Genomic DNA, 111,245 nt, shown 5'->3' with positions numbered 1-111,245 from the left:
AGTCAGTGCCCGCGAAATGGGGCGAGTTCGGTCGCTGTGGCCGCACCCACCTGGTCCGGGCGGCGCAGGCCGGCCCGCTTGTCGCGGGAGAAATGGCAATCGGGCGAGGTTTCCCGACGGCACAGACGAAAGCGAGTTCGGATGCGGAAGCAGGTGAAGCTCGGATGAGTACTCCCCTCGTAACCAATACCGGGCTGGCAGCGGCACGCGCGGGCAAGTTCGCTCGCCAACGAGACCAGGCGGCCCTCGGATGAGCACTGTCACCGACACCCGGCAGGACATGCGGCTCGTCCCAGCAGCAGCGGCCTGCTGGCTGGCGGCATTGGCCGGCCTGCTGCTCGGCTGGTGGACGGCCGTCGCCACCGGACTCGCCGCGGCGGTGCTGGCCGGACTGGTGCTGTGGCGGGCCCGCGGCCGGCCCCGGGCCCGCGACGCGGCGGCAGCCCTGCTGATCCTGGGCCTCCTCGCCGCCGGCCCGATCTCCTGGCGAATCCGCGAAGCCCAAAGCGACGAACTTCGCGCCTCTGCCGCAGAAGGGCTGCCGGCGGCGTTGCGGGTCGTCGTCGCCGAACGCCCGAAACCCGTGCGCAGCGCGGGGTACGCCGACCGGCAAGCCGGTGCCCGGTCCGTCGTCCTCGCCGCCGACGTGCGCACAGCATCGGTCGACGGACGGCCGGTCTCCTCCGCCGGCCGCGTCCTGCTGCTGGCTCCGGTCGAGCAGTGGGCGTCGCTGCTACCGGGCCAAGAGGTGACTGCGAACGGCCTGCTGATGCCGCCACGCGGTTCGGACCTGACCGCCGCGGTGCTGTCGGTGCGCGGCCCGCCGGGCGCGCCCGGCCCGGCGCCGTGGTGGCAGCGGGCGGCCGCCGGGCTGCGCACCGGTCTCCACGACCTGTGCCAGGTCCTGCCGGAGGAACCCGCGGGCCTGCTCCCGGGACTGGTACTGGGCGACACGAGCGCGTTGTCCCCGCGCGTCGAGCAGGAGTTCGTCTCCGCGGGCCTCACGCACCTCACCGCGGTCAGCGGCGGCAACCTCGCGGTGATCTGCGGGGCGGTACTGCTCCTGTTGCGCCTGCTCCGGCTCGGACCCCGGCTGTCGGCCGCGGCGGCCGGGACGTGCCTGGCCGGGTTCCTCGTCCTCGTCGGCCCGGAGCCGAGCGTGCTGCGCGCGGGTGTCATGGCGGCCGTGGCGCTCCTGGCGCTGGCGCTGGGCCGCCGCGGTTCGGCGCTGCCCGCGCTGGCCTTCGCGGTGTGCTTGCTGGTGGTGGCGGATCCGGCGATGGCCACGGACTTCGGCTTCGCGCTGTCGGTGTGCGCCACCGGCGGGCTGGTCCTGCTCGCGCCCCGCTGGGCCGATGCCCTGGTCCGCCGCGGGATCCCGCCTGGGTTCGCGGAAGGACTGGCGATCCCGCTGGCGGCTTTCCTGGTGACGGCGCCGGTGCTCGCGGGCATGGCGGGTTCCGTGAGCCTGGTTTCGGTGCTGACCAACGTCCTCGCCGCGCCCGTGGTGGCCCCGGCGACGGTGCTCGGCGTGCTGGCGACGGTCACCGGCCCGTGGTGGCCGGGCGCCGGGAAGGTCCTGGTGCACCTGGCCGACCCGGAGGCCCGGTGGCTGATCACCGTCGCCCGGCACGGCGCGCGAGCGCCGGGCGCGGTCATCGCCTGGCCCGGTGGCTGGGTGGGCGGTCTCCTGGCCGCCGCCGTCCTCGTGGTGCTGGTGCTCGCGGTCCGGCTACGGCGGGTGCGGGTGCTGATGGCGGTGCTCGTCGCCGGCGCGCTGCTGGTTTTCGTGCCGGTCCGGGTGCTGGCGCCGGCGTGGCCGCCGCGGAACTGGGCGATGGTCGAATGCGACGTCGGCCAGGGCGACGCCGTCGTGCTGGCGACCGCCGAGCCGGGACGGGCGGTCGTTGTGGACGCCGGACCCGAGCCGGGGCCGGTCGACGAGTGCCTGCACCGGCTGGCGGTCGACCGGATCCCGCTGCTGGTGCTGAGCCACCTGCACGCCGACCACATCGGCGGCCTCGCTTCGGTCTTCGACGGCCGCGCGGTCGGCGCGATCGCCGTCGGCCCGGGGCGGTCGCCCGGGTGGGCGTGGCGCCAGGTGGCTACCGAGGCCGCCCGGCGGGCGGTGCCGCTGGTGGAGCTGAATCCGGGTGAGCGGCTGGCCTGGCCAGGCCTGGCGCTCGACGTCCTGGGCCCGCGCTACGTACCGGCCCGCTCGGACGGGCCACAGGACGGCACGACGATCAACAACAGCTCGGTGGTGCTCCGAGCGCAGACCACGGCGGGCCGGGTCCTGCTGACCGGCGACGTCGAACTGGCCGCGCAGGCAGACCTGCTGGCCGACATCGGAGATCTGAAGGCGGAGGTGTTGAAGGTGCCGCACCACGGCAGCCGCTACTCGCTGCCGTCGTTCCTCGCGGCGGTGGCCCCACAGGTGGCCTTGGTCAGCGTGGGCGCGGGAAACACGTACGGGCACCCCAGCAAGTCCACAATGGACACTTTGGCTGCGCTCGGCGCGCGGGTGACTCGGACGGATGTCGACGGAGACACGGCAGTGGTCACCGGAACGGCGATAGTCCGCCGAGGTGAGCCGCGCGGGCCGCCCCGCCGGTGACCAGGAGGGCCGTCATTCGACGGGCTTCCGCGGAGTCTCGTGGCTTTGGCGGCCGCGTTCGACGCTCATCCGACGTCGAGCCCACTGCTGCCCACCCTCGTCCGACAGGGTTTCGACCCGGGCAACCAGCACTTGGACAGCGTCCGCGCGATCGTAAGGCGGTGACGAATGGAGGAACAATGCGGCTTCACGCTCGATCGCGTAGCCGATCTGGCTGTGCTCCACCCAGTTCTCGTGCAGCCCGAAGGTGGTCCGGATCCCGGTGGCGATCAGGACGAACGCGCCCAGAGCGGCGATGACGACAGAGTCGAGATGGGCAGCGGCGGCCACCGGAATCGCGGCCGAACCGGCGAGAGCGGCGATTTCGATGACCGCGTATCTCAGCCGGTCTCGCCGGGATCCCTTCTTGTACCACTGCCACTTCGCGACAACTGTCACCGGCAGCTGCTGGCCGTCACGCTCGGCAGTGATCATCCAATGCGTGCCGAGATCGCCGGACGTGTCCGCAGCCCACCGCATACCCCGAACCTCCGCGAACGAGTCGATCCACTGGTGGATGCCGACCTTAACGGCCCAGAAGTGCGGAAGGGGGTATTGCCGTTCGGGGGCGAGCCGCCTCGCCCGCCCCCGAACGGCTGATGATCAGTAGCCGAGGGCCTTGTTCACGGCTGCGGCCGAGGGCGGCAGGGTCGCCTTGGGGCCGACGTGGTTCTCGATCGCGTCGAGGGTCTTGAGGCCGTCGCCGGTGATGAGCAGCACGGTCTCGGCGTCCGGGTCCAGCTTGCCCGTCTCGACCAGCTTCTTTGCCGTGGCGACGGTGACCCCGCCGGCCGTCTCGGTGAAGATGCCTTCGGTGCGGGCCAGCAGGCGGATGCCCTCGACGACCTCTTCGTCGGAGACGTCCTCGATCGCGCCGCCGGTGCGGTTGACGATGTCGAGCACGTACGGGCCGTCGGCCGGGTTGCCGATCGCCAGCGAGCGGGCGATCGTGTCCGGCTTCACCGGCTGGACCACGTCCTGGCCGGCGCGGAACGCGGCCGACACCGGCGAGCAGCCGGTGGCCTGCGCGCCGAACACCTTGTACGGGCTGGCGTCCACGAGACCGAGCTGCCCCAGCTCACGGAAACCCTTGTCCACCTTGGTCAGCTGCGAACCGGAGGCGATCGGCACGACGATCTGCGGCGGGATGCGCCAGCCGAGCTGCTCGGCGACCTCGAAGGCCAGCGTCTTCGAGCCCTCCGAGTAGTACGGCCGGACGTTCACGTTGACGAACGCCCACTTCGGGTGCTCGCCGGCGAGCTCGGTGGCGAGGCGGTTGACGTCGTCGTAGTTACCGTCGATGGCGATGAGGTCGCCGTCGTACACCGCGGTGGTGAGGATCTTGGCGCGCTCGAGAGACTTGGGGATCAGCACGACCGACCGCCAGCCGGCGCGGGCCGCGGCGGCGGCCGTCGCGTTGGCCAGGTTGCCGGTCGAGGGACACGCGAGCACCTCGAAACCGAACTCGCGGGCCGCGGCCAGCGCGACGGCGACGACGCGGTCCTTGAACGAGTGCGTCGGGTTGCCGGTGTCGTCCTTGACCCACACGCGCTTGAGGCCGAGTTCCTTGGCGAGGCGGTCGGCGCGGACCAGGCGCGTCGCGCCCGGCTCGGTGTTCGGGATCTCTTCGACGTTGGACGGAACGGGAAGGAGTTTCTTGTAGCGCCAGATGTTCTTGGGGCCGGCTTCGATGTCTTCGCGGCGGACGCGGCCGAAGTCGTAGGCGACCTCGAGCGGTGAGAAGTCTTCGGCGGAGACGAACTCCGGAGCGAGCGGCTGCCGGTGGCCCTCTTCCTTCGACACCAGCTCGACGGCGGGTCCGAGATCCGGGGTCTTGGTGGTGGAGGTCGTGCCGAGGGTGGCGGTCATCGCGAGGTTCCTTTCCTCATCTGCCCCGCCGAAGCGGGCCGGAATTGGCACCGTGGTCGTCAGCTATCCCGCGATCGCGGGATGACAGGCTGTACGCCGGTTGCCGGGGCTTCGTCGGGCCGTTCCCTCTGCCCCTCTGGATGAGCGGTATTCAGTTGTCGGTGCGCGCACGCCGGAGATCCGGGGCGGGCTGCCTCGGCTACACCGTACGACATCGCGCTCGGGCCGTGCCACGGTGGCCGCTCGACATCACCGGAGCGGGCGCACCGGAGCACGAGTGAGAGGATTCCCGGGTGACCGCGCAAGCCACCGCCCCGGCCCCGCTGCAGCTGGTGCTGGGTGAGGAAGAACTGCTGATCGAGCGGGCCGTCCGCGAGACGCTCGCCGCCGCCCGCGTGATGGACGCGACCGCCGAGCTGACCCGGGTCCGGGTGTCCGATCTCACAGCGCCCGAGCTGGCCGAGCTGGTCAGCCCGTCGCTGTTCAGCGAAGGCCGGGTGATCGTCCTGGAGTCGGCGCAGGACATCTCGCAGGAGCTGGCCGACGCCGTCGCGGCTTACCTGAAGGACCCCGCCGACGGGGTGGTGCTCGTCGTCGTGCACACCGGTGGCGGCCGCAGCAAGGCGGGCAAGTCGCTGCCGACGGCGCTGAAGAAGGCCGGCGCCGAGATCACCGAGTGCCCGAGACTGACCAAGCCGGCCGAGCGGGAGCAGTTCGTGCGCCACGAGGTGCGCCGGGTGGGCGGCAAGATCGACCCGGCGGGGGTCGCCGCCCTGCTCGACGCCGTGGGCTCCGACCTGCGGGAACTCTCTTCGGCGGCGACGCAGCTGGTCGCGGACACGGGCGGCACGGTCGACGCCGACGCGGTCCGCCGCTACCACCGCGGCCGTGCCGACGTCACCGGCTTCGCGGTCGCGGAGAAGGCGGTCAGCGGCGACCGTGCGGCGGCGCTGGAGTCGCTGCGCTGGGCGATGCAGCTGGGTGTCCCGCACGTCCTGGTCGCCGACGCGCTGGCCGACGCGGTCCGGACGATCGCCCGGGTCTCCGGCGCGGGCCGGGGCAACCCGAATCAGCTTGCGGGCGAGCTGGGCATGCCGCCGTGGAAGATCCGCAAGGCACAGGGGCAGTCCCGCGGCTGGAACCCCGACGGTCTCGCGACGGCGATGCGCGTGGTCGCGCGACTGAACGCCGAGGTCAAGGGCGTGGCGGCGGACCCGGGCTACGCGCTGGAGCGCGCGGTCCTCGAGGTGGCGGCGGCCAAGGGCGACCGCTGACCGCGGCCGGGCCCGGACACGAAGCCTGGATGCAACGGGCCTGGACGCGAAGGGCCTGGACACGAGGCCCGGATGCAACGGGCCTGGACGCGAAGGGCCGACGCAAGAGCCCGGGCGCGAAGGGCCCAGACGCGAAGCTCGACGCGAAGCCTGGACGCGAAGAGTCTGATGCGAAGTCCGGACATGAAGAAGGCCCCGGCCGAAGCCGGGGCCTGCTCAGAAATCAACCAGCTCAGAGCGCGTTGACGCGCTTGGCCAGCGCCGACTTCTTGTTGGCGGCCTGGTTGGCGTGGATGACGCCCTTCGAGACGGCCTTGTCCAGCTTCTGGGCGGCGTCGCGCTGCAGCTCGACGGCCTTGGCCTTGTCGCCGGCCTCGGCGGCTTCGCGGACCTTGCGGATCGCGGTCTTCACCGAGGACCGGATCGCCTGGTTGCGCTGACGCGCCTTCTCGTTCGTCGTGATGCGCTTGATCTGCGACTTGATGTTGGCCATAGGGCAACTCCTGTTTCACTCGGTGAGATTCGCCGCCGCGCTGAAGTGGCCCCGCTCCGAAAAGCAGGTTTCCTCCATGACGGAATGCCGCACGGGCAGCGAGCGACCACTCTAACAGCCGGGCCGCCGGCATCCGGAGCCGGGAGTACCGTGGGCGACGGCAGTGCCTAGGGTTCCGTCGCCGGTCCGTGCCGCCCGCACCACACAACCAGGACCGGTGGGCCTGGTCCGAGCGGCACCATCGGCGGGCCCGGACGGCCGGTCGTTCATCTGACGGGGCAAAAGCCTGGAGGACCGGGGTGTTCGCGCGCGCGAACACCCGAAGGGGTCCCCTGAACGCCACCGCCTTGTCCCTTGTCCTCGCCGCCGCCGTCATGCACGCCGCCTGGAACCTGGTGGCCAAGCGCATCTCCTCCGGTGGCACCCAGTTCGTCTGGCTCTACTACACGGCCGGCGCCATCCTGCTGCTTCCGGTCACGGTCGTGCTGCTCGTCGTCGGCCACCACCGTCCACAGTGGAGCTGGCTGCTCGCCGCCGCGGTCACCGCCGTCCTGCACATCGGCTACGGCGTCGTGCTGCAGCACGGGTACCGCGTCGGGGATCTCTCCGTCGTCTACCCCGTCGCGCGCGGCACCGGGCCGTTGCTGTCGGTGCTGGCCGCCGTCCTGGTGCTCGGCGAGCGGCCCGGTCCGCTCGGCCTGCTCGGTGCGTTCCTGGTCGTCGCCGGGGTGCTGGTGATCAGCACCGGCCGCACGGCGGGCGACCCCGGCGCGGTGAAAGCCGGGATCCTCCACGGCCTGCTGACCGGGGCCGTCATCGCCGGCTACACGCTCTGGGACGCGCACTCGGTGACCGGCCTCGGCGTGCCCCCGGTCGTCTACTTCGGCCTCGGCTCGGTCCTGCAGAGCGTGCTGCTCGTGCCCGGCGCCCTGGCCGATCGCGCCGAAGTGACGCGGATCTGGCGCGAACAGCGCCGCGAGGTCGTGCTCGTCGCGGTCCTGTCGCCGATCGCCTACATCCTCGTGCTGTTCGCCCTCACCATGGCGCCGGTCAGCCTGGTCGCGCCCGCCCGGGAGCTGAGCATCGTGTTCGGCGGGCTCGCCGCGTGGCTGGTCCTGGGCGAGCGTGACGCCGGGCGGCGGCTGGCCGGGTCGGTGATCGTGCTGTCCGGCGTCGCCGCGATTGCGGCCGCCTGAGCCCGTCCGGTAGGGATGGTCGGATGGAGATCCTGAAGAGCCGGCTGCTGATCCGCCCGCGGGACGTCGCCGCGTCCACGGCGTTCTACCGCGACACCCTCGGCCTGGCCGTGGAGCGGGAATTCCCGGGTGGCACCGTGTTCTTCCTCGGCCACGGCTCCCTGGAGGTCTCCGGGGCGGGTGAGACGGGCTCGTCGCCCGATCTGGTGCTCTGGCTGCAGGTCCGGGACCTCGCCGGCACCTTGGCCGACCTCAAGGCGAAGGGCCTGGAGCCGGTGCAGGACGCCCAGCGGATGCCGTGGGGCCTCGACGAGGCCTGGATCGCCGATCCGGACGGCACGCGCATCGTGCTGGTCGAGGTGCCCGAGGGCCACCCGATCCGCACGGACACCCGCTAGACGGGCTTGACGGCGCGCAGCTGCGCGGCGAGCGCGGCGAACCCCGGCGGCTCCCAGGTCCAGGTCTGCAGGTCGGCGAAGCCCGCGGCGGCGGCTTCGTCGGCCAGGACGTGCCTGCTCACGGGCAGCCACTTCTCGTGCGCGGACAGCAGCAGCCGGCCACCGGGGCGCAGCACCCGGAACAGCTCCTCGAACCCAGCCGCGCGGTCTTCCCACAGCATGACGTTGTTCACGCTCAGGACCACGTCGACGGACTCGCCGGGCTCGCCGGTGTGCGCCGCCGACCCCTCGCGCAGCTCGGCCCGGTCGCCGCAGCGCTCGTGACACAACGTGAGCATTTCCAGGGAGGGGTCGACGCCGACGGCGCGCCCGGCCAGGCGCGCGGCGGCGTCCAGGCCGACGCCGGGGCCGGGGCCGACGACCAGGACGGTCTCGCCGGGCTCGATCTTCGCCAGGTCGACGACGCGGTGTTCGGTGGCGGCGTTGCCACGGGCCATGACCCAGCCGCCGAGGCGGCCGAGCGCGCCGGAGGGGTGACCGAACGTCCGGTCGAGGACGCGGGCGAAGCCGCTGGTCTCCGGCGGGGGAGGGGGCGCCGGCTGGTGCGGAGTACTCATACTTCGAGGGCACCACGGATCGGGAAACCCCGCATCGGGGATGACCCCCACCCGCACCCGGAGGGCCATGGGACCATACAGGTGGCCATCCCCGACTTTCCGAGGACTCATTCGAGTGACAGCGCTCAACAAGTTCGCCGACACCACCTTCACGCCTCCGGAGCTCATCCGGAACTTCTGCATCATCGCGCACATCGACCACGGCAAGTCCACCCTGGCCGACCGCATGCTGCAGCTCACCGGCGTCGTGGAAGAGCGGGCCATGCGCGCTCAGTACCTCGACCGGATGGACATCGAACGCGAGCGCGGCATCACGATCAAGGCGCAGAACGTCCGGCTGCCCTGGCAGGTCGAGGGGCAGGACCACGTCCTGCACATGATCGACACCCCCGGCCACGTCGACTTCACCTACGAGGTCTCCCGGGCCCTGGAGGCGTGCGAAGGCGCCGTCCTGCTGGTCGACGCCGCGCAGGGCATCGAGGCGCAGACGCTGGCCAACCTGTACCTCGCGCTCGAGAACAACCTCCAGATCATCCCGGTGCTCAACAAGATCGACCTGCCTTCGGCCGACCCCGACAAGTACGCGGGTGAGCTCGCCCACATCATCGGCTGCGAGCCCGAGGAGGTCCTGCGGGTCTCGGCCAAGACCGGCATGGGCGTCGGCGAGCTGCTCGACGCCGTCGTGAAGCAGGTCCCGGCGCCGCAGGGCGACGCCGACGCGCCCGCCCGCGCGATGATCTTCGACTCGGTCTACGACACCTACCGCGGCGTCGTCACCTACATCCGCGTGGTCGACGGCAAGATCACCCCGCGCGAGCGCATCAAGATGATGTCCACCGGCGCCACCCACGAGCTGCTGGAAGTCGGCATCATCTCGCCGGAGCCCAAGGCCAGCAAGGGCCTCGGCGTCGGGGAGGTCGGCTACCTGATCACCGGCGTGAAGGACGTCCGGCAGTCCAAGGTCGGCGACACCGTGACGTCGGAGCGCCACGGCGCCAAGGAAGCGCTGGCGGGCTACCGCGAGCCGAAGCCGATGGTCTACTCGGGCCTGTATCCGGTGGACGGGTCGGACTACCCCGAGCTGCGCGAGGCGCTGGACAAGCTCCAGCTGAACGACGCCGCGCTCGACTACGAGCCCGAGACGTCGGTGGCCCTGGGCTTCGGCTTCCGCTGCGGCTTCCTCGGCCTGCTGCACCTGGAGATCACGCGCGACCGGCTCGAGCGCGAATTCGGCCTCGACCTGATCTCGACGGCGCCGAACGTGGTCTACGACGTGGTGCTGGACGACGGCAAGGAAATCCACGTCACCAACCCGTCGGACTGGCCGACCGGGAGCAAGATCGACAAGGTGCTCGAGCCGGTCAGCAAGGTCAGCATCCTGGCGCCGTCCGAATTCATCGGCACGATCATGGAGCTGTGCCAGAACAAGCGCGGTCAGCTGCTCGGCATGGACTACCTGTCCGAGGACCGGGTCGAGCTGCGCTACAACATGCCGCTGGGCGAGATCATCTTCGACTTCTTCGACACGCTGAAGTCGCGTACGCGCGGCTACGCGTCGCTGGACTACGAAGAGGCCGGTACGCAGGCGGCGGACCTGGTCAAGGTGGACATCCTGCTGCAGGGCGAGGGCGTGGACGCGTTCTCGGCGATCGTGCACAAGGACGACGCCTACAACTACGGCAACCGCATGGTGAACCGGCTTCGCGAGCTGATCCCGCGGCAGAACTTCGAGGTGCCCATCCAGGCCGCCATCGGCGCCCGGATCATCGCCCGCGAAACGATCCGCGCCATCCGCAAGGACGTGCTCGCCAAGTGCTACGGCGGTGACATCTCGCGGAAGCGGAAACTGCTGGAGAAGCAGAAGGAAGGCAAGAAGCGGATGAAGACCGTCGGCCGGGTCGAGGTCCCGCAGGAGGCTTTCGTCGCCGCACTGTCCACTGAGGACTCCGGGAAGAACAAGAAGTAAGCTGTTCCATTGATGTGACTGTTTTTATGGTGTGACAGTGGCGCCCATATTCACGCTTCCGCGTGGATATGGGCGCCGAACCCGTGTTCGATGTGGTTTCCGTCGGTGCTCTCTGGTTTCCTCTGGTGCGAAGAGCGAAAGGAGAGCACCATGACGGCCATGGCAGACATCGAGCATCCCGCCGATTCGGGCCCCCTGACGGTGCGCGACATCGAGGGGATCCCGTTCGATGGCCGACGCTACGAACTCATCGACGGGGTGCTCATCGTGAGCCCCGCGCCGGGACTCAGACACCAGAAAATCGCATACCGGCTCTATGGCGTGCTGGAAGCTGCGTGCCCGCCCGATTTCGAGGTGGTCGGCGCGCCGTTCGCTGTGCACTCGGGTGACAAGATCGAGCTACAGCCGGACGTCCTGGTCGGCCGGGACGAGGACTTCACGGACAAGGATCTCCCGGCGCCACCGGTGCTGGCCGTCGAAGTTCTGTCGCCCAGCACGGCGATCTACGACTTGAACCTCAAGAAGGCGGTCTACGAGCGGCTCGGAACCGGCAGCTACTGGGTGATCGACCCGGAGGAGCCCGCGCTGACCGTGTTCGAGCTGGACGCGGAGGGCCACTACCAGCAGGTCGCCAAGGCGGCGGGCGACGAAGAGCTCGAGCTCGAACGGCCGTTCCCGGTGCGGATCGTGCCCCGCGAGTTGCTGGGCCGGCTCGGCTGAGCCCGGTCAGTGGCGCCGGAGCCGAGGGGCGCCGCGGAGCTGGGCGTGCAGCTGCCGGTGGCGCAGTTCCTTCCGGAGCCGGTCGAGCACGGCGTCGAACAGGGCCGGGGTGAGGATCGCCGTCTGCTCGAACTGTCTTCGCTCGGGCGGTGCCGGCCGCAACTTGCTTCGCGGCGCGTAGCGCTGCACCGAACTCTCGACGCCGCCGCCGGTGACCAAGTCGACCCAGAGGGCGTCGCGCAGGTAGCCGTCGCCGAAGCGGGCCGAACGCCGCACGGTCACCTCCGCGATCTCCGGCCAGGGGACCAGACGGGTGCTGAGCGTGCCCGCCGGCAGGCGGATGCCCTCGTCGCCGATGGTGAGGTCGCGCAGGCCCTCGAAGCCGCGCTTGAGGTCGCGGGCCCGGGAGACGCGGTAGGCCAGGACGGCGGCGAGCACGGTCGCCGCGTACGCACCACCGATCAGCCACGGCGAGAGGCCGCGCACCAGCCCGGTGGCGAGCGCCGCGCCGAACCCGGCGTCGGCGACGACGAGCAAGCCGACGAGGACCTTGACCGGCGTGGTCACGCGGGGCGGGGACTCGGACAACGGGACGACTCCTGGGGCCGGAAAGGGTCAGGGATTGCCGATTATCCGGTCTGCCCGGATGAACACCGCGACCCGCCGCTCTTCGGCCATGACGCGGTCGTACTCGGCCCAGTCGTCGTGGGTGCCGGTGGCGGCGATGAAGACGTCACGCAGCAGCTGCGGCAGGCCGGCGGGGTCGAACGCGGGGTCGGGATCGTCGGGCCCGATGAGGTGGGTGGCACCGGTGACGGAGAGCCAGTTCCAGCCGCGCCGGAAGGTGACGGTGGCGTGCCCGGCCCGTCGCAGCAGGAGGAGCTTGTGCGCTTTGCCGACGGCGACGTAGGCCACACCCGGGGCACCGGTCACCGGATCGTCGAGGACACCGACGTTGACGACGGAGGCGTGCACGGTGCCGTCCGCCCGCGTCGTGGCGACGGTGGCGAGGCCGTGCTCCTGCAGCGACAGCGTGCGAACCTGCTCCAGATCTGCGCTCATGCCCCAACCTAACCCGCCGCACGGGCCGCCCGTCCGGAATTCACCGCACGAAGTGCGCCGATAACCGTCCGCACAGGAGATCGACGTCCGCGCGAGGCGCCCCGGGCCAGTCGACGTCCATCCAGCCGACCTTGGCGGGCGTGCCGAGGTGTCGCACGAAGACGTGCTGGTGAAAGTGGGCAATGCCCCGCCCGGCGATGGCCGAGTGCACGGACTCGGGCTCGAGCTCGGCCTGCAGGGCGCGAGCTGCCACCCAGGCGGCCCGCGCGACACCCAGCGCCTCGGCTTCGGTGAGCCCGTCGAGGTGCGCCACATGCCGCCGGGTCTCGACGAAGAGGTAGCCGGGAAAGTCACCGGGCCGATGACTGACGACGACGAGCTCATCGGCCCAGACGACCGGCCCCACCAGGGGACCTTCACCGCGGTGCTTGGCGCAGATCGGGCACGGCATGGCCGCAGGGTAGCGCGCCGGCGGTCAGGCCGAGGGCTGATCGGCGGGAGGCCAGACGTGGCCGGCGGCCTCATCCGCCACCCGGACGTGTTCGAGGACGACGTTCCGTTCGAAGGTCGCGGCGGCGAAGGAGACGGTGCCGCCGAACTCGGCGCCGTCCGGATGGGGTACGCCGTCGATCGTGCGCACGCCGCCGAACAAGGCCTCGTCGCGAAACACGGCTTCGTCGAACGTGGCGCCGTTGTGGAAGACCGCTCCCCGGAACAGCGCCGAGCCGTGGAAGCGGGCCCGCTTGAAGTTCGCGGATCGGTGGAACTCGCTGCCGCCGAAGATGGCGTAGCCGGTGAATTCGACGTCCTCGAAGCGGGTCCAGCCGGCGAACCGCGCGCCGCCGAACCGGGCGTTGCCGACCCGGCAACCGCGGAAGTCGAAGTGGCACAGGAGAGCGCCCGTCAGGTTGAGGGTGATTCCGGGCCAGAACTCCGGACGCGGCACGCCGGGAGAGTCGCCGGGGTAGAGGTGGCCGGCCAGGATGCGCTGGGCCGTTGCGCGCACCTCGAGCTCCTGGTCGCTCGCGTGCCCGTCGGTGCTGTCCGCCGCGTCGTCACCCGAACCGGGGGCGCGCAACGACGACCAGCGTGGCAGCCGGGGCCCGGTGGGCAGCGCGTACGGCAGCCGGAGGTAGGCGCAGAGGAGGTTGACGATCGTCTGCCGCTGGTCCGGCGTGTTCTGCGCCAGCCGCTCCAGCGCGTAGAGACCGGCCAGCCGGATCGGTGTCTTCTCGGCGCCCAGCTGGTCCGCGGCCTTGGTGTAGAGCTCGGTGATCCGCCGTTCCGCCGCGTCGACCCGCGCGTCCTCGGCCAGCCGCCGCTGGTGCGCGGCGTTGTCCGAGGCCACCTGCTCGACGTGCTTTTGGGCGTGTTCCCGCTGGGCGAGCTCCTGCTCCTTCCGGCGGAGTTCGAGCTCGCCCAAGCGCTGCCGTCGCGCGGCCAGCACGAGCGCGACGGCGCCGCCCGCGCCGAGGACCACGTTCCCGGTCGCGCGGAAGACTTCCAGCTGCGCCTGGTCTGCCGGGGTGCCGGCGCCGAAGAGCGCCAGCAACAGCCAGAGCGTGCCGACCGCGACCACGACGACGATCAGCCCGGCGAACACGATGGCCCGCGTGGTGAGCACCTTGCCCAGGCGCTCGCCGCGAAGGCCGGCCGGCTCGGTGGTCGCTTCGCCGGCCGGTCGTGCGGGTGGTTTGCTCACCGGTCGACTGTGCCACGCCCGGGGCGGGCGCCGGAACCGGTTCGTGCCGGGCCGCCCCGGGATAGAGGCGCTCAGCAAGCGCCGTTGTCGGTCCACACTCCCCACTGGCCCGTCGTTCCCGGCTCCTCGCCCTGCGTCCACCACTTCGCCGTCCACTTGTGGCCGTTGTGGGACACCACGTTTCCGCCCGTGTACACCTGCGCCGCGGTCCACGCCGGGTCTGTGCACGTCCCGGGGTTCGTCGTCCCGCCCGTGTCCCAGGCGATCTGCGACGACCGGTAGAAGTTGATGCCCTGCGCCACCCAGCGGGGCGCCTGGGCACCCAGCCGGGTCCGGAACGCCGTCCAGTCGTGCGTCGACCACGGTGACCAGCCCAGCTCCGCGTGCGCGGCCAACCGGGGGAACGCCAGGTAGTCGATGTCCGACGGCGTCACCACCGTTTCCGTCCACAGTGGAGACTCCACGCCACGGACCGCCGATTCGCCCACGCCCGACAGGTACGCTCCCGGGTTCCAGCCGTACGCGTCCTGGACCTCGATGTAGCCCGCCCACGACAACCCGATGGGCGTCGAGCTGTTGTACTTCATGTCCAGGTACGCCTTGTTCGCCGGCGACAGGATCACCTTGCTACCGCGGGAAACCGCCGTCGACACCCCCGCGTCGGACGTGGAAGTCCCCCAGAACTGCGGGGACGCCGAAGCCGGCAACGCCGCCTTGGCGATGTCGTGCCAGCCCACCACCGTTTTGCCCGTGGCCGCCACCAGGGGCAGGACTTTGCTGGCGAACGTCAGGTAGTCGGCCGCCGACGTCGACGACGCTTCGTCGCCGCCGATGTGGATGGACGGGCCCGGGGTCAGGGCCGCCAGCTCGCGCAGGACGTCCGCGATGAACGTGTACGTGATGTCCTTCGAGATGCACAACGAGCTGTAGCCGACCGCCGTGTCCGTGCGCAGGGCCGGGGCCACTCCGTTGCAGTTCAGCTCGGCGTACGACGCCAGGGCCGCGTTCACGTGTCCCGGCATGTCGATCTCCGGGATGATCGTGATGTGGCGCGAAGCGGCGTAGTTCACGATGTCCGTGTACTGCGCCTTCGTGTAGTAGCCACCCGCGCCGCCGCCGACCTGGGTGCTGCCGCCGTAGGTCGTCAGGCGGGGCCAGCTGTCGATCTGGATGCGCCAGCCCTGGTCGTCCGCCAGGTGCAGGTGCAGGCTGTTGATCTTGTACTGCGCCAGCTGGTCGAGGTACCGCTTGACCGTCGGCACCGGGTGGAAGTGGCGGGCGACGTCGAGCATCGCGCCGCGGTAGCCGAAGCGCGGGGAGTCCACGATCGTCGCCCCCGGGATGCTCCACGGGCCCTGCTGGGCCGTCGGGCTTTCCACGCGGCCCGGCAACAGCTGCCGCAACGTCTGGACGCCCGCGAAGAGCCCGTCCGCGGTGGTGGCCCGCACGGTGACCGACGACGCCGTCGACACCAGCTGGTAGCCCTGGGCGCCGACGGTCGCGGGGGCGCCGCTGAGCACCAGCGCGATGCTGTCGGAGGGGACCGACGCGGGCGCGTCGGACACCGGCAGCGCGAAGCCGGTCGACGGCCGCAGCACCCCGGCCAGGTAGTCGCCGACCTGCCGGGCCGGCGCCGAACCGGCTTCGGTGACGATCTTCGTCGTCGAGACCAGCGGGAACGCGACCCCGGCCGCCGGGGTCACCGAGACCGGCACCGGCACGATCGACTGCAACGCCGGCGTGGCCGCGGCGGCCGGCGTGAGCTGTGCGGCGGTCGTACCGGCGCCGACCAGGGCCAGTACGGCGAGGGCGCGGCCGAGGCGTCGCACCAAGGGACTCTGCACCGGGGGACCTCCTGGCGGGAAGGGCGCGACCTCGCCGTCGCACCTGCCCGGATCGTTGCACTTCCGGCGCCGATGGTCTAGACCAAACTGGGTGGTTAAGCTCGCGGCGTGACGCGGGATTTCGCGCCGGGGTCGCCGTTCGCGCTGCTCTCGGACACCGAGACGGCCGCCTGGTACGCCTACATGAAGGTGCACCTCCGGCTGGAGTACGAACTGAACCGGCAATTGCGCGCCGACAGCGGGATCTCGCTCGCCGACTACCACGTCCTGGTCGCCCTGACGAGCGCCTCCGGTGGCCGGATGCGGGTCACCGACCTCGCGATCCGCATCGGCTGGGAGCGCAGCAGGCTGTCGCATCACCTGAAGCGGATGCGGGACCGCGGGCTCGTCGAGACCGGGACGGCCGCCGACGATCGCCGGGTCACCGAGGTGGTGCTATCCGAAGCCGGCCGGGAATCGTTGCGGCAGGCGGCGCCGGACCACGTCGGGTTCGTGCGGCAGGCGTTCCTGGACGCGCTCGAGCCCGGTGAGCTGGCACAGCTGACGACCCTGCTCGACCGGGTCTACGACACGCTGGTCGAGCACGGCACCCTGCCGCGGCCGGAGGACCACCCCTGACAGTTGCGTGACATGTCACCTAATATGGTCGCGAGACCAGGAGGACGCGATGGCGACGGTGGCTGCCCGCCTGAGTACTACGCTCGGTGGCATGTTCGACGAGCTGACGTTCCCGGTCGTCGCCGCGCCGATGGCCGGCGGTCCCACCACCCCGGAGCTGGTCGCCGCGGTGTCCGAGGCCGGTGGCTTCGGCTTCCTCTCCGCCGGCATGCTCACCCCCGCCGCGCTGGCCGCACAGATCGACCGCACCGCCGAGCTCACCGGGCGGCCGTTCGGCGTCAACCTGTTCGTCCCGCAACCGGACACCGGCGCCGACGTCTCCGGCCACCGAGCCCGGCTGGAAGCGTTCGCGCGCGAGTACGACGTCGAGCTCGGCGAGCCGAAGTGGGACGACGACGCGTACCCGGCGAAGCTGGACATCGTGCTCGAGAAGCGGATCCCCGTGGTGTCGTTCACCTTCGGGCCGCCCTCGCCGTCGGACGTCCTCCGGCTCCACGACGCCGGCGCGAAGGTCGTCGTCACCGTGACCACCCCGGAGGCCGCCCGCCGGGCCGCCGATCTGGGCGCCGACGCGCTCGTCCTGCAGGGCTTCGAAGCGGGCGGCCACCGGAGCCTGTTCACCGACGACCCGCGCCTGCCCGGCGGCGGCGCGGAATACGGCGTTCTGGCCCTCCTCCGGCTCGTCGCCGCCCGCGTGGACTTGCCGCTGATCGCCGCGGGCGGGCTGGTGCACGGGGCCGACGTCGCCGCCGTGCTCGCCGCCGGGGCCGTCGCCGCCCAGCTCGGCACGGTCTTCCTGCGTGCGGACGAAGCCGGGACGTCGGAGGCGCACCGCAAGGCGCTCGCCCTCGCCGAACGCGAGACGGCGTTCACCCGGGCCTTCAGCGGGCGTCCGGCGCGGGGCCTGGTCAACAAGTTCATGGACGCCCTCTCCGAAGGGGCGCCGGCCGCGTATCCGCAGCTCAACCACCTGGCCGGGCCGGTACGCAAGGCGTCGGCGAAGGCCGGGGACCCGGAAGCGATCTCGCTGTGGGCGGGCCAGACCTACCCGCTCGCCTACGACGCCTCGGCCGCCGTGATCATCGAGCGGCTGAAGGTCGAGGCGCGCGACGCGACCGCGCGCCTCGACCGGATCCGCTAGCTGCTCGTGCGGTTCAGCAGCGAGTGCCGCCGGCCGTAGAGGAAGTAGACGACCAGGCCGATCACGAACCAGACACCGAACCGGATCCAGGTCGCCGGCTGCAGGAACGTGATCAGCCACAGCGAGAACACGACGCCGATCGCCGGCACCACCGGCATGCCCGGTGTCTTGAACGTCCGGGGCAGGTCCGGCTGCTTGTAGCGCAGCACGATCACCGCGACGCAGACGACGACGAACGCCAGCAGGATGCCGATGTTCGTCAGCTCGGCCGCCTCGCCGATCGGCAGCACCCCGGCGATGATCGCGGACGCGCCGCCGAGGATCCACGTCATCCGGCTGGGCACCTGGCGCTTCGGGTCGGTCTTGCCGAACCACGGCGGCAGCAGGCCGTCACGGCTCATCGAGTAGCCGACGCGGGTGGCGCCCATCAGGAACGTGAACAGCACCGTCAGGATGCCGATGATGGCACCGATCGCGATCACCGTGGCCAGGCCGGAGAGACCGACCGACTTGAACGCCGTCGAGAACCCGCTCTTCGGATCGATCTCGGTGTACTTCTGCATGCCGGTCAGCACCAGGCAGGCCAGCACGTACAGCACCATGGAGATGGCCAGCGAGTACAGGATCGCCTTCGGCATGTGCCGCTGGGCGTCCTTCGATTCCTCCGCCGCGGTGCTCATGGCGTCGTAGCCGAAGACCGCGAAGAACACGGTCGCCGCGCCGGTCACCGCGCCGCCGAAGCCGGCCGGGGCGAACGGCGTGTAATTGCCGGTCTTGACGTAGAAGAAGCCGACCAGGATGACCACCAGCACGATCAGCACCTTGATCCCGACCATCGCCGTCTCGAACCGGGCAGCGCTGCGGATGCCGCGGTTGAGCAGGTACGCGATCAGCAGGCACAGCAGCGCGGCGAAGAGGTCCACCTTGTGGCCCGGCCCGGTGCCGGGCGCGCCCAGCATCCACGCGGGCAGGTCGAGGCCGAGCTGGCCGAGCAGGAAGCTGAAGTAGCCCGAGATGCCGATCGCCACCACCGCCACGATCGCGGTGTACTCCAGCAGCAGGTCCCAGCCGATGAACCAGCCGACGATCTCGCCGAGCACCGCGTAGCCGTAGGTGTAGGCCGAACCGGCCTTCGGGATCAAGCCGGCGAACTCCGCGTAGGAGAACGCCGCCGCGGCGCTGGCGACCCCGGCGATCAGGAACGAGATCAGCACGGCCGGGCCGACGCCCGGGATGCCCGCCGCGTCGTCGCCGTGCGCGACGCTGCCGGCGAGGGCGAAGATCCCGGCGCCGATGATGCCGCCGATGCCGATGGCGGTCAGCTGCCACAGCCCCAAGGTGCGTTGCAGGCCGCCGCTTTCGGCCGGGTCCTGGATCTGGTCGATCGGCTTGCGCCGGAAGATGCCGGAGCTCGAGCCCAAGCCTCCTGGAGCGGACATCGTCGCCTCCCGAACGGTCGGTGGATGGCCCGGATCACGGACCCTCGCGGGAACCTACCGCCAACCCGGCGCGCCGACAGCCTGAGCGCGTCAGCCCGCCGCGGTGTCCTCGCTGACGGCTTCCGGCGCCATCGCGGCCGCCCGCTTCGCCTGGGTGGTCCGGACCGCGCTCGCCGCGAAGTAGGTGAGCAGCTCCGCGACCTCCACCGGGTCGTCCAGCTGCGGGCAGTGCCCCCAGTCCTCGCGGACCAGCAGCCTGCTGTGCGGCACCAGCGTGTGCAGCTGCCGCCCGGACGCGGCGGTGACGAGCTTGTCCTTGCCGCACGCGACGACCAGCAGCGGGACCTCGACCGAATCGAGGCGGTAGGCGTCGGCGAGTTCCGCGACGAGCTGCCGGGCCTCTTCCAGCCGGCTCTTGGTCGCGCGGTAGTCCGGGAAGAGCGCGGTGAAGCGCTGCACCTGGGTCGCGTCGGCCGCGCCCGAGTCGGCGTACAGCAGCCGCGGGACGAGCTGCTCGGCGACCTTCCGCACCAGGAACCCCGGTACCGGGACGGGCAGGGACGAGTACAGCCGCAGCGGCAGCGGGTAGCGCGCCACCGCGCGGATCAGCCACGAATCGACGAAGCCCGGCGCGGCGATGGACACCACACCCGAGATCGGCAGGCGGCTGTTCTGCGCCGCGCGCAGGCTCATGGTGCCGCCGAGGGAGTTCCCGGCCAGCACGACCGAGCCGAGCACGGCCTGTTCGCGGACGACGGCGGTGGTGAACGCGTCGAGCTGCGGCAGCATCGGGCCCGGCCGCAGCGGCTGGGCGTCGCCGAACCCGGGCAGATCGACCGCGACCGCCGGGATCCCGGCGGCCGCGAGCTGCTTCAGGGCGGGGCGCCAGGTGTCGGCGCTGTCGCAGTAGCCGTGCAGCAGCACCAGCCGCGGTGCGGTGGACCGGACGTGCGGTGTGGCAGACCTGCGGCGCAGTGCGCGCCGCGGAACCTCCGGCTCGGGGACGGTGTCGCCGACCTCGAGCACGCGGGTGCGGACACCGGCGTAGCGCCGGAAGGAGACCCGGATCGGGTCCTCGTCACTGGGCCGGCCGCCCGGGACGGCCGGCGCGGGCCGCTTCGTTGCGGTCATGCTCCAAGATTACCTGGCCGGGGTGGGGTTTTGGTGGAATTTCGGTGCTAACGACCAGGTCTCGAACTGAACACGTGAAAGATTCACGAGATGCCGGGTTGGGCGGATCAAAGGGTCCGCCCAGCTCACGGCGGGTTTAGTGGGTGAAAACGATCTTGCCGGCGGTGTCCCCGTCGAGCATCGCCTGGAAGCCCTTTTGTGCCTCCGGAAATGTAAGTTCCGCGCCGATCTGCGGCCGGACGCCGGTCAGGTCCAGGTAGGCGAGCAGGTCCGTGAGCTCGTCGCGGGTGCCCATGGTCGAGCCGGCGACGCGCAGCTGGAGGAAGAAGACGCGCTGCAGCTCCGCGTGCGCGTCCGGGCCGCTGGTCGACCCTGAGACCACGATGATCCCGCCCGGCTTGAGCGATTTGACCGAGTGCGACCAGGTCGCCTTGCCGACGGTCTCGAACACGGCGTCGACGCGCTCGGGCAGCCGCGCGCCCGATTCGAACGCCTGGTGCGCCCCGAGGCTGGTGGCGAGGGCGCGCTTCTCCTCGGTGCGGCCGGTGACCCAGACCCGGAACCCGGCCGCGCGGCCGAGCTGGACCAGCGCCGTCGAGACGCCGCCGGAGGCACCCTGCACGAGCATCGTCTGCCCCGGCCGCAGCCCGGACTTCACGAAGAGCATTCGGTAGGCGGTGAGCCAGGCCGTGCCCATGGTGGCGGCTTCGGCGAAGCTGAGCGCTTCGGGCTTCGGGACGACGTTGCGGGCAGGCACGACGACCTGGTCGGCGAAGGTGCCCTGGTGCTTCTCGGTGAGCAGCGTGCGCTTCGGGTCGAGGGTGTCGTCGCCCTGCCAGCCCGGGGCGTTGATCACCGAGTGGATGACGACCTCGGAGCCGTCGTCGAGGATGCCCGCGCCGTCGCAGCCGAGGATCATCGGGAACTGCTCCGGCTTGATCCCCACCCCGCGCAGGGTCCAGAGGTCGTGCATGTTGAGGCTGGCCGCCTTGACGCGCACGCGGACCCAGCCGTCGGGCACTTCGGGTTCGGGGCGCTCGCCCACGACGAGCGAGTCCAGCGGGCTGTCGGCGTTGGGTTCCTGCGCGTACACGGCGAACATGCCCTGCAACGTACCGCCCCAGAAGCACCTCGGCAGCAGAGCGCGCGTAGGCTCACACTGTGTTCAACGGGCTTGCCGACTGGTGGGACGGGGTCGAGCTGTGGCTCGCTCAGGCCTGGTTCCCGGTGCAGTTCGTGCTGGTCATGGTGGTCGTCGTGCCGCTGTGCCTGGCCGCCGCCTGGGTGCTCGACAAGGTCGTCGGGCTGTTCGCCCGCCGGTTGACTCCGGGGCGTGACAACGACTCCGACGGGTCGGCATAGGCTCGCGCACCATGTTCAACCGAAGGCGGATCACCGCCGCGCTGATCGGGCTCCTCGTGCTGGTGCTGGGGGGCTGGCTGGTCAAGGACAACCTCGGCGGCGGCTCGCCGTCGGCCGCCCCGAGTACGTCGGCGAGCTCGTCCACCGCACCCGCCAAGGGCGGCGCCGCCGTGCCGGGCGCGGACTCCGGGCTGCCGGTGAAGGCGCTTTCCACGCTGCCGCCGCAGGCCTCGGACACGTGGAAGCTGATCGAGGCGGGCGGCCCGTACCCCTACCCGCGCAACGACGACGTCGTGTTCGAGAACCGCGAGAAGCGCTTGCCTGGTAAGAAATCCGGTTACTACCACGAGTACACGGTGAAGACGCCGGGCAGCGCCGACCGCGGCGCCCGGCGGCTGATCACCGGGCAGGCGCACGAGCTGTACTACACCGGCGACCACTACGCGTCGTTCGTCGTCGTGGACCCGGCCCGATGAGCGCCGCCGACGAGCAGGTGAAGGCCGCCGCGGAAGCGGCGTTCGCCCGCGGCGCGTACCCGCACCTGGTGAACTCCCGGCCGACCGTCGACAAGGCCAGCACGCTGACCGCCTTCGCCGAAGCACTGTCCTTTCCGGACTACTTCGGGCACAACCTCGACGCGCTCTACGACTGCCTGACCGACCTGTCGTGGCTGCCGCCGGGGGAGCACGTGCTGATCTGGCCGGGCTCGGACGCGTTGCGCAAGGCCGAACCCAAGACGTACCTGGCCATCCGCAGCGTGCTTTCGGACGCGCAGCGAGCACTCGGCCCGAGCGGCCGCAGTGCCGGTTCGTGGCGGCTCACGGTCGTGCTGCCGGACGCCTGAGCCGCCACGCCGGTGGCTTCAGTCCTGCGGCACCCAGTTCGGCTTGCGCTTCTGGGCGAAGGCCAGGATGCCCTCCTGGCCTTCCTCGCCGGCGAAGAACTTCGCCGACAGCCCGAGCATCTCGTCGAAGCCGTCCGAGGGCGTGGCCGGGCGGGGACGGCTCAGCAGCGCCTTCGTCTCCGCCAGCGCCTTCGGGCCGCCCGCCGCCAGTGCCTTGACGTACCGTGTGACCTCGCCGTCGAGGTCGTCGGACGCCGAGTTCAGCAGGCCGATCTCGACCGCGCGGCGGGCGTCGAACGTGTCGCCGGTCAAGAACAGCTCGTGGGCCGCCCTGGGGTTGAGGCGCGGCAGGACCGTCAGGGAGATGATCGCCGGGACCACGCCGATGCGGACCTCGGAGAAGGCGAACGTCGCTTCCGGCACCGCCACGGCGATGTCGCAGGCCGCCACCATGCCGATGCCGCCGGCGCGGGCGGGGCCGGCCAGGCGGGCGACCACCGGCTTGGGGCTGGTCCACAGCTGCTCGAGAATGCGGGGGAACTCGTTCACGCCCTGCTCGCCCGCGCCCGCGCCGCGGGCCTCCTTGAGGTCCATCCCCGCGCAGAACACCGGCCCGGTGTGGGTCAGCACGATCACCCGCACGGCGTCGTCGGCGGCCGCCGCGGCCAGCGAGTCCGAGAGCTCGCGGCGCAGCTGCGCCGACAGCGCGTTGCGGTTGTGCGGGGAGTCCAGGGTGATCGTGGCGGTGCCGCCCACCACGTCGTAGTGCACCAGTTCGTCAGCCATGCCCGACACCTTTGCACATCCGCCGCGCGCGGCCGGTGTTACGCGGGGCACAGCCAATCGGGGTCACCCGCGTGTGCGGCGGCGGCCGGGGAGAAGTGCTGCTGCAGGGTGAACGCTTCGGGCGTCGGGCCGTAGACCCGCAGGTGCTTGATCTTCGCCTCGGCCTCCGCGGTGGTGGGCCGGTGGCCCGCGGGCACCCACCAGAGCGCGGTCATCACGTCCTGAACGCGGTGGAACCACTCGCGGCGGCGCTTGAGGATCGCCAGGTGCTCGCCGGAGAACACGAAGTCGGCCAGTGCTTCCACCGACGTCCACACGGACATGTTGACCAGGATCCCGGACGTGCCGCGCACGTCCCACTCGAAGGCGCGGATCGACGTCGCGTCGCCGTCTTCGGTCTGCAGCCGCCACACGAAGCCGGGCGCGTGGTCGGCGACCGCGTTGACCGGCTCCAGCGCGCCGACGAAGTCGCGGAAGGACTCGTCGTCGAGCGGTGCCTTCATCCGGCTGATGTTGACCTGGGCGAGTTCGAAGTTCCCCATGCGATCACCCTACGGGCGAAATCCCGCCCGTAGGGTGCCGCCGCTCAGCCGATGGTCGTCGTGGTGAAGACCGGGCTCGGGTTGGGGAAGCAGGCCGTCGGTGCGGTGAGGTCGCCGATGATCGTGCTCGCCACCGCCTTGAACGTCAGGCCCGGGTCGCTGTAGCTGGTGCCGCCCAGCTTCGTCTGGATCGTGCCCGACTGGCCCGCGGTCAGGTGCGCGGTGACGGTGGGCAGTTCGAACGTGGCGCCCCCGGCGATCGGGCCGGGGAAGCTCAGCGTGGCGACGCCGTTCGCGACGGAGAGGGCCGGCGGCGTCGAGCCGAGGCCGGAGCCGCCCGTCAGGTCCGCGCCGACGTACGACGAGTTGGCCGGGATCGGGATCTTGAGCGCGAAGGTGTTGATGTTCTTGACCTTGTTCCCGCTCACGGTGCTCGGCACGGTGTTCGGCGCGGGATCGATGACCACGTCGAACGCACCGCCGGGCGCGACCGTGGCGGGCGCGGTGACGTCCGCGTCCTGGTTCAGCGCCACCTTCTGCGGCCCGACGATGGGGGCGTCGGCCTGGCAGTCGAAGGTGACGCTGGTGGCCGCCGACGCCGGAGCGGCGAGGGCGATCGGGAGCACCGCGGCCGCGATCAGCGCGGCGAGCCGGGAGAAGTGAAGAGCTTTCATCTGTATCCACCTACCTGCGGTTTCACGAGGGGAGGAAGGAAAGCTGCGCAGCCGTTGAGATAGTTACCGGCAAGTTAAGCAGTGCGTCAAGGATTCACCGTTCCCATGCGCGCAGGGTCACCAGAAATGTGAATAAGACTCGCCTTTTGGCGGTGTTATGGTCGCCGCGAGGGGCGTTTGAGCACTTGGCGTGGTCAGAGCGTTCGCTCCGGTGTGTGCGACCCGAGGCTGGTCCGGGTGGCGGAAACCCGACGGCCGAAAATATCCGACCGGATGAGCCGATTTATGTGGCCGGCCTCGGGGAGGCAACCGTGTTCGCAAGTGGTGGTATATGGTTCACCGATGGCTGGGCATCCGCATCCGATACCGGGCGACATCAATGGGCAAACCGACTTGGCTGCCGCAATGAAAGACATTTGGATACGTTCAGGGATGAGCTACCAGAATATTGCCACCAAGTCGGCATCGCTTCCGGTTGACGTCGAGATCGGCAAGACGACAGTGATGAACATTGTCACTGCTGGCCGGTCCCTCCCGACTGAGAAAAGCCTGCGGGGGTTTCTGCTTTCCTGTGCAATCGATACAGAAACCGTTGACGAATGGTGTGAGGTGCTACGTGGTCTTCGAGTCGGCCAGGTCGGCGCTCGGCCGGTCAATCGTCAAAACGTCAATACTGCGGTTCTTCTCCCGTTGGGAAATGTGTGGAAATCGTTGTCTTCCCAGCCGCTCTTCGAGCAGTTGGCGCGTACTGGATCTCCGTCGATGGTATTAGCTGTCAAGGAACTTGTCGACCAAGCAGTATCCATACTGGATATCGAATACGAGACTGCGGCATCGTATACTTTGCACGGCAGTGAACATTCAGTTTCGGTGGTACGTCGGCTCGGGCAGTTGCTTGGCTCGGATGTGCGAAAGCTGAATGCTCACGAAAGCGGGATTCTGGTGGTGGGCGCCTTCTTTCACGATCTTGGCCGGGTGCCCGGCTTGCCGGTCGACGTCTCGCCAAGCCAGGTTCGACGGTTCCTTGACAAGGCTGACGGATCGGTGGCCCGGCTCGAGTGGGACGACGGCAGGGTTCCCAAGCCTGTCATGGAAGACTACTGCCGTTGGGACCGAACGCGGCGATTGGCCGCGTATACCAGGCAATTGCCGCCGGAGTTGCTCGAGTGGGACGGGTTGCCGATGCGAGAGGCGCTCGGTGTTCTGTGTGCCGAACAGGCTTGCCCGCGAGATAAATCCTCCTCGCCCGCCGGCATCCCCGGTCTCGACATTGCTTTGTGTTCCGGGTTGCTGAGGCTCGCGACCCGGCTCGAGTTGTGCGATGTCCGGCCCGCGCACGACATCTACCGGCGATTGGGTATCGAGCGGCGTAGCGTGCCTCGGCAGACTTCGGACGATGTCGAATGGCGGCGTTACGTCCTACGGCTGGAGCTGATCCCGAAGAGGCGGAGCACCGACTACCTCGTCGAGGTCGAGGCGATCACGTTGCGGTCCGTTGTCGAGTACGATCTCCGCGCAACGCTCGACGGGATCCAAGAGGAGTTCCGTCGCTGTCAACGGCTCCGCACTAAATGGGGTGAGAAGTGGCAAAGACTGCCGTTGCCAAGCGCTATCGACCTGGCGAAATTGAGCGGATTGGAATATACCTACGAAGAGTTGAGGTTCGAGCTGGTTCGTGACGATGTCCTGCAGCTTCTGGGTGGCACCAAACTGTACGGAAACCCGAATGTTTTCGTACGGGAACTTCTTCAGAACGCCATCGATGCCGTGCGGCTGCGTAATATTTTGGATATCGGTCGCCGCCGCGGGACGGTGGCGATATCCTGCTGGGAAGATCAAGGGTCGATTTGGTTCCGGATCGACGACGACGGTATTGGCATGGACTTGCAAACCATCCGCGAGTACTTCTTGCAGGTCGGGAGGTCCTATTACAACTCCGAAGACTTGAACCGAGAATTGCGCACGCTCGGCCGTTCGCGTTCGCGGTTCAGTGCGATCAGCCGATTCGGTATCGGCATAATGTCGTGCTTCATGCTGGGGGACCGCATCGAAGTAAGTACGCGGAAATATCAGGGTGTCGGAGAGCCCGGCACGGCGTTGCGCCTGTCGGTGGACCGGCGGGAAGACTTCGCCACGCTCCGTCAGGATGATCAGGGGTCGGATCCTATACCGGCGGGTCCGGGTATGGTACCGCTTGATTTTCGCGAGGACTGTGGGACCACTGTTGCTGTCCGAATAAATGCGGCCAGGCACTACGTGCCCCCGCAGGTTCTCTTGCGCTATGCGGAATTCTTTCATTTTACAAACGAGTGTACTCTTTTCTTGAATGGCAAGGAGCATTTCGGGGTCGACCTCACCAAGCCGATCCTCGATGGCGCTGTTTTTACCCACAAAAGATTGGGCAAGAAGGAAAATTCCGAGTTCACGGCGAGGCATCTGGGTCGAATCCGTGTCGATGCGATTCCGTTGGACATTTCAAGTCGGTCGCCAGAGCCGAGGATTCAAGGTCAACTGGTGGCCATTATGGCATCGCTTGAGACGTCGGAACAAGTTGGGCTTCTCGACCTCCTGTCGCCAGTCAAGCGATCGCGCTTGTCTTCGATCGTTCGTGATGCGCTGGCTGCGACTTCGGTTGGGGTCGAAGTGAGTGCAGATCTGTCTCGTGTGCGCCTCAAGTGTAAATGCATAGAAGCGGTGAATCAAGCCCGAGAGGCTTTGGGAATCGAAAAAAGACTGCCGCGTGATGAAGAAGAAAAGCAAGCGGCAATTCTTCGGCAACTCACGGACCGACATGAATCCGACTTCACTGAGATGGATGCTAGGGTGCTCGCGGGTCTTGATATTTCTATCGAGTTCGAAGGAGATTATGACGGGTTCGGGATCTCGGTCAACGTGTCCAGTGTGAGATGGTGGGGACATAACGGGGTAACGCTTCCTGTCAAGCGGCGGAACGAGTTTCTCCACGATGATTTTGATGAAAATGAATATCTTGATGATACGATTGATATCAGTCGGGTAAGTCTCTCCGGCTCGATGACCCCGTCTGGGCGAGTGTTCCTTGTGGGAAATGTCAGCCTGATGGATGACCTGCGCCCGGATCTCTCGCTGGCAAGAGACGAGTTGGAGGATATTCCGTTTGTGATCCCGGCTTCGCTGCTTCTTGCCCTTCGTAGGGCGATCCCGATGGGGCTTCCCGAGTGGTTGGCGGCTGAGTTGGATGAATACTCCAGGCACCAGCACCCGTTGGATGTCGAAGAAAGTGTAGATCTCGGCCCGATTCTGGCGGCGGTAAGCTCAATCGAGAATGGCTGGTGGGTCGAGCCTGTACTGACCATCGGTGATGCCCAGTACACCATCGAGCAAGCGAAAGACTTCGTTGAGCGGAGGCAGGGCCCGGTAATACTCCACTTCTCCGATCGGCCATGGGGATATTTTCCTCGTGCGTTCGACCTCATTGGTGCCGCGCTGGCACAAAAGCGCTTGAATATGCGTTGGCGAGCTCCCGCGGAGGCCGGGAAGGACGGCTCGGTTGTCGCCATTCCTGGGCCTTCGCCAGTAGTTGCCGAAATAATGGAGGATTTTCCTCCATTGTGCTTCATGTATCATGAAGATGAGGAAAATCTGTGTGTGGAGCGAGGGCCTTGGAATGCAGGTCATCCACTCTGTGCCTGGTTCATATCCCGCGGCGCTGAGCTGAAAAAGAGTGTTCCCGGTCACTTCTCCGAGTTGAGGCAGATTTTCCGGCAGCGCTCCGGGGACGCCCTGTTCCACTATGCCAGGGCCAAGGAGAAGCAGGGGGTGATCGACCTGGAGAGTCTGCTGGTCGGCTACTCTGCCGACGACTATATGGCCTATGGAGACGATCTCGACCAGGAGACCGCCACTCGAGTCGCGCTCGCGTTGGTCGGCATCGTGGTCGACCGGGTCGTCGCTGCGGCGCCGGACTTGCGTCCGCCTGCGGAAGTGATGGAACTCCTGGGGGTTTGACCCTTCACCTGTCGCGGTCGGCCGACAAGGCGAACATGAGGATGGCCAGAAAGATCGCCTCGGCGCCGGCGAACGCCGCGGCGCCCGCAGTGATCGCGTCCGCGAGGACGTGGGCGGTGGCGTGCGACAAGATGCCGCCGATCAGTCCGATGATCGTGCTCGCGAGCACCGTGATCGTCAGCCACAAGAGGCGTTCCCTGGTCTTCACTCCGGCTCCTTCGAAACTGGTCGGTCCGTGTAGCTCCAGGAAAGCAGGTCAGATCGTTCACCAGTGCAGGTGAACGATCTGAACGGCGGGTGAACGGTGAACGAAGCCGCTACGCGTACTGGCGGAGCAATCCGGTGACTGCGGAGGCGTACCGGCTGACCACGACGTCGGCGACGCGCGGGTCGTCGGCCAGTGGCTCCGCGATGAACGCCTTCGGATCCGCCTCGCGGGCCAGCGCGGCGATCCGGTCCGGCAGCAGACCCGGGGCCAGGAACCACGACGCGACGACCAGGTGCCGCACGCCCCGCGCCCGCAACGCCGCCGCCGCGGCGGGGATGTCCGGCTGGGTGGCGGAAGCGAACGCCTCACTTACCGGGACGCCCAGCCGCTCTTCCCAGCGCGAAGCCAGCGAAGCGACGACGGCGTTCGCGGAAGCGTTCGACGAGCCGACCGCGCTGACGATCACGCCCGTGCCGCCGCGGCGGGGCGCGGCGGCCAGCCGGTCCAGGGCGACCGCCTCCAGCGCGGGGTCGGCGCCCAGCACGTCCGAAACCTGCACCCGGAAGCCCGGGCAGTCCGCGACGACCTCGTCGATCAGCGCCGGCAGGTCGACCCGGGCGTGGAACGCGCTGCCGAGCAGCAGGGGGACGACCACCGCCGTGCGGTGGCCGTCCGCGTGGAGCTTGCGGAGCACGTCGGTGACCCGGGGCTCCGACAGGTCCAAAAAGGACTCGTGGACTTCGGCGCCCGGTGCCTGGGTGCGCACGACGTCGACGAGCGCCCGCACGGTCGCCGCCGAACGGGGATCGCGACTGCCGTGCGCGACGGCGACCAGGGGTGGCGTCACGAGAAGCGCTCACCCACCAGCCCCGCGGCCAGCGTGTCGCCGTCCTTCGGGTCGATCACCAGGAACGCGCCGGTGCGCGGGCTGACGCCGTAGTCGTCGACGCCCAGCTCCTCGGCCAGCCGGAGCGTGACGAGTCCGATGTCGTTCAGCTCCAGGGAAGCCGGAGCGGCCACGCTGGACAGTGCCTGCTCGTCGAACCGGGCGTGCAGCTCGTCCACCAGCGCCTGCACCGTGCGCGTGCCGTGCTTGACGAGCACGCGCGCGCCCGGCTTCAGCGGCTTGGACGACAGCCAGCACAGCGTGCCGGTGATCTCGTCGGTGACGCGCGGCGGCGCGTCCGCGGCGGCGATCAGGTCGCCGCGGGAGATGTCGATGTCGTCGGTGAGCAGCAGTGTCACCGACGTCCCGGCGCCGGCTTCTTCGAGCGGGCCGTCCGCGGTGTCGATGCGCTCGACGCGGCTGCGGATGCCCTGCGGCAGCACGACGATCTCGTCGCCGGGGCGGACCGTACCCGCCGCGATCTGGCCCGCGTAGCCGCGGTAGTCCGGGTACTCGGGGGTGCGCGGGCGGATCACGTACTGCACCGGGAACCGCAGCGCCGAGTCGTGCGGGTCGGGCGCGACCGGCACGTCCTCCAAGTGCTCCAGCAGGCTGGGTCCGGTGTACCAGGGCGTGCGCTCCGAGCGGCTCGCGACGTTGTCGCCTTCCAGTGCCGACACGGGGATCGCGAGCACGGACCCCCGCGGGTAGCCCAGCGACAGGGCGTGCGCGGCGAACTCCTCGGCGATCACCGTGAACGTCGCTTCGTCGTAGCCGACCAGGTCGATCTTGTTCACCGCCAGCACCAGCTGCGGCACGCCGAGCAGGGCCAGCACAGCCGCGTGCCGCCGGGTCTGCTCGATCACGCCCTTGCGCGCGTCGACGAGGAGCACGGCCAGCTGGGCGGTGGACGCGCCGGTCACCGTGTTGCGCGTGTACTGCACGTGCCCCGGCGTGTCGGCCAGCACGAACGACCGCTTCGGCGTGGCGAAGTAGCGGTAGGCGACGTCGATGGTGATGCCCTGCTCGCGCTCCGAGCGCAGGCCGTCGACCAGCAGCGACAGGTCCGGAGTGGACAGTCCCTTGTCGACGGACGCGCGGGTGACCGCGTCGAGCTGGTCGGCGAGCACCGACTTCGTGTCGTACAGCAGCCGGCCGACCAGCGTCGACTTGCCGTCGTCGACGCTCCCGGCGGTGGCCAGTCGAAGCAGCGAACTCATCAGAAGTACCCCTCACGCTTGCGGTCTTCCATGGCCGCTTCGGACATCCGGTCGTCGGCCCGGGTCGCGCCGCGTTCGGTGAGCCGCGAGGCCGACACCTCGGCGATGACCTCTTCGACGGTGGCCGCGGTGGATTCGATCGCGCCGGTGCACGAGCCGTCGCCGACGGTCCGGTAGCGGACGGTCCGCTCCCGGACCTCTTCGCCCGGCCGCGGACCGCCCCACGGGCCCTCGGCCAGCAGCATCCCGTCGCGCAGGTACACCTCGCGCCGGTGGGCGTAGTAGATCGACGGCAGTTCGACCTTCTCGCGGGCGATGTAGTTCCAGACGTCGGCCTCGGTCCAGTTGGACAGCGGGAAGACGCGGACCTGCTCGCCCGGGCGGTGCCTGCCGTTGTAGAGGTTCCACAGCTCGGGCCGCTGCCGCCGCGGCTCCCACTGGCCGAAGGAGTTGCGGAGGCTGAAAATCCGCTCCTTGGCCCGGGCGCGCTCCTCGTCGCGGCGCCCGCCGCCGAACACGGCGTCGAACTTGTTCTCCGAGATCGTGTCCAGCAACGGCGTGGTCTGCAGCGGGTTGCGCATCCCGTCGGCGCGCTCTTCGAGGCGTCCGTCGTCGATCCAGTCCTGCACCTTCGCGACGACCAGGCGCAGGCCGTGCTGCTCGACGACGCGGTCGCGGAACTCGATGACCTCGTCGAAGTTGTGCCCGGTGTCCACGTGCAGCAGCGGGAACGGCACCGGCGCCGGCCAGAACGCCTTGATCGCCAGGTGGAGCAGCAGCGTCGAGTCCTTGCCGCCGGAAAAGAGGATCACCGGGCGGTCGAACTCGCCCGCCACCTCGCGGAAGATGTGGATGGCCTCGGACTCCAAGGCCGCCAAGTTGTCCTGTGCCGCATCGGTCGCGGGCTCCAAGGTCGTCATGCGTCCCTTCCTCAGCCGTGCAGTCCGCACTCGGTCTTCGACTGGCCCGCCCACCGGCCGCTGCGCGGGTCGGCGCCCGGCGCTACGCGGGCCGTGCAGGGCGCGCAGCCGATCGAGAGGTAGCCGATCGACACCAGCGGGTTCTCGAGGATCCCGTGCTCGGCGATGTAGGCCTTGAACTCGTCGTCGGTCCACGCCGCGATCGGGTTGACCTTCACCAGGCCGTTGCGGTCGTCCCAGGTGACGATCGGGGTGTTCGCGCGGGTCGGCGCGTCGACCCGGCGGACGCCGGTCACCCACGCCGAGTAGTTCGCCAGCGTCTTGCGCAGCGGCACGACCTTGCGCAGGTTGCAGCACAGCGTCGGGTCGCGGTCGTGCAGCTTCGCGCCGTACTCGGCGTCCTGCTCCGCGACGCTCTGCTCGGCCTGGGCGTTGACGATCTTCACGCCGGGGTAGACCGCCTCGACCGCGTCGCGGGTGCCGATCGTTTCCGGGAAGTGGTACCCGGTCTCCAGGAACAGAACGTCCACATCGGACTTCACCTTCGTGGCGAGGTCGATCAGGACGGCGTCCTGCATGTTGGACGCGACGATGAAGTCGTCGCCGAACGTTTCGACGGTCCAGCGGATCGCTTCGTCGGCGGTGGCGTCGGCGAGCTCCCGCGAAGCGCGCTCGGCGAGGGACTTGTAGTCGGCGGTGGCGGTCATCGGGAAACCTCCGGAAGGGACAGGCCGAGGAACTTGACCGAGAAAACCCGGCGACAGCTGGAACACAGCCAGCCGCCGTTCTCTTCCGGCCGGAGATCCTCGTCGCCGCAATAGGGGCAGTAGTACGGGGCCGCGCGCTCGTCGGCTGTGCTCATTGGCGCCTCCGCGGGGAAGAGTGCGTCGGCGCTGTCACTGGAGGGCACTTTCCTCGGCGCGCGCGGCCCACTGCGGGAACCGTTCGCCCGGTTCGCGCCCGGTGACGTAGTTGCGCACGACCCGCTCGACGTAGCCGGTCAGCTCGCCCGAAGTCACCTTGTGCCCGCGCAGCTTCCGGCCGAACCCGGCGTCGAGGCCGAGCCCGCCGCCCAGGTGCACCTGGAAGCCTTCGACCTGGTTGCCGTCGGCGTCGGTGACGATCTGGCCCTTGAGGCCGATGTCCGCGGTCTGGATCCGCGCGCAGGAGTTGGGACAGCCGTTGAGGTGCACGGTCACCGGCGTCTCGAGGCCGTCCTGGATGTCGGCGAGGGACTTCTCGAGGTCCGCGACGAGCTGCTGCGCGCGGGCCTTCGTCTCGACGATGGCGAGCTTGCAGAACTCCAGCCCGGTGCAGGCCATCACCCCGCGCCGCCACGGCGACGGCTTCGTCTCCAGGCCCAGCTCGGCCAGCTCGGCCGACAGCGTCGCGACCTGGGCCTCGGGGACGTCGAGCACGACGACCTTCTGCTGCGGGGTGAGCCGCACGCGGCCGGAGCCGGCCCGCTCGGCGGCCTTGGCGAGTGCGACGAGCGTGCCGCCGCTGGACCGGCCGGCGATCGGCGCGGCGCCGACGTAGAACTTGCCGTCGACCTGCGGGTGCACGCCGACGTGGTCGATCGGGACGGCCGGGTCGGCCGGCGGCGGGCCGTCGATCAGCTCGCGCTTGAGGTACTCGTCCTGCAGCACCTGCCGGAACTTCTCCGCGCCCCAGTCCTTGACCAGGAACTTGATCCGGGCCCGCGAGCGCAGCCGCCGGTAGCCGTAGTCGCGGAAGATCGAGATGACGCCTTCCCAGACGTCCGGGACCTCGGCCAGGGGCACCCAGGCGCCGAGGCGCTGCCCGAGCATCGGGTTGGTGGACAGGCCGCCGCCGACCCAGACGTCGAAGCCGGGCCCGTGTTCGGGGTGGTCCACGCCGACGAAGGCCACGTCGTGGATCTCGTGGGCGACGTCGGGCTGGCCGGAGATCGCGGTCTTGAACTTGCGGGGCAGGTTGGCGAACTCCGGCTTGCCGATGTAGCGGCGCTTGATCTCGTCGATCGCCGGGGTGCCGTCGAGCACCTCGGCCGCGGCGATGCCGGCGACCGGCGAGCCGAGGATGACGCGCGGGCTGTCGCCGCAGGCCTCCATCGTGGTCATGCCGGCGTTCTCGAGCTTGGCCCAGATCGCCGGGACGTCCTCGATCCGGATCCAGTGGTACTGGATGTTCTGCCGGTCGGTGATGTCGGCGGTGTCGCGCGCGTACGCCTGCGAGATCTCGCCGAGCACGGTGAGCTGCTCGGTGGTCAGCGCGCCGCCGTCGATGCGGACCCGCAGCATGAAGTAGCGGTCGTCGAGCTCTTCGGGCTCCAGCGTCGCGGTGCGGCCGCCGTCGATCCCCGGCTTGCGCTGGGTGTAGAGGCCGAACCAGCGGAAGCGGCCGCGCAGGTCACCCGGGTCGATCGCGTCGAACCCGCGGTGGGCGTAGATGTTCTCGATGCGCGCCCGCACGTTGAGCGGGTGGTCGTCCTTCTTGGACCGCTCGTTCGGGTTCAGCGGCTCCCGGTAACCGAGCGCCCACTGCCCTTCGCCGCGCTTCTGCTTGGCGCGCGCGGGGCGGGCTGGGGTTTGGGGCGTGGCCATGGCGGCGTCCTCCGAGAGGCTTTTCGTGGCGGCGGAGGCCCGCCGGCTCGCGGGTTTCCTCCGGCGCCGACTGTCCAGAATTCGTGGCAGGTGGTGGCGGCGGCAGTCAGCGAACGGGTACGCAGAGGGCGCTGGCGACCCGCAGGAGGTCGACGTGGCGGCGGGCCACGAGGAGAACACCGGCATGAGTCACGGCGTCAGCGTGCCACGCGTCCACAATGTGGTCCAGGCCTGCCCGGATGGTGGGAGAAGGGTCACGTACCTGCGGAAATCGTGTCAATGGTCTTCACTGCGCACCCTTGCGCCCTTTAAGTCACTACAGCTAGAGTACTTCGAACACAGTGGTTTGAGGAGAGGACCGGGGATGCAGGTCAAGGGTTTCGGGGCGGGCTACCTGGTCGACGACGTCGCCGCGACCACCCGCTTCTACGCGGACGTCGTCGGCCTGCCGGTCACCGTCGAGCTCGGCTGGTTCGCCAGCGTCAACGCCGGCGCGCCGGGGTACGAGATCAGCTTCGTGCAGCGCGGCCACGAGTCGGTGCCGCCGTCCTACCGCGCGCGGCAGACGGCCGGGCTGATGTTCGGCCTCGTCGTCGAAGACGCGCACACCGAGGCGAAGCGGCTCCAGGAGGCGGGGGTCGAGCTGGTGACCCCGGTGGTCGACGAGGTCTACGGGCAGCGCCACTTCTACCTCGCGGATCCGAACGGCGTGCTGCTCGACGTCATCGAGGTGATCCCGGTCGACCCGGACTGGGCGGCGGCGAACCTGCCCGCGTCGTAACAGGTGTTAACCCGATCGGCCCCTTGAGGCGACCGGGCGTGACGGGGTGGACAATTCGAACGTGCCCGTGCTGCGTCCCGACCCCGCCACACCGATCGATCCGGCGTTGCCGGAAAGCGCGCTGAAGGGGCTCGGCAGCAGAGCCTTCGGGGTGTACGTGCACGTCCCGTTCTGCGCCACGCGCTGCGGGTATTGCGACTTCAACACCTACACCGCGGGTGAGCTCGACAGCGGCTCGTCGCCGGAGTCCTGGCTCGAAGGGCTGCGCCGCGAGCTCGAGCTCGCCGCGCGCACGCTCGTCGTGCCGCCCGCCGCGGATACGGTGTTCGTCGGCGGCGGCACGCCGTCGCTGCTCGGCGCGGACGGGCTGCGCTCGGTGCTCGACGCCGTCCGGGACGTCTTCGGGCTGGCGCCTGGCGCCGAGGTGACGACGGAGTCGAACCCGGAATCGACGTCACCGGAGTTCTTCGCCGGGATCCGCGAAGCCGGGTACACGCGGATTTCGCTGGGCATGCAGTCAGCCGCGCCGCACGTGCTGAAGATCCTCGATCGCGTGCACACCCCGGGACGTCCGGGGAAGGCCGCCGCCGAAGCGCGCGCGGCCGGGTTCGAGCACGTGAACCTCGACGTGATCTACGGCACGCCGGGGGAGCGCGCCGACGACCTGCGCGCGACGCTCGACGCCGTGCTCGCCGCCGGCGTCGACCACGTCTCGGCGTACGCGCTGATCGTCGAGGAGGGCACGGCGCTGGCCCGCCGCGTCCGCCGCGGCGAGCTGCCCGCGCCGGACGACGACGTGCTGGCGGCCGACTACGAGATGATCGACGCCATGCTGTCTTCGGCCGGACTGCGCTGGTACGAGGTGTCGAACTGGGCGGCCTCCGACGCGGCCCGCTGCCGCCACAACCTCGGCTACTGGCGGGGTGACGACTGGTGGGGTGCCGGTCCGGGCGCGCACAGCCACGTCGGCGGGGTGCGCTGGTGGAACGTCAAGCACCCGGCCCGCTACGCCGCGCTGCTCGCCGGCGGCGACTCGCCCGCGGCCGGGCGCGAGGTGCTCACCGACGACGACCAGCACCTCGAGCGGATCATGCTCGAGCTGCGCGTCGCCGAAGGTTTGCCGCTCGACGTGCTCGACGCGCCGGGGCTGGCCGAGGCGCGGGCGGCCGCGGCCGAGGGGCTGCTCGATCCGTCCGCATTGGACTCCCGGGGCCGCGCGGTGCTCACCGACCGCGGCCGGCTGCTGGCCGACGGGGTGGTCCGCCGCCTCGCCGGGTAGGGATTAAAACCGGGGACGGTGTCGTTACTTGTATTCAGCAACGACTTCGAGGAGGCCCCATGGCGCGCGCGATCAGGTTCGACGAGTACGGCGACGTGCAGGTCCTCCGGGTCGAGGACGTGCCGCGTCCGGTCCCCGGACCGGGTCAGGTGCTCGTCGAGGTGCGGGCCGCCGGGATCAACCCGGGTGAGGCGTCCATCCGGAAGGGACTGCTCCACGAGCGCTACCCGGCGACGTTCCCTTCGGGGCAGGGCAGCGATTTCGCCGGCGTGGTCACTTCGCTGGGCGAAGGCGTCGAGGAGATTGCCGTCGGTGACGAGGTGATCGGGTTCGTCGACACGCGGTCGAGCCACGCCGACTTCGTCGTCGCCGAGGCCGCGAACCTCACGCCGCGGCCCGACGGGGTGCCGTGGGAGGTCGCCGGCTCGCTGTTCGTCGCGGGCACCACCGCGTACGCCGCGGTGGGCGCGGTCTGCCCGCGTGAAGGGGAGACGGTCGTCGTCTCGGGGGCGGCGGGCGGCGTCGGCTCGCTCGCGGTGCAGCTGGCGAAGCTGGCCGGCGCCACGGTGATCGGCCTCGCCGGCGAGGCGAACCACGACTGGCTGCGTGAACTCGGCGTCATCCCGGTTGCCTACGGCGAGGGCGTCCTCGAGCGGATCCGAGAAGCCGCGCCTTCCGGTGTGCACGCGTTCGTGGACACCTTCGGTTCCGGGTACGTGGAACTGGCGCTGCACCTGGGGATCCACCCGGGGCGCATCAACACGATCATCGACCGCGCCGCGGCGGAGAAGTACAACGTGAAGACCGACGGCAACGCGGCCGCGGCGTCGGCTGACGTGCTGCGCGAGCTGGGTCTCCTGCTGGACAAGGGGTTGCTGACGCTGCCGATCGCCCGCGTGTACCCGCTGGACGAGGTCCGGGACGCCTACCGCGACCTGGAGCAGCGGCACACGCGCGGGAAGATCGTGCTGCGGCCCTAGTTCTTCGCCGCAGTGAATGACTCATTCCTGGCGTCCGACGCCATGAATGAGTCATTCACTGCATCGGACCAGCCGCCGCCAGGAGACTGTCAACGAACCTCAGACGCGCGACACTAGTTCTTCGCCGCGATGACCTTGAGGCCGGCGAGGTGGGTGTCGAGCGCGAACTCGAGGCGTTCCGCCGCCGTCTCCGCGGAGAAGTACTCGCCGATGTGCAGCATGTTGGGGAATGATTCGGCGGGCAGTGACCGCATGTACGCCACCATCTGCCTGCCGCGTTCGCCGGCTTCCGCCTGGTCGATTTCGCCCCAGGTCCAGCCGCTCGCTTCGTAGGCGTACGCCTTCGCGTAGAGGGAGAGGGCGTCGCCCGCGAAGGTCGCCTGCTTGAGGGTCAACCCGCCCGCGCGAAGCAGGGCGAGCATCGCCTCGCCCTGCTTCAGCGAGTTGGGCGTGACCGGCACGGCGATGTCCCACGCGATGCGCGCGATGCCGCGATGCGCGGCCATCACCCGGATCTGGTCGCGGACGAGGTCCTTGACCTGCTCGTCCCAGCGCGCCGGGTCCGGCTCGGGGACGTACACGTCGGCCAGCACGGCGTCGAGCATCAGCTCCGCCAGTTCGTCCTTGTTCGAGACGTGCGCGTAGAGCGACGCCGGTCCGGTCTCCAGCTCCTGGGCGATCCTGCGCATGGTGACCGCGTCGAAGCCTTCGTCGTCCAAGACGATCAAGGCCGCCCGGACGATCGAGGCCTGGGAGAGAACGGGTTTCGCGGCACGGCGGCGGGGAGCGCTGCGCCACGGCGGCGGGGGAAGTGTCACCCGAACACTGTACTTGACGCGAACGCTGTTCGAGAGTAGAACAGTGTACGTAAGACGAACGACGTTCGAGGGGGAATCTGATGACCACTGCTGTCACCGAGGTCCGTGATGTGCTCGGCCGGCTGACCGACGCGTGGAACTCCGGCGATGCCGCCGCGTACGGGCGGCTCTTCACCGAAGACGCGGACTACGTCACGTTCTTCGGGGCGAACTTCCCGGGCCGGGAGGCGATCGAAAGCTCGCACCGGGCCCTGTTCGAAGGGCCGCTCAAGGGCTCGAAGCTCACCGGGTCGCTCGGTGGGGCGGCGAAGGTGCGGTTCGTCCGGCCGGACGTCGCCGTGGCCGTCGTCGGCGGTGGCTCGTCGCTGACCGGGGCGGAGGTCGCCGACGAAGGGCGCGAGTCGACCGTTTCCTTCGTGCTCGTCCGGGAAGGAGGCGAATGGCTGATCACCGCGTTCCAGAACACGCGGGTTTCGGATCCGCGCGGGTGAAAACGCTTGCGGAGGCGTCCGGGGTGGTCGCGCGCCCGCCCGCGGAGGTGTTCGAACGGCTGTGGCAGAAGCTGCGTAGCGGCTACCAGATGAAGATGGAGGTCGATCGGGAACGAGGATTCGTCGCGGTGCAGGGCGGCTGGTGGTATCGCGGGGAGTACCGCGTCACGGCCGATCCGGCAGGCGCGCGCGTCGAGCACCGGGTGGTCAACGCGGCTTCGCGGGCGCGGTGGGGGGTGCCGTTGGCGAACCGGTTCTTCATCGGGTTCCGCGGGGCGGTGGCCGCGGGGTTCGCAGGGTTGCTCGACGAGCTGGGTACACCTGAGTAGCCGCGTGCCCATTCCGGCGCGTAGGCTGAGTTAGGTAAGCCTTAGCGATGGTTGGAGTGGCCGATGGCTGAAGCACCCCGGCGATCCGGGCGTCCCGCGGTGCGACTGCGGGTGCTGCGGACCGAGCGGCTCACCCCGCACATGATCCGGATCGTCGCGGGCGGTGAGGGGATCGCGGACTTCACGCCCAACGAGTTCACCGACGCGTACGTGAAGGTGCTGTTCAAGGTGCCCGGCGTCGAGTACCCGGAGCCGTTCGACGTCCAGGAGTGCCGAGCGACCATGCCACGCGAGCACTGGCCTCGGCAGCGCTCCTACACCGTCCGCGGGTTCGACCCGCAGGCCGGCGAACTGGTCCTCGACTTCGTCCACCACGGCGACGAGGGCATCGCGGGCCCGTGGGCGGCCTCGGCCCAACCGGGCGACGAGCTGCTGCTGCAGGGCCCGGGCGGCGCGTACGCGCCGGGCTCCGAGGCGGACTGGCACCTGCTGGCCGGCGACGAAAGCGCGTTGCCGGCCATCGCGTCGTCGCTCGAAGCGCTGCCCGCCGGCGTCCCGGCGCACGCGGTGATCCTCGTCGAGAACGCGGACGAAGAGCAGCCGCTGGTCACGAAGGCGGAGGCGCAGATCACCTGGCTGCACCGGGCCTCGGGCGGCGACGTCGCCGCAGCGGTGCGCGAACTGCCGTGGCGCGAGGGCGTCGTGCAGGCGTTCGTCCACGGCGAGGCGGGGTTCGTACGCGAGTTGCGGCGCTACCTGCTCGATGAGCGCGGCGTGCGGCGCGAGCTGCTGTCGATTTCGGGCTACTGGCGCTACGGGAAGAACGACGAAGCCTGGCGTGAGGAGAAGGCGGCCGAGCGGGCGCGGGAGCAGTAGCAAGCCGGCCAAAAGCAGACCGACCGCCCCGCGACACGTAACCGTTGTCACGAAGTCATTCGGCCGTGACTGTGGCCGGCTTGGTACTCGTCGGCACAGTAGCCTCGCCGCATGGCGGATTTCGAGGTGGACGTCGATCCGGCCGAGGCCGGCTTCGACGCGGCACGGCTTTCCCGGATCGACGCGCATTTCGACCGGTACGTCGAGGATGGCCGGTTGCCGGGCTGGCTCGCGGTGGTGAGCAGGCACGGCCGCATCGTGCACATCGGCCGCGGCGGGCAGCGGGATGTCGAAGCGTCGCTGCCGGTGGAGACGGACACGCTGTGGCGGATCTTCTCGATGACCAAGCCGATCACCTCGGTCGCGGCGATGATGCTCGCCGAAGAGGGCCTGCTGGAGCTGGACTCCCCGATCTCGCAGTGGTTGCCGGAGTTCGCGTCGCCGCGGGTGTACGTCAAGGGCTCGGCGCTGGCGCCGTCGACCGAGTCCGCGACCTCGCCGATCCGCGTCTGGCATCTGCTCACGCACACGGCGGGCCTGACGTACGGCTTCCACCACGGTCACCCGGTGGACGCGATCTACCGCGCGGCGGGCTTCGAGTGGGGCACGCCGCCGGGCCTTGACCTGGCGGCGTGTTCGTCGAAGTGGGCTGCGCTGCCCCTGCTCTTCCAGCCGGGCACGGAGTGGAACTACTCGGTCGCGACGGACGTGCTCGGCCGGCTCGTCGAGGTGGTGTCCGGTCTTCCGCTGGACGAGTTCTTCGCGTCCCGGATCTTCTCACCGCTGGGCATGACGGATACCGGTTTCGTGGCATCGTCGCCGTCCCGGTTGGCCGCGATGTACGTGCGCGACCCATCGTCCGGACGAGCCACCCGCAACGACGCCTTCGGCCGCCTGGGCACAGCCCGCCCGGACTGCCTTTCCGGCGGCGGAGGCCTGGTCTCCTCGGCGGCGGACTACTGGCGTTTCACGCAGATGCTCCTGCGCGGCGGCGAACTGGACGGTGTCAGGGTGCTGTCCCCGCGAACGGTGGCGCTGATGGCGAGCAACCACCTGCCGGGCCGGGTGGACTTGGAGGCCTTCGGCCGCCCCCTGTTCGCGGAAATGCCTTTCGACGGCCACGGTTTCGGTCTCGGCTTCTCGGTATTGGAGGACCCGGTGAAGGCCCGGACGTTGTCATCACCGGGCGAGTTCGCTTGGGGCGGCGCAGCTTCGACGGCGTTCTGGGTCGATCCGGACGAGGACCTGACGGTGGGGTTCTACACACAGTTGTTGCCGTCGAGCAGCTACCGCTTGCGGCCGCAGCTGAGGCAGCTGGTCTACCAGGCCATGGTGGACTGAGCCGCGTCGAACGGACCACGGTCCGGCGCGCAGATCGTGCCCCGGGCCGGCACCGCGCCGGTGGTGAAGTAGCCGTCCAGCCACGTGTCGATGCACGTGCTCTTGCCGCGGGAACCGTGGCCGTACGTGTCCAGTGTCAGCAAGCGCGCGTTGGCCAGCAGGTGCTCTGTTCGCTGCGCGCCGGCGTACGGCGTCTCGAGGTCGCCCTGGCGGTTGGCCAGCAACAGGATCGGGGCCGTCGGGTGGTTCCACGGGCCCGTGTAGCGGCCCGTGTCCGTGATTTCCCACGTTGCGCACGGCAGTGTCTTGTAGACGTCGTACGGTCCGAAGCCGCGGGCGATGTGGTCTGCTCGGTCTGCGTAGTCCCACCAAGCCGTGGGGTCGCGGGGGTTTTCCGCGTCCGAACACAGCGTTGCGCCGCCGCCGAGCAATGCGTCGATGTCCGGTGGGCCGTCCGGCGATGTCGGGGCGGGGGAAGCCGGGTCGGCCAGGGCCTTGAGGAATGCTGCCAGCTGGGGTGCGGACTGCGCGTCGGTCAGGTAACCGTGGATGCGGGCGATGGCGCTCTGGTACGTGACCGCGACCTGACGTCCGTTCGTCTCCGTCACCGTGATCGGGCCCGCCGTCAAGCGGTCGAGGATCGCGGAATAGCCGAAGGGGCAGCGGGCTGCGCAAGCATCCAAAAAGGACGACAGGGCCTTGGGGGCGTCCGCGAAGCCGTACAGGCGGTAGCTCATCGGGCCAGGACCGGTCGCCCAGCGGGCCGGGTCGTCGACTGCGTCCAGTGCGAGTGTGCCGACGCGGCCGGGGAACAAGTTCGCGTACGTCTCGCCGAGGTAGGTGCCGTACGACTTCCCGTAGTACCGCAGCTTCGGCTCGCCGAACGCCGCTCGCAGCCGGTCCAGGTCGCGGGCGATCGTTCCGGTCGACAGGTGGTTCGCCAACGGGCCCGCGTTCTGCTCGCAGAGGTCGGTGACCGTTTGCGTGTCCGCGATCTGCTGCCGCTCGGCCGCGCGCGTCAACGGGAACGTGCCGAGTGCTCGCTGCAGGACCGCGAGCTGGGCCGGATCGGTGAAACAGTGGATCTTCGAGCTTGCGCCGACGCCGCGTGGGTCGAACCCGACGATGTCGAAGCGGGCGTGCAACGCGGGAGTCAATACGGGTGCGAACCGGCCGGACGAACCTGGGCCGCCCGGGTTGAAGAAGATCGTGCCCAGCTTGTGGGCCTGGTCGGTGGCGGGCAGCCGCGCGATCGCCAGCTGCGCGGCACCCAAGGACGGGTCCTGATAGGACATCGGGACGTCGAGGTGGCCGCATTCGTACCCGTCGGCGCAGGTGGCTTCCCAGACGATTCCGGGCGGGCTCGCCGCGGCCGCGGGCGCGAGGGCGCCCGCCGCCAGCGTGGCCGTTCCCAGGGCCAGCGCAACACGAAGGTTCATCTCCCGATCGTCCCGGCACCGGGACCGGGGGCGCGCTGGTGCGCACCCCCGGAACCGGGGTAGGGCGGGCCCTACGCGGTGAGCTTCGGGATGATCTGCGACCCGTAGGACGCCAGCGTCGCCTCGCGGTCGTCGTGCATCAGGTACAGCGAGAACTGGTCGACGCCCAGGTCCGCGAGTTCCTGCAGCCGCTCGACGTGGGCCGACGCCGGCCCCAGCAGGCAGAACCGGTCGACGATCTCGTCCGGGACGAACTCCGTCGACGGGTTGCCCGCCTTGCCGTGGTGGCTGTAGTCGTAGCCTTCGCGCTCGCGGATGTAGTCCGTCAGCTCCCGCGGTACCGCCCCCGACGAGCCGTACCGCGCCACCAGGTCCGCGACGTGGTTGCCGACCATCCCGCCGAACCAGCGCAGCTGTTCGCGCTGGTGCGCCACGTCTTCGCCGACGTACGCCGGGGCCGCGACGCAGATCGTGATGCCGGCCGGGTCTCGCCCGGCCGCCCGGGCCGCGTCGCGGACCGCGCCGATCGTCCAGCGGGCGATCGCCGGGTCCGCGCACTGGAGGATGAAGCCGTCGGCGTGCTCGCCGACCGTCTGCAGCGCCTTCGGCCCGTAGCCGGCCATCCACATCTCGAGCTGCCCGTTCGAGATCCACGGGATCTGCACGGTCTTCTCGTTCATGGTCACCGAGCGGCCCTCGGCCAGGTCCTTGACCACGCGCATGCAGTCGCGGACGGTGGCCAAGGTGGACGGCGGCTTGCCGACCACCCGGTGCGCGGAGTCGCCGCGGCCGATGCCGCAGACCGTCCGGTTGCCGTACATGTCGTTGAGCGTGGCGAACGTCGACGCCAGCACCGACCAGTCCCGCGTGCCCGGGCTGGTCACCATGGGCCCCACGACGAGGGACGACGTCGCCGCCAGGATCGCCGAGTAGATGACGAACGGTTCCTGCCACAGCACGCAGGAGTCGAACGTCCAGCCGTACCGGAACCCGGCGGCTTCGGCGTCCTTCATGAGCCGCACGACGTCCCGCGCGGGCGGGTCGGTCTGCAGCACGATCCCGAAATCCATCGCGGCCTCAGTTCAGGTACTGGTTCAGCGAACGGGACAGGAACTTGCCGTGTGACGTCGAGCCCGAGAAACCGGCAGGCGACACGACAACGCGCCCCCGCGACAGCACCGTGTGCACGCGGCCGGTGATCTCGAACCCTTCGTACGCCGAGTAGTCCACGTTCATGTGGTGCGTCGAAGCCGACAGCGTCTGCTTGGCCGAAGGGTCGTAGATCACGATGTCCGCGTCGGAACCCGCCGCGATGACGCCCTTGCGCGGGTACAGCCCGAACATCCGCGCCGGGGTGGCCGAGCACGTCTCGACCCACCGGCCGAGCGTCAGCTGTCCGGCCACGACGCCCTGGTGCAGCAGGTCCATCCGGTGCTCGACGCCCGGCATCCCGTTCGGGATGGCCCGGAAGTCGCCGCGGCCCAGCTCCTTCTGGTCCTTGAAGCAGAACGGGCAGTGGTCGGTGGACACCACGGACAGGTCGTTCGTCCGCAGCCCACGCCACAGGTCCGCCTGGTGCGACTTCTCCCGCAGTGGCGGCGAAGCCACGTACTTCGCGCCCTCGAAGTCCGGCTTCGCCAGGTCCTCAATGGACAGGTACAGGTATTGCGGGCACGTCTCGGCGAAGACGTTCTGCCCCTCGTTACGCGCCTCCGCGACCGCCGCAAGCGCTTGCGACGCCGACAGGTGCACGATGTAGAGCGGCGAACCGGTCACCTTGGCGAGCTGGATCGCTCGTGATGTCGCCTCTCCTTCCAGTTCCGGTGGCCGCGTCAGGCCGTGTTGGACGGGGTCGGTATTGCCTGCGGCTACAGCCTGCGCCGCCAGCTGGTCGATCGCGATGCCGTTCTCCGCGTGCATCATGATCGTAGCGCCGATTTCCCGCGCTTTCTGCATCGCCAGCAGGATTTCCCCGTCCGTGGAGTAGAACACCCCCGGGTACGCCATGAACATCTTGAAGCTGCCGACGCCGCCGTCGATACAGGCTTCCATCTCCTTCAGCGACTGGTCGTTGACGTCGGAGACGATCATGTGGAAGCCGTAGTCGATGGCGCAGTTGCCGTCCGCCTTCGCGTGCCACTTGTCCAAAGTGGACAACAATGACGTGCCCTTGGCCTGTACGGCGAAGTCGATGATCGTGGTCGTGCCGCCCCACGCCGCGGCGGTGGTGCCGGTCGAGAACGTGTCGACCGAATGGGTGCCGCCGAAGGGCATCTCCATGTGGGTGTGCGCGTCGATGCCGCCGGGCAGCACGTACTTCCCGGTGGCGTCGATCGTCTCGTCGCCGGAGAGCGTCCCGGGCGCCCCGACGGCGGCGATGGTCTCGCCGTCGACGAGGACGTCCGCCAGGAGCGCGCCCGACGGCGAAACGACCTGGCCGCCCTGGATGAGCGTGGTCATCAGGCCTCCGCGAGGGGGCCGTAGGTGTCCGGGCGGCGGTCGCGGTAGAACGCCCACTGGTTCCGGACCTCGTCGAGCAGCCCCAGGTCGAGGTCGCGCACCACGACCTCGTCGTCGGTGTCGGACGCCGCGTCGCCGACCAGCTGGCCGCGCGGGTCGACGAAGTACGTCTGGCCGTAGAAGTCGTTGTCGCCCAGCGGTTCCACGCCCACCCGGTTGATCGCGCCGACGAAGTACTCGTTCGCCACCGCGGCCGCCGGCTGCTCCAGCCGCCAGAGGTACTGCGACAGGCTGCGGCTGGTCGCCGACGGGTTGAACACGATCTTCGCGCCGGCCAGGCCGAGCGCGCGCCAGCCCTCCGGGAAGTGCCGCTCGTAGCAGATGTAGACGCCGATGCGGCCCACGGCCGTGTCGAACACCGGGTAGCCGAGGTTGCCGGGGCGGAAGTAGAACTTCTCCCAGAACCCCTGCACCTGCGGGATGTGGTTCTTGCGGTACTTGCCGAGGTAGGTGCCGTCGGCGTCGATCACCGCGGCGGTGTTGTAGTAGACGCCGGGCTGCTCGACCTCGTACATCGGCACGATCAGCACGATCCCGTGCCGCTCGGCCACCTCCTGCATGAGCTTGGTCGTCGGGCCGTCGGGGATGGCCTCGGTGTAGGAGTAGTAGTCGGCGTCCTGCACCTGGCAGAAGTACGGCCCGTAGAACAGTTCCTGGAGGCAGACGACCTGGGCGCCCTGCGAGGCGGCGGTGGCGATGTGGTCGACCGCCGCCTTGATCATGGACTCCTTGTCACCCGTCCACCGCTGCTGGATCAATCCGGCTCGAACCACGCTCACTGGTCTCCTCCTTCGTTGCGGGCAGGGCGAGGGCGGTGAAGACGGCGAACGCGCCGACCAGACCGATCACCCAGTTGTAGTCGTAAAGCGGCTTGAGGAACGGGATGAGCCCGTCGGCGGGGAACGGCCCGGAGTTGTCGGCGCTGTAGGCGCCGCCGACCGCCAACAGTGCTCCCACCAGCGTGGCGACCAGCGCGCGCCAGTTCCAGCCGCCGCTGAACCAATACACCCCATCGGGTGTGTAGAGGTCCTTCAGCCGCAGCTTCGTGCGGTTGACGACCCAGTAGCCGGCGACGAGCACCCCGGCGACCGCACCGAGCAGGCCGCCGTAGAAGCCGAGCCACGCGAAGATGTAGATGTTCGGGTCGGAGTACAGCCGCCACGGCTGGATGAGGATGCCGATGACGCCGGTGATGCCGCCGCCGACGGCGAACGTGATCTTCTTCGGGAACGCGTTCGAGAAGTCGTAGGACGGGCTGACGACGTTGGCCGCGAGGTTGGCCGAAATCGTGGCGAGCACCAGCGCGACCAGTGCGACGACGACCACGGCCGGGCTGGTGAACTTGTCCGCCAGCTTCGCCGGGTCCCAGATGTCCTCGCCGTAGAGCACGTGGCCGCCCGACGTCGTCAGGATGGCCACGATCGCGATGAACGTCATCGTCGTCGGCAGGCCGAGGATCTGGCCGCGGACCTGCTTGCGCTGGCTGCCGCCGAAGCGGGTGAAGTCCGGCATGTTCAGCGACAGCGTCGACCAGAACGCGATCATCGCCATCAGCGACGGCGCGAACACCTTCCAGAAGTCCGGGCCCCAGCCCAGTTCGCCGGGCGACGACAGGATCGGGCCGAGCCCGCCCGCCTTGACCAGCACGTACCCGAGCATGATCAGGAAGCCGACGGACACCAGCGGCGCGGTCCAGTTCTCGAACCGGCGGACCGCGTCCATGCCGCGCCAGATGATGAGCATCTGGCCGATCCAGAAGACCACGAAAGACAGCCACAGCGTCCAGTGCTGGCCGCCGACCATCGCCGAGTCGCGCCACCACGAGCCGAGCAGGCGGCCGAGGATGACGTAGATGGCCTCGCCGCCGACCCAGGTCTGGATGCCGAACCAGCCGCACGCGATGAACGCGCGCAGCAGCGCGGCCAGGTTGGCGCCGCGCAGGCCGTAGAACGCGCGGGCGAACACCGGGAACGGGATGCCGTACTTGGTGCCGGCGTGGCTGTTGAGCAGCATCGGCGCGAGCACGACGAGGTTGCCGATGGTGATCGTGAGCAGCGCCTGCACCCAGTTCATGCCGAGCGCGATGAGCGACGCGGCCAGGGCGTAACTGGGGATGTTGTGCGCCATCCCCATCCAGAGCGCGAAGTAGTTGTAGGTGGTCCAGGTCCGTCGTTCGACGGGGACGGGGGCCAGCTCTTCGTTGAAGAACCGGCTGCCTTCGAGAGACCCGACGTCGGCGGGGTCGAGCTCGACCCGGCCGTCGTCGTGCACGCGCTGGTCTGCGGGTGTCGGCGCCATTGCGGAATCCTGCGCGCCTGGTCATCGCCGGGGCAACGGCAGTCTGTTCACTCTTCGCTGATCAGGAGTGCAGTCTGTCGATTGCGCGGAGGGGTCCGGGGGTGCATGACCTGTGTCACACATCCGGCCGTCATCAACCGGCAAAGAGGGTGAAACGTCTCCACAGGATCTTCACACTTCACGCGGACCGTCTCCACCGGAGGTGCTTAGGGTCGTGGTCATGGAACTGGCTGGGCGGCGGGTGCTCGTCGTCGAGGACGACGTCACGATCGCCGGGTCGATCGCGGCCCGGCTGCGGGCCGAAGGGTTCGGGGTGGAGGTCGTCCACGACGGACCGGCCGCCGTCGAGGCGGACACCGCTTCGGAGCCGGACCTGGTGGTGCTCGACGTGATGCTGCCGGGGTTCGACGGCCTCGAGGTCTGCCGCCGGATCCAGGGCCGCCGCCCGGTGCCGGTGCTGATGCTGACCGCGCGGGCCGACGAGACGGACATGCTGGTCGGGCTGGGCGTCGGTGCCGACGACTACCTCACGAAGCCGTTTTCGATGCGGGTGCTGACCGCGCGGGTGCACGCGCTGCTGCGGCGGGTCGAGCGATCGGCTTCGGTGGCCGGCACCCGGATCGTGCTCGGCGACCTCGAGATCGACGTCGACCAGCGGCGCGTCGCCCGGGCCGGGGTCGCGGCGCAGCTGACGCCGATCGAGTTCGACCTGCTGGTGCACTTCGCGCGGCGGCCGCGGGTGGTGCAGCCGCGCGAACGGCTGCTCTCGGAGGTGTGGGACTGGGACGTCCACGGCACGTCCGCGGGCACCCGGGCGGTGGACAGCCACATCAAGGCGCTGCGGCGGAAGCTCGGCGCGGACCTGATCCGGACCGTGCACGGCGTCGGTTATGCACTGGAGGCGGGATCGTGAACTTCGTGCCGAGGCCCCTGGACCGGATCCGGTCGATCAAGCTGAAGCTGGCGATCCTGATGGTCGCCTCCGGCGGCATCGCGTTCGCGTTCTTCAACTGGCAGATCGGCTGGCTGCCGCCGAGGACGACGATCACCGCGATGGTGCTCGCGCTGGTGTTGTCGCAGGTGCTGGCGCACGGCATGACGCGCCCGCTGCGCGAGATGACCGCGGCGGCGCGCGCGATGGCGAAGGGCGACTACACGCGGCGGATCCGGGCCACCACGCGTGACGAGGTCGGGGTGCTGGCGCAGGCGTTCAACCAGATGGCCGGGGACCTCGGCGACGCGGACCGCCAGCGCCGGGAGCTGATCGCGAACGTGTCCCACGAGCTGCGGACCCCGATCACGGCGTTGAACGGCGTGCTGGAGAACCTCGTCGACGGCGTCGAGGACCCCGATCCGGGGACGCTCAAGACGGCGCTGCAGCAGACCGAGCGCCTGGCGGCGCTGGTGGACGAGCTGCTGGACCTGTCGCGGCTGGACGCGGGAGCGCTTTCACTCCACAAGACGTCGTTTTCGCTGTGGTCGCTGCTGTCCGAAGTGATCGGCGAGGCGAGGTTCGCGGGCCGCGGGGTGACGTTCGAGGTGTCGGTGTCCCCGGAGGGCGCGCTGGTGACGGCGGACCGCGGACGGCTGTTCCAGGTGGTGGCCAACCTGCTGGAGAACGCGGCCCGCCACGGCCCGGCCGGTGGCCAGGTCCGGGTGGTGGCGCAGGTGCGGCCGGACGACGTGCGCATCGACGTGTGCGACGAGGGGCCGGGGATCGCGCCGGCGGACCGGGAGCGGGTGTTCGAGCGGTTCACCCGCGGCGAGCGGCCCTCGGGCGGGGGCACGGGGCTGGGGCTGGCGATCGCCCGGTGGGCGGTGGAGCTGCACGGGGGAACGATCGGGGTGGTCGATCCGGCGCCGGAGACGGGGAGCCGGATCCGGGTGACGCTGCCGGTCTGAGTCCTGCTCGGCGCGGTGCCCGGAGGGGGCGCGGACGCCGGTATTCGCAAAAGTGAACGTGGGATCTCGAGGAAGAGGCGAAATGCCCAAGACTCATGTCGGTGGTTCCGGGGTGCCCCGGGGCAAGCGATCGGCGGCCACGCGGGAGACCGGCGAGGCCCGTGGTCCGGAAATGGCGGTCGGGTCGCCCGCTGCCATCGGTGGCGGGGTCGCCGTGGCCGCTACGCCCGTGTTCATGCGGCCGATCCCGCCGCCGAAGTCCGCTGTCGTTCCGCTGCCGCCCGCCGTTCTTCCCGCCGCGGGGCTGGCCGGGGTGGCCGGGGCCCTGCTGCTGCCCGTCGACCGGCCCGGGGTGGGGTGGCTGCTCTCCGGGCTGGCTGTGACCGCCGCCGTCGTCGTGGCCGACCGGCGTTCGCGGGACGGGGCGGAAAGCGCCTTCACCTGGCGTGGCGCCGGGTGGGCCGCCCTCACGCTCGGGCTGCTCGCCGTGGGGGCCGTGCGGGCTTCCGGGTGGCTGTTCGCCCTCTGCGTCATCGCCGCCGTCGTGACCGGGTCGCTGGCCGTGGTCGGGGAGCGGACCGTGCACTCCGTTCTCTACGACATGCTCGCCGTCCCGATCGAAGCCTTCCGGGCCATTCCGTGGGTCGGGCGCGGGGCCCGCCGCTTCACCGCCCGCCGTGACGGGGTCGCCCGGCGGATCGCGCTCGCCGTGCTGGCCGCCGCCGGTCTCGTCGGGGTCTTCGTGCCGCTGCTGGCCAGTGCCGATGCCGCCTTCGCCGCCGTCGTCAACGCCGTGATCCCCGATCTCAGCGTCGCGACGCTCGTGCGGTGGTGCTCGGTGTTCGCCGTCGTCGCGCTGGTCGTCGCCGGAGCTTGTTACTTCCTCGCCGCGCCGCCGGGCCGCGTCTCGGGTGTCCGTCCACACCGGAGCGGATACGGTCTGGAGTGGACGGTCCCGCTGGTCGTGCTCGCCCTGGTGTTCAGCGTTTTCGTCGGGGTTCGGCTGGTCGTGCTCTTCGGCGGCACCGAGTACGTCCTGCGCACGAGCAACCTGACGTCGGCGGAGTACGCCCGCGGCGGCTTCTGGCAGCTGTGCGCCGTCACCGTGCTGACGCTGGCCATCGTCGCCGCGGCGCTGCGGTGGGCGCCGGACTCGACGAAAGCCGAGCGGCTCCGGCAGCGCGTCCTGCTCGGCACGCTCAGCGCGCTCACCCTGGTGCTCGTCGGTTCGGCGTTGAGTCGCATGTGGACCTACCAGCAGGCGTACGGCTTCACCGTGCTGCGGCTGCTGGTCGAGCTCTGCGAACTCTGGTTCGGCGCGGTGTTCGTGCTGGTACTGGCGGCGCTGGTCCGGCTGCGCCCGGCGTGGCTGCCGCGCGCGGCGATCGGCACGGCCGCGGCGGCGCTGCTCGGCCTCGCGATCCTCGACCCGGAACGCCTCATCGCCGACGCCAACCTCGACCGCGCCGCCGCCGGCAAGATCCTTGACGACGGCTACCTGGCCCGCTTCTCGGCCGACGTGGTCCCGGTCGTCTCGGACCGCCTGCACGAGCCACTGCGCACGTGCGTGCTGCGCCAGGTCCTGCGCGACGACACCCCGGACGGCTGGCCGGAGTGGAACTTCAGCCGTTCGGCGGCTCGCGATGTGACGTTCGGCCCGGCCACCGCCTGCGGCTGAACCGGACCGGCGGGTAGCGCGTGGTTAGGAGTTACGCGGAAGCCACCGGGTCGTCGTGGGGGCGGCCCGGCGGCTTCCGCGCGCTCAAAGAGGCCACCAGGGCTTCCCACGATCGGGTGGTGACGGAGAGTGTGCCGCCCGCGCGGTCTTTCGTGTCGCGGATCTGCGACAGCCCGGCGAGCCGCACTTCGACACAGTTGGTCTCTTCGCCGCTGTGAGACGACTTCCGCCAGGTGGCATCTGACATTTTAGGCCTCCAGTTCCGCGAGCACCCCCTGGATGAGCTGGAGCGATTCGGGTTCGCCGAGCGCCAGGGCGGACAAGTCCTGCATGGCCGCGCGGTAATCGGCCAGGTGGTTCTGATCGTAGACATAGCCGCTGCCGCGATAGTGCTCGAGATGCACGATCGGCGGCAGGTCGTGGAAGTCGAAGATGACGAAAGGCCCGTAGAGGCCGGGGTGGTAGCCGAGGCCGCCCGGAACGATGCGCACCGAAACATTGCGGGCGCGGGCGACGGTGAGCAGGTGGCGGAGCTGTTCGGCCATCACCTCCGCGCCGCCGATGTTCTGGTGCAGCACAGATTCGCTGAGCAGGGCGCGGTATTCCAACGGCGGGTAGCCGGTCAGTACTTCGCGGCGGGTGATCCTGATCATCAGCCGGGTTTCGATCTCCCGCGGGGGCAGCGCTGTGGAGGTGAAGAGCGCCTTGATGTAACCGGGAGTCTGCAGCAGTCCGGGCATCAGCCCGGTCGCCCATTCCGCCATCGCCGCGGCGGTCTGCTCGTACTCGACGAAGGTCGCCAGCTTCGGCGGCGCGTGCTGTTCGAGCCAGTTCGGCTCGTTGGCGTTGCGGGCCAGCTCGAGGAGCCGGGCGCGTTCGCCCGAATCCACCCGCAGTGCGGCGAGGATCGTGGCGACCTCTTCGATCTTCGGGATGCGTTTGCCGCTCTCCCAGCTGGAAATGTTCTGGGGCAGCACGTCGATCAACCGGCCCAGCTCCCGGACCTTCAGATTCCGCGCCTGCCTGGCTCTCTTCATCCCGAAACCCAGGGCGCGCGCCCGGGGCGTGGCGATCGGTGGTGGCATGGGCACAGCCTGCCCGGGAGCAGGCCGTGCCCGGTCGGGTGATGCCGTTCCGCTGTCGCAGAGCTGCGTCAGAAAGCGAAGACTCCGTCCGAATCCCGGTCGGCCTCGCAGCGGTTCGCGTACGTCGTGTCGAACGACACCGGCTTTCCGCGCCAGGTACCGATCGCCGCGACGTCCACCGGGGCGTAGATCAGCGTGCACGCCTGGTGCCGCGCGGTGATCCGCGAGAAGTCACCGCCGGCATCCGACAGCACCGCGCACGCCTTGTCGCGCTTGGGGTGCGTGCCACCCACCGGCTCGCACGTCAGCACCACCGAGCCGATCCGGCCGGCGGTGTCGTGGGTGGTCAGCTGCAGGGTCGAGGCCGGGGGCTGCGCCGGTGCCAGGCAGCCGAGACTCAGCACGCAGGCTGCGAAGGGGATTAGGGCCATATCGGTGTCATCGGCCGTCCGGCACCGATCACTGTGCTGCACGTCCGGGTGAGTCTTCTTCGCTCGGCCGGGTGAGGTCCGCCGCCAGTAGGGCCACATACAGCGACAACATCGACTCGGGGTCCTCCAGCCGCACCCCCAAGACCTGCTCGATCCGGGCGAGCTGCTGGTAGTAGGCCGTCCGGGAGGTGTGGGCCGCCGCGGCCGCCGCCGATTTGTTGCCGCCCTGCTCGCAGTAGTGGCGCAACGCCTGCACCAGCCGGCTGCCGGTCGCGGCGTCGCGCTGGAGCAACGGCCCGAGCTCGCGCGCCGCGAAGGCCGTCACGCGGTCGTCGCCGGAAAGCAGGTGCAGCAGGCCGCGCAGGCGGACGTCCGACAACCGGTGCACCACCCGGTCCGCGCCCGTGCCCAGCGCCGCCGCCGCGACCTGGCCCGCCTCCAGCAACGTCCGGCGGGCTTCGGCGGGCGATGACACCGTCGTGCCGACCGCGAGCACCCCCGGCGCGCTGCCGCGGGCCTCGTGGACGTCGGTGGCGAGCCGGTGCAGCACGGCGTCGGCGTTCGCCTCCGGGGACAGCGCGATCAGGGCCCGCACGCCGAGGTCGTCCGTCGCCACCAGCGCCGAGACCTTCGCGCGGCGCGCCGCCAGCACCGTCGCCTCGGCCAGCTCGCGCAGCACCGGCGGGGTGGACAGCGCCGGCCGCGCAACCCCGGTCAGCCGCGGCCGGACGGCCAGCCCGACCAGCTGCCGTCCGGGCAGCGGCACGCCCAGTGCCGAAGCCCGGGCCAGCAGCTCCGCCGTCGGGGCGGGCGAAGCGAGCAGCTCGGCGAGCACCGCGCGGTGGGCCTGGCGTTCGAGACCGTCGGACTCCTTGGCGACCAGGCGGTGCACGGCGAGCGCGGACGCGGCCCGCTCGGCGACCACCCGGTGGCGGTGCGGCGGCTGGTCGGCGCAGACCAGGATCAGTCGTCCCCAGTCGTGCCCGCGCGCGCCGACCACGGTCACCAGCCAGCCCGAACCGGGGTGGTAGCCGGTGCGCTCGCCGACCTGGACCACCCGCGACCGGGCCGGCCAGCCGGTGAGCAGCTCGGCCGGGTCGGTGCCGGCCGCGTCGTAGGCGAGGACCTCGTGGGAGAGCGTTTCCAGCACGACCGGCTGTTCGGTGAGCCGGGCGACCTCGCCCAGGACGACACCGGGTTCGGCGCCCGCGACCGTCAGCGCGGTGAACGTCTCGTGCACGCGCTCGGCCGCGCGCAGCTCGGCGACCTGGGCGTCGACGATCTGGCCGTTCACCGCCTCGGTGACGCTCACGAACCGCGTCTCCCGCGAGAGCGTGACCAGCGGCAGGCCGTGCTCCTCGGCCGCGCCGACCAGCGCGGCGGGCAGCTTGTCGCTCCAGTGCCGGACCAGCTCGACCACGACGCCGGCGGCGCCGACCCCGGCCAGGTCGGCGACGTACCGGGCGAGTGCCGGGCCGTCGTCGGGCAGCGCGACGCCGGTGGTCAGCACCAGCTCGCCGCCGCGCAGCAGGTGCGCGATGTCGGCGACCTCGGCGACGTGCGCCCAGCGCACCGGCGCGTCCAGCCCGGCGGCGCCGGCGACGACGTGCGGACGGCCCTGGCGCAGCACCGGCAGCGCGAGGACCTCGGCGACGGTCGGGTACATGGCTCCTCGGCGTGGGAATGGGCAGGGACAGACTGTACGGCCGGAAGCCGACTGGCGTACACGTTGCTGATGGCCTGGCGTGGCGCGCGCCCGGAGACTCGGAGGGACGTTGCCGGAGTGAAGGAGTGCCCGCCGTGACCGACCGCATCAGCCACTGGATCGACGGCAAGCCGTTCAGCGGGACCACCGCGCGCTCCGGCGAGGTCTTCGACCCGGCCACCGGGGAGGTCCGGGCGCACGTCGACTTCGCCGGCGAGGCCGAGGTCGAAGCCGCCGTCGCCGCGGCCAAGGCGGCGCTGCCGGGCTGGCGGGGGACGTCGCTGGCCGGCCGGACGCGGGTGCTGTTCGCCTTCCGCGAGCTGCTGTCCGCGCGCAAGCACGAGCTGGCGAAGATCATCACGAGCGAGCACGGCAAGGTCGAGTCCGACGCGGCCGGGGAGATCGCCCGCGCGATCGAGAACGTCGAGTTCGCCTGCGGTGCCGCCCAGCTGCTCAAGGGCGGGTTCAGCGAGAACGCCTCCACCGGTGTCGACGTCTACTCGATCGCCCAGCCCCTCGGCGTGGTCGGTGTGATCTCGCCGTTCAACTTCCCGGCCATGGTGCCGCTGTGGTTCGTCCCGAACGCGCTGGCCTGCGGGAACACCGTGGTGCTCAAGCCGAGCGAGAAGGACCCGTCGGCCGCGGTGTTCATCGCGGAGCTGTTCGCCGAGGCCGGGCTGCCCGCGGGCGCGCTCAACGTGCTGCACGGCGACAAGGTCGCGGTCGACGGGCTGCTGACGCACGCCGACGTCAAGGCGATCTCGTTCGTCGGGTCGACGCCGATCGCGCGCTACGTCTACGAAACCGGCACCCGGCACGGCAAGCGCGTGCAGGCCCTCGGCGGGGCGAAGAACCACATGGTGGTGCTGCCGGACGCCGACCTCGACCTGGCCGCGGACGCCGCGGTGTCGGCCGGCTTCGGCTCGGCGGGGGAGCGGTGCATGGCGGTGTCGGTGGTCGTGGCCGTCGACCCGGTCGGCGACGCGCTCGTGGAGAAGATCGCCGAACGGATGTCCCGGCTGCGCGTCGGTGACGGCCGCGACCCGGAGTCGGAGATGGGCCCGCTGGTCACCGCGGCCCACCACGCCCGCGTCGAGTCCTATGTGGACGCCGGGGTGTCCGCCGGTGCGTCTCTGGTGGTGGATGGCCGGGGCATCGAGGTCTCCGAGGGCGGCTTCTGGCTCGGTCCGACGCTGTTCGACCACGTCCGCCCGGAGATGTCGATCTACACCGACGAGATCTTCGGCCCGGTGCTTTCGGTGGCGCGCACGGCCTCCTACGACGACGCGCTGGCGCTGATCAACGCCAACCCGTACGGCAACGGCACGGCCGTCTTCACCGGCGACGGTGCGGCCGCGCGCCGGTTCCAGAACGAGGTCGAGGTGGGCATGGTCGGCGTCAACGTGCCGATCCCGGTGCCGGTGGGCTACTACTCGTTCGGCGGCTGGAAGGACTCGCTGTTCGGCGACAGCCACGCGTACGGGCCGGAAGGGTTCCACTTCTTCACCCGGACGAAGGTCGTCACGTCGCGGTGGCCGGACCGCTCGCACGCCGGGGTCAACCTGGGCTTCCCGCGCAACTCCTGAGCGTTTCCGGGAATCGTCCGGGGTATCCGGGGGGTTCACCCCTCCGAACACCCCGGACGAAGATTGGGACGAAACATGAGCGCGAAGAACTCCGGCACCTTCACCATCGGCGGCGACCTCCCGGTCACCCGCCTCGGCTACGGCGCCATGCAGCTCACCGGACCGGGCGTGTGGGGCGACCCGAAGGACCCCTACGAGGCCGTCCGCGTGCTGCGGCGCGCCGTCGAGCTCGGCGTGAACCTGATCGACACGGCCGACGCCTACGGCCCGTTCGTCGCCGACCTGCTGATCAAGAAGGCGCTGCACCCGTACGCCGACGACCTGGTCATCGCGACCAAGGCCGGCTTCACCCGCCAGGGCCCGGGCGAGTGGATCCCGGTCGGCCGGCCCGAGTACCTGCGGCAGCAGGTCGAACTGAGCCTGCGCCACCTCGGCGTCGACCGGATCGACCTGCTGCAGCTGCACCGGATCGACCCGAAGGTGCCGGTCGCCGAGCAGGTCGGGGAGCTGAAGAAGCTGCAGGACGAGGGCAAGATCCGGCACATCGGCCTGTCCGAGGTCACGGTCGGCGAGCTGCACGAAGCGCAGAAGACGGCGGAGATCGTCTCGGTGCAGAACCTGTTCAACCTGGCCAACCGCGACGCCGAGCCGCTGCTGGAGCACGCCACCGAGCACGGCATCGCGTTCATCCCGTGGTTCCCGCTGGCGACCGGTGCCCTCGCGGGACCGGACAGTCCGCTGACCGCGCTCGCGAAGGAGCACGACGCCTCGCCGTCGCAGCTCGCGCTCGCGTGGCTGCTCAAGCGGTCGCCGGTCGTGCTGCCGATCCCGGGGACGTCGTCGGTCGCGCACCTCGAGGACAACGTCGCCGCCGCGGACATCGAACTCTCCGCCGCCGAGTTCGACGCCCTCGGCGAGGCCGTCTAAGCCGGGAGGACGTTGATCAGCACCTTGGACCGCGGGGCGATCAGGACGGTGTTGTTCCGGCCAGGCTGGATGCGCTCGCGCAGCTTGCGTTCCAGCGGGTAGGTCCGGCCGCCGGCGCGGAGGCTGAACGACTCGAGGCTCTTGAACCCCTCCGGGCTGCGGTGCAGGCCGATCGGGTACTCGTCGGTGAGGCGCGCGGTGTCGAAGTCGTGCGTCCAGCCGGTGACCGCGGTCAGCCGGCCGCCGAACGCGTCGGCGAGGCGGCGCCAGCAGACGAACGCGAACCAGCCGGTGATCGCCAGGAGCGGGACCACGGTGCCCAGGACTGCGCCCGCGGTCTCCGCCACGGCGGCGAGGCTCACCGTCACGACCAGACCGGCGATGACGAGAGCCGCCGCCACCCAGAAGTTCAGGTCGAGCAGCGCACTGCGCTGTGCGGGGTGGAGCCGGCCGTTGCGGTTGGCCGGCTCCACCCCGGGCCGGTCGTTCACTCGGGGTGCTCCTTCTCGTAGGCCTCCTGGGCCTCGTGGTAGCGGTCGTCCTGTTCGTTCTCCTGGCGGCGGCCTTCGGTCGCCACGCCGATGGTGTCCGCGGTGTTCCAGTGCACCTTTTCGTTCGGGTCGAGGACCTTGTGCTGGCTCAGCACGCTGCGGCCCTCTTCGGAGTACTTGCCCGGGCCTTCGAGCTTCTCGCGGCCCGGGACGTGCTCCTTGGCGGCGTCGCTCCAGCCCTTCGCCGTCTCTTCGGCGGACTTCGCCTCCCGGCCCGCCTGCTTGAGCTCGCCGGCCTTCCGCTCGATGTTCGCCGCCGTCTCGACGCTGCGGTCCACGATCCGGTCGGCCGCCTTCCCCGCCTTCTTCAGCGCGTTCGCCGCGCCTTCGAGCGCCGCCTTCGACTTGCCCGCGCCCTTCGCCAGGCTTTCCAGCTTCTCGACGATCTTCGCGATGCGCGTGCTGATCCTCTCCGCGAGCACCCCGCCCTCGATCACCGTGTCCGCGATGAACGCCGCGATCGTGCCGCCGAAGGTGCACCACGACGCCGCCAGCGCGGCCAGCGCCTTGACGATCAGCTCGCCCACGAACGACGAGATCATGTCGCGGATCAGCCCGCGCTCGGTACCGACCAGCGCCGCGCCCACGTTCATCGCCGTCGACGCGCCTTCGGCGTGGGACGCGGCGCCGCGCAGGACGCCGACGTAGCTTTCGGCCGTCCGCTGGTACGCCTCCGCGGACCCGCAGTCGCTGAACGACTGCTGGACCTCCTTCGCCTTCCGCTCGTAGCTTTCGGCCGTCTCGGTGAGCTGCTTCGCGATGTTCGTCCAGGTCACGGCCTTGGCCGTGATCGCTTCCGGCTTGCCGGCGAGCTTGTCGAGGCCGTCCTTGAGGAAGCTGATGTGCTCGATCAGCCAGCCGACCCCGGCGCTCGCCAGGGTGCCGAGCGGGTCCATCGCCGCGCCGAGCAGGTCGAGGGCGTCGGTGCCGACGTCCATCGCGAGGTTGCCCCAGTCGCCGCCCGTGGCGTCGGTGAGCGTCGACGCGGCGTCGCTGAAGATGCCCGCGCCGCCGGTCTGGGCGTTGACGTTGTCCAGCTCGCCCTTCGAGCCGTCACCCATGCCGCTCCAGAAGCCGCCCGCCGGCTCGGCCGTCGCGACCAGCGAGTTCTCTGTCATGCCGGCAGCTCCTTGCCGATGCCTTCGATCAGGCACTTCGTCTTCTGCTCGTGCTCGCGGAACGCCGTGTGCGCGGTCTTCACCCGGTCCGCGACTTCGTGGCCGGCTTCGACCGCCGCGGTGAGGAAGCCGTCGGCGGTGGTCAGCCACGCCTGGATGGGGAGCGCGAAGACCTGGCCGACCAGACCGAACGCGTCGAAGTCGAGGGCCTGCGCGGTGCCGGCGGCGTCGAGCGCCTGCTGGACCTTGGCGGCGATCTCGCGGACGTCGTCCTCGTGCCCGCCGAGGACGTCGAAGTCGACCCGCATCGCCATCAGAGCCCCCGGCGCAGGATCGGGTTGCCGAAGTCGTCGTCGGACGGCGGTTTCCGGCGCGGTTCTCCGGTGCGTTCTTCGGGAACTTCGGGCGCCGGAATCTGTTCCTTGAGGAATTCCATCGCCTCGCTGCGCTCGCCGATCACCGGCGCCATGATGCCGGTCAGCTGCTGCGCCGCGTCGAGCTGGGCCCGGCGCGCCGCGGCCAGGACCGCCTGGGCCAGCCGGGTCCGCGGCAGCTCGTCCGCCCGCGGGCCGAAGCTGAGTTCCTGCAGCGCACCGGCGGTGTTGACGGTGACCGTGACGGCCCCGTCGGCGCTCGTGGCGGTCGCCGAGACACGCTGCAGCCGGGCCTTCGCTTCGGCGGCGCGCCGGGCGATTTCGGGCATTCCGGCCGAAGCCGGGTCAAAATTGTTCACGGCGACCTCGTCAGTCGGGGAAGGATGCGTGGCTCAGAGGGAGCAAACCGGTTTTCGGTTCCCCCTTCAAGCGGAAAACCCATTTCCAGAACAATGCATGGGCGCCGGTTTGCGTGCTCTTTACCCGGTGGGAGCGGGCCGCGTTGAGCGCGACCGGCTCAGGCTTCCGTAAACTCGGATCGAGCAGCGAGCGAGGTAGGTGAGGAACCGGTGGCCAACGCGGATGAGCGCCGCTTCGACGTGCTGCGCGCGATCGTGGCCGACTACGTGTCCAACCAGGAACCGGTCGGGTCCAAGGCGATCGTCGAGCGGCACAACCTGGGTGTGTCGAGCGCCACCGTGCGCAACGACATGGCGACGCTCGAAGAAGAGGGCTACATCACCCAGCCGCACACCAGCGCCGGCCGCGTCCCGACCGACAAGGGCTACCGCCTCTTCGTCGACCGGCTCTCGGAGATCAAGCCGCTGAGCGCGGCCGAGCGCCGCGCCATCACCACGTTCCTCGACAGCGGCACCGACCTCGACGACGTCCTCAAGCGCTCGGTCCGGCTGCTCGCGCAGCTGACCAGGCAGGTTGCGGTCGTCCAGTACCCGATGCTGACCAACGCCAAGGTGCGCCACCTCGAAGTGGTGCCGCTCACACCGGCGCGGCTGATGCTGGTGCTGATCACCGACAACGGGCGCGTCGACCAGCGTACGGTCGACCTCGGCGACGTCATCACCGAAGAAGACGTCGCCCGGCTCCGCACCGTGCTCAACGCGGCCATGTCCGGGCGCCGGCTCAACGACGCCGCGGCGCGGGTCGCCGAACTGCCCGACAAGTCGCCCGGCGAGCTGCGGGACGCGCTCATCCGCGTCACCACGGTGCTGGTCGAGTCACTGGCCGAACACCCCGAAGAACGCCTGGTGCTCGGCGGCACCGCGAACCTCACCCGCAACGTCGCCGACTTCCCGGGTTCGCTGCGCCAGGTCCTCGAGGCGCTCGAGGAACAGGTCGTCGTGCTCAAGCTGCTGGCCGCCGCGCGCAACCCCGGTGCGATCACGGTGCGCATCGGTGAGGAAAATGAAGACGAGCAGATGCGCAGCACCTCGGTCGTCTCGATCGGCTACGGCCGCGACGACGTGGTGCTCGGCGGCATGGGGGTGGTCGGCCCGACCCGGATGGACTACCCCGGCACGATCGCCGCGGTGCGGGCGGTCGCCAACTACGTGGGGCAGATCCTGGCCGGCCGCTGAGCCGGGCAGAGCAGAAGGAGAAGCAGAGACGGTGGCGAGGGACTACTACGGCATCCTCGGGGTGGCCAAGAACGCGAGCGATCAGGACATCAAGCGCGCGTACCGGAAGCTGGCCCGGGAGCTGCACCCCGACGTCAACCCGTCGGAAGACGCGCAGCACAAGTTCGGCGAGGTCACGACGGCCTACGAGGTGCTGTCCGACCCGCAGAAGCGCAAGATCGTCGACCTCGGCGGCGACCCGATGGACGGCGGCGCGCGCGGCGGCGGTGGCGGCGGCGACCCGTTCGCCGGCTTCGGCGGCCTGGGCGACATCATGGACGCCTTCTTCGGCGCGGCCGGCGGGGGTGGTGGCCGCGGGCGCGGCCCGCGCAGCCGCGTCCAGCCCGGCTCCGACGCGCTGATCCGGCTCGGCCTGTCCCTCGAGGAGTGCGCCACCGGGGTCGACAAGGAGATCGCCGTCGACACGGCGATCGTCTGCGACCTCTGCCGCGGTGCGGGCACCAGCGAGGGCACCTCGGTCAAGACGTGCGACACCTGCGGCGGCGCCGGCGAGGTCCAGTCCGTCCAGCGGTCGTTCCTCGGCCAGGTCGTCACCGCCCGCCCCTGCCCGGTCTGCCGCGGCTTCGGCGAGGTCATCCCCGACCCCTGCCGCCAGTGCGGCGGCGACGGCCGCATCCGGGCCCGCCGCAACGTCACCGCCAAGATCCCGCCGGGCGTCGGCGACGGCATGCGCATCCGGCTGTCCGGCCAGGGCGAGGTCGGCCCCGGCGGCGGCCCGGCCGGTGACCTGTACGTCGAGATCGACGAGACCCCGCACGAGGTCTTCGTCCGGCAGGGCCACGACCTGCACTGCAACTTCCGCATCCCGATGACCACGGCCGCGCTCGGCGCCACGGTGCCGATCTCGACCCTCGTCGACGGCGACTACGAACTCGACATCGAGCCGGGCACCCAGCCCAACGCCGAGCTCGTGCTGACCGGCAAGGGCATGCCGCGGCTGCGGTCCTCCGGCCGCGTCGACGGCCGCGGCGACCTGCACGTCCACATCGACGTCGTGGTCCCGACCAAGCTCGACGAAGCCCAGCGCGAACTCCTCGTCGAGCTGGCCCAGCAGCGCGGCGAAGAGGTCCCGACACTGGCGTCCAACGGCACCAAACACGGCGGGCTGTTCTCCAAGCTCCGCGCCAAGAACCACCGCTGACCCGTGCCCGACACCACCCTGCCGGTCTTCCTCGCCGCGTCGGTGCCGGCCTCGGGCCGCGCGATCCTCGACGGCGAGGAAGCCCGGCACGCGGCCACCGTCCGCCGCCTGCGGGCGGGGGAGCGGCTGGTCCTCTCCGACGGCGCCGGGGCGATGGCCCGGTGCGTCGTCGAAGGCGTCCAGGCCGGGCGGGAGCCGCTGCTGACCCTGGCGGTCGAGGAGCACTGGACCGAGGAGCCGCCCGGCCTGCGCGTGCTGGTCGCGCAGGCGCTGGCCAAAGGCGACCGCGGCGAGCTCGCCGTCGAACTCGCCACCGAGGCCGGAGCCGACGCGATCGTCCCGTGGCGAGCGGCCCGGAGCGTCGCGAAGTGGGAAGACGGCGGGCGCGGGGAGAAGGCGCTCGCGCGGTGGCGGGCCACTGCTCGTGCGGCCGCGAAGCAGGCCCGGCGGGCGCACGTGCCGGAGGTCGCCGAACCGGTGACCACGGGCGAGCTGGCCGGGCTCGTGGCGACGATGTCCCTGGCCATCGTGCTGGAATCCGACGTCCCCGAGCGGCTCACCGACCTGCCGCTACCCGACGCCGGGGACGTGCTGCTCGTCGTGGGGCCGGAGGGCGGGATCACCGACGAGGAACTTCGCCTGCTTCGGGACGCGGGAGCGCGGGCCGTTCGCCTCGGGACCACGGTCCTGCGGACCTCCACCGCCGCCGCCGTGGCCCTCGGCGCCCTCGGCGCACTCACCACCCGTTGGCAGTAGTTCACGGCGAAAAGGGCATATTTTTGCGCCCAGTTATGGCGCGATCACGCTCCGACCCGTTACTCTCGTCTATTAACGCGCCACCCAAAGTTCAGGTGCGCCACTGGGAAGACACAGACTCCGCCGGGCACCTCCCCCCTCGGTCCGGCGGCCGCCGCGGTCGCGGTGAGGCGACCCCCAGGCTTCACCGCCACCGCGGCATCTCTCTGCTCGCTTCGCTCGCTGTCGAGCCGCGGTTTGGTTTCGTTGTGTTTTCTGGGGGTCAAACCCCCAGACCCCCAGCCGGGGCAAGCCCCGGACCCCGCGAGTTTCGTTGGGGGCCGGTGGGTGAAGGCGGCTCTCGGTAGGGTGCTCGCATGAGCGGTAATGATGCTGAGACTCTCTTCGAACGGATCGTTGGTGGGGAGATCCCTGCTGATGTCGTGTATCAGGATGAGACCACCTTTGCGTTTCGGGATGTTCGGCCGCAGGCTCGGGTTCACGTGCTCGTTGTGCCCCGGAAGCGGTACCGGAATGTTGCGGAGCTTGCCGCCGCGGATCCGCAGCTGCTGAGTGATGTCGTTGCGGCCGCTCGTCAGGTTGCCGAACTCGAGGGGATCGTCGAGAGCGGGTATCGGGTCGTCTTCAACACCGATGGGGATGCCGGGCAGACCGTCTTCCACGTCCATGCCCACGTCCTGGGCGGGGAGCCGCTGGGGTTGTTCGGGGCTCCCGAGCAGGACTAGGCGAAACCCGTCTGCGTTCTGTCGGTGGGTGCCAGTAGCATCGGTGGGGTCCGTAGTCCCTCACCGAGAAAGCAGGCCTGAGGCCACGTGGCCGGAACCGTACCGGGTGGAGCCGCCCGACCCGACGTCCCGGGGGACGTCGCCAAGACCGAGGATGCGGCCGTCCAGGCGGCTCAGTCCCGGTTCCCCATCCCTGACGCTGCCGCTCTCAGCCTGCTCGGCTCCCGCGACGAGAACCTGCGCGTCGCCGAGGAGCTCCTTGCCGCTGACGTGCACGTACGCGGCAACGAAGTCACCCTGACCGGCACCCCCGCCGACGTCGCGTTCGCCGAACGCGTCTTCGCCGAGCTCGTGCAGCTCGCCACCGGCGGCCAGCAGGTCGGGCCCGACACCGTCCGGCGCACCATCGGCATGCTCTCCACCGGAGACGCCTCGCCGGCCGAGGTCCTCAGCCTCAACATCGTCTCCCGCCGCGGCAAGACCATCCGGCCCAAGACGCTCAACCAGAAGCGGTACGTCGACGCCATCGACAAGCACACCGTCGTCTTCGGCATCGGCCCCGCCGGCACCGGCAAGACCTACCTCGCCATGGCGAAGGCCGTCCAGGCCCTCCAGGCCAAGCAGGTCACCCGCATCGTGCTGACCCGCCCGGCCGTCGAAGCCGGCGAGCGCCTCGGCTACCTGCCCGGCACCCTGAACGAGAAGATCGACCCGTACCTGCGGCCCCTCTACGACGCGCTGCACGACATGGTCGAGCCGGAGTCCATCCCGCGGCTGATGCAGGCCGGCACCATCGAGATCGCGCCGCTCGCCTACATGCGCGGCCGGACGCTGAACGACGCCTTCATCATCCTCGACGAGGCCCAGAACACCACGCCCGAGCAGATGAAGATGTTCCTCACCCGGCTCGGCTTCGGGTCCAAGATCGTCGTCACCGGCGACATCACCCAGGTCGACCTGCCCAGCGGGCAGCGCAGCGGCCTGCGCGTCGTGCGCGACATCCTCACCGGCGTCGAGGACCTCCACTTCGCCGAACTCACCAGCCAGGACGTCGTCCGGCACCGGCTCGTCGCCAGCATCGTCGACGCCTACGAGAAGTGGCAGGCCGTGCAGGACGCGCAGCAGAACGACGGCTGGAAGGGCAACCGGCGGTGAGCATCGAGATCGCCAACGAGTCCGGCGTCGACGTCGACGAGACGTCCATCGTCTCCGCCGCCCGCTACGCCCTCGACAAGATGGAGGTCAGCCCGCTCGCCGAGCTGTCCATCCTCCTCGTCACCCTCGAAGTCATGGAAGACCTGCACGAACGCTGGATGGACCTCCCGGGCCCCACCGACGTCATGGCCTTCCCGATGGACGAGCTCGACTCCTCCCGCCGCCCCGACGCGCCCGACGCGTCGCCGGCACTGCTCGGGGACATCGTGCTCTGCCCGGCGTTCGCCAAGGACCAGGCCAAGACCGCGGGCCACGCCCTGATCGACGAGCTGCACCTGCTCACCGTGCACGGCGTGCTCCACCTCCTCGGCTACGACCACGCCGAACCCGCCGAGGAACGCGAGATGTTCGCCCTCCAGAAGCGCATCCTCGGCGAGTACCAGGATGCCGTCGCCGCGCTCGAAAAGCGGGACGCCCAGCGCAACACCGACGACCGTGTCCTCGGCATCGCCGGCCTCGACGCCCCCGCGCCGGCCGCCGCCGAACCACCCGCCGGGGAAACGCCCTAGGCACCAGCCATGGAACAGCTTTTCTTCGCGATCGCGCTCGTCCTCCTGGCGGGCGTGTTCGCGGCGGCGGACGCCGCGATCAGCACCGTGTCGCAGGCCCGGGCCGACGGCCTCGCCCGGCTCGGGCTCCCCGGCGCCCGCCACCTCGCCGCCGTCGTCGCCGAACGCCGACGGCACATCAACCTGCTCCTCCTGCTCCGCCTGGGCTGCGAGCTCACCGCCACCGTGCTCGTCACGGTGTTCGTGGGTACCCGCCTGGCGCCGCTCGGCCTGGCCGTGCTGGTCACCGCCGTCGTCATGGTCGTGGTCAGCTACGTCCTCATCGGCGTCGGGCCCCGCACCCTCGGCCGCCAGCACCCCTACCGCATCGGCCGCTACGTCGCCGGGCCCGTCCGCGTCCTCGGCTCCGTCCTCGGCCCGCTGTCCCGGCTGCTCATCCTCATCGGTAACGCCATCACCCCCGGCCAGGGCTTCCGCGAAGGCCCGTTCACCTCCGAAGTCGAGCTGCGCGAGCTCGTCGACCTCGCCCAGGAGCGCGGCGTCGTCGAGGACTCCGAACGCGAGATGATCCACTCGGTGTTCGAACTCGGTGACACCGTCGCCCGCGAGGTGATGGTGCCGCGCACCGAGATCGTCTGGATCGAGCGCACCAAAACCGTCCGCCAGGCACTGGCGCTGGCCCTGCGCACCGGGTTCACCCGGCTGCCGGTGATCGACGAGTCCGTCGACGACATCGTCGGCGTCGTCAACATCAAGGACCTGATGGCCGGCTACCTCGACCCCGACGGGCCGAGCACGGTCGTCGACTCGGTGATGAACCCGGCGTCCTTCGTCCCCGACTCGAAACGGCTCGACGAGCTGCTCAAGGAAATGCAGCGCTCGCACAACCACATGGCGATCGCCGTCGACGAATACGGCGGCACGGCGGGCCTGCTCACCATCGAGGACGTCCTCGAAGAGATCGTCGGCGAGATCACCGACGAATCCGACGCCGACGAACGCCCCGAGGTCGAGGAGCTCGACGGCGGCGCCGTCCGCGTGTCGTCCCGGATGGGCATCGACGACCTGGGCGAACTGTTCGGCATCGACCTCGAAGACCACGACGTGGAGACCGTGGGCGGGCTGCTCGCGGAACGACTGGGTAGGGTCCCGCTACCGGGGGCCGAAGCCGAGGTCGCCGGCCTTCGGCTGTTCGCCGAAGGGGGCAAGGACCGGCGCGGCCGCATGCGGATCACCTCCGTGGTCGTGCACCCGGCCGACGCGGAGGCGATGACGGACCCCGTCGACCGGACGCGCCGCCGCACGCGCCTGCCTCACCCCGACGAACGCGACAGGAGCGTCGAACATGCCTGACCTCGAGGCGGAGGACCAGAAGCTGGTCGTACTCGCCCGGTCCTCGCGCGCCCGCATCCAGGCCCCCGAAGGCGCCGCGGTCCGCGACACCGATGGCCGCACCTACGCGGCGGGCACGGTCGACCAGCCGTCGTTCAAGCTCACCGCGCTGCAGGCCGCGGTCGCCGCGGCGCTGTCCAGCGGCGCCGAAGGCATCGAAGCCGCCGCCGTCGTCAGCGAAGAGGGACTGCTCAAGGGCGCGTCCGTGCACGCCGTGCGCGACATCGCGAAGTACGCGCCGATCATCCTCGCCGCCCCCGACGGCACGGTGCTCGAGGTGCGCGAGCGATGACCGAGCACCGTTCCGGCTTCGCCTGCTTCGTCGGCCGGCCCAACGCCGGCAAGTCGACGCTGACCAACGCCCTCGTCGGCACCAAGGTCGCGATCACCTCCAGCAAGCCGCAGACCACCCGGCACGCGATCCGCGGCATCGTCCACCGCGAGGACGCCCAGCTCGTCCTGATCGACACGCCCGGCCTGCACCGCCCGCGCACCTTGCTCGGCGAGCGGCTCAACGACATCGTGCACACGACGTGGTCCGAAGTGGACGTCGTCGGCTTCTGCGTGCCGGCGAACGAGAAGATCGGGCCCGGCGACAAGTTCATCGCCGCCGAGCTGCAGAAGATCGCGCTGCGTAAAAATGGTATGGGGACCCCGGTGCTCGGCATCGTCACCAAGACCGACCTCGTCCAGCCCCAGCAGGTCGCCGAGCAACTGCTCGCGCTGCAGGAGGTGATGGACTTCGCCGAGCTGATCCCGGTGTCCGCAGTGGACGGGTTCCAAGTGGACGCGCTCGCGGACCTGCTCGTCGGCAAGCTGCCCGAAGGGCCGCAGCTCTACCCCGGTGGCGAGCTCACCGACGAACCCGAGCAGACCCTGGTCGCCGAGCTGATCCGCGAGGCGGCGCTGGAAGGCGTCCGCGACGAGCTGCCGCACTCGATCGCCGTCACCGTCGAGGAGATGCTGCCCCGCGAAGGCCGCGACGACCTCATCGACGTGCACGCGTTCCTGTTCGTGGAACGGCCCAGCCAGAAGGGGATCATCCTCGGGCACAAGGGCGAACGGCTGCGCGAGGTCGGCGCCGCCGCCCGCAAGAACATCGAGGCGCTGCTCGGCTCGAAGGTCTACCTCGACCTGCACATCAAGGTGGCCAAGGAGTGGCAGCGCGACCCCCGTCAGTTACGCCGGCTCGGCTTCTGAGGAGTTCCCCGGCCCGGCCGGAGAGCGGCCGCCGAATTCCTGGTCTCGATTCGGTCGCGGCGGGACGAAACGCGGGGCGCGCGATGATCTCGCCCCCTACAGTCGCGGCTTCGACCACATCGCGGCCGATCGGGGCGGGCGCGGAACCGGTGGTCGTCTGTGGAGCACGACGAAGGGGAACAACCGACCATGAGCGACAGCCAGGGCATGCCCAACTACCCCGGCGACCAGCCGAACCAGCCCGGCGGCCAGCCGAACTACCCCGGTGGGCAGCCGAACTACCCCGGTGGGCAGCCGGGCGGCTACCAGCCGGGCCCGCCCCCGAGCAACAACCTCGTGTGGGCGATCCTGACCACGATCCTGTGCTGCCTCCCGTTCGGCATCGTGTCGATCGTGCAGGCCGCGAAGGTGAACAGCCTGTGGGCGCAGGGCCAGACCGCGGCCGCGCAGGAAGCCGCCAACGCGGCCAAGAAGTGGGCGATCATCGCCGCGGTCGCCGGCGTCGTCGTCAACGTGCTGTGGATCATCCTGCTGATGGCGGGTGCGCTCAAGTTCGGCACGAGCACGCCGTCATACTGACGTAGGCGAGCAGCAGGAGGAACCCGGTGACCGATCAGTACCCGCCGCCGTACCCGCCCCCGGGCGGGCCGGGCTACGGCTACGGCTACCCGCCGCCGAACTACGGGCCGCCGCCGGACAACAACATGGTGTGGGCCATCCTGAGCACCGTGCTGTGCTGCCTGCCCCTGGGTGTGGTCGCGATCGTGAAGTCCAGCCAGGTGCAGACGCTCTGGTTCCAGGGCTTCCACGCCGAGGCGCAGAAGGCCGCGAACGACGCCCGCAAGTGGGCGATGTGGTCGGCCATCTCGATCGGGATCCTTCTGCTGCTCTACGTCCTCTTCTTCGTCGTGCTGGCGGGGATCGGCGTCTTCTCGACGGGCTGGCGGCCGTGACCACGACGACCGTCTACACGGGATACCCCGCGCACGGCGCCAAGGCCAAACTGCGCGCGCTCGGCGCGCCGATGGCCGTCGTCGCGGGGCTCGGCGTGTGCTGCGCGGCCGTCTGGATCGGCGACCCGACCACGCCCGGCGGCTTCCTGCCGATCTGCCCGACCAAGGCGCTGCTCGGCATCGACTGCCCCGGCTGCGGCGGCATGCGGATGGCCTACAGCCTGATGCACGGCAACCTCCCCGCGGCCTTGCACTACAACGCCGTCTCGCTGGTCGTCGTGCTGCTGCTGGTGTGGAGCACCGTCGCGTGGACGCTCGGGCGCCTGCGCGGCCGCGCGATGAACAGCTGGCTCCACTGGCGGTGGACACCGCTGGTGTTTTCGACCGTGTTCGTCATCTGGTTCGTCGTTCGCAACCTGCCGTTCGCCCCGTTCACGGGCCTGCGCGTCTGATCTCCGGCGGCCCGGGAACCGGGCCGCGACGGGCCGCGTCGGACGGGCATGGGATTCACCCGGACAGCTGAAGCCTGCGCGGCGAAGCCGATCGTCAACCGAGTACGCTCCCGCGGACCGCGCCGTACATCCGCGATGGTTCCGCACGGGGCGTGCGGTGGAGTGACCAGCGAGGGGAAGACCCAATGACCGATCCCTACGGGCAGCCGTCCTTCGGGCAGCAGCCCGGTGGCCAGCAGCCGTTCGGCCAGCCGCAGCCGGGGCAGCCGCAGCCGGGGCAGCCGCCGTACGGGCAGCAGTCGCCCTACGGCCAACAGGCGCCGTACGGTCAACAGTCGCCCTACGGTCAGCAGGCGCCGTACGGCCAGCCCGCCCCCTTCGGCCAGCAGGGCAATCCCTTCGGACCGCCGCGGAACTACGCGAGCTGGGGGCAGCGTGCCCTCGGCTGGCTCATCGACTTCAGCCCGATCCTCGTGATCTACATCGTCGCCGGCCTGTTCTCGGCGATCGTCGGCAAAGCCGGCCCGATCCTGGCCATCGGCGGCCTCGGCTGGCTCGCCTGGATCGCCTGGTCCATCTACAACCGGTGGATCCAGCAGGGCAACACCGGGCAGTCGCTCGGCAAGCGGATCGCTAAGATCAAGCTCGTCCGCGAGGACACCGGGCAGCCGGTCGGCCCCGGGATGGCGTTCCTGCGCGATCTCGCCCACGCCGTCGACAGCGTCATCTGCTACGTCGGCTGGCTGTGGCCGCTGTGGGACGACAAGAGCCAGACCCTCGCCGACAAGATCGTCGGCACCGTCGTGATCAACGCCGACGACGCGGGCGCGCCGTTCGCCCAGCAGAGTGCGCAGCAGAGCGCGCAGGGGTTCGCCGGCGGCTTCCCGCCGCCGGGGCAGCAGCCCGGCCAGCCCGGCCAGCCCGGTCAGTTCGGCCAGCCGCCCTCCGGTGGCTTCCCGCAGCAGCCGCAGTCCGGTGGTTTCGGCCAGCCGCAGCCGGGCGGATTCGGCCAGCCGCCGTCCTCCGGCGGTTTCGCGCAGCCCCCGCAGCCGGGCGGCTTCGGGCAGCAGCCGGGACAGCCGCTCGCGCCGCCGCCGGGCGGGGGCGCCTTCGACGAGCAGTCGGAGCGCACCCAGATGCTGCGCCCGGGCACCGGGGGCGGGAGCGCGTTCGACGAGCAGGCCGAGCGCACCCAGATGCTGCGCCCGGACGCACCGGGCGAACCCGAGGCGACCCAGAAGATCCAGCCGGGCCAGTTCGGCCAGCCGCCGAACGAGCAGCGCTGACCGGTCCGGTCCGTCCGCGCCACCGCCGGAGCCACCCGGCGGAAGTTCACGAATAGTTGGGGTACAACGCCATGACCAATCCCTACGGCCAGCAGCAGCCCTACGGCCAGCAGCCGCAGCAGCCTGGCTACGGCCCGCCGTCCGGCGGCGTGCCCGCGCCCTACGGCCAGCCGGCGCCGTATGGTCAGCCCGCGCCGTATGGTCAGCCCGCCCCGTACGGACAGCCCGCGCCGTACGGACAGCCGCCCACCGGCGGCTTCGGCGCGCCCGGTTATGGTGCCCCCGGCTACGGCATGCCCGGTGGTGGCGACATCAACCAGATCAAGGACTACAAGGGCTGGGCGATCGCCTCGCTGTTCCTCGGTGGCCTCATCCTCGGCATCTTCGCCATCATGAAGTCCAACGAGGTCGGCACGTACAAAATCCAGGGCAACTACATGATGGCGGAGCAGGCGTCGCGCACGACCAAGACGCTGTGCCTGGTCTCCTCCATCCTGGGCGGCCTCGGCTGCGTCCTGTTCCTGTTCGCGTTCCTGGTCCCGCTGATCGCGTACGGCGTCTCCTGACACCGGCGCTTCCGCGGGGCGCTCCACCCCGGCATCGCCCGAGAGTGGGACGATGTCGGGGTGGTGAACCTCTACCGCGACACCGGGGTGGTGTTGCGCACGCACAAGCTGGGTGAAGCCGACCGGATCGTCACCCTGCTGACCCGGCGGCACGGCAAGGTCCGCGCCGTGGCGAAGGGCGTGCGGCGCACCTCGTCGCGCTTCGGCGCCCGGCTGGAGCCGTTCGGCCACGTCGACGTGCAGTTCTACACCGGGCGGACGCTCGACGTGATCACCCAGGTCGAGACCGTCGACGCGTTCCAGCTGCCGCTGGTCGCCGACTACCAGAGCTACACCGCGGCCAGCGCGATCGCCGAAACCGCGGACCGGCTCTCGGCCGAAGAGGGCGAGCCGGTGCTCAAGCTGTACCTCCTCGTCGTCGGCGCGCTGCGGGCGCTGGCCGACGGGACGCGTGACTCCTCCCTCGTGCTCGACGCGTTCTTCCTCCGCGCGATGTCCTACGCCGGCTGGGCGCCCGCGCTCACCGAATGCGCCCGCTGCGGCCTGCCCGGCCCGCACACGGCGTTCAGCGTCGCCGCGGGCGGCTCGATGTGCCAGGACTGCCGGATCGCCGGCTGCGTGCACCCCGCCCCCGAGGTCCTGGCCCTGCTCACCGCCCTGCTGCACGGCGAATGGCCGCTGGCCGAGGCGACCCTGCCCGGCACCCGCCGCGACGCGAGCGGGCTGGTCGCGGCCCACCTGCAGTGGCACCTGGAGCGGCAGCTGAGGTCGCTGCCCCTGGTCGAGCGACGCCCCCGGGAGAACGTGACATCCGGGGCTGCGCCCCGGGCCGGGGGCTCCGCCACCCGGACCCCCGAAGGGCAGGTGGTGACATCCGGGGCTTCGCCCCGGGCCGGGGGCTCCGCCACCCCCGAAAGCCAGGTACCGCCCGGGCAGTAGTGTCGGGCCTGATCGGATTCACCCAGTCAGGGAGGCTCGCAGTGCTGCGCAGGGGACGCGAGAACAAGGCGTCGCGATACGAGCTGCGGGCCCCGGATCCGCACCCGTCGGGCGCGAAACCGCCGGAAATCCCGCGCGAACTGGTGCCGAAGCACGTCGCGCTGGTCATGGACGGCAACGGCCGCTGGGCCAACCAGCGCGGCCTGCCGCGGATCGAGGGGCACAAGCGCGGCGAAGCGGTGATGATCGACGTCGCCAGCGGAGCGGTCGAGCTCGGCGTCAAGTGGCTGTCGGTGTACGCGTTCTCGACCGAGAACTGGAAGCGCAGCCCCGAAGAGGTGCGGTTCCTGATGGGCTTCAACCGCGACACCATCCGCCGCCAGGTCGACTACCTGGGCTCGATCGGCGTGCGCATCCGGTGGGCGGGGCGGCGGCCGAAGCTGTGGGCGTCGGTCATCAAGGAGCTGCAGGCGGCCGAGGAAAAGACCAAGGACAACACGGCGCTGAACATGACCATGTGCGTCAACTACGGCGGCCGCGCCGAGCTCGGCGACGCGATGCAGCGGATCGCGCAGGACGTCGCGGCCGGGAAGCTGAACCCCGACAAGGTCAACGAGAAGACCATCGGGAAGTACCTGTACCAGCCGGACATGCCGGACGTGGACCTGTTCCTGCGGCCTTCGGGCGAGCAGCGGACGTCGAACTTCCTGCTGTGGCAGTCGGCCTACGCCGAGATGGTCTACCAGGACACGCTCTTCCCGGACTTCGACCGGACCCACCTGTGGCGGGCCTGCCTGGAATTCGCGAAGCGGGATCGCCGCTTCGGCGGCGCCGTCGACCAGGCGGCTTCTTCGTGAGCGCCACGGAAGCAGTCGAAACCGCGGAGCTGCTGACGCGGGCGCGGGAGGCCCTGGAGCGCTACCTCGAGGTCCACGTCGACGACGACGGCGCGCTGACGTTCTCCCACGGTGGCGTCCCCTGCGTGATCCAGGCGACCCGGCTCGGCGAGGGCCTCACGGTGCTCACCCTGACCTGCGTGGTCGGCTGGGACCTCGCGGACGCGCCGGAGCTGTCGATCGCCGTCGCCGAGCGGGCCGGGCAGGGGTTGTTCGGGACACTCGGGATCGGGCATTCGGACAACGGGGCTGACGTGACGCTGCGGTACGCGTTCCCGGCGGCCGGGCTGGACTCGCCGGCCCTCGGGACGTTGCTGATGCTGGTCGTGTCGACGGCTTCGCAGCTGCGGACCGATCTGCCCGGAATCGTGCCCGGCGACTGACCCGTCCGGGGTGGACTTTCCGCCGCGAACGGAGGATTCGGTACCGAAACGGACCGTGATCCTCCGTTCGCGGGCCGTGCGCCCCCCGCGGTGTCGGGCGGTACTGGCATCATCGCGGTCGTGAACATCGTTTCCGACACCGAGGCCGAGCCCGGCCGGCGCACGCGCCGGTTCCGGATCAGCTCGGTCGAAGTGCTGTGCGCGATCCTGCTCATCGCGATCCTCGGCCAGGGCTGGCTGCAGCAGCTGTTCGACGTGCCCGCGCTGCGGACCGGCTCGACCGTGTTCGTCGCCGTCTGCGTGCAGGCGCTGCCGTTCCTGGTGCTGGGCGTGCTGATCAGCGGGGCCATCGCCGCGTTCGTGCCCGCGCGCGTGCTGCAGAAGGTGCTGCCGCGCCGGGCCGGGGCGGCCGTCGGCGTCGCCGGGCTGGCCGGGGTCGCGCTGCCGGGGTGTGAATGCGCTTCGGTGCCGGTGGCGCGGCGGCTGATGGGGCAGGGCGTGGCGCCGGCCGCGGCGCTGACGTTCCTGCTCGCGGCGCCCGCGGTGAACCCGGTGGTGCTGGTGGCGACCGCGGTCGCGTTCCCGGGCAAGCCGGAGATGGTGCTGGCGCGGTTCGCCGGCTCGTTGGCGACGGCGATGGTGATGGGCTGGCTGTGGGCCCGCTGGGGCAAGCTCGAGTGGATCGCTTCGCGCGCGCTCCGGCGCCTCCCGGATGTGGCGGGCGGGCAGCGGTGGCGGGTGTTCGCCGAGACCGCGCGGACGGACCTGGTCGAGGCGGGCGGTTTCCTGGTGCTGGGGGCGCTGATCTCGTCGGCGTTGAACGTCCTGGTGCCGGCGAAGTGGTTCGGGGTGCTGGGCGGCCAGCTCGTGCTGGGCGTGGTGGTGATGGCGGTGCTGGCGGTGGTGCTGGCGCTGTGCAGCGAGGCGGACGCGTTCGTCGCGGCGTCGCTGACGGCGTTGCCGCTGCTGCCGAAGCTGGTGTTCCTGGTCGTCGGCCCGGCAATCGACGTCAAGCTGTTCGCGTTGCAGGCCGGCACGTTCGGCCGGTCGTTCGCGGTGCGGTTCGCGCCGGTGACGTTCGTGGTGGCGGTGGCCTGCGCGCTCGGGGCCGGATTCCTGGTGGGGGTCGCGTGAAACGGGAAACCCAGAACATCCTGCTGATCCTGCTCGGCGGGGCGCTGGTCAAGATCGCGGTCAACGGCGACTACCTGCGGTACGTGAAGCCGGCGCAGCAGCCGTGGATCATCACGGGCGGCGCGGTGATGGTGCTGCTGGGCGCGGTGGCGATCGTCCGCGACCTGGTGGCGTCGCGGAAGACCGTTCCGGACGAGCACGAGGAGCACGACGAGCACGAAGGCCACGCGCACTCGGCGCGTCCGGCGTGGCTGCTGCTGGTGCCGGTGCTGGCGGTGTTCCTGGTCGCGCCACCGGCACTGGGCGCGGACTCGGTGATCCGCACGGAGGCCCGCGTCCCGGCGAGCGCGGCGGTGGCCAACGCGGCTGCGTTCCCGCCGCTGCCGGCGGGCAACGTGGTGCCGTTGCCGGTCAACGAGTTCGTCAGCCGCGCGGGCTGGGACTCGGCAGGCACGTTGAACGGCCGCACCGTTTCCCTGACCGGATTCGTGGTCCACACCGACGGCAGCACGTTGCTGGCCCGCTTGGTGATCAGCTGCTGCGCGGCGGACGCGTTCCCGGTGACGGTCCGCCTCCGTGGCGGCGAAGCGGACCACCTGGCGAGCGACGCGTGGATCCAGGTGACGGGCGAGGTGGTCCCGGGCACGGCCACGAAGGACAACAGCTACACCCCGGACTTCGCCCCCACCTCGGTGACGACCGTGCCGGCCCCGAAAGACCCTTACGAATACTGAGGATCCGGCCGCCGTCGTGCGCGTACTCTCGATCCGGTGAGGATTGCCGGGGTGGCTGGCCTTTCCGTGCTGTGTGCGGCCGCGCTGGTCGCGTGTGCGGCCGGGGACACGGAGACCGACCGGGACGCCAAGCAGGTGGCCCGGGAGATCGATTCCCCGCCGCAGACTTCGGCCGCCGCGTATGCGCGGAAGGCACTCGAAACCGATCTCGGCCGTTCGCCGGACTTCGCGGTGGTCGAAATGCGGGACACGCCTTCGGACGACCCGGAGGCCACGACGGTGCACCTCGTGTTCCGGGTGCACCACGACGGTTCCCAGGACGAGTGGTTCCCGCGGAAGCCGGTGACGGCCTGCTACAACGTCGGCTTCAACTTCCGCGGCTGGGTGAGCGGACCGAGCCGGCGGGACTGCCCGGCGGGCGCGACGCCGGTGAACCCGCCGCCGATCCCGCGCTGGGAAGTGCCGGAAGGCTTCGACCCGGCGCTGCAGACCGTGCTCACCGGGCTTCCCGCGGCCGTGACCGAGAACGACGTGCTCGCCGCGTTGGCGCGCTCGATGCCGGCGCCGCGGCCGTTCAACCCCGACACGCAGACCGCGGACCGGGCGCCGCTGCAGGACGTCGCCTTGCGAGGTGCCGACGTCGGTGTCGCCTACCGGGCGGGCGATCGGTCGACCGGCGGGATCGACTGCCTGCTGGGCTCACGGGTGAACGGCACCACGCTGGTGTGGCGTCCCTCGTGGGCACAGGTCCAGCCCGGCGAACTCACGTGCACGGGAGAGACCGCGCTGGACCGGCAGGGGACGACCCCGCCGCACTAGTGCTCGGCGCAGGTGCCGGTGATCTCCACCGTGTGCGAAATCTCCGAAAAACCGTGCTCGGCCGCGATCTTCTCCGCCCAGCGCTCCACCGCCGGCCCCTCGACCTCGACCGTGCGGCCGCAGAGGCGGCACACCAGGTGATGGTGGTGGTGCGCCGAACACCGCCGGTAGATCGCCTCGCCCGAATCGGTGCGCAGCACGTCGATCTCGCCCGCTTCCGACAGCGACTGCAGCGTGCGGTACACCGTCGTCAGGCCGATTCCGTCGCCGCGTTTGCGCAGCTCGTCGTGGAGTTCCTGGGCCGAACGGAAGTCGTCGATCGTGCTCAGCAGCTCGACGACCGCGGACCGCTGCCGGGTGGATCGGCGCCCGGGGACCGGGGCCTGGCTGCGTGACGCGGCGGTGCTCATCACTTTCCTTCCTGCACGTGGGCGACGGCGTCGACCACGATGTGCGCCAGGTGGTCGTCGGCGAGCCGGTAGACGACCTCGCGGCCGCGGCGCTCGCCCTGGACCACCCCGGCCGTCTTCAGCACCCGCAGGTGCTGGCTGATCAGCGGCTGGGCGACGTCGAGGGCGTCCACCAGCTCGTGCACACACCGGTCGGCCGCCCGCAGCTGCAGCACGATCGCGATCCGGACCGGTGCGGCCAGCGCACGCAGCAGGTCGCCCGCGTCGGTGAGCACCGACTGCGGGGGGTGGGCGGGCGCTGTCGCGGCCGCCGGGCTGCAGTCCGTGAGCCCCGGCTGGGCGCCACTCCCGGTCACCGTCGCCATTCCCGCCTCCACGCTGCTCGTGACACGCCTGCGACCATGAATTCCGTAGTCATTGCCGATAACGGTGGCGCCCATCCTAGTGTTCCCTCGTCCGAGACCCCGTCGCGGCGCGGAGCTGCGGGGTACGGCCGGTCGTATTACCCCATTCGGGTGAGTTCGTGGGATATTGGCCCTGCGGCTTCGCATGTCGTGGCCGACGGTGCAAGGTAGTCGCGGAGCGTTTCGCCGTTCCTTGGACGACGGCGAGCCGCCCGAGCAGAGCAGTGGGGAGACATGACGCGTTTCGTGACGAAGGCAGCCGCCCTGGCGGCCGCGGTGTTCCCGCTGGTCGGCGTGGGGGTGGCGGGGGCGCAGACCCAGGCCGTCGACGAGAAGACCGGCCCGGTCTCGTTCGCGAACATCGCCTCGGTGCGGATCGGCGACGAAGGCCAGCGCGGCGGCGCCCTGATCACCGAAACGCAACGATCCCCGCTGCTGCCCGGCCAGTCGAAGCTCGGCGCGGACCGCGTCTCGGTCCCCAAGGACGACGGCGAGCGCGCCACCTTCGGCGGGCACTACCAGATCGACCTCGGCCGCTACAGCGCGTCACAGAACCCGTACCCGCCGGGGATCGCGAGCCGGGACCACAACGTCTTCGCCGCGTTGCTGGCCACGACCGTGCCCACCGCCACCGCGGAGACGAACTACGCGCTGCGGGACAACTGGCAGGGCAGCGCCGAACCGGCCGCGAACACCGTGCTCGTGCTGGAAGGCGCCAAGACGTCGGTGGAGTGCACCGGCCCGGCGAAGCTCGCCGCCACCTCGTCGGTCGCCCGGCTGTGGGTGCGCCAAGCCGGCGGCGCGCTCGGCATCGTCCCGGTGCCCGGCGGCGACGCCGGTCTGCAGCTGAAGAACCTGCGGCTCGGCCCGCCCGGCGACATCACCAACGCCGACCGGGCGACCACGGTCTCCGACCTCAAGCTGACCCGCGTCGCCGCGTTCGACCAGCTGATCCGCCAGGACGGCTGGCGCGGGGGCGACCACACCGCCGTCGCCGGCTGGCGGGTCGAGATCACCACCCACGTCAAGGACGCGCAGGGTGCCGCGCTGCAGGACGTGCGGACCAGCATCGTCCTCGGCGGGGTCAGCTGCTCGGTGCCGACCGGGTTCGTCGCGAAGGCCGCCACCCCGGCGGGCGGCACGACCGCCACGCAGGCCGCCGTGCCGACCCAGGTCCCGGCCGGCTACCTCGGCGCGGCCGCGCCGGCCACCGACGGTGACGGCTCCCGCGTGCCCCTCGGCATCGGCCTGCTCTTCGGCGGGGTCTTCTTCGCCGCGGTCGCCCTGCTGCTGGGCAAGCGGCGCAAGACCGGGTCGGGCTAGGTGCTGCGCACCGCGCTGGCCGCCGTCTCGGCGGCGCTGGCCGTGGCCGCCTTCGCGGCCGGGATCGTCGTGCTGACCTGGCTGCCGCCGACGGCCGCGCCGACGACGGCGGCGGCGGCACCCCCGCCCGGCGCGTTGCCGGGCGAGAACGCGGCCCCGGCCGTGCTCCCGGCGGACAGCGAGTCCGTGGCGCAGCAGCGGCCGGGCACGGTCCGGCTGCCCGGCGGCGCCACCTCCCGCCTGGTCCGCACCGAGCTCACCGGCACGGGCGTGCTGCCGATCCCGCGTGGTCTCGGCGACGCCGCCTGGTGGGGCGCCAAGCTGGGCGCGGCCCGGGGCGCGGCCTTGCTGTCCGGGCACGTGAACTGGGAGGGCCGGCGCGGGCCGTTCGACGAGCTGTGGCGGATGCGTACCGGCGACGAGGTCAGCGTGGTCGACGCGCGCGGCGGCCGGTGGGTCTACCGCGTCGACGACGTCGTCACGCTGCCGAAGGAGACGCTGCCGTCCCAGGCCGAGCGGTGGTTCGGGCAGGACGGGCCGCACCGGCTGGTGCTGGTGACCTGCGGCGGCGACTACGTCGGCGGCACCGAGGGCTACGACGAGAACCGCCTGGTCACGGCCGAGCTGGTGACGCGCCCCACCGGCTGATCGAGTTCGCTGCAACCTCCTTCGTCCTTCGCGGCATGTCTGTCCGTGCACTGGCCACGACAGCGAAGGAGCACAACCCATGCAGGAGCGGAACCCCGCGGAGCCGAAGAAGGGCTCCCGCCGCTGGTGGATCGCCGGTGTCGCCGGGGCGTTCGTGGTCGCGGCGCTCGTCGCGACCTTGCTCGTGTTCACCGGAAAGGATGAACCCGCGGTCGCGAACGGCGCTGTCGGGCCCGTCCCGGCCGCGAACCAGCCGGCCTCGCCGGGCACCCGGCAGGACACCGGCAAGGCGCCCGCGCAGCTGTCCCTGCCCGGCGGCGGTACCGCGAAGCTGATCCAGGAGGACCTCGACGCCGCGGGCGCGCTGAAGATCCCGGAGGGGCTCGACGAGGCCGCCTGGTGGGGCGCGCAGCTGGGCGCCGACCACGGCGTCGCGCTGCTGTCCGGGCACGTGAACTGGAAGGGCAAGAAGGGCCCGTTCAACGAGCTCTGGCAGGTCAAGCAGGGGCAGGACGTCAAGCTGACCGACGCCGCGGGCGGCGCGTGGGTCTACCGGATCGAGGCGACCGAGACCGTGCACAAGGCGGACCTCGCCGGCCGGTCGGAGCAGCTGTTCGACCCGGACGGGCCGCACAAGCTGCTGCTCGTCACCTGCGGCGGCGAGTACGTCGGCGGCAGCGAGGGGTACGAGGACAACCGCGTCGTGACGGCGTCGCTGGTGTCGCGGCCGTAGGCTCACCTGCGCGAAAAGGAGTGGGCCCCGGCGGATACCCTTGACGGTCTAGTCCGATGAACCGTCCCCGCAAGCTTTTCGGAGCGTGGAGTGCCCACGAACACCATTGAGAAGATCATCAGCCTGTGCAAGCGCCGTGGTTTCGTCTTCGCCAGCGGAGAGATCTACGGCGGCACCCGCTCTGCGTGGGACTACGGGCCGCTCGGGGTCGAGCTCAAGGACAACATCAAGCGCCAGTGGTGGAAGACCGTCGTCCAGGGCCGCGACGACGTCGTGGGCCTCGACTCGTCGGTGATCCTGCCGCGTGAGGTCTGGGTCGCGTCGGGGCACGTCAACGTGTTCACCGACCCGCTGATCGAGTGCCTGTCGTGCCACAAGCGGTTCCGCGCCGACCAGCTCGCCGAGGAGTTCGCGGCGCGCACCGGCAAGGAGACCAGCGAGGACGACCTGTCCGAGGTGCCGTGCCCGAACTGCGGCACGCGCGGCAAGTACACCCCGCCGCGGGACTTCAACATGATGCTGAAGACCTACCTCGGCCCGGTGGAGTCCGAAGAGGGCCTGGCCTACCTCCGCCCGGAGACCGCGCAGGGCATCTTCGTGAACTTCTCCAACGTCCAGACGACGTCGCGGAAGAAGCCGCCGTTCGGCATCGGCCAGATCGGCAAGTCCTTCCGCAACGAGATCACGCCGGGCAACTTCATCTTCCGGACGCGCGAGTTCGAGCAGATGGAGATGGAGTTCTTCGTCGAGCCGGGCGAGGACGAGCGCTGGCACCAGTACTGGATCGACGAGCGCACGAAGTGGTACACCGACCTCGGCATCAAGGCCGACAACCTGCGCCACTACGAGCACCCGAAGGAAAAGCTTTCGCACTACGCGAAGCGCACCGTCGACATCGAGTACCGGTTCGCGTTCAACGCGGGCCAGGAGTGGGGCGAGCTCGAGGGCATCGCCAACCGCACCGACTTCGACCTGACGACGCACTCGAACCACTCGGGCCAGGACCTGTCGTTCTTCGACCAGGCCTCGGGCCAGCGGTACCGGCCGTTCGTCATCGAGCCGGCGGCGGGTGTCGGCCGCTCGATGATGGCGTTCCTGGTGGACTCCTACGTCGAGGAAGAGGTGCCGAACGCCAAGGGCGGCACCGACACCCGGGTCGTGCTGAGGCTCGACCCGCGGCTATCGCCGTTCAAGGTCGCGGTGCTGCCGCTGTCGCGCAACGCCGATCTGACGCCGAAGGCGAAGGAGGTCGCCGCGACCCTGCGCAAGCACTGGAACGTCGACTTCGACGACGCCCAGGCGATCGGCCGCCGCTACCGCCGTCAGGACGAGATCGGCACGCCGTACTGCGTCACGGTCGATTTCGACTCGCTCGAGGACCAGGCCGTGACCGTGCGCGAGCGCGACTCGATGTCGCAGGAGCGCATCGCGATCGACAAGCTCGAGTCCTACCTGGCGGGCCGCCTCATCGGCTGCTGAACCACCCGGGGCCCCAGTTACCGATCCGGCCGAAAGCAGGCGGACACGGACCGCAGCCGACCCGCTGGAAATGACCCGTTTCCGCCGTGGCTGCCGGTCGGATCGGTAACAATCGGCGCAGTACCCCTGACACCTGTCACGGTCAGGTCGTGACGCACGGTCTGGGGACCCGGGCCTTCCGGGCGGCAGCCTGGGGGCATGCGAGAAACAGACATCCAGGCGGTGGCGGCGGGGGCCGCGATCCACCTCACCGGCCTGCGGAAGCACTACGGCGAAGTCCACGCGGTCGACGGCGTCGACCTGACGATCGCCCCGGGCGAGGTGGTCGCCCTGCTCGGCCCGAACGGTGCGGGCAAGTCCACCACCGTCGACATGATCCTCGGCCTGACCAGCCCCGGCGACGGCGAAGTGCGCGTGTTCGGGCGCAAGCCGATCGACGCCGTCCGCGCCGGCCTGATCGGTGCGATGCTGCAGGGCGGCGCCCTGATGGACGACCTGACGGTGGGGGAGACCGTCGGCATGGTCGCGGCCCTGCACCGCAAGCCGATGCCGGTGGCCGAGGCCCTGCGCGCCGCCGGTGTCGAGGAGCTGGCCGGCCGCCGCGCGAACAAGCTCTCCGGCGGCCAGAAGCAGCGGGTGCGGTTCGCCGTCGCCCTGGTCAGCAACCCCGACCTGCTCGTCCTCGACGAGCCGACCGCGGCGATGGACGTCGGCACCCGGCGCGAGTTCTGGCAGTCGATGTACTCCTTCACCGAGTCCGGGCGCACGGTCCTGTTCGCCACGCACTACCTCGAAGAGGCCGAGGAGTTCGCCGACCGGGTGGTGCTGATGCGCCGCGGCCGGATCGTCGCCGACGGCAGCGTCGCCGAGGTCCGCGCGCTGGCCGGCGGCCGCACCCTGCGCGCGGCCGTCCCGGGCGCCACCGACGCGGTCATCGCCGCGCTGCCCGGCGTCAAGGAGTTCGAGCTGCGCGGTGACCGGGTCGCCATCTCCAGCGCCGACTCCGACGCCACCCTGTGGGCGCTCAAGGCCGCGGTCCCGGCCGTGCACGACGTCGAAATCAGCGCCGTCGGCCTCGAAGGCGCCTTCCTGTCCCTGACCGCCGACGAAACCGCGGAGCCCGTGCGATGAACGCGACCTACTTGCTCACCGAGATCCGCCGGAACTTCCGGGCGCCGCGGTTCCTGATCTTCGTCGTGGCGTTCCCGGTGCTGATGTTCCTGTTGCAGGCCAACGTCTTCACGAAGACGAGCGACCCCGACCACGCGCAGATCGCGGCCGTGATCATGATCAACATGATGACGTTCGGGGTTTTCGCCGCGGCGACGAACAGCGGGGCCCGGCTCGCCCTCGAACGCGCCGTCGGCTGGCAGCGGCAGCTGCGCCTGACCCCGCTGACCGGCACCGGTTACCTGGCGGGCAAGGGGATCTCCGGGATGCTCGTGGGACTGCCCGCGCTGATCCTCGTGCCGCTGCTCGGCGTGCTGGCCGAGGGGGTGCACGTCGACGCGAGCGGTTGGGTCCGGATCTTCGCCGGCATCTGGCTCGGCACGATCCCGCTGGTGCTGCTGGGCCTGCTGCTCGGCCAGTTCGGCACGCCGGACTCGATGCAGCCGATCAACATGCTCGTCACGCTCGGCATGGGGTTCCTCGGCGGGCTGTGGATCCCGATCGAAACGATGCCGGGCTGGATGCACGACGTCGCCCAGATCATGCCGACCTACTGGGTGCTGCAGGTGGCGCGGCCCGCGGTGACCACCGACATGGTGGTCTCGCTACCCCACGCCGCCGGGGTGCTCGGCGCGTGGACGGTCGTGCTCGGGGCCTTGGTGATCAGGCGTTACCGTAAGGACAGTGCCCGCGTCTGAGGGCCGGAGGGGAACGGCGATGGCGGAGTCCGGGAAACGCAGGTTCGGGCTGGACAGCAAGGAATCGTGGTGGGAAGACCCGCTGCCCAACGCCCGCGACCAAGGGCCGGGCGGCCCGCGCTGGCCGGTCATGGCGGTGGTCATCCTGCTGCCCTTCCTCATCCCCGTGACGCGCTCGCTGATGCACGAGCCCGAGGTCACCCCCGGGCTCGTGCTCACTGCCGTGGTCGTGTACGCCTACGCGGCGTGCTACGCGCTGTTCCCGTTCTTCTTCCGCCGGGAACGCCGGGTGAAGCTGGTCTTCGGGATCGTGATGAACGCCCTGGGGCTCGCCTCGCTCGTCGCGGCCTCCGGCAGCGCGTTCGTCCTGCTCTACGGCACGGCGGTGCTGGTGTTCCTGCTGCCCGCGGCCTGGTCGGTGATCCTCGATCTCGCCACGGTGGCCGTCGGCGCGGTGATCCTGCTGGCGGACGGCCGGTTCCAGGACGGCTACGGCGACCTGATCACGGTCTGCTCGATCACGCTGGCGATGTTCTTCATGGCCAACCTCGTCCGCGCGGTCCGGCGGCTGGAACTCGCCAACGAAGAGATCGCCACGCTGGCCGTGGCGAACGAGCGGGAGCGCCTGGCCCGCGACCTGCACGACCTGCTCGGCCACAGCCTCACCACGATCACCGTCAAGGCGGGGCTGGCCCGGCGGGTGCTGGAGAGCGCCGGCGACATCCCGCGCGCGGTCGAGGAGATCCGCGAGGTCGAAAACCTCACCCGCAGCGCGCTCTCGGACGTCCGCGCGACCGTGTCGGCGAACCGCGAGGTGTCGCTGTCGGTGGAGCTCGTCGGCGCGCGGGCGGCGTTGCGGGCCGCGGAAATCGACGCCGACCTGCCGCACGCCGTCGACAACGTCCGGCCGGAGTTCCAGAACGCCTTCGGCTACGTGCTGCGCGAAGCCGTCACGAACGTGCTGCGGCACTCCGGGGCCAAGCGGGTGCGCGTGCGGCTGGGCGACAACTGGCTGGAGATCGAGGACGACGGCACCGCCACCGACGTCGTGGCGGGCAACGGCCTGCGTGGGCTGTCCGAGCGGCTGGCCGCCGTCGGGGGGACGGTGCAGACGTCGGTCCGGCCCAGGGGAGGATTGCTCGTGCGGGCGGAGATCCCGCTGCCCGAACCGAGCCCGGCCACCCCGGCCGTGCGCGCCGAACCCGCGGGAGGACTCGCTTGATCCGGGTGCTGCTGGCCGACGACCAGGCCATGGTCCGCGGGGCACTGGCCACCGTGCTGGGCCTCGAGAACGACATCGAAGTGGTCGGGCAGGTCGGCTCCGGCGACGAAGTGGTCGCCGCCGCGCGCGAGACCAAGCCGGACGTCGCGCTGCTGGACGTCCAGATGCCGGGCAAGGACGGCCTGGAAGCCGCGGCCGACCTGCGGGCCGCGCTGCCGTCGTGCCGGGTGATCATCTGCACGACCTTCGGCAGGCCCGGCTACCTCGCCCGCGCGATGGCGGCGGGCGCGGCCGGGTTCGTCGTCAAGGACGCTCCGCCGGAGCAGCTCGTCGAAGCCGTCCGGCGGGTCCACAGTGGACTGCGCGTGGTGGACCCGGCGCTCGCCGCGGAGTCTCTCGCCACCGGGGCCAGCCCGCTCACCGGGCGGGAGCGGGACGTCCTGCGCGAGGCCAAGGACGGCAGCACGGTGGCCGACGTGGCCCGGGCACTGCACCTTTCCGAAGGCACCGTCCGCAACCACCTGTCCGCGGCGATCGGCAAGACCGGCGCCCGGACGCGGGCCGAAGCCGTGCGCGTCGCCGAGGAGCGTGGCTGGCTCTGAGCCGCTTCTGAGAGAATGAGCCGGATGGGTACCGCTGAACGCACCAAACCGTCGCTCGCGAGCTGGGCGCGCCGGATCGTCCTCGGCACGGTCTTGCTGCTGCTGGCGCTCGTCGGCGGCACGGCGTTCCGGGTCTGGCAGGTGGCGCGCGAGAACGACCGGACCCCCGCCGACGTCATCGTGGTGCTGGGCGCGGCCCAGTACAACGGCAAGCCGTCGGACATCTACGCGGCCCGGCTGGTGAAGGCCAAGCAGCTCTACGACGCCGGCATCGCGAAGACCATCGTCACCGCGGGTGGCAAGAAGGCCGAAGACAACTTCACCGAGGCTCGGGCCGGCCAGCTCTGGCTGACCCGGCGCGGGGTGCCGGCGTCGGCGACGCTCGCCGTCGGCGAAGGCAGCGACACGCTGCGGAGCCTGCGCGCGGTCGCCCAGCAGGTCGAGGCCCGCGGCTGGCGCACGGCGGTGCTGGTCAGCGACCCGTGGCACTCCTTCCGCGCCCGGACGATGGCCGGCGACCTGGGCCTGGACGCCTGGACCGCGCCGACGCACAGCGGGCCGATCGTCCAGGAGCGCGTCACCCAGGTGCGGTACATCGTCCGCGAGACCGGCGCGCTGCTGTACTACCGGTTGACCAAGACCCCGGCCGATGACCTGTTCGCCACGTTCCTGGGCTGAGGTTTGCCGGGGGGCCCGTTTAGGCTGGCCGGGTGGACTACACCGAGCACGACACCGCCCGCCTGCTGCCGGAGGCGGCGAAGGGTGCGGCGCTGCCCGGTGCCCGGGCGGACGGGCGCAGCGCGTTCTCCCGCGACCGCGCCCGGGTGCTGCACTCGGCCGCGCTGCGGCGGCTGGCCGGCAAGACCCAGGTGGTCGGGCCGGGGGAGGGCGCCGAGGTCACCGGCGTCCCGCGCACCCGGCTGACGCACTCGCTGGAGGTCGCCCAGATCGGCCGGGGCATCGCCGACGAGCTGGGCGCCGACCCCGACCTGGTGGACACCGCGGGGCTGGCGCACGACATCGGGCACCCGCCGTTCGGGCACAACGGCGAGCGCGCGCTCGACGAGGTGGCCGCGGCGTGCGGCGGGTTCGAGGGCAACGCGCAGACGTTGCGCATCCTCACCCGGCTGGAGCCCAAGCTGCTCTCCGACGAGGGTGACCCGGTCGGGCTCAACCTGACCCGCGCGTGCCTGGACGCGACCACGAAGTACCCGTGGCCGCGCCGGCCGGGGCAGGTGAAGTACGGCGTGTACGGCGACGACGTGCCGGTGTTCGAGTGGATCCGGGCGGGGGCACCGGCGGAGCAGCGGTGCCTGGAGGCCCAGATCATGGACTGGGCCGACGACGTCGCGTACTCGGTGCACGACGTCGAAGACGGGGTGCTGGCCGGCCGGATCAAGCTGCGCGTGCTCGCCCACCCGGACGAGCGCGCGGCCGTCGCCGAGGCCGCGGCCAAGCACTTCTCCGCGCAGTCGGTGTCCACTTTGGAGGATGCGGCCACGGAACTGCTGGCGCTGCCGGTGGTGGCGGCCCTGGTGTCGGCCGAGCCGGACGGTTCGCCGGGCGCCCAGGTCGCGCTCAAACGGCTGACGAGCGAGCTGGTCGGCCGGTTCACGACGGCGGCGGTCACCGGCACGCGCGAGAAGTTCGGCGAGGGGCCGCTGGGGCGCTACCGGGCGAACCTGTGCGTCCCGGAGCAGGTCGCGGCCGAGGTGGCGCTGCTGAAGGCGCTGGCCCTGCGGTACGTGATGAGCGACCGCCGACGGCTGGCGATGCAGGAGGGCCAGCGGGAGCTGCTGGCCGAGCTGGTCCACGCACTGGCGCGCCGGGCCCCGGAGTCCCTCGACCCGCTGTTCGCCCCGGCCTGGAACGCGGCCGCCGACGACGCCGCCCTGCTCCGGGTGGTGGTCGACCAGGTCGCCTCCCTCACCGACGCCCAGGCCCACGCCTGGTACTCCTGGCACGTGACCCGCCTGCACCGCTGAGCGGCCGGTTGGCGCTGCAATGAATGACTCATTCCTGTCATCCGACGACAGGAATGAGTCATTCATTGCGTCCGGCGATCCGGCATTCGGCTCAGAGTCGCCGTCGGGCGGATTTGTCATGGATGACCGGAGTTGCGCGCGGCCGCTCAGCGGGGTGTCCTGTTCCGGTAGTCTCGCCCGCATGGCCACGGACAGCCACCTCCGGTTCGCCCTCGCCGTCCACTCGGCCCTCGGTGCCGGGGGCGGGAACACCTGCTTTTCGCCGTATTCGGTGGCCAGCGCGCTGACCCTCGCCGCGCGCGCCGCCCGGGGGCAGACCCGGGACGAGCTGGTCGCGCTGCTCGGCGACCCCGGTGAGCAGACCGTCCTGCTGCGGGAGGCCGCCCGGCTCGTCGAAGAGGCGCACAGCAAGGACCAGCCCGAGCTGGCCGTCGCGAACACGCTGTGGGCGGACGACCGCCTCCCGCTCGAGGACTCCTTCAAGGCCGAACTGGCCGAGTGGCCAGGAGCCGCCGTCGCGAGCGCGCCCTTCGAGAAAGAGCCCGAGGCCGCTCGCGCGCTGATCAACGAGGACATCGGGCGCACCACCCGCGGGCTGATCCCGCAGCTGCTTCCGCTCGGCTCGATCGACTCCCAGGTCGCGGCCGTGCTGGTCAACGCGCTTTACCTGAAAGCCGCGTGGAAACTGCCCTTCCGCGAGGCGAACACCAGCGACGCGCCGTTCCACGCACCCTCCGGCACCCGGGACGTGCCGACCATGTGGCTCAGCGAAAGCGTCGGCTACGCGCACACCGGCGGCTGGCAGGCGGTGCGGCTCGTCGCGGCCGGCGGCCTGCAGGCCGTGGTGCTGCTGCCCGACGACGACCTCGCCGAGGCGGAGACCCGGCTCGACCACGCCGCCCTGACGAGCCTGCTCGGCAAGATCCGCGCCAAGAAGGTCGAACTCTCGCTCCCCAAGGTCTCGCTCGACGTGTCCAGCAAGCTCGCCGGCGTGCTGCGCGGCCTCGGCGTGCGGACGATGTTCACCGACGAGGCCGACCTGAGCGGGCTCACGCCGGATCCGCGGCTGACCGTGTCCGAGGTGCTGCACCAGGCCGTGCTCCGCGTCGACGAACAGGGCTTCGAAGGGGCCGCGGCCACCGCGCTGATCATGCGCCTCACCTCGATGATGATCGACGACCCGGTCGCCGTGACGGTGGATCGGCCGTTCCTGCTGCTGGTCCGGCACGCCGGGACCGGGGCGCTCTACTTCATCGCCAGGGTGGTCGAACCGTGAGCCTGAAGTCCGAGGCCGTCCCCGAGCTGGTGCCACCTGCTCCCGAACCCCGCGAAGGCCCGAAGCGCTGGGCGTGGCAAGACTCCGCCATCACCGGCGGGTTCCTGCTGTTCACGATCCTGCTCTACAACGGGCTGTGGTTCGACCTCAAACGGGGCTACCTCTGGAACGGCGGAGCCGACCAGAGCCAGTGGGAGTGGTACTCGACGGTCGTCGCGAAGGCCGTCCTCCACTTCCAGAACCCGTTCACCACGGACCTGCAGAACTACCCCCGCGGCGTCAACATGGCGGCGAACGCGGCGATGTTCGGCCTGAACATCCCGCTGGCGCCCCTCACACTCACCTTCGGCGCGACGCTGACCTGGGCGATCGTGCTCACCGCCGGCCTCGCCGGCACCGCGACCGGCTGGTACTGGGTGTTCTCCCGGCACCTGGTGCCGAACCGGACGGCGGCCGCGATCGGCGGCGCGTTCTGCGGCTTCGCGCCGCCGATGATCTCGCACGGCAACGCGCACCCGAACTTCGTCGTGCTGTTCGTGCTGCCGTTCATCGCGCTCAAGACGATCCAGATCGCGCACAACGAGCGCCCGGTGCGCAACGGCATCGTGCTCGGGCTGCTCGTCGCGTGGCAGATCCTGCTGGGTGAAGAGCCCCTGGCGATCTTCGCGCTCACGTTCCTCGTCTTCGCGGTCGCGTACCTGATCCCGCACCGCGCGGAGGTCCGCGGCATGCTGGCGCCGCTGGCCAAGGGCATTCCGATCGGCGCGGTCGTCACCCTGCTGATCGCCGGATTCCCGCTGTACTGGCAGTTCTTCGGCCCGCAGAGCTTCCACTCGCTGCTGCACGGTGCGGCGGGCAACGACACCGCGGCGTTCACCCGCTTCGCGACGCAGTCGGTCGCGGGCGCGCCCGAGGCGGCCGCGGACGTCTCGATGAACCGCACCGAGGAGAACGCCTTCTTCGGCTGGCCGCTGATCGTGCTCATGGTGATGCTGACGATCTGGCTGTGGCGCGATGTCGTTTCGCGGGCGCTCGCGATCACGATGTACGTGATGGCCTTCCTGTCGCTGGGCGTCGAGATCACGGTGGCGCACGACGACACCGGTGTCGCCGGCCCGTGGAAGTGGCTGGGCCGGCTGCCGCTGCTCGACTCGGTGCTCGAGTCCCGGCTCGCGATGGGCTGCATCCCGGTGGTGGGCGCGCTCCTGGCGATCGCGACGCACCGCGTCTGGACGGCGGCGGCGCAGCAGCCGGCGCCGGTCGACGGCCAACCCGCGTTCCCGCTGCGGATGATCTGGGTCGGCGCGGTGGTGGCGGTGCTGCTGCCGATCGCGCCGACGGAGCTGGTGACGCACCAGCGGCCCCTCTCGCCGCCGTTCTTCGCCGACGGGATCTGGCGCCAGTACGTCGCCCCGGGCGGTTCGCTGGTGCCGGTGCCGCTGCCCAGCACCGGGGAGGCCGAGCCGCTGCACTGGCAGGTCGACGCGGGCCTCGGCTACCCGATGCCGGAGGGCTACTTCGTCGGTCCGACGTCCCCGGACGACCGCCGCGGCCGCTACGGCGCCGTCCCGTTGCCGACGTCGGACCTGTTCGCGCAGGTCGAGCGCACCGGCCAGGCGGCCGAGGTCACCGAAGCCGACCGCACGCAGGCGCTCGCGGACTTGCGCGCCTGGAACGCGGACGTGCTCGTGGTCGGGCCGCGGCAGAACCAGGAAGCGCTGAAGTCCACTGTGGAGCTGTTGCTGCGGAAGCCGGCGGAGTTCGTCGGCGGGGTGTGGATCTGGGACGTCCGCCCGCTGACGGCGTGAGTAGAGTCGGCGCTCGTGACCACTGTGGACGAACAGGGCCGGCCTGAGCCGCCCGTTGACGGCGACGAAGCCGCCACCCTGCTGGGTTTCCTCGACTACCACCGGGCGACCTTGACCTGGAAGTGCGCCGGCCTGGACGCGGCCGGTCTGCGCGTGACCGTCGCGTCGTCCAAGATGACGCTCGGCGGGCTCCTCAAGCACCTGGCCTACGTCGAGGACCACTGGTTCTCGCGCGTGCTGTTCGACCGCGAGCGCACGGCGCCGTTCGACGCGGTCGACTGGACGGCCACGCCCGACTGGGACTGGGACTCCGCCGCGGACGACACCCCGGAGCAGCTCTTCGGCCTGTGGGAAGACGCGGTCGCCCGCTCGCGGGAGTCGGTGGCGAAGGTGCTGGAGAACGGCCTTTCCCAGCCGGCCCGGCGTCCGTGGCCGGACGGCCTCACGCCGAGCCTGCGCTGGATCCTGGTCCACATGATCGAGGAGTACAGCCGCCACAACGGCCACGCCGACCTCATCCGCGAGTCGATCGACGGCAGCGCGGGGGAGTAGCCGGGCCCTATCGCCGCAGGCCCACCAGCTTGGCGAGGAACCGGTCCAGCTGCTCGACCGCGGGCGGCCACGGCAGGTCGGGCTCGTTGATCCGCTGCGCCAGCATGCCGTTGACGGCGGTCCGCAGGTCGATGGCGACGGTCGCGGCGTCGTCGGCCGGTGCCAGGCCCGCGTCCATGCACCGCTGGACCGCTTCGGTCGTGCGGGCGACCATGACTTCCTTGAACGGCATTCCGTGCCGCCGGTGGACCTTGCTCTCGTGCAGCACCTTGTACAGCCCGGAATGCTGCTGCGCCCACGCCGCCTGCGCCAGGATCCGGGCGCGCAGCGCGGCCGCCGGGTCCGGGGCGGCCTCGGCCGCTTCGTCGCCGGTGCGGACGAGCTCCTCGTGGCAGCGCTGCATGGCCGCCAGCACGAGGGCGTCGCGGTCCGGGAAGTGCAGGTAGACCGACGTCGCCGCGATCGACACGGCGCGCGCGACGGCCCGCAGGGACAGCGCCTCGTCGTCGGCGAGCTCGTCGAGCATCCGGACGGCGGCCGTGACGATCTCTTCCCGCAGCAGCTCGCCCTGGCCGCGGGCGTTCGGGCGGCGTCTGGTTTCTTCCATCGCCACCCAGTGTAGCTGGACACCCTTTGCGCTACAGGTGTAGCGTAACTCGCACTACAGCTGTAGCGCTACGAATGTCCACGAACTTGAAGGAGCCGAGCTTGACCACCACCGAAACCCCCACGAGCCTCGAACGGCTCGACGCGCTCGACCCCGTGTTCGCCCAGATGGCCGGGGCCACCGCGAAGTACGTCCGGTCGATCCCCGAGCTCACCGACCGCGAGAAGACCTTCCTGTGCGTGACGGCCGGCGTCTGCGAGGGGAGCCTGGGCCTGGCGTTCACCGCGCACGTGCGGGCCGGCCTGGCCGCCGGGGTGTCCACTTCGGACATCCGCGAGCTGCTGCGGTTCGTCTCCTACGACTGCGGCTACCACGCGGCGGCTGCGGGCATCGAGCGGATCGCCGAGCTCGAGGCCGAACTCGGCCTGCCGCGCCCGGACGTCGAACCGCTGGCACCGGAACTGGTGACGGCCGGACCGGACGCGGCGCCCAGCCCGCTGCCGGAAGCGGTGCGGGCCCGGGTGGCCGAGCTGGACCCGCACTTCGCCGGTTACTTCGACCTGCAGTCACGGATGCGCACCGGACACGGGCCGGGCACGCTCAGCGAACGCGAGCGCGGCCTGGTCAGCCTCAGTGTCGACGTCCACTACCAGACCCTGGCCGACACGTTCCGCACGCACGTCGGGCGCGCGCTGCGGGGTGGCGCGTCGCCGGAGGACGTCCGGGCGGCACTGCGGTTCACCGCCCAGTTCGGCGTCACCCGGGCCTGGCACGCCTGGGAAGCGCTGAACCCGATCCTTGCGGAAAGCTAGCCGAGCACCTCGTCCGCGAGCCGGCGGAGGTAGCCGGCGAAGCGTTCACGGTCCTCCTCCGGCCAGTGGCCCACCAGTGCTTCGAACGCCTGACGCTGGTGGGCCTGCGAGGCATCGAGGAACTCCTTCGCCGCGTCGGTGAGGGTCAGGACCGCGCGGCGTGCGTCACGCGTCGACGTCGAGCGCACGACGAAGCCCTCTCGCGCCGCTTCGGCCACCATGCGGCTGGCCACCGAGCGGTCGATGCCCAGCTGGTGGGCCACGTCCGCGACGGTCACTTCCTCGCCGGCCGCCCCGTCGATCGCCTGGATGACGAACAGGTTCGGCACCGTCCACGACGCCGGCGCGCCGGCGGCGAAGCGCTCGACGACGTCCGGGGCCCACTGGCGGGCCCAGTGCCGGACCAGGCGGAACAGTGCCGGGCCGCCCTCGCTTGATGCGTGCATAAGACACGTTATAACGTGTGCTTTATGCACGCATCTCGGAACCTCGCCTACGCCGGACTTCTGCTCGGCATGGCCATGGCCCAGCTGGACGGCCTGGTCCTCACCGCGGCGCTGCCCTCGATCGGCGCCGACCTGCACGCCCGGACCGGGCTCGTCGCGGTCACCGCCGCCGGCCTGCTCACCCTGACCGTCGCGACGCCGCTGCACGGCAGGCTCGGCGACCTGTACGGCCGCCGGGTCGCCTTCACCGGGTCGGTCCTCGTGTTCGCCGCCGCTTCCGCGTGGTGCGCCGCCGCGCCCGATCTCGGCTCGCTGATCGCCGCCCGCGCGCTGCAGGGCCTGGGCGGCAGCGGCCTGATCGTCACGGCGATGAGCGCGCTCGGCGAGCTGTTCGACCGCGGCGAACTGCTGCGCCGCCAGGGCCGGCAGACGGCCGTCTTCGCGGCCGCCACCCTGGGTGGGCCGCCGCTGGGCGGACTGCTCGCGGCCGGACCCGGCTGGCGGTGGGTCTTCCTGGTCAACCTGCCGCTGAGCGTGGCCGCCCTGGTTCTCGGGTGGCACGGGCTGCCCGCGAAACCGCGTCAGGGTAAAGAACAGTTCGACGTCCTGGGCGGCGTGCTGCTGACCGTCGCGGGCGCCGCCGTCGGTGCACTCGGCACCTTCGACGCCCTCGCCACGAGTCCACTGTGGACTCCGGTACTGCTCGGAACGACCGTGGTGGCGGGCTTTCTGTTCGTCCGGCGGCAGCGCCGCACGCCGAGCCCGCTGATCTCGCCGAAGGTGTTCGCCGACCCGGTCCTCAAGCGCGCGGTGGTGGTCAACGGCCTGGCGGGCGCCGCGCTCTACGGCACCTTCACCTACGTCGCCCTGGTCGCCGCTTCGGGGGCGGGCGCGGCGGGCACCGGGCTGCTGCTCGTCGCCATGACCGCGGGACAGCTCGTCCTGTCGGCGTCCTTCGCCGCACTGGCCCGGCGGCACCCGGAGATGACGGCGTGGGGCCGGTCCGGCTGCCTGCTCGGCACGGCCGGGCTCGCCGCGATCGCCGTGGCGGCCGCCTCCGACGGCGCACCCTGGCTCCTCGCCCCTGGCTTGTTCGCGATCGGCGCGGCCTTCGCCGTCTGCACCTCCGCCTACACCGTCCTGGGCCAGACGCGGGCCGATCGGGCGCTGCTGGGCGTCACGCTGGGGTCGCTGACCTTCGCCCGGCAGGCCGGTGGCCTGGCCGGGGCCGCAGTGTTCGGCTGGCTCGCGCTGGTCACGACCGGCGGGCTGGCCGCCCCGGGCCTTGCGGTCGTGTTCTCGGCGGCGGCCGTGACGATGCTGGTGGCGTGGCTCACGTCGCCGGTCGTCACATCCGCGGACGCCGTCTCGTCCAGCTCGTAGACGCCGGACGAAGGAGACCGAAATGCCACGCATCCCCGCCAAGAAGACGTCCGAGGCCGGGCTCTTCCTCAAGCTCGTCTACCGGATCGCGGGCCGCCGCTTCGGCGCGGTGCCCGAGCCGATGGCCGTCGTCGCGCACCACCCCGCGCTGCTGCGGACGTCCGTGGTGCACGAGCTGCTGGCCGAGCGGGCGTCGAAGAAGATCCCGGCGAACGTGCGCGAGCTCGCCGTCTACCGGGTCGCGACGCGGATCGGCTGCTCGTGGTGCGTCGACTTCGGCACCATGCTGCAGAAGCACGACGGCCTCGACATCGAGCGGCTGAAGCAGATCGACGCCTACGCGACCTCGCCCGCCTTCAGCCACCAGGAGCGGCTGGCGCTCGCCTACGCCGACGCGATGTCCTCGGACCGGGTGACGGTGACCGACGAGCAGGTCGCCGAGCTCGAGCGCGAGTTCGGCCGCGACGGCGTCCTCGAGCTGACCTACCAGATCGCACTGGAGAACTCCCGGGCCCGGATGAACAGCGCGCTCGGCATCGCCGACCAGGGCTTCACCTCCGGCGACGCCTGCCGGGTCCCGCTCCCGTAGGAGGCGCCGAACCCGACCCCGGTGGGACGCGCCACCGGGGTCCGCCGCGGGACCGTTCTGCGCATGCACCTCGTCGCCAGTGAACGGATCAAGCTCTTCAGCATCGCCACGCCCTGGGTGTGCGGCATCTTCGCCCTGGTCGCGATGGCCTTTCCGGCCGCGATCGCCGCGCTCAGCGCCGGGGAGGCCCACTTGCCGCCCACGGTCGCGAGCACCCAGTTCGGCTACCAGCTCGCCATGGTCGCCGTGCTGGTGCTGGCCGCGCTCGCGGTGACGAGCGAGTACCACTCCGGCACGATCCACGGCACCTTCCAGGCCGTGCCGAGCCGGACGCCGGTGCTGCTGGCCAAGGCCGCGCTCGTCGCCGGGTACGCCTTTGTGCTCGGCGAAGCCGCCGCGTTCACGGCCTGGCTGGTGGCCCGGATCCTCGCCCCGGAGGCCGACCTCGCCCTCGACAGCGCCGCGGACTGGCGGATCGTCGCCGGGACCGGCCCGGTGTTCGCGCCGGCTGCCGTCTGCGGGGTCGGTGTCGGCCTGCTCGTGCGGTACACGGCCGGCGCCGTGGCCGTGCTCGTCGCCTACCCGCTGATGGCGGAGAACGTCGTCCAGCTGATCCCGCGGGCCGGCCAGGCCATCCACCGGTGGCTGCCGTTGAACGCCGTCACGAAGTTCCTCAGCGGGAGCGGGGAGGCCAACGCGGGCCGGGACGGCGGCAATGCCGCGGTCCTGTCCGACTCGCCGCTGAGCCCGGGCTGGGCGCTGGCCTACTTCGGCGTCTTCGCCGCTGTCCTCCTCGCGGCCGGGATCACGAAGGCGAAGCGCCGGGACGCGTGATCCCGGCCAGCTTTTCCGGGTTGACGACGTCGTAGATCGCCACGATCTTCCCGTCGCGGACGGTCATCGCCTGCACGTGCTCGTCGAGCGCGAAGAAGCCGTCTTGGCCCGGCTGCGGAGCGAGGTACACCCCCAGATCGCCGTTGACGAGCACCGGCGTGCCGCCGGTGAGCACGCCGGGCGGGTACTTGCCCGCGAGGCCCACGAAGAACCGGGCGATCTTGTCCGCGCCGACGATGAGCTGGCGCGTGGTGCGGCCCTTGCCGTTCGAGTCGCCGATGAGCACGACGTCGGGGGCCAGCAGCTCGGTGATCGCCCGGATGTCGCCTGCCTGCAGGGCGATGACGAACTTCTCGAGGATCTTCGCCTGGTCCTCCAGCGGGACGCGCGGTGCCGGGTCGGCGTCGGCGAGGGCCTTGCGGCCGCGGGAGGCGTACTGGCGCGCGGCGTCGACCGAGACGCCGAGGGCGTCCGCGATCTCCGCGAACGGCACCGAGAAGGCGTCGTGCAGGACGAACGCGACGCGCTGCTCCGGCGTCAGCTTGTCGAGGACGACGAGCGCGGCCATCCGCAGCCCGTCGTCACGGACCGCGATGTCCAGGGGGTCCTCGCTCACCGGGCGCCCGAACGGCGTGACGACCGGCTCCGGCAGCCAGTTGCCGACGTAGCGCTCCCGCTGCGCGGCGGCCGACTTGAGCCGGTCGAGGCAGATCCGGCCGACGACCGTGGTCAGCCAGCCCCGCAGGTCGCGGATCGCCGCGCGGCCGGCGTCGTCCAGGCCGGCCAGCCGCAGCCAGGACTCCTGGACCGCGTCCTCGGCGTCGGCGCGCGTGCCGGTCAGCCGGTAGGCCACCCCGATCAGGTGACTGCGGTGCGCGGCGAACTCCGCGGCGAGCGTGTCCTGGGCGGTGGGCGTGGCGGCCATGCCCCGAGTCTGCCGCACACGGGAGGAGCCGGGAAACGGGGAAGACTAGAGTGGGTGGCGTGGCAGGACGGATTCGGGAGAGCGACATCGCGGAGGTCCGCGAGCGGAACCGGATCGACGAGGTCGTCGGGGAGTACGTGGCCCTGCGCCGCGCCGGTGGGGGCAGCCTGAAGGGGCTCTGCCCGTTCCACAACGAGAAGACCCCGTCGTTCAACGTCCGCCCGACGCACGGCACCTTCCACTGCTTCGGCTGTGGCGAGGGCGGCGACGTGATCAAGTTCGTCCAGAAGATCGACCTGATCACGTTCGTCGAGGCCGTCGAGCGGCTGGCCGACCGGGTCGGCATCCGGCTCACCTACGAGGGCGGCGGCGCGACGATCCAGCGCGACCGCGGCAGCCGCACCCGGCTGGTCGAAGCCCACCGCCTGGCCCAGGAGTTCTACGCCGAGCAACTGGTCACCGACGAGGCGCGCCCGGCGCGGGACTTCCTGTCCGAGCGCGGGTTCGACGCCGCCATGGCGAAGACGTTCGGCTGCGGGTACGCACCCGGCGGCTGGGACAAGCTGACGAAGTTCCTGCTCAACCGCGGCTTCGAAGTCAAGGAACTGCTCACGGCCGGGCTGTCCAAGGAGGGCCAGCGCGGCCCGATGGACCGCTTCCACCGGCGGCTGGTCTGGCCGATCCGCGACGTCGGCAACGACGTCGTCGGCTTCGGCGCGCGGCGGCTGTTCGACGACGACCGGATCTCGGCGAAGTACCTCAACACGGCCGAGTCGCCGATCTACAAGAAGTCCCAGGTCATGTTCGGCCTCGACCTGGCCAAGCGCGAGATCGCGAAGCGGCACCAGGTGGTCGTGGTCGAGGGCTACACCGACGTCATGGCGATGCACGCGTCGGGCGTGCCGACCGCGGTGGCCTCGTCGGGCACGGCGTTCGGCGAAGACCACATGAAGGTGCTGCGCCGGCTGATGATGGACGACGACGCCTTCCGCGGCGAAGTCATCTTCACCTTCGACGGCGACGAAGCGGGTCAGAAGGCCGCCTTGAAGGCCTTCGAGGGCGACCAGACGTTCGCCGGTCAGACGTACATCGCGGTGGCGCCGGACGGCATGGACCCCTGCGAACTGCGCCTGGCCAAGGGCGACAGCGCGGTGAAGGACCTGGTCGCGCGGCGGACGCCGCTGTTCGAGTTCGTCATCCGCAGCACGCTCAAGAACTACGACCTCGACTCGGTCGACGGGCAGGTCGCGGCGCTGCAGAAGACCGTGCCGATGGTGGCGTCGATCAAGGACCGCGCGGCCCGCGACGGGTACGCGTCGAAGCTCGCCTGGTGGGTGGGCTGGCAGGACGTGGCGCAGGTGGTCAACCGCGTCCGCGGCAGCGCGGGCGCGACGGACAAGCGGGGCGGGGCGCCCCTGCGTCAGCCCGCGCGCGTCGGCGCTCCCGAGGCGCCGGCGGCCCAGGACGTCGCGCGTCCGGCCCCGAAGGACCCGCGGTTCGCCGTGCAGCGCGAGGCGCTGAAGGCCGCGCTGCAGCAGCCCGCGATCGCCGGGCCGGAGTACGACGCCTTGCCGCTGGAGGCGTTCACGCACCCGGTGTACGTCGCGGTGCACGAGGCTGTCTTGAAGGCGGGCGGTGCCGGTTCGGGCCTGACCGGCCCGGCCCTGCTGGACGCGGCCGCCCCGCACTGTCCGGAAGGGACGGTCCGGCGGGTGCTCTCGGAGCTGGCCGTGGAACCGTTGCAGGCCAAGGACGAAGTCGACTCCCGGTACATCTCGTCGATCCTCGCGCGGCTGCAGGAGGGCCTCGTCGGGCGGCAGATCGCGGAGATCAAGGGCAAGCTGCAGCGGCTGTCGCCGGTCGAAGCGCCGGACGACTACCGCGCGCTGTTCGGCGACCTCGTCGCGCTGGAGCAGTACAAGAAGTCGCTGGGCGAGCAGGCGGCCGCCGGCGCGTGGGGCTGAGATGAATCTGTTGCGCCGGTTGCTGGGCGATCGCACGCCCGCCGGGTTCGCCGGGGTCTTGGAGCCGGGCGAAGACGTCGTGGACAGCGCCCCGGTCGAAGGCGGCGGCCACCTGGTCGTGACGGCCCTGGGCCTGTGGATCCCTGCTGAGGACGGCGCTCGCCGGGTCGGCTGGCACCTCGTCGGCAAGGCGACCTGGGCGGACGGCGTCTTCACGCTGACGGAGTCGTCCGAGGTGGGCACGGCCGGGGCGGCGGTCGTGCTGGCCGACCTCCCGCCGGTGCGCTTCCGCCTGCCGGCGCCGGGCAAGGTCCCGCGCGAGGCTTACCAGCGCGTCGAGGGCTCGATCCGCTCGCGGCACCGACAGCAGATCGGCGCCGGGGGAGCGTGGTTCGTGCAGCGCAAGGTGCCGGGCCGCGACGGCACCGTGCTGCAGGTCCGGCCGGACCCCGGCACCGACGTCGCCCTGGTCGAGGCCATCGCCGCGCAGGCGGCCGCGAAGCTGGTCAACCCGGCCGAGTAGCAGTACGCTCGTACTCAGTACAAGCGTACTGTTATGCGGGAGGCTCTCGTGTGGGACCCGGGCAAGTACCTCGACTACGCCGACCTGCGGGCCCGGCCGTTCCACGACTTGATCTCGCGCATCGGGGCTTCGGCACCGCGGCGCGTCGTCGACCTGGGCTGCGGCCCGGGCAACTTGACGGTGTCGCTGCGGGACCGCTGGCCCACGGCCATCTTGGAATGCAGCGACAGTTCACCCGAAATGGTGACGGCGGCCCGCGCCCGCGGCCTCGACGCGGAGTTGCTCGACATCCGTGACTGGACGCCGGCGCCGGACACCGACGTCGTGGTGTCGAACGCTGTCCTGCAGTGGGTGCCGGACCACTTCTCGCTCCTCCGCCGATGGGCGGCCTCGCTGCCCTCGGGTGCCTACCTGGCAGTGCAGGTGCCGGGCAACTTCGACGCGCCGTCCCACGTGCTGACGCGCGAACTGGCGGCGGACCCGGCCTGGGCGTCGCGCCTGGCCGAGGTGGTCCTGCGCGAGGACGACGCGGTGTCGACCCCGCTGGAGTACGCGAACCTCCTGGCCGACGCGGGCTGTGACGTCGACGCCTGGGAGACGACGTACGTCCAGCCGTTGCACGGCCCCTCGCCGGTGCTGGAGTGGATCACGGGCACAGCGCTGCGCCCGATCCGCGCAGCGCTGAACGACGCGGCGTGGGCGCAGTTCCGCGCGGCACTGGCCCCGCGCTTGGACGCGGCCTACCCGGCCCGCGCCGACGGAACGACGTGGTTCGAGTTCCGCCGGGTGTTCTTCGTGGCCCGGATCAGCGCTTGAGCTTCTCTCCGATCTTGGCCCGCGCGACCCCCGCGGCGCCTTGGACCATCGGGTGGTCGACGACCCGGCGGTAGGTGCGCACGAGCTGCTCGTACCGCCCCCGACCTGCCTTGGCGCCCAGTACGTACCCCAGGCCTGCCCCCAGCAGGAACTTCTTCATCCGCGTCCACGCCTTCCGTCGTTAGGTCGTCCGACTGTCCATTGTCCAGGAAACCGGCCTCGCGGGGGTGGTTGCGCCAAGTGGGGGGTGGTGTCGGAGGCGGTACGGGCATGGGCTAAAGTTCCTCTTGTCGGTCGGAGAGACCGGCACCCGAAGTGAGCCACATTCCCCTGTAGCTCAACTGGCAGAGCATTCGGCTGTTAACCGGAGGGTTCTTGGTTCGAGTCCAAGCGGGGGAGCAAAGCCCAGGTCTGTGACCTGGGCTTTTTTGCTATCCCTGAGTAGGGGCGATTTAGTGTCTATTTTGACGATCGTCCAAACGGCGGCCTGTCCGGCTGCCGGTGCCGGTCCGGTGACGGCTGGCTGCCCGCTCTGGTGGTCGTCGGCAGGGCTGCACGGACGCGGCTTCGCGGTGCAGTAGTACCTCCGGTGCGCACTGTGTCGACCCCGCGTCGGTCGCCGGCTCGTGATCGGGCACGCCTGACGGCGGGTCTGCCGTGTTCCCTATCGCCGGTGGAGGTGGCTTCCGTGTGGGTTACCGGCGTCGGCGAGTGCCATCGATGACTTCGGAAGGTCCTGTGTCGCCCAGCCGATGTCGGTGGATGCTTCTTGCTGTGCTGCTCGAGGTGGGACACCGTGCCACAAAGTATGTCGCTCGGACCTGCCGATGATCGCTGACGAGCTCGTGTCAGCCGGCTTGACGGCTGGGGCAGTCTGGGGCAGTTGAGTGCACTTCGGCGCGGCTGAGCGCGGTTCCAGGAGGGGGTTTGCCCCCGCTGCGCCCCAGTGAAATTGGTGAGAGACCGTGGACCCAGCTGTGACGTTCCGGTTCTGCTGCTTCTCAACTACGTCACCCACAGGTGGTATCTGAATGGTCAGGGCGATGCCGGCTACCGTGCCTTCGGTGTCCCCGAACGCATCGCCCAGCGCGACGGTGTCTGGCAGGACACCGTCTTTTCTCGAACGCTGCCCCGCGAACCAGCGGGTTCAGTGGTCTTGGTCGGCGTGTTTCCACCACGAGACTGTGCCGAGCACGCCGGCGGCGCCGCCGACGGCCACGAGGGTGTAGCCGAGCAGGCCGGGCGGGTCGCGGTCCGGGCCGGCGATGCCGGTGAAGAGGGCGGGTACGGACCAGGGGAAGTAGGAGCCGTAGCCGAGCAGGGCGATGACCTGGGCGAGGAAGACAGCGAGGAACATGGCGCCGACTCCGGCCAGGTAGCCGCGGCCGACGCTGGCAGCCAGCGCGAACGGGGTCACGACAGCGATCGTCATGACCGCGGTGAGCAGCAAGTTCGTCAGGCCGCTGGCGGCGACGGCAGCCGACCAGCCGGAGAGGCCGATCGAGTTGCCGATGACGAGGCCGAGCAGGTATGTCTGGAGCGTGAGCAGCAGGCACCAGACCGCGGTGACCGCGAACTTGGCGGCGACGATCGTCGTGCGTGGGGTGGGCAGGGCCAGGAGGTCCTTGACGGTGCCCTGGCTGAATTCCCGGCCGAACGTCCAGACGACGATGACGCCGAACAGGACGGAGCCGCCGACGGCGATGGTCTGGGTGAGCAGCACGAAGTAGGCGGGCCAGTCGGCGGTGCCGCCGGTGAGGGCGGCCTTGGTGCCGAGCAGTCCGAGGGCGCGAGCACGGCTGAGGTCCTGCAGGATGAACATGACCAGGCCGCCGAACCCGGCCGCGATGGTGAACGCGAGTGCGGTCACCCACGGCAGGCGGGATCGGCGTGCTTTGAGCAGTTCCGCCCAGGCGGCGGCGCTCATCGCGGATCGACCAGGCGGAGGAAGCAGGTTTCCAGGTCGTCCTGTTCCACGGCGAGGTGGGTGGGCGGGCATCCCGCGGTGACGAGCCGGGTGGCGATCTCGTCGGGGTGCCGGATCGCGTGGTCGCCGGTGAGGATGAGCCCGCCGTCTCCGTCGTCCTCGGCGGGATGGCCGGCCGCGCGCAACGTGGCCGCAGCACGACCGCGGTCTCGTACCGCGATGCGCAGCTGTGGACGGGCCTGCGCGGTCAGGTCGGCGGTGCTGCCTTCCCAGGCCAGCCGTCCGTGGTCGAGGACGCCGATGCGGTCGGCCAGGCGGGCGACTTCGGTGAGGATGTGGCTGGAGAGCAGGATCGTCACGCCGTCGTGGTGGGCGAGGTCGTGGAGCAGGGTGCGGATCTCGGCGACGCCGGCGGGGTCGAGGCCGTTGGCGGGTTCGTCGAGGATCAGCAGCTCGGGCTGGTGCAGCAGTGCTTTGGCCAGGCCGAGCCGTTGCTTGTTGCCCAGGGAAAGCGTTTGCGCGCGGTGGTGGGCGTGGGGTTGCAGGCCGAGCCGGGCGATGGCGTCGGTCACGGTTTTCTCGTTGCGTAGGCCGCGCAGCCGGGCGATCACCTGGAGGTTTTCGGTGACGGTGAGTTCCGGGTAGGCGGAGGGTGTTTCGACGAGGTAGCCGACCTGGGCCCAGACGGCGTTGCGGCCGGGTTCGACCTGTTCGCCGAACAGCCGTACTTGGCCGTGGGTGGGGCGCAGCAGGCCGAGCAGCATCCGGATCGTGGTCGTCTTGCCGGCACCGTTGAGGCCGAGCAGGGCGTAGATCTCGCCGGGTGCGACGCGCAGCGTCACGTCGTCCACCGCGAGAACGTCGCGGTATTGCTTGGTCAGGTCGATGGCGTCGATCGTCATGGGAAGCCTCGTTTCGCGCGCGTAAGTATGGCGCCGACCAGGCTTCCCGGCACACCGGGTGTCATCCTACGCCGACGGCGGCCACGATTGTCCTTATTGGACGCCCGTACCGCCTGGCGGCCGTTCAGCCGAAGACGAAGTAGCGCAGCCACAGGTACGGCGCGGCGATCAGGACGGTGAGCAGCGTGACCTGCGCGCCCTTGCGGGTGAACTCCCAGAACGAGATCGGGCTGCCGGAGCGGGCCGCGGTACCGAGCATCACGACGTTCGCGCTCGCGCCGATGGCCGTCATGTTGCCGCCGAAGTCGGCTCCCAGCGCCAGCGACCACCACAGCGCCTCGGAATGCGCGGGATCCGGGATGTCCTGGGTGAGCGCGAGCACCAGCGGGCTCATCTTCGCCCACGTAGGGATGCTGTCGATCACGCCGGACAGCAGCGTGGACACGACGAGGATGAGCATGACCGCGACGAGCGCGTTGCCGCCGGTCGCTTTCGCGGCGAGTTCGGCCAGGTTGCCGATGACACCGGTTTTGACCAGCGCGCCGATCATCACAAACAGCCCGGCGAAGAACAGCAGGGTTTCCCACTCGACGCCGGCGAGGTAGTCCCGCGGCTCCACCCGCGAGAGCAGGACCAGGATCCCGGCGCCGGGCAGCGCGACGATCGACGGCTCGATGGGGACCAGCGAGTGGCCGACGAACGCGGCGAACACCGCGAGCAGGACCGCGCCGCACTTGACCAGCAGCCGCGGGTCGCGGATCGCCTCACGCTCGTTGAGCCGCATGACCTCCGCGGCACGGGCGGGGTCGACGGCGAACGAGCCGCGGAACACCCAGCGCAGCGCGAGCGTGAACGCGACCAGCTCGATCGCGACGATCGGGGTCATGTTGACCAGGAAGTCGTTGAAGGACAGGCCGGCGCGGCTGCCGATGATGATGTTCGGCGGGTCGCCGATCAGGGTCGCGGCGCCCCCGATGTTGGACGCGAGGACTTCGGCGATGAGGAACGGTGTCGGCCTGATGTCGAGCCGGTCGCACACCAGCAGCGTGACCGGCGCGATCAGCAGCACCGTGGTGACGTTGTCCAGGAACGCCGACGCGATCGCGGTGATCAGCACCAGCAGGATCATCCCCCGCAGTGGCGAGCCCTTGGCGCGCTTGGCCGCCCAGATCGCGATGTACTCGAACACGCCGGTGCGGCGCAGCACGCCGACGATGATCATCATCCCGAGCAGCAGGAAGATGACGTCCCAGTCGATGCCGGTGTCGTCGGAGTAAAACGCGTCCGCCGAATCGGTCACGCCGAACGCCAGCACGACGCCGGCACCGGCCAGCGCGACCGCCGTCTTGGGCAGTTTCTCGGTGGCGATGAAGACGTAGGCGACGACGAACACCGCGATGGCGAGGACGGTGCTCATCGCGCCGCCCCCGCCCGGGGGGTCAGTGCGGGGAGAGGGCCAGCTCCAGCAGGCGAGACGCGGAGATCACGCCGAGCAGCCGCTTGTCCTCCATCACCGCGACCAGCGGGCAGCGGAGGCGGGCCATGATCGCCGCGACCTCCACGATCGTGTCGTCGGCCTGCACCCGCGGCAGCTCCGAGGGCTTCTCCGGCAGCAGCGTGCGCACGGTTTTGCCGCCCAGTTTGTCCGCGACCCGGTCGGCCATCGATTCGTCGAGCACCCCGGCCGGCGACGGGTCGTCGCGCACGTAGCTCGGCACCAGGAGCCGCACCACGTGGGACGCGGGCAGGATCGACTGCGGGCAGCCGGCGCGGTCGGTCACCACGATGCCCGGCAGCCGGCGCGCGGCCAGCATCCGCACGGCGTCCAGTGCATTGGAGTCCAGCTCGACGACCGGGCATTCCTCGGCCATCTCCACGGCGTGCATCTGCCCAGAAGTACGGCGCTGCGGCCGGGTTCGCGGCGCACTGTCCGGTCCTCCTGCCGGTTTCTTGACGCCCGGCGGGCGGTCCGGGCCGGCGGAGGCGTCTTCCGCCGGGCCTGCCGACGACGAAGCCCGCCGCCGAGCGGAGGATTGGCTGCGGGCCCGGGACGAGGTGCTGACTGATCCGGTGCTGCACGCCTGGCCGGTGTACGAGGCCGTAGGAGTCGGCGTGGAGCAGGAGTTGCCGCTGCAGTTCCACATCGGCTCGGCGACTCGGACCTGCAGCTGAGCCGGGTGGATCCGTGCTGCCGACCGGATTCCTGCGGACCACCCAGGGGTCCGGCGCCCGGATCGACTGGTGCACTCCTGGCGTTCCACCGTCACGGCGCCTACCTCGCGCCCGCCTACGACAACGTGTACGTCGACAAAGGCCTGGGGCTGCCGTTCGTCGGCGCCCGCGGGTGACATCCTCGGCGGGACGCTGGAGGTGGCCCGCTCGAGTCGGTGCTCCATTCGTCGGACGGCAACGTCCCTGCCGGAACTGCACCACCTCGCGGCGGTGCTGTGGCGCCACCACCTCGGCCGGCAACGCGCTCCGGCTGCATACCGGCTCGCGTCAGAAGCCGGCGCCTGAGGGATGCCGCCGGCTCGAGAACAGCTCCGGACGGTTACGGCTGCGCGAGCCGGGTAACTCCCTGGAATGGACGCCACCGATCCTCGAAGCGGCAGCGAAAAAACGGACGACGAGGCCAAACCCGCCACCGAACAGGACGAAGGGCTCGGCGAGCCCGACCCGACCGCCTCGGACGAGGATGAGCGCCATGCGAGTGAAGGTGGCTGAGGCGCCAACGGACTACAGCGATGGCCGCTTCGAGTGTGGCGGGCCCCCATTCGGGTACCCGATTCCGAGACCGGGCAGGTTACCCAAGTGGCCAAAGGGATCTGACTGTAAATCAGACGGCTCAGCCTACGGGGGTTCGAATCCCTCACCTGCCACCCTTCGCACCAGACGCCCCCGTGGAGCCGCATCGGCGCGCCGGAGGAGCCGGTGGGCCGCAGCTCGTGCCTGGTTGATCGTTTCGCAGTTCGGGTTCGGTGCCCGTTCGACGGCACCGGGACGTGGTCAAGACGAACGCGGCGCGTGGTCGGATGCCCTCGGAAGAGTAGTGGCGACCTGACGGGGTACGCGGATGGTTCCCAACCTCAAGGAGCCGCAGTGAAAGCAGTCGTCTGGCACGGAACCGGGGACATCCGCATCGACGAGGTTCCCGACCCGAAGATCCTCGAACCCAGCGACGCGATCATCCGCGTCACCCGCAGCGCCATCTGCGGCACCGACCTGCACCTCGTCCGCGGCACCATGCCCGGCATGCAGCCAGGGACGATCTTGGGGCACGAAGCCGTCGGGGTGGTCGAGGACGTCGGCCCGGCGGTGCGAGGCTTCTCCCGCGGGGACCGGGTCGTGGTGACCTCCACCATCGGCTGTGGCACGTGCTCGTACTGCCGGGCCGGGTACTTCGCCCAGTGCGACACCGCCAACCCGAACGGGCCTTCGGCCGGGACGTCGTTCTTCGGCGGGCCGGAGACGACCGGGCCGGTGGACGGGCTGCAGGCCGAGTACGCGCGGATCCCGTTCGCGATGACCACGCTGGTCCGGATTCCGGACGCGGTGAGCGACGACCAGGCGATCCTGGTTTCGGACATCTTCCCGACGGCGTGGTTCGGCGCCCGGCTGGCCGAGGTCGGCCAGGGCGACAGCGTGCTGGTGCTGGGTGCGGGGGTGGTCGGGCAGTTCGCCATCGCCTCGGCCAAGCGGCAGGGCGCGGGCCGGGTGTTCGTCGTCGACGGGTTGCCGTCGCGGCTGGACAAGGCCCGTGGGCAGAACGCCGAAACCGTCGACTTCAACCGCGAGGACCCGGTCGCGGTGGTGAAGGAACTGACCGGTGGCATCGGGGTGGACCGGGTGATCGACGCGGTCGGCGTCGACGCGCAACGGCCGTCGAGCGGGCCCGCGGCCGAGCAGCTCGCGCAGCAGGCCGAGCAGTTCGAGCAGGAGCGGGCGCAGGCCGCGCCGGACGCGTCGCCGTCGGGGGAGCAGTGGGTGCCCGGGAACGCGCCGAGCCTGGCCGTGCGGTGGGCGGTCGATGCCGTCGCGAAGGCGGGGACCATCGGGGTGATCGGGGTCTACCCGCCGGGGTTCGACCACTTCCCGCTCGGTGCTGCCATGAACCGCAACCTCACGATCAAGCTGGGCAACTGCAACCACCGCCGCTACGTGCCGCGGCTGCTGAGCATGGTCGCGTCCGGCGCGGTCGATCCGCTGGCCTTCATCACCCAGCATGAGGCACCCGCGAACGCGGTCGAGGCCTACGAGACGTTCGACCGGCGTGAGGAGGGCTGGCTCAAGACCGTGCTTGACGTGTCGGCATGACGTGCGAACCGGCGAAGAGCTGGGCATGGCGCTGCGGATGGTCCGCGGGCATGAGCGGTCACGAGAAGCGAGGTACGACTCTGGCGTCGATCGAGGAAGGCAGCCGGGCGTCGATGGCCGAAGGTGAACTCGGGCTCGCGGGCGGACCGGATCCGCAGCCCGGGCGAGCCGAGGTGTCCGAACGGAGGGAGCCGGCGTCGCCGGCCGGTGCGGTCAGGCCGATCCGCCCGTGACGACGACCCGGCCGGTGTCGGCCGCCGGTGCCGCCGGTCGGATCGCAGACTTCCAGCACGACGCCGAATCCGGTCACGGCTACCCCGCGGGAACGGGGAAAACCCTGTGACGAGACCGTCCGGCGTGGCGTTGACCGGCTCGGCTGCTTCGTCGGTGCCGGCGGGCAAAGCGGCTTCTTCCGGTCGGGACGGCGCCTTCGGCACGCCGCAGCGACCGGTTGCCCGGGGCGCGACCGACCGGTCAGGTGGTCAGGGTGATAGCGGCGTCGGGTTCGACGACCCGGAAGCTGAAGCTCTCCTCCAAGTAGAGCGTCACCGTCTCGGCGTCGTGGTGGCTGTAGCCGACCGCGAGGTCCTGCCCGAGCTCGAGGGAGAAGCCGCCGCCGTCGAGGCTCACGATGAGGGCGCCGTCCAGGCCGGGCGCGCGGACCACCTTGCCGCCGCCCAGGACGCGGCGGAGGTGGTCGAACAGCAGGTGTCCGCCGTGTTCGGTGCTCTCCACGATGCGCGTGTAGCCGTCGGGAGTGATCGCGAGCCCGTACGGGCCCTTGATGCCGGCCTGGCGCAGGGTGTCGACCGCGCGGGCGACTACGCCGGGGTAGGCGTCGGGGTCGTCGCCGAGTGACGGCGTGTCGTACGGGCAGGTCTCGGTGATGCCGGTGATGCCGGCCGCGGCCCAGCCGTGGAAGACGGCGCGGTTCTCGATCATCGCGATCTGCTTCGCCGCGCGGTCGAGGTCGTCGAACTCGAGGTCGTCGGCGCCGCGCTCGGCGTCGTCCAGCTCGGTGCGCGACACCGTGAAGGGCACCCGCACCTCGGTGAGCGGCAGTACCCGCCGTTGCCGGACCACCGCGCCTTCGCCCAGCCCGGCCAGTGTCCCGGGAGCCAGCGTCGCGGTCCGCCCGAGGTCGGTGGCGGAGTGGCGCCACCCGTGCGGTCCGGCGACGTCGACGAGGCGACGGGCCGCGAGGTGGGTCTGCAAGCGCTCCTTGGCCTCGGCGTCGACCTCCTTCCAGCCCGCGTCGGTGATCGGGGCCAGGTCGCGCATGAGGTGGTTCATGTCAGTCCTGTTCCTTGAGGCTGCCGATGCCGAGCGAGGCGTCGGCGGGACGGTCGCCGAGCTCCTGCTCGACGTACTCCTGCGGGTCGAGGTCGCTGACGTCGAGGTCGCGGGCGCCTTCGTGCTGCCGCTTGAACTCCAGGAACCGGCGGCCGAGCTCCTCGCGCAGGCCCGGGTCGGCGTGCCGCCGGAAGTCGGCGAGGCCTTCGTCCTCTTCCTCGGCCATGTGCTCGCTGTTGGCGAACCGGGCCTTGTTCACCGCGGCGTGCCAGGCGGTGCTGCCGACGGGGTGCAGGGCGGCTTCGTGGACGCCGTCGCGGATGTCGTTGTGGTCGCCGATGGCGTCGAGCGTCTCCTCCTCGGCGTCTGCGCCCCGGCGCAGCAGGTGCGGGTAGAAGATCTCCTCCTCGGCGCGGGCGTGCACGTCGAGCAGGTCGGCCAGGGGCTGCCAGACCTCGGCCAGGCCGGCGGGATCGGTGAGGTCGTCGAGCCGGGCGAACTGGCGCCGGAACCAGTCGTGGTCGTCGAGGATGAGGCTGGTGATGTCGGCCATGCCGCATTCGTACCCCGGGCGGGCGGTCCGGGAAACCCGAACACCGGTTGGCCCGGACGCACCCGGGTACCCGAACTCCGAACGCCTGTGAAGGGAGTGACCGTTGCCTGCCCGGGCCGAAACCCTGCGCCGCTACCGGCGCGCGTGCGACTACCTCGCTGCCGCGATGATCCACCTGAAGGACAACGTCCTGCTCACGGAGCCGCTGCGGCCCGAACACCTCAAGCCGCGCCCGCTCGGGCACTGGGGCACCTGCCCCGGGCTGACGCTGGTCTACGCCGGGCTGAACCGGCTGGTCGCGGAGACCGGGCAGCGGACGTTGCTGGTCACCGGACCCGGCCACGGCGCCCCGGCCATCCACGCCAACCTCTGGCTGGAGGGCACCCACGCCGTCCACGACCCCCGGCTGGGCCTGGACGGGCACGGGCTGGCCGAGCTGGTCCGGCGGTTCTCCTGGCCGGGCGGGTTCCCCAGCCACCTCTCGCCGGAGGTGCCCGGTGTCATCCACGAGGGCGGCGAGCTGGGCTACGCCCTGGCCACGGCCTTCGGCGCGGCGCTCGACGACCCCGGGCTGCTCGTGGCGTGCGTCGTCGGCGACGGCGAGGCCGAGACCGGTCCGACGGCGGCCGCGTGGCACAGCCCGAAGTTCACCGGTCCGGGTGACGGGCGGGTGCTGCCGATCCTGCACCTCAACGGCTACAAGATCGCGTCGCCGACGATCTACGAAGCGATGTCCGACGACGAGCTGACCGCCTACTTCACCGGCTGTGGCTGGCACCCGGAAATCGTCGATGTCCGCGGCACCGACGATCCGGACACCCCGCTCGCCGAGGCACTGGCCCGGGCGCACGAGCAGCCGAGCGGACCGCCGCCGATGATCGTCCTGCGCAGCACCAAGGGCCTCGGCCTGCCCGCCACCTCGCCCGACGGGACTCCGCTGGCCGGCACGTTCCACGCCCACCAGGTCCCGCTGCCGTCCGCGGCCGGCGACCCGGACGAGCTCGCCGCGCTCGAGCGCTGGCTGCGCTCCTACCGGCCGGAAGAGCTGTTCGGCGCCGATGGCGTCCCCGCTCCCGACCTGCTCGAGGTGCCTCCCGCGCCCGAGCTGCGGCTGGGGCGGGTCCCGCAGGCGAATGGCGGGCAGTTGCGCCGTGACTTGCCGCTGCCGGACGTCGAAAAGTACGCGGTCGCCGTCGACCGGCCCGGTGGTGTGGACGCGAGCGCGCCCGAAGTCCTCGCCGGCTGGCTGGCCGAGCTCATCGGCCGGGCGCCGGAGACGTTCCGGGTCGTCTGCCCCGACGAACTGGAGTCCAACAAGCTGGGTGGGCTGCTGGAGGCCACGTCGCGCCAGTTCGACGCCGAGGTGCCCGGCTACTCCGAACACCTCGCGACGCGCGGCCGGGTGCAGGAAGTGCTCTCGGAGCACCTGTGCCAGGGGTGGTTGCAGGGCTACCTGCTCACCGGCCGGCACGGCCTGTTCCCGTGCTACGAAGCCTTCGTGTCCATTGTGGACAGCATGGTGAACCAGTACGCCAAGTTCCTCAAGATGTCGGCCGAGGTGTCGTGGCGCGCACCGGTGGCGAGCCTGAACTACCTGCTCAGCAGCGACGGCTGGCGCCAGGAGCACAACGGCTACAGCCACCAGGGCCCCGGGTTCATCAACCAGATGCTGACGAAGAAGGCCACCACCGCGCGCGTCTACCTGCCACCGGACGCGAACACGCTGCTGGAGGTCATGCACCGCTGCCTCGCCTCGACCGACCTGATCAACGTGGTCGTCACCGGCAAGCAGAGCAGTCCTCAGTGGCTCTCGCCCGAAGAAGCCCGCGCCCATTGCCGGGCCGGGGCGTCGGTGTGGGAGTGGGCGAGCACCGCCGACGGCGACGCCGACGTCGTGCTGGCCTGCGCGGGCACCACCCCGACCCTGGAGACCATCGCGGCCGCCGAGCTGCTGCGCGAGCTCGCGCCGGACCTGCGGGTGCGGGTGGTCAACGTCGTGGACCTGCTGTCGCTGTGCCCGCCCGACCGGCACCCGCACGGGCTGGCGGACGAGGCGTTCACCGCCTGCTTCGGCGACGACCTGCCGGTGGTGTTCGCCTTCCACGGTTACCCGTCGGCGGTGCACGAGGTCCTGCACGGCAGGCCGGCCACCGCCCGGTTCCACGTGCACGGCTACCGCGAGGAGGGCACCACGACCACGCCGTTCGACCTGCTGGCGAGCAACCGGATGACCCGCCACGACCTCGCCGCCGATGCCGTCACCCGCGCCCGCGGCTGGGCCTCGGCCGGCGGCGACCTCGCCCGCGAGCTGGTCAAGCGCCGGGACGCGCTGCTCGTACAGTCCTACCGGGACGGTCAGGACCCGGAAGAGATCACCGGCTGGCGGTGGCGCGGATGAGGGTCCTCACCGTCAACCCCGGCTCCGGGAGCCTGCGGCTGCACGTCGTCGAGGACGACGAGGTGGTCGATTCGGCGGAGATCGGCCGCCCGCCCGCCGAGGCCGCCGACGATGTCAAGTCCTTTGTGGATGGTCTGCGGGTGGACGCGGTCGCGCACCGGCTCGTCCACGGCGGCGCCGACCTCACCGCACCGTCGGTGGTCGACGACCGGGTCCGGGCTGCCCTCGCCGCCGCGAAGACCCTTGCGCCCGAACACGTGCCGAACACCCAGGCTTTGCTGGAGCAGCTGGGCGAGCTGCTGCCGGACGTGCCGCACGTCGTGTGCCCGGACACCGCGTTCCACCGTGGCTTGCCCGAGATCGCCCGGACCTACCCGCTGCCCGCACGCTGGCGGGCCCGCTGGGACCTGCGGCGGTTCGGCTTCCACGGGCTGTCGTTCGCCTGGGCCGTGCGCCGCGCCGCCGATCTGCTCGACCGCCCGGCCGGCGAGCTGAACCTGCTGGTGGCGCACCTGTCCGGCGGCTGCTCGGTCGTCGCGGTCGCGGGCGGGCGCAGTGTCGACACCTCCATGGGATTCACGCCGCTGGAGGGCACGATGATGGCGAAGCGCTCCGGCACCGTGGACCCCGGGATGCTGCTGTGGCTGCTGCGCGAAGGCCACCTCGACGTGGAAGAGCTGGAAGACGGGCTGTACCACCACTCCGGGCTGCTGGGTCTGTCCGGGACCTCCGACGACACGCGTGACCTGGTCCGCGACAGCCGCGCCGGCGACGTCAAGGCCCGGTTCGCGATGGCGGTGTTCGAACACCGGACGCGTCGCGAACTCGCCGCTGTCGCGGCGAGCCTCGACCGGATCGACGCGCTGGTGTTCACCGGCGACATCGGCTGGGACCAGCCCGAGGTCGCCGAAGCCGTCGCCGGTGGCCTGGGGGTGCTCGGCCTGCGCGGCGGGCTGAGCCGGAACCGTGAGCGGGACGCGGTGATCAGCCCGGCCGGTGCGCGTGTGCCGGTGCTGGCCGTCCGGTCGCGGGAGGAACTGTCCCTCGCCGCGGCAGCCGGTTCCGTGCTCTGACTGCTTTGTCTTGAGCATCGGCAGGCCGCCGGTGCGGGCGAACCGGACCAGCAGCATCCCGTCGAGAAGCAGGAAGGTGATGTTCAGCCAGGTCGTGTAGTTCCAGGAGATTCCGCGGTCCAGCACGCTGGCGTCCCGCTGGTGCGGGGTCAGGCCCGTGGCGCCGAGTAGT

118 protein-coding genes, 2 tRNA genes and 1 riboswitch are annotated in these 111,245 nt (G+C 70.7%); of the genes, 71 read left to right on the top strand and 49 right to left on the bottom strand.

Features of this window, described 5'->3' with window-relative positions; genetic code table 11:
• The first annotated feature begins 250 nt into the window (after positions 1-250).
• Entirely contained in the window at positions 251-2,617 is a 2,367-nt protein-coding gene (locus ISP_RS34310) for a ComEC/Rec2 family competence protein (protein ID WP_013228464.1), read from the top strand.
• A 12-nt stretch (positions 2,618-2,629) separates the two neighbouring features.
• On the opposite strand, the gene ISP_RS34305 is transcribed toward ISP_RS34310, so the two are convergent.
• A complete protein-coding gene (locus ISP_RS34305; RefSeq protein WP_013228463.1) occupies positions 2,630-3,136 on the bottom strand; it encodes a DUF4231 domain-containing protein in 507 nt (168 codons plus the stop codon).
• Between the two features lie 123 nt (positions 3,137-3,259).
• Positions 3,260-4,525, bottom strand: a complete 1,266-nt coding sequence (gene thrC / locus ISP_RS34300) for a threonine synthase (protein WP_013228462.1) — start codon at positions 4,523-4,525, stop codon at positions 3,260-3,262.
• A 13-nt stretch (positions 4,526-4,538) separates the two neighbouring features.
• Positions 4,539-4,672: riboswitch (SAM riboswitch) on the bottom strand.
• A 146-nt stretch (positions 4,673-4,818) separates the two neighbouring features.
• Between thrC and holA the strand changes: the two genes are divergently transcribed.
• Positions 4,819-5,799: a DNA polymerase III subunit delta gene (gene holA / locus ISP_RS34295; RefSeq protein WP_013228461.1), complete on the top strand. Its 981-nt coding sequence runs from the start codon at positions 4,819-4,821 to the stop codon at positions 5,797-5,799.
• A gap of 232 nt (positions 5,800-6,031) precedes the next feature.
• Here holA and rpsT read toward each other — a convergent pair whose 3' ends face one another.
• A complete protein-coding gene (gene rpsT, locus ISP_RS34290; protein ID WP_013228460.1) occupies positions 6,032-6,292 on the bottom strand; it encodes a 30S ribosomal protein S20 in 261 nt (86 codons plus the stop codon).
• 332 nt (positions 6,293-6,624) lie between these two features.
• Between rpsT and ISP_RS34285 the strand changes: the two genes are divergently transcribed.
• Positions 6,625-7,488 (top strand): EamA family transporter, encoded by an 864-nt coding sequence (locus ISP_RS34285; protein ID WP_176742057.1) that lies wholly within the window; start codon positions 6,625-6,627, stop codon positions 7,486-7,488.
• A 23-nt stretch (positions 7,489-7,511) separates the two neighbouring features.
• Positions 7,512-7,886, top strand: coding sequence for a VOC family protein (locus ISP_RS34280; protein WP_013228458.1), 375 nt, complete (start codon positions 7,512-7,514; stop codon positions 7,884-7,886).
• Here the strand turns inward: ISP_RS34280 and ISP_RS34275 are convergent.
• Positions 7,883-8,503 carry a class I SAM-dependent methyltransferase gene (locus ISP_RS34275; RefSeq protein ID WP_013228457.1) on the bottom strand — a complete coding sequence of 207 codons (621 nt, stop codon included), beginning with the start codon at positions 8,501-8,503 and terminating at the stop codon, positions 7,883-7,885. The two genes, ISP_RS34280 and ISP_RS34275, sit on opposite strands and share 4 nt — an antisense overlap.
• Before the next feature lie 115 nt (positions 8,504-8,618).
• Between ISP_RS34275 and lepA the strand changes: the two genes are divergently transcribed.
• The gene (gene lepA / locus ISP_RS34270; protein WP_013228456.1) at positions 8,619-10,469 is read left to right on the top strand and encodes a translation elongation factor 4; all 1,851 of its coding nucleotides are present in this window, start codon (positions 8,619-8,621) and stop codon (positions 10,467-10,469) included.
• A 150-nt stretch (positions 10,470-10,619) separates the two neighbouring features.
• A complete protein-coding gene (locus ISP_RS34265) occupies positions 10,620-11,189 on the top strand; it encodes a Uma2 family endonuclease (RefSeq protein ID WP_013228455.1) in 570 nt (189 codons plus the stop codon).
• Between the two features lie 6 nt (positions 11,190-11,195).
• Here ISP_RS34265 and ISP_RS34260 read toward each other — a convergent pair whose 3' ends face one another.
• The 5 genes from ISP_RS34260 to ISP_RS34240 form a co-directional block, all read right to left on the bottom strand.
• Positions 11,196-11,777 (bottom strand): hypothetical protein, encoded by a 582-nt coding sequence (locus ISP_RS34260; RefSeq protein ID WP_013228454.1) that lies wholly within the window; start codon positions 11,775-11,777, stop codon positions 11,196-11,198.
• Between the two features lie 27 nt (positions 11,778-11,804).
• Positions 11,805-12,251: a pyridoxamine 5'-phosphate oxidase family protein gene (locus ISP_RS34255; protein ID WP_013228453.1), complete on the bottom strand. Its 447-nt coding sequence runs from the start codon at positions 12,249-12,251 to the stop codon at positions 11,805-11,807.
• Positions 12,252-12,291: 40 nt separating this feature from the next.
• Entirely contained in the window at positions 12,292-12,702 is a 411-nt protein-coding gene (locus ISP_RS34250; RefSeq protein ID WP_230468493.1) for an HIT family protein, read from the bottom strand.
• Positions 12,703-12,726: 24 nt separating this feature from the next.
• Positions 12,727-13,953: a pentapeptide repeat-containing protein gene (locus ISP_RS34245; RefSeq protein ID WP_013228451.1), complete on the bottom strand. Its 1,227-nt coding sequence runs from the start codon at positions 13,951-13,953 to the stop codon at positions 12,727-12,729.
• Positions 13,954-14,024: 71 nt separating this feature from the next.
• Positions 14,025-15,785: a family 20 glycosylhydrolase gene (locus ISP_RS34240; RefSeq protein WP_013228450.1), complete on the bottom strand. Its 1,761-nt coding sequence runs from the start codon at positions 15,783-15,785 to the stop codon at positions 14,025-14,027.
• Between the two features lie 120 nt (positions 15,786-15,905).
• On the opposite strand from ISP_RS34240, the gene ISP_RS34235 reads away from it, so the two are divergent.
• The gene (locus ISP_RS34235; protein ID WP_013228449.1) at positions 15,906-16,415 is read left to right on the top strand and encodes a MarR family winged helix-turn-helix transcriptional regulator; all 510 of its coding nucleotides are present in this window, start codon (positions 15,906-15,908) and stop codon (positions 16,413-16,415) included.
• A gap of 91 nt (positions 16,416-16,506) precedes the next feature.
• A complete protein-coding gene (locus ISP_RS34230) occupies positions 16,507-17,556 on the top strand; it encodes an NAD(P)H-dependent flavin oxidoreductase (RefSeq protein ID WP_013228448.1) in 1,050 nt (349 codons plus the stop codon).
• On the opposite strand, the gene ISP_RS34225 is transcribed toward ISP_RS34230, so the two are convergent.
• The 3 genes from ISP_RS34225 to ISP_RS34215 all read right to left on the bottom strand — a co-directional run bounded on the left by ISP_RS34225 (position 17,553) and on the right by ISP_RS34215 (position 21,228).
• A complete protein-coding gene (locus ISP_RS34225) occupies positions 17,553-18,995 on the bottom strand; it encodes an amino acid permease (protein WP_200876237.1) in 1,443 nt (480 codons plus the stop codon). The two genes, ISP_RS34230 and ISP_RS34225, sit on opposite strands and share 4 nt — an antisense overlap.
• A 90-nt stretch (positions 18,996-19,085) precedes the next feature.
• Positions 19,086-20,126: an alpha/beta hydrolase gene (locus ISP_RS34220; RefSeq protein WP_013228446.1), complete on the bottom strand. Its 1,041-nt coding sequence runs from the start codon at positions 20,124-20,126 to the stop codon at positions 19,086-19,088.
• Positions 20,127-20,262: 136 nt separating this feature from the next.
• The gene (locus ISP_RS34215) at positions 20,263-21,228 is read right to left on the bottom strand and encodes a quinone oxidoreductase family protein (protein ID WP_013228445.1); all 966 of its coding nucleotides are present in this window, start codon (positions 21,226-21,228) and stop codon (positions 20,263-20,265) included.
• A 59-nt stretch (positions 21,229-21,287) separates the two neighbouring features.
• Between ISP_RS34215 and ISP_RS34210 the strand changes: the two genes are divergently transcribed.
• From ISP_RS34210 to ISP_RS34200, 3 genes are read left to right on the top strand one after another with little or no spacing between them, the layout of a single operon-like run.
• The gene (locus ISP_RS34210) at positions 21,288-21,488 is read left to right on the top strand and encodes a hypothetical protein (protein ID WP_013228444.1); all 201 of its coding nucleotides are present in this window, start codon (positions 21,288-21,290) and stop codon (positions 21,486-21,488) included.
• Between the two features lie 11 nt (positions 21,489-21,499).
• Entirely contained in the window at positions 21,500-21,964 is a 465-nt protein-coding gene (locus tag ISP_RS34205; RefSeq protein ID WP_013228443.1) for a guanyl-specific ribonuclease, read from the top strand.
• Positions 21,961-22,332: a barstar family protein gene (locus ISP_RS34200; protein WP_013228442.1), complete on the top strand. Its 372-nt coding sequence runs from the start codon at positions 21,961-21,963 to the stop codon at positions 22,330-22,332. The genes ISP_RS34205 and ISP_RS34200 overlap by 4 nt, the downstream gene beginning before the upstream one ends.
• An 18-nt stretch (positions 22,333-22,350) precedes the next feature.
• Here the strand turns inward: ISP_RS34200 and ISP_RS34195 are convergent, their stop codons facing one another.
• Genes ISP_RS34195 through ISP_RS34185 form a run of 3 tightly spaced genes read right to left on the bottom strand, consistent with a single transcriptional unit; the run spans position 22,351 to position 24,334 of the window.
• On the bottom strand, positions 22,351-23,118 hold the full coding sequence (locus tag ISP_RS34195) for an enoyl-CoA hydratase family protein (protein WP_013228441.1): 768 nt from the start codon (positions 23,116-23,118) through the stop codon (positions 22,351-22,353).
• A 38-nt stretch (positions 23,119-23,156) separates the two neighbouring features.
• Entirely contained in the window at positions 23,157-23,660 is a 504-nt protein-coding gene (locus tag ISP_RS34190; RefSeq protein WP_013228440.1) for a DUF3291 domain-containing protein, read from the bottom strand.
• Positions 23,661-23,704: 44 nt separating this feature from the next.
• Positions 23,705-24,334 (bottom strand): cyclase, encoded by a 630-nt coding sequence (locus ISP_RS34185; protein ID WP_013228439.1) that lies wholly within the window; start codon positions 24,332-24,334, stop codon positions 23,705-23,707.
• Between the two features lie 342 nt (positions 24,335-24,676).
• Between ISP_RS34185 and ISP_RS34180 the strand changes: the two genes are divergently transcribed.
• Complete coding sequence (locus tag ISP_RS34180; RefSeq protein ID WP_230468492.1) at positions 24,677-28,321, top strand: HD domain-containing protein; 3,645 nt, start codon at positions 24,677-24,679, stop codon at positions 28,319-28,321.
• A gap of 4 nt (positions 28,322-28,325) precedes the next feature.
• Here the strand turns inward: ISP_RS34180 and ISP_RS34175 are convergent, their stop codons facing one another.
• The 8 genes from ISP_RS34175 to ISP_RS48405 all read right to left on the bottom strand — a co-directional run bounded on the left by ISP_RS34175 (position 28,326) and on the right by ISP_RS48405 (position 34,333).
• Positions 28,326-28,529 (bottom strand): hypothetical protein, encoded by a 204-nt coding sequence (locus tag ISP_RS34175; RefSeq protein ID WP_013228437.1) that lies wholly within the window; start codon positions 28,527-28,529, stop codon positions 28,326-28,328.
• 109 nt (positions 28,530-28,638) lie between these two features.
• The gene (locus ISP_RS34170) at positions 28,639-29,376 is read right to left on the bottom strand and encodes a sirohydrochlorin chelatase (protein ID WP_013228436.1); all 738 of its coding nucleotides are present in this window, start codon (positions 29,374-29,376) and stop codon (positions 28,639-28,641) included.
• On the bottom strand, positions 29,373-30,635 hold the full coding sequence (locus ISP_RS34165; protein ID WP_013228435.1) for a sulfate adenylyltransferase subunit 1: 1,263 nt from the start codon (positions 30,633-30,635) through the stop codon (positions 29,373-29,375). The genes ISP_RS34170 and ISP_RS34165 overlap by 4 nt, the downstream gene beginning before the upstream one ends.
• Complete coding sequence (gene cysD, locus ISP_RS34160) at positions 30,635-31,555, bottom strand: sulfate adenylyltransferase subunit CysD (protein WP_013228434.1); 921 nt, start codon at positions 31,553-31,555, stop codon at positions 30,635-30,637. Before cysD ends, ISP_RS34165 begins: the two co-directional genes overlap by 1 nt.
• A gap of 11 nt (positions 31,556-31,566) precedes the next feature.
• The gene (locus ISP_RS34155) at positions 31,567-32,262 is read right to left on the bottom strand and encodes a phosphoadenylyl-sulfate reductase (RefSeq protein ID WP_013228433.1); all 696 of its coding nucleotides are present in this window, start codon (positions 32,260-32,262) and stop codon (positions 31,567-31,569) included.
• Positions 32,259-32,417: an eL43 family ribosomal protein gene (locus tag ISP_RS34150; RefSeq protein ID WP_013228432.1), complete on the bottom strand. Its 159-nt coding sequence runs from the start codon at positions 32,415-32,417 to the stop codon at positions 32,259-32,261. The genes ISP_RS34155 and ISP_RS34150 overlap by 4 nt, the downstream gene beginning before the upstream one ends.
• Before the next feature lie 34 nt (positions 32,418-32,451).
• Complete coding sequence (locus tag ISP_RS34145; protein WP_013228431.1) at positions 32,452-34,140, bottom strand: nitrite/sulfite reductase; 1,689 nt, start codon at positions 34,138-34,140, stop codon at positions 32,452-32,454.
• A gap of 106 nt (positions 34,141-34,246) precedes the next feature.
• Positions 34,247-34,333 (bottom strand): putative leader peptide, encoded by an 87-nt coding sequence (locus tag ISP_RS48405; RefSeq protein WP_350310667.1) that lies wholly within the window; start codon positions 34,331-34,333, stop codon positions 34,247-34,249.
• A 171-nt stretch (positions 34,334-34,504) separates the two neighbouring features.
• Between ISP_RS48405 and ISP_RS34140 the strand changes: the two genes are divergently transcribed.
• The 3 genes from ISP_RS34140 to ISP_RS34130 are packed head-to-tail and all read left to right on the top strand — an operon-like array spanning position 34,505 to position 37,180.
• Positions 34,505-34,921 carry a VOC family protein gene (locus tag ISP_RS34140; protein WP_013228430.1) on the top strand — a complete coding sequence of 139 codons (417 nt, stop codon included), beginning with the start codon at positions 34,505-34,507 and terminating at the stop codon, positions 34,919-34,921.
• 46 nt (positions 34,922-34,967) lie between these two features.
• Positions 34,968-36,200 (top strand): radical SAM family heme chaperone HemW, encoded by a 1,233-nt coding sequence (gene hemW, locus ISP_RS34135; protein ID WP_013228429.1) that lies wholly within the window; start codon positions 34,968-34,970, stop codon positions 36,198-36,200.
• Positions 36,201-36,259: 59 nt separating this feature from the next.
• Positions 36,260-37,180 carry an NADP-dependent oxidoreductase gene (locus ISP_RS34130; protein WP_013228428.1) on the top strand — a complete coding sequence of 307 codons (921 nt, stop codon included), beginning with the start codon at positions 36,260-36,262 and terminating at the stop codon, positions 37,178-37,180.
• Between the two features lie 113 nt (positions 37,181-37,293).
• On the opposite strand, the gene ISP_RS34125 is transcribed toward ISP_RS34130, so the two are convergent.
• The gene (locus ISP_RS34125) at positions 37,294-37,998 is read right to left on the bottom strand and encodes a TetR/AcrR family transcriptional regulator (protein ID WP_265049874.1); all 705 of its coding nucleotides are present in this window, start codon (positions 37,996-37,998) and stop codon (positions 37,294-37,296) included.
• Between the two features lie 80 nt (positions 37,999-38,078).
• Here ISP_RS34125 and ISP_RS34120 point away from each other — a divergent pair, with 80 nt between their 5' ends.
• The 4 genes from ISP_RS34120 to ISP_RS34105 all read left to right on the top strand — a co-directional run bounded on the left by ISP_RS34120 (position 38,079) and on the right by ISP_RS34105 (position 41,035).
• Positions 38,079-38,489, top strand: a complete 411-nt coding sequence (locus ISP_RS34120) for an SgcJ/EcaC family oxidoreductase (protein ID WP_013228426.1) — start codon at positions 38,079-38,081, stop codon at positions 38,487-38,489.
• Positions 38,486-38,818: a hypothetical protein gene (locus ISP_RS34115; RefSeq protein ID WP_230468491.1), complete on the top strand. Its 333-nt coding sequence runs from the start codon at positions 38,486-38,488 to the stop codon at positions 38,816-38,818. The genes ISP_RS34120 and ISP_RS34115 overlap by 4 nt, the downstream gene beginning before the upstream one ends.
• Positions 38,819-38,881: 63 nt before the next feature.
• On the top strand, positions 38,882-39,694 hold the full coding sequence (locus ISP_RS34110) for a siderophore-interacting protein (protein WP_034285771.1): 813 nt from the start codon (positions 38,882-38,884) through the stop codon (positions 39,692-39,694).
• A gap of 111 nt (positions 39,695-39,805) precedes the next feature.
• On the top strand, positions 39,806-41,035 hold the full coding sequence (locus ISP_RS34105) for a serine hydrolase domain-containing protein (protein WP_013228423.1): 1,230 nt from the start codon (positions 39,806-39,808) through the stop codon (positions 41,033-41,035).
• Here ISP_RS34105 and ISP_RS34100 read toward each other — a convergent pair.
• The 5 genes from ISP_RS34100 to ISP_RS34080 all read right to left on the bottom strand — a co-directional run bounded on the left by ISP_RS34100 (position 41,014) and on the right by ISP_RS34080 (position 47,292).
• On the bottom strand, positions 41,014-42,474 hold the full coding sequence (locus tag ISP_RS34100; protein ID WP_013228422.1) for an alpha/beta fold hydrolase: 1,461 nt from the start codon (positions 42,472-42,474) through the stop codon (positions 41,014-41,016). The two genes, ISP_RS34105 and ISP_RS34100, sit on opposite strands and share 22 nt — an antisense overlap.
• Positions 42,475-42,545: 71 nt before the next feature.
• The gene (locus ISP_RS34095; protein WP_013228421.1) at positions 42,546-43,544 is read right to left on the bottom strand and encodes a TIGR03842 family LLM class F420-dependent oxidoreductase; all 999 of its coding nucleotides are present in this window, start codon (positions 43,542-43,544) and stop codon (positions 42,546-42,548) included.
• Positions 43,545-43,551: 7 nt separating this feature from the next.
• A complete protein-coding gene (gene hydA / locus ISP_RS34090; RefSeq protein ID WP_013228420.1) occupies positions 43,552-44,934 on the bottom strand; it encodes a dihydropyrimidinase in 1,383 nt (460 codons plus the stop codon).
• Positions 44,934-45,716, bottom strand: coding sequence for a nitrilase-related carbon-nitrogen hydrolase (locus ISP_RS34085; RefSeq protein ID WP_014467507.1), 783 nt, complete (start codon positions 45,714-45,716; stop codon positions 44,934-44,936). The genes hydA and ISP_RS34085 overlap by 1 nt, the downstream gene beginning before the upstream one ends.
• Before the next feature lie 10 nt (positions 45,717-45,726).
• Positions 45,727-47,292, bottom strand: a complete 1,566-nt coding sequence (locus ISP_RS34080) for an NCS1 family nucleobase:cation symporter-1 (protein ID WP_013228418.1) — start codon at positions 47,290-47,292, stop codon at positions 45,727-45,729.
• A 220-nt stretch (positions 47,293-47,512) separates the two neighbouring features.
• Here ISP_RS34080 and ISP_RS34075 point away from each other — a divergent pair, with 220 nt between their 5' ends.
• From ISP_RS34075 to ISP_RS34065, 3 genes are all read left to right on the top strand, one after another.
• Positions 47,513-48,205 carry a response regulator transcription factor gene (locus ISP_RS34075; protein WP_041449647.1) on the top strand — a complete coding sequence of 231 codons (693 nt, stop codon included), beginning with the start codon at positions 47,513-47,515 and terminating at the stop codon, positions 48,203-48,205.
• A complete protein-coding gene (locus tag ISP_RS34070; protein WP_013228416.1) occupies positions 48,202-49,194 on the top strand; it encodes a HAMP domain-containing sensor histidine kinase in 993 nt (330 codons plus the stop codon). Before ISP_RS34075 ends, ISP_RS34070 begins: the two co-directional genes overlap by 4 nt.
• 172 nt (positions 49,195-49,366) lie before the next feature.
• A complete protein-coding gene (locus tag ISP_RS34065; RefSeq protein WP_013228415.1) occupies positions 49,367-50,872 on the top strand; it encodes a DUF4153 domain-containing protein in 1,506 nt (501 codons plus the stop codon).
• A 31-nt stretch (positions 50,873-50,903) separates the two neighbouring features.
• On the opposite strand, the gene ISP_RS34060 is transcribed toward ISP_RS34065, so the two are convergent.
• The 4 genes from ISP_RS34060 to ISP_RS34045 all read right to left on the bottom strand — a co-directional run bounded on the left by ISP_RS34060 (position 50,904) and on the right by ISP_RS34045 (position 54,054).
• Entirely contained in the window at positions 50,904-51,119 is a 216-nt protein-coding gene (locus ISP_RS34060; RefSeq protein WP_013228414.1) for a DUF397 domain-containing protein, read from the bottom strand.
• Position 51,120: 1 nt separating this feature from the next.
• Positions 51,121-51,957 carry a helix-turn-helix domain-containing protein gene (locus ISP_RS34055; RefSeq protein WP_230468489.1) on the bottom strand — a complete coding sequence of 279 codons (837 nt, stop codon included), beginning with the start codon at positions 51,955-51,957 and terminating at the stop codon, positions 51,121-51,123.
• Between the two features lie 68 nt (positions 51,958-52,025).
• Entirely contained in the window at positions 52,026-52,388 is a 363-nt protein-coding gene (locus ISP_RS34050; protein WP_034285768.1) for an SSI family serine proteinase inhibitor, read from the bottom strand.
• 28 nt (positions 52,389-52,416) lie between these two features.
• Complete coding sequence (locus ISP_RS34045; protein ID WP_013228411.1) at positions 52,417-54,054, bottom strand: PucR family transcriptional regulator; 1,638 nt, start codon at positions 54,052-54,054, stop codon at positions 52,417-52,419.
• 134 nt (positions 54,055-54,188) lie between these two features.
• Between ISP_RS34045 and ISP_RS34040 the strand changes: the two genes are divergently transcribed.
• Both ISP_RS34040 and ISP_RS34035 read left to right on the top strand, forming a co-directional pair.
• Complete coding sequence (locus ISP_RS34040; protein WP_014467505.1) at positions 54,189-55,679, top strand: CoA-acylating methylmalonate-semialdehyde dehydrogenase; 1,491 nt, start codon at positions 54,189-54,191, stop codon at positions 55,677-55,679.
• Between the two features lie 75 nt (positions 55,680-55,754).
• Complete coding sequence (locus ISP_RS34035) at positions 55,755-56,606, top strand: aldo/keto reductase (protein ID WP_013228409.1); 852 nt, start codon at positions 55,755-55,757, stop codon at positions 56,604-56,606.
• Here ISP_RS34035 and ISP_RS34030 read toward each other — a convergent pair.
• Genes ISP_RS34030 through ISP_RS34015 form a run of 4 tightly spaced genes read right to left on the bottom strand, consistent with a single transcriptional unit; the run spans position 56,603 to position 59,008 of the window.
• The gene (locus tag ISP_RS34030) at positions 56,603-57,097 is read right to left on the bottom strand and encodes a hypothetical protein (RefSeq protein ID WP_013228408.1); all 495 of its coding nucleotides are present in this window, start codon (positions 57,095-57,097) and stop codon (positions 56,603-56,605) included. The genes ISP_RS34035 and ISP_RS34030 overlap by 4 nt on opposite strands.
• Positions 57,094-58,275 (bottom strand): PPE domain-containing protein, encoded by a 1,182-nt coding sequence (locus tag ISP_RS34025; RefSeq protein ID WP_013228407.1) that lies wholly within the window; start codon positions 58,273-58,275, stop codon positions 57,094-57,096. The genes ISP_RS34030 and ISP_RS34025 overlap by 4 nt, the downstream gene beginning before the upstream one ends.
• Complete coding sequence (locus ISP_RS34020) at positions 58,272-58,589, bottom strand: type VII secretion target (RefSeq protein WP_013228406.1); 318 nt, start codon at positions 58,587-58,589, stop codon at positions 58,272-58,274. Before ISP_RS34020 ends, ISP_RS34025 begins: the two co-directional genes overlap by 4 nt.
• Positions 58,589-59,008 carry a YbaB/EbfC family nucleoid-associated protein gene (locus ISP_RS34015; protein WP_013228405.1) on the bottom strand — a complete coding sequence of 140 codons (420 nt, stop codon included), beginning with the start codon at positions 59,006-59,008 and terminating at the stop codon, positions 58,589-58,591. The genes ISP_RS34020 and ISP_RS34015 overlap by 1 nt, the downstream gene beginning before the upstream one ends.
• Before the next feature lie 210 nt (positions 59,009-59,218).
• Here ISP_RS34015 and hrcA point away from each other — a divergent pair, with 210 nt between their 5' ends.
• The 20 genes from hrcA to ISP_RS33915 all read left to right on the top strand — a co-directional run bounded on the left by hrcA (position 59,219) and on the right by ISP_RS33915 (position 75,404).
• Positions 59,219-60,244, top strand: coding sequence for a heat-inducible transcriptional repressor HrcA (gene hrcA / locus ISP_RS34010; protein WP_013228404.1), 1,026 nt, complete (start codon positions 59,219-59,221; stop codon positions 60,242-60,244).
• A gap of 31 nt (positions 60,245-60,275) precedes the next feature.
• Positions 60,276-61,445: a molecular chaperone DnaJ gene (gene dnaJ / locus ISP_RS34005; protein WP_013228403.1), complete on the top strand. Its 1,170-nt coding sequence runs from the start codon at positions 60,276-60,278 to the stop codon at positions 61,443-61,445.
• 3 nt (positions 61,446-61,448) lie between these two features.
• A complete protein-coding gene (locus tag ISP_RS34000; RefSeq protein ID WP_013228402.1) occupies positions 61,449-62,201 on the top strand; it encodes a 16S rRNA (uracil(1498)-N(3))-methyltransferase in 753 nt (250 codons plus the stop codon).
• A 356-nt stretch (positions 62,202-62,557) separates the two neighbouring features.
• Complete coding sequence (locus tag ISP_RS33995) at positions 62,558-62,926, top strand: histidine triad nucleotide-binding protein (protein ID WP_013228401.1); 369 nt, start codon at positions 62,558-62,560, stop codon at positions 62,924-62,926.
• An 87-nt stretch (positions 62,927-63,013) separates the two neighbouring features.
• Positions 63,014-64,081: a PhoH family protein gene (locus ISP_RS33990; protein ID WP_013228400.1), complete on the top strand. Its 1,068-nt coding sequence runs from the start codon at positions 63,014-63,016 to the stop codon at positions 64,079-64,081.
• Positions 64,078-64,650, top strand: coding sequence for an rRNA maturation RNase YbeY (gene ybeY, locus ISP_RS33985; RefSeq protein WP_013228399.1), 573 nt, complete (start codon positions 64,078-64,080; stop codon positions 64,648-64,650). The genes ISP_RS33990 and ybeY overlap by 4 nt, the downstream gene beginning before the upstream one ends.
• Positions 64,651-64,659: 9 nt before the next feature.
• Positions 64,660-66,003 (top strand): hemolysin family protein, encoded by a 1,344-nt coding sequence (locus ISP_RS33980; RefSeq protein ID WP_013228398.1) that lies wholly within the window; start codon positions 64,660-64,662, stop codon positions 66,001-66,003.
• Positions 65,996-66,334 carry a hypothetical protein gene (locus ISP_RS33975; RefSeq protein ID WP_013228397.1) on the top strand — a complete coding sequence of 113 codons (339 nt, stop codon included), beginning with the start codon at positions 65,996-65,998 and terminating at the stop codon, positions 66,332-66,334. Before ISP_RS33980 ends, ISP_RS33975 begins: the two co-directional genes overlap by 8 nt.
• Entirely contained in the window at positions 66,331-67,242 is a 912-nt protein-coding gene (gene era, locus ISP_RS33970) for a GTPase Era (protein WP_013228396.1), read from the top strand. Before ISP_RS33975 ends, era begins: the two co-directional genes overlap by 4 nt.
• A 189-nt stretch (positions 67,243-67,431) precedes the next feature.
• Entirely contained in the window at positions 67,432-67,821 is a 390-nt protein-coding gene (locus tag ISP_RS33965) for a CD225/dispanin family protein (RefSeq protein WP_013228395.1), read from the top strand.
• 26 nt (positions 67,822-67,847) lie between these two features.
• Positions 67,848-68,195, top strand: coding sequence for a CD225/dispanin family protein (locus tag ISP_RS33960; RefSeq protein WP_013228394.1), 348 nt, complete (start codon positions 67,848-67,850; stop codon positions 68,193-68,195).
• A complete protein-coding gene (locus ISP_RS33955) occupies positions 68,192-68,647 on the top strand; it encodes a DUF2752 domain-containing protein (protein WP_013228393.1) in 456 nt (151 codons plus the stop codon). The genes ISP_RS33960 and ISP_RS33955 overlap by 4 nt, the downstream gene beginning before the upstream one ends.
• Positions 68,648-68,832: 185 nt before the next feature.
• Positions 68,833-69,933, top strand: coding sequence for an RDD family protein (locus tag ISP_RS33950; RefSeq protein ID WP_013228392.1), 1,101 nt, complete (start codon positions 68,833-68,835; stop codon positions 69,931-69,933).
• A 71-nt stretch (positions 69,934-70,004) separates the two neighbouring features.
• Positions 70,005-70,499 (top strand): CD225/dispanin family protein, encoded by a 495-nt coding sequence (locus ISP_RS33945; protein WP_176742056.1) that lies wholly within the window; start codon positions 70,005-70,007, stop codon positions 70,497-70,499.
• 60 nt (positions 70,500-70,559) lie between these two features.
• The gene (gene recO / locus ISP_RS33940) at positions 70,560-71,438 is read left to right on the top strand and encodes a DNA repair protein RecO (RefSeq protein WP_013228390.1); all 879 of its coding nucleotides are present in this window, start codon (positions 70,560-70,562) and stop codon (positions 71,436-71,438) included.
• A 41-nt stretch (positions 71,439-71,479) separates the two neighbouring features.
• Positions 71,480-72,295 (top strand): isoprenyl transferase, encoded by an 816-nt coding sequence (locus ISP_RS33935; RefSeq protein ID WP_013228389.1) that lies wholly within the window; start codon positions 71,480-71,482, stop codon positions 72,293-72,295.
• Complete coding sequence (locus ISP_RS33930; RefSeq protein WP_013228388.1) at positions 72,292-72,717, top strand: hypothetical protein; 426 nt, start codon at positions 72,292-72,294, stop codon at positions 72,715-72,717. The genes ISP_RS33935 and ISP_RS33930 overlap by 4 nt, the downstream gene beginning before the upstream one ends.
• Positions 72,718-72,843: 126 nt before the next feature.
• Positions 72,844-73,851, top strand: a complete 1,008-nt coding sequence (locus ISP_RS33925; RefSeq protein WP_161790917.1) for a permease — start codon at positions 72,844-72,846, stop codon at positions 73,849-73,851.
• On the top strand, positions 73,848-74,585 hold the full coding sequence (locus tag ISP_RS33920) for a TIGR03943 family putative permease subunit (protein WP_013228386.1): 738 nt from the start codon (positions 73,848-73,850) through the stop codon (positions 74,583-74,585). Before ISP_RS33925 ends, ISP_RS33920 begins: the two co-directional genes overlap by 4 nt.
• A 51-nt stretch (positions 74,586-74,636) precedes the next feature.
• Positions 74,637-75,404 (top strand): hypothetical protein, encoded by a 768-nt coding sequence (locus ISP_RS33915; protein ID WP_013228385.1) that lies wholly within the window; start codon positions 74,637-74,639, stop codon positions 75,402-75,404.
• Here the strand turns inward: ISP_RS33915 and ISP_RS33910 are convergent.
• On the bottom strand, positions 75,401-75,814 hold the full coding sequence (locus tag ISP_RS33910) for a Fur family transcriptional regulator (RefSeq protein WP_013228384.1): 414 nt from the start codon (positions 75,812-75,814) through the stop codon (positions 75,401-75,403). The two genes, ISP_RS33915 and ISP_RS33910, sit on opposite strands and share 4 nt — an antisense overlap.
• Positions 75,814-76,179, bottom strand: coding sequence for an ArsR/SmtB family transcription factor (locus ISP_RS33905; RefSeq protein WP_013228383.1), 366 nt, complete (start codon positions 76,177-76,179; stop codon positions 75,814-75,816). Before ISP_RS33905 ends, ISP_RS33910 begins: the two co-directional genes overlap by 1 nt.
• Before the next feature lie 273 nt (positions 76,180-76,452).
• Between ISP_RS33905 and ISP_RS33900 the strand changes: the two genes are divergently transcribed.
• The 13 genes from ISP_RS33900 to ISP_RS33840 all read left to right on the top strand — a co-directional run bounded on the left by ISP_RS33900 (position 76,453) and on the right by ISP_RS33840 (position 89,714).
• On the top strand, positions 76,453-77,541 hold the full coding sequence (locus tag ISP_RS33900; protein WP_013228382.1) for a hypothetical protein: 1,089 nt from the start codon (positions 76,453-76,455) through the stop codon (positions 77,539-77,541).
• Positions 77,542-78,189, top strand: coding sequence for a class F sortase (locus tag ISP_RS33895; RefSeq protein ID WP_013228381.1), 648 nt, complete (start codon positions 77,542-77,544; stop codon positions 78,187-78,189).
• 79 nt (positions 78,190-78,268) lie between these two features.
• Positions 78,269-78,922, top strand: a complete 654-nt coding sequence (locus ISP_RS33890; RefSeq protein ID WP_013228380.1) for a class F sortase — start codon at positions 78,269-78,271, stop codon at positions 78,920-78,922.
• Positions 78,923-79,012: 90 nt separating this feature from the next.
• Positions 79,013-80,401, top strand: a complete 1,389-nt coding sequence (locus tag ISP_RS33885) for a glycine--tRNA ligase (RefSeq protein WP_013228379.1) — start codon at positions 79,013-79,015, stop codon at positions 80,399-80,401.
• 198 nt (positions 80,402-80,599) lie between these two features.
• A complete protein-coding gene (locus ISP_RS33880) occupies positions 80,600-81,532 on the top strand; it encodes an ABC transporter ATP-binding protein (protein ID WP_049878179.1) in 933 nt (310 codons plus the stop codon).
• Entirely contained in the window at positions 81,529-82,269 is a 741-nt protein-coding gene (locus tag ISP_RS33875; RefSeq protein WP_013228377.1) for an ABC transporter permease, read from the top strand. The genes ISP_RS33880 and ISP_RS33875 overlap by 4 nt, the downstream gene beginning before the upstream one ends.
• 19 nt (positions 82,270-82,288) lie before the next feature.
• Complete coding sequence (locus ISP_RS33870; RefSeq protein WP_013228376.1) at positions 82,289-83,491, top strand: sensor histidine kinase; 1,203 nt, start codon at positions 82,289-82,291, stop codon at positions 83,489-83,491.
• Entirely contained in the window at positions 83,488-84,093 is a 606-nt protein-coding gene (locus ISP_RS33865; RefSeq protein WP_013228375.1) for a response regulator transcription factor, read from the top strand. Before ISP_RS33870 ends, ISP_RS33865 begins: the two co-directional genes overlap by 4 nt.
• A 24-nt stretch (positions 84,094-84,117) precedes the next feature.
• Positions 84,118-84,771 carry a YdcF family protein gene (locus ISP_RS33860; RefSeq protein ID WP_013228374.1) on the top strand — a complete coding sequence of 218 codons (654 nt, stop codon included), beginning with the start codon at positions 84,118-84,120 and terminating at the stop codon, positions 84,769-84,771.
• 32 nt (positions 84,772-84,803) lie between these two features.
• Positions 84,804-86,078, top strand: a complete 1,275-nt coding sequence (locus ISP_RS33855; RefSeq protein WP_013228373.1) for a deoxyguanosinetriphosphate triphosphohydrolase — start codon at positions 84,804-84,806, stop codon at positions 86,076-86,078.
• Positions 86,079-86,259: 181 nt separating this feature from the next.
• A complete protein-coding gene (locus tag ISP_RS33850) occupies positions 86,260-87,354 on the top strand; it encodes a serpin family protein (RefSeq protein WP_013228372.1) in 1,095 nt (364 codons plus the stop codon).
• A 2-nt stretch (positions 87,355-87,356) separates the two neighbouring features.
• Positions 87,357-89,162 carry a hypothetical protein gene (locus tag ISP_RS33845; RefSeq protein WP_051699122.1) on the top strand — a complete coding sequence of 602 codons (1,806 nt, stop codon included), beginning with the start codon at positions 87,357-87,359 and terminating at the stop codon, positions 89,160-89,162.
• 15 nt (positions 89,163-89,177) lie between these two features.
• Entirely contained in the window at positions 89,178-89,714 is a 537-nt protein-coding gene (locus ISP_RS33840; RefSeq protein WP_013228370.1) for a DinB family protein, read from the top strand.
• Between the two features lie 7 nt (positions 89,715-89,721).
• On the opposite strand, the gene ISP_RS33835 is transcribed toward ISP_RS33840, so the two are convergent.
• The gene (locus ISP_RS33835) at positions 89,722-90,321 is read right to left on the bottom strand and encodes a TetR/AcrR family transcriptional regulator (RefSeq protein ID WP_014467496.1); all 600 of its coding nucleotides are present in this window, start codon (positions 90,319-90,321) and stop codon (positions 89,722-89,724) included.
• 101 nt (positions 90,322-90,422) lie between these two features.
• Between ISP_RS33835 and ISP_RS33830 the strand changes: the two genes are divergently transcribed.
• On the top strand, positions 90,423-91,133 hold the full coding sequence (locus tag ISP_RS33830) for a carboxymuconolactone decarboxylase family protein (protein ID WP_013228368.1): 711 nt from the start codon (positions 90,423-90,425) through the stop codon (positions 91,131-91,133).
• Here ISP_RS33830 and ISP_RS33825 read toward each other — a convergent pair.
• Positions 91,130-91,579 (bottom strand): MarR family winged helix-turn-helix transcriptional regulator, encoded by a 450-nt coding sequence (locus tag ISP_RS33825; protein WP_013228367.1) that lies wholly within the window; start codon positions 91,577-91,579, stop codon positions 91,130-91,132. The two genes, ISP_RS33830 and ISP_RS33825, sit on opposite strands and share 4 nt — an antisense overlap.
• Before the next feature lie 24 nt (positions 91,580-91,603).
• Here ISP_RS33825 and ISP_RS33820 point away from each other — a divergent pair, with 24 nt between their 5' ends.
• The 3 genes from ISP_RS33820 (at position 91,604) to ISP_RS33810 (ending at position 94,385) form a co-directional block, all read left to right on the top strand.
• Positions 91,604-92,962, top strand: coding sequence for an MFS transporter (locus ISP_RS33820; protein ID WP_013228366.1), 1,359 nt, complete (start codon positions 91,604-91,606; stop codon positions 92,960-92,962).
• Between the two features lie 22 nt (positions 92,963-92,984).
• Entirely contained in the window at positions 92,985-93,551 is a 567-nt protein-coding gene (locus ISP_RS33815) for a carboxymuconolactone decarboxylase family protein (protein ID WP_013228365.1), read from the top strand.
• Positions 93,552-93,614: 63 nt separating this feature from the next.
• On the top strand, positions 93,615-94,385 hold the full coding sequence (locus tag ISP_RS33810; RefSeq protein WP_013228364.1) for an ABC transporter permease: 771 nt from the start codon (positions 93,615-93,617) through the stop codon (positions 94,383-94,385).
• Here the strand turns inward: ISP_RS33810 and ISP_RS33805 are convergent.
• Entirely contained in the window at positions 94,357-95,310 is a 954-nt protein-coding gene (locus ISP_RS33805; protein WP_013228363.1) for a sigma-70 family RNA polymerase sigma factor, read from the bottom strand. The genes ISP_RS33810 and ISP_RS33805 overlap by 29 nt on opposite strands.
• A 50-nt stretch (positions 95,311-95,360) precedes the next feature.
• On the opposite strand from ISP_RS33805, the gene dnaG reads away from it, so the two are divergent.
• The 3 genes from dnaG to ISP_RS33790 are packed head-to-tail and all read left to right on the top strand — an operon-like array spanning position 95,361 to position 98,613.
• Entirely contained in the window at positions 95,361-97,274 is a 1,914-nt protein-coding gene (gene dnaG / locus ISP_RS33800) for a DNA primase (RefSeq protein WP_013228362.1), read from the top strand.
• Position 97,275: 1 nt separating this feature from the next.
• Positions 97,276-97,797, top strand: coding sequence for a hypothetical protein (locus ISP_RS33795; protein WP_014467493.1), 522 nt, complete (start codon positions 97,276-97,278; stop codon positions 97,795-97,797).
• Between the two features lie 48 nt (positions 97,798-97,845).
• Positions 97,846-98,613 carry a trans-aconitate 2-methyltransferase gene (locus ISP_RS33790; protein ID WP_013228360.1) on the top strand — a complete coding sequence of 256 codons (768 nt, stop codon included), beginning with the start codon at positions 97,846-97,848 and terminating at the stop codon, positions 98,611-98,613.
• Here the strand turns inward: ISP_RS33790 and ISP_RS33785 are convergent.
• Positions 98,603-98,773 carry a hypothetical protein gene (locus ISP_RS33785; protein WP_003097798.1) on the bottom strand — a complete coding sequence of 57 codons (171 nt, stop codon included), beginning with the start codon at positions 98,771-98,773 and terminating at the stop codon, positions 98,603-98,605. The two genes, ISP_RS33790 and ISP_RS33785, sit on opposite strands and share 11 nt — an antisense overlap.
• 166 nt (positions 98,774-98,939) lie before the next feature.
• Between ISP_RS33785 and ISP_RS33780 the strand changes: the two genes are divergently transcribed.
• Positions 98,940-99,012: transfer RNA gene (locus tag ISP_RS33780), tRNA-Asn, on the top strand.
• A gap of 748 nt (positions 99,013-99,760) precedes the next feature.
• Here the strand turns inward: ISP_RS33780 and ISP_RS33775 are convergent.
• The 4 genes from ISP_RS33775 to ISP_RS33760 all read right to left on the bottom strand — a co-directional run bounded on the left by ISP_RS33775 (position 99,761) and on the right by ISP_RS33760 (position 103,328).
• Positions 99,761-100,540 (bottom strand): ABC transporter permease, encoded by a 780-nt coding sequence (locus ISP_RS33775; RefSeq protein WP_013228359.1) that lies wholly within the window; start codon positions 100,538-100,540, stop codon positions 99,761-99,763.
• On the bottom strand, positions 100,537-101,442 hold the full coding sequence (locus ISP_RS33770; protein ID WP_013228358.1) for an ABC transporter ATP-binding protein: 906 nt from the start codon (positions 101,440-101,442) through the stop codon (positions 100,537-100,539). Before ISP_RS33770 ends, ISP_RS33775 begins: the two co-directional genes overlap by 4 nt.
• 124 nt (positions 101,443-101,566) lie before the next feature.
• Positions 101,567-102,859: an ArsB/NhaD family transporter gene (locus tag ISP_RS33765; RefSeq protein WP_013228357.1), complete on the bottom strand. Its 1,293-nt coding sequence runs from the start codon at positions 102,857-102,859 to the stop codon at positions 101,567-101,569.
• A gap of 22 nt (positions 102,860-102,881) precedes the next feature.
• Positions 102,882-103,328, bottom strand: coding sequence for a CBS domain-containing protein (locus ISP_RS33760; protein ID WP_013228356.1), 447 nt, complete (start codon positions 103,326-103,328; stop codon positions 102,882-102,884).
• Positions 103,329-103,392: 64 nt separating this feature from the next.
• Between ISP_RS33760 and ISP_RS33755 the strand changes: the two genes are divergently transcribed.
• The 4 genes from ISP_RS33755 (at position 103,393) to ISP_RS33740 (ending at position 105,756) form a co-directional block, all read left to right on the top strand.
• The gene (locus tag ISP_RS33755) at positions 103,393-103,614 is read left to right on the top strand and encodes a hypothetical protein (protein ID WP_141748442.1); all 222 of its coding nucleotides are present in this window, start codon (positions 103,393-103,395) and stop codon (positions 103,612-103,614) included.
• A gap of 411 nt (positions 103,615-104,025) precedes the next feature.
• A complete protein-coding gene (locus ISP_RS33750; RefSeq protein WP_014467490.1) occupies positions 104,026-104,166 on the top strand; it encodes a hypothetical protein in 141 nt (46 codons plus the stop codon).
• A gap of 73 nt (positions 104,167-104,239) precedes the next feature.
• Positions 104,240-104,321: transfer RNA gene (locus ISP_RS33745), tRNA-Tyr, on the top strand.
• Between the two features lie 220 nt (positions 104,322-104,541).
• Complete coding sequence (locus ISP_RS33740) at positions 104,542-105,756, top strand: zinc-dependent alcohol dehydrogenase (protein WP_013228355.1); 1,215 nt, start codon at positions 104,542-104,544, stop codon at positions 105,754-105,756.
• A gap of 474 nt (positions 105,757-106,230) precedes the next feature.
• Here ISP_RS33740 and ISP_RS33735 read toward each other — a convergent pair whose 3' ends face one another.
• Positions 106,231-107,049, bottom strand: coding sequence for a family 1 encapsulin nanocompartment shell protein (locus ISP_RS33735; protein ID WP_013228354.1), 819 nt, complete (start codon positions 107,047-107,049; stop codon positions 106,231-106,233).
• 1 nt (position 107,050) lies between these two features.
• Positions 107,051-107,602, bottom strand: coding sequence for a hemerythrin domain-containing protein (locus ISP_RS33730; protein WP_013228353.1), 552 nt, complete (start codon positions 107,600-107,602; stop codon positions 107,051-107,053).
• Positions 107,603-107,705: 103 nt separating this feature from the next.
• Between ISP_RS33730 and ISP_RS33725 the strand changes: the two genes are divergently transcribed.
• Positions 107,706-110,000 carry a phosphoketolase family protein gene (locus ISP_RS33725; protein ID WP_013228352.1) on the top strand — a complete coding sequence of 765 codons (2,295 nt, stop codon included), beginning with the start codon at positions 107,706-107,708 and terminating at the stop codon, positions 109,998-110,000.
• Positions 109,988-111,073 (top strand): acetate/propionate family kinase, encoded by a 1,086-nt coding sequence (locus ISP_RS33720; RefSeq protein ID WP_013228351.1) that lies wholly within the window; start codon positions 109,988-109,990, stop codon positions 111,071-111,073. The genes ISP_RS33725 and ISP_RS33720 overlap by 13 nt, the downstream gene beginning before the upstream one ends.
• Positions 111,074-111,245 lie beyond the last annotated feature (172 nt).

Origin of the sequence: Amycolatopsis mediterranei (assembly GCF_026017845.1) — a bacterium.
In the GTDB taxonomy this organism is placed as follows: Bacteria; Actinomycetota; Actinomycetes; order Mycobacteriales; family Pseudonocardiaceae; genus Amycolatopsis; species Amycolatopsis mediterranei.
The sequence above is the reverse complement of the archived record's forward strand: the minus strand, read 5'-3'. Positions and strand labels throughout refer to the sequence as shown.

Excerpts from the sequence above, each read along its gene's own strand:
- ISP_RS34310 (WP_013228464.1), top strand. The coding sequence starts at position 251 with ATGAGCACTGTCACCGACACCCGGCAGGACATGCGGCTCGTCCCAGCA.
- ISP_RS34305 (WP_013228463.1), bottom strand. The coding sequence starts at position 3,136 with ATGCGGTGGGCTGCGGACACGTCCGGCGATCTCGGCACGCATTGGATG.
- thrC (WP_013228462.1), bottom strand. The coding sequence starts at position 4,525 with ATGACCGCCACCCTCGGCACGACCTCCACCACCAAGACCCCGGATCTC.
- rpsT (WP_013228460.1), bottom strand. The coding sequence starts at position 6,292 with ATGGCCAACATCAAGTCGCAGATCAAGCGCATCACGACGAACGAGAAG.
- ISP_RS34280 (WP_013228458.1), top strand. The coding sequence starts at position 7,512 with ATGGAGATCCTGAAGAGCCGGCTGCTGATCCGCCCGCGGGACGTCGCC.
- ISP_RS34275 (WP_013228457.1), bottom strand. The coding sequence starts at position 8,503 with ATGAGTACTCCGCACCAGCCGGCGCCCCCTCCCCCGCCGGAGACCAGC.
- ISP_RS34265 (WP_013228455.1), top strand. The coding sequence starts at position 10,620 with ATGACGGCCATGGCAGACATCGAGCATCCCGCCGATTCGGGCCCCCTG.
- ISP_RS34255 (WP_013228453.1), bottom strand. The coding sequence starts at position 12,251 with ATGAGCGCAGATCTGGAGCAGGTTCGCACGCTGTCGCTGCAGGAGCAC.
- ISP_RS34250 (WP_230468493.1), bottom strand. The coding sequence starts at position 12,702 with ATGCCGTGCCCGATCTGCGCCAAGCACCGCGGTGAAGGTCCCCTGGTG.
- ISP_RS34230 (WP_013228448.1), top strand. The coding sequence starts at position 16,507 with ATGTTCGACGAGCTGACGTTCCCGGTCGTCGCCGCGCCGATGGCCGGC.
- ISP_RS34225 (WP_200876237.1), bottom strand. The coding sequence starts at position 18,995 with ATGTCCGCTCCAGGAGGCTTGGGCTCGAGCTCCGGCATCTTCCGGCGC.
- ISP_RS34220 (WP_013228446.1), bottom strand. The coding sequence starts at position 20,126 with ATGACCGCAACGAAGCGGCCCGCGCCGGCCGTCCCGGGCGGCCGGCCC.
- ISP_RS34215 (WP_013228445.1), bottom strand. The coding sequence starts at position 21,228 with ATGTTCGCCGTGTACGCGCAGGAACCCAACGCCGACAGCCCGCTGGAC.
- ISP_RS34205 (WP_013228443.1), top strand. The coding sequence starts at position 21,500 with ATGTTCAACCGAAGGCGGATCACCGCCGCGCTGATCGGGCTCCTCGTG.
- ISP_RS34200 (WP_013228442.1), top strand. The coding sequence starts at position 21,961 with ATGAGCGCCGCCGACGAGCAGGTGAAGGCCGCCGCGGAAGCGGCGTTC.
- ISP_RS34195 (WP_013228441.1), bottom strand. The coding sequence starts at position 23,118 with ATGGCTGACGAACTGGTGCACTACGACGTGGTGGGCGGCACCGCCACG.
- ISP_RS34190 (WP_013228440.1), bottom strand. The coding sequence starts at position 23,660 with ATGGGGAACTTCGAACTCGCCCAGGTCAACATCAGCCGGATGAAGGCA.
- ISP_RS34185 (WP_013228439.1), bottom strand. The coding sequence starts at position 24,334 with ATGAAAGCTCTTCACTTCTCCCGGCTCGCCGCGCTGATCGCGGCCGCG.
- ISP_RS34180 (WP_230468492.1), top strand. The coding sequence starts at position 24,677 with ATGGCTGGGCATCCGCATCCGATACCGGGCGACATCAATGGGCAAACC.
- ISP_RS34165 (WP_013228435.1), bottom strand. The coding sequence starts at position 30,635 with ATGAGTTCGCTGCTTCGACTGGCCACCGCCGGGAGCGTCGACGACGGC.
- cysD (WP_013228434.1), bottom strand. The coding sequence starts at position 31,555 with ATGACGACCTTGGAGCCCGCGACCGATGCGGCACAGGACAACTTGGCG.
- ISP_RS34155 (WP_013228433.1), bottom strand. The coding sequence starts at position 32,262 with ATGACCGCCACCGCCGACTACAAGTCCCTCGCCGAGCGCGCTTCGCGG.
- ISP_RS34150 (WP_013228432.1), bottom strand. The coding sequence starts at position 32,417 with ATGAGCACAGCCGACGAGCGCGCGGCCCCGTACTACTGCCCCTATTGC.
- ISP_RS34145 (WP_013228431.1), bottom strand. The coding sequence starts at position 34,140 with ATGGCCACGCCCCAAACCCCAGCCCGCCCCGCGCGCGCCAAGCAGAAG.
- ISP_RS34140 (WP_013228430.1), top strand. The coding sequence starts at position 34,505 with ATGCAGGTCAAGGGTTTCGGGGCGGGCTACCTGGTCGACGACGTCGCC.
- ISP_RS34130 (WP_013228428.1), top strand. The coding sequence starts at position 36,260 with ATGGCGCGCGCGATCAGGTTCGACGAGTACGGCGACGTGCAGGTCCTC.
- ISP_RS34120 (WP_013228426.1), top strand. The coding sequence starts at position 38,079 with ATGACCACTGCTGTCACCGAGGTCCGTGATGTGCTCGGCCGGCTGACC.
- ISP_RS34110 (WP_034285771.1), top strand. The coding sequence starts at position 38,882 with ATGGCTGAAGCACCCCGGCGATCCGGGCGTCCCGCGGTGCGACTGCGG.
- ISP_RS34105 (WP_013228423.1), top strand. The coding sequence starts at position 39,806 with ATGGCGGATTTCGAGGTGGACGTCGATCCGGCCGAGGCCGGCTTCGAC.
- ISP_RS34100 (WP_013228422.1), bottom strand. The coding sequence starts at position 42,474 with ATGAACCTTCGTGTTGCGCTGGCCCTGGGAACGGCCACGCTGGCGGCG.
- ISP_RS34095 (WP_013228421.1), bottom strand. The coding sequence starts at position 43,544 with ATGGATTTCGGGATCGTGCTGCAGACCGACCCGCCCGCGCGGGACGTC.
- hydA (WP_013228420.1), bottom strand. The coding sequence starts at position 44,934 with ATGACCACGCTCATCCAGGGCGGCCAGGTCGTTTCGCCGTCGGGCGCG.
- ISP_RS34085 (WP_014467507.1), bottom strand. The coding sequence starts at position 45,716 with ATGATCAAGGCGGCGGTCGACCACATCGCCACCGCCGCCTCGCAGGGC.
- ISP_RS34080 (WP_013228418.1), bottom strand. The coding sequence starts at position 47,292 with ATGGCGCCGACACCCGCAGACCAGCGCGTGCACGACGACGGCCGGGTC.
- ISP_RS34075 (WP_041449647.1), top strand. The coding sequence starts at position 47,513 with ATGGAACTGGCTGGGCGGCGGGTGCTCGTCGTCGAGGACGACGTCACG.
- ISP_RS34065 (WP_013228415.1), top strand. The coding sequence starts at position 49,367 with ATGGCGGTCGGGTCGCCCGCTGCCATCGGTGGCGGGGTCGCCGTGGCC.
- ISP_RS34060 (WP_013228414.1), bottom strand. The coding sequence starts at position 51,119 with ATGTCAGATGCCACCTGGCGGAAGTCGTCTCACAGCGGCGAAGAGACC.
- ISP_RS34055 (WP_230468489.1), bottom strand. The coding sequence starts at position 51,957 with ATGCCACCACCGATCGCCACGCCCCGGGCGCGCGCCCTGGGTTTCGGG.
- ISP_RS34050 (WP_034285768.1), bottom strand. The coding sequence starts at position 52,388 with ATGGCCCTAATCCCCTTCGCAGCCTGCGTGCTGAGTCTCGGCTGCCTG.
- ISP_RS34045 (WP_013228411.1), bottom strand. The coding sequence starts at position 54,054 with ATGTACCCGACCGTCGCCGAGGTCCTCGCGCTGCCGGTGCTGCGCCAG.
- ISP_RS34035 (WP_013228409.1), top strand. The coding sequence starts at position 55,755 with ATGAGCGCGAAGAACTCCGGCACCTTCACCATCGGCGGCGACCTCCCG.
- ISP_RS34025 (WP_013228407.1), bottom strand. The coding sequence starts at position 58,275 with ATGACAGAGAACTCGCTGGTCGCGACGGCCGAGCCGGCGGGCGGCTTC.
- ISP_RS34020 (WP_013228406.1), bottom strand. The coding sequence starts at position 58,589 with ATGGCGATGCGGGTCGACTTCGACGTCCTCGGCGGGCACGAGGACGAC.
- ISP_RS33995 (WP_013228401.1), top strand. The coding sequence starts at position 62,558 with ATGAGCGGTAATGATGCTGAGACTCTCTTCGAACGGATCGTTGGTGGG.
- ISP_RS33980 (WP_013228398.1), top strand. The coding sequence starts at position 64,660 with ATGGAACAGCTTTTCTTCGCGATCGCGCTCGTCCTCCTGGCGGGCGTG.
- ISP_RS33975 (WP_013228397.1), top strand. The coding sequence starts at position 65,996 with ATGCCTGACCTCGAGGCGGAGGACCAGAAGCTGGTCGTACTCGCCCGG.
- era (WP_013228396.1), top strand. The coding sequence starts at position 66,331 with ATGACCGAGCACCGTTCCGGCTTCGCCTGCTTCGTCGGCCGGCCCAAC.
- ISP_RS33965 (WP_013228395.1), top strand. The coding sequence starts at position 67,432 with ATGAGCGACAGCCAGGGCATGCCCAACTACCCCGGCGACCAGCCGAAC.
- ISP_RS33950 (WP_013228392.1), top strand. The coding sequence starts at position 68,833 with ATGACCGATCCCTACGGGCAGCCGTCCTTCGGGCAGCAGCCCGGTGGC.
- ISP_RS33945 (WP_176742056.1), top strand. The coding sequence starts at position 70,005 with ATGACCAATCCCTACGGCCAGCAGCAGCCCTACGGCCAGCAGCCGCAG.
- ISP_RS33910 (WP_013228384.1), bottom strand. The coding sequence starts at position 75,814 with ATGAGCACCGCCGCGTCACGCAGCCAGGCCCCGGTCCCCGGGCGCCGA.
- ISP_RS33905 (WP_013228383.1), bottom strand. The coding sequence starts at position 76,179 with ATGGCGACGGTGACCGGGAGTGGCGCCCAGCCGGGGCTCACGGACTGC.
- ISP_RS33900 (WP_013228382.1), top strand. The coding sequence starts at position 76,453 with ATGACGCGTTTCGTGACGAAGGCAGCCGCCCTGGCGGCCGCGGTGTTC.
- ISP_RS33890 (WP_013228380.1), top strand. The coding sequence starts at position 78,269 with ATGCAGGAGCGGAACCCCGCGGAGCCGAAGAAGGGCTCCCGCCGCTGG.
- ISP_RS33880 (WP_049878179.1), top strand. The coding sequence starts at position 80,600 with ATGCGAGAAACAGACATCCAGGCGGTGGCGGCGGGGGCCGCGATCCAC.
- ISP_RS33875 (WP_013228377.1), top strand. The coding sequence starts at position 81,529 with ATGAACGCGACCTACTTGCTCACCGAGATCCGCCGGAACTTCCGGGCG.
- ISP_RS33870 (WP_013228376.1), top strand. The coding sequence starts at position 82,289 with ATGGCGGAGTCCGGGAAACGCAGGTTCGGGCTGGACAGCAAGGAATCG.
- ISP_RS33860 (WP_013228374.1), top strand. The coding sequence starts at position 84,118 with ATGGGTACCGCTGAACGCACCAAACCGTCGCTCGCGAGCTGGGCGCGC.
- ISP_RS33850 (WP_013228372.1), top strand. The coding sequence starts at position 86,260 with ATGGCCACGGACAGCCACCTCCGGTTCGCCCTCGCCGTCCACTCGGCC.
- ISP_RS33835 (WP_014467496.1), bottom strand. The coding sequence starts at position 90,321 with ATGGAAGAAACCAGACGCCGCCCGAACGCCCGCGGCCAGGGCGAGCTG.
- ISP_RS33825 (WP_013228367.1), bottom strand. The coding sequence starts at position 91,579 with ATGCACGCATCAAGCGAGGGCGGCCCGGCACTGTTCCGCCTGGTCCGG.
- ISP_RS33820 (WP_013228366.1), top strand. The coding sequence starts at position 91,604 with ATGCACGCATCTCGGAACCTCGCCTACGCCGGACTTCTGCTCGGCATG.
- ISP_RS33815 (WP_013228365.1), top strand. The coding sequence starts at position 92,985 with ATGCCACGCATCCCCGCCAAGAAGACGTCCGAGGCCGGGCTCTTCCTC.
- ISP_RS33810 (WP_013228364.1), top strand. The coding sequence starts at position 93,615 with ATGCACCTCGTCGCCAGTGAACGGATCAAGCTCTTCAGCATCGCCACG.
- ISP_RS33805 (WP_013228363.1), bottom strand. The coding sequence starts at position 95,310 with ATGGCCGCCACGCCCACCGCCCAGGACACGCTCGCCGCGGAGTTCGCC.
- ISP_RS33795 (WP_014467493.1), top strand. The coding sequence starts at position 97,276 with ATGAATCTGTTGCGCCGGTTGCTGGGCGATCGCACGCCCGCCGGGTTC.
- ISP_RS33785 (WP_003097798.1), bottom strand. The coding sequence starts at position 98,773 with ATGAAGAAGTTCCTGCTGGGGGCAGGCCTGGGGTACGTACTGGGCGCC.
- ISP_RS33775 (WP_013228359.1), bottom strand. The coding sequence starts at position 100,540 with ATGAGCGCCGCCGCCTGGGCGGAACTGCTCAAAGCACGCCGATCCCGC.
- ISP_RS33770 (WP_013228358.1), bottom strand. The coding sequence starts at position 101,442 with ATGACGATCGACGCCATCGACCTGACCAAGCAATACCGCGACGTTCTC.
- ISP_RS33765 (WP_013228357.1), bottom strand. The coding sequence starts at position 102,859 with ATGAGCACCGTCCTCGCCATCGCGGTGTTCGTCGTCGCCTACGTCTTC.
- ISP_RS33760 (WP_013228356.1), bottom strand. The coding sequence starts at position 103,328 with ATGCACGCCGTGGAGATGGCCGAGGAATGCCCGGTCGTCGAGCTGGAC.
- ISP_RS33750 (WP_014467490.1), top strand. The coding sequence starts at position 104,026 with ATGGACGCCACCGATCCTCGAAGCGGCAGCGAAAAAACGGACGACGAG.
- ISP_RS33735 (WP_013228354.1), bottom strand. The coding sequence starts at position 107,049 with ATGAACCACCTCATGCGCGACCTGGCCCCGATCACCGACGCGGGCTGG.
- ISP_RS33730 (WP_013228353.1), bottom strand. The coding sequence starts at position 107,602 with ATGGCCGACATCACCAGCCTCATCCTCGACGACCACGACTGGTTCCGG.